The organism is Streptomyces sp. NPDC086554 (assembly GCF_040686095.1).
In the GTDB taxonomy this organism is placed as follows: Bacteria; Actinomycetota; Actinomycetes; order Streptomycetales; family Streptomycetaceae; genus Streptomyces.
Genome location: NZ_JBFBJK010000010.1, coordinates 57,672 through 170,397, shown reverse-complemented (window position 1 = coordinate 170,397; position 112,726 = coordinate 57,672). Strand labels below are relative to the sequence as shown.

Genomic DNA, 112,726 nt, shown 5'->3' with positions numbered 1-112,726 from the left:
TGTCCTGCGCGAGTTGACCGCCGCGCGCAAGCACCGCACGGAGTCCGAGCGCCTGGTGGAGTCCCTGACCCCGCGCGAGCGCGAGGTCCTTCGCTGCATGGTGGCGGGCCTGGGCCGCAAGGCGGTGGCCGAACGCCTCTTCCTCTCCCCGCACACGGTGCGTACGCACATGCAGAACGTGCTGGGGAAGCTGGGCGTGCACTCCACGCTCGCGGCCGTCGCGCTGGCCCGCAGGGCGGGCGTGGGACCGGTCGACCTAGCCGGGGATGTTGTCGAACGGGGCGGTCAACTGGCGTAGCAGCGCGGCCAGTTCGCCCCGCTGCGCGCGCGAGAGTTCGGCGAGGATGGCCCGCTCCTGCTCCAGGAGCCCGGCGAGCGCCTGGTCGGCCCTGTTCTGCCCCTCCTCGGTGAGCCGCACAAGGACACCGCGCCGGTCGCTGGGGTCCGGCAGCCGCTCGACGAGGCTCTTCTTCGCGAGGCGGTCGATGCGGTTGGTCATCGTGCCGGAGGTCACCAGGGTCTGCGTGAGCAGCTGCCCGGGGGAGAGCTGATAGGGCGCGCCCGCGCGCCGCAGCGACGTCAGTACGTCGAACTCCCACGGCTCCAGGCTGTGCTCGGAGAAGGCGAGCCGCCGGGCTCGGTCCAGATGCCGCGCGAGCCTGCTGACGCGGCTGAGTACCTCGAGCGGTTCCACGTCGAGGTCAGGGCGCTCCCGGCGCCACGCTGCGACCAGCCGATCGACCTCGTCCTCCATGACGATCAGTGTAGGGGGTCTGTCGACATGAAGTCTCTTGACGTCAAGATACTTATGGGTCGAGGATGGCGTCGAGGATGGCGATACGACGCCTAGATACGTGAATCCAGGAGGCCCCGCCGATGTCCGCAGCCGCCAACACCCCTGCTGCCGCAGCCGCCCCCACCTGGGACCCGGGCCAGTACCTGCGCCACTCCGGACACCGTGCCCGCCCCTTCGTCGACCTGCTGGCCCGCATCCCCGAACTCCCATCCCCCGAAGGCCGTCCACCGCGCATCGCCGACCTGGGCTGCGGTCCCGGCAACGTCACACGGCTGCTCGCCGAGCGTTGGCCCACGGCGCACATCACCGGCTTCGACAATTCCCCGGAGATGCTGGACCGGGCCGGGGCGCTCGCGGGGCCCACGCCGGGCGGCGGCCGCCTCGACTTCGCGGAGGCGGACGCGGTGGGCTGGGCGCCGTCCCGGGGCACGTACGACCTGATCCTCTCCAACGCCACCCTCCAGTGGGTGCCGGGCCACCCGGACTCCTTCCCCGCCTGGGTGGCCGCGCTCGCCCCCGGCGGTACGTTCGCCTTCCAGGTCCCCGGCAACTTCGACGCCCCGAGCCACGTACTGATGCGCGAGCTGACCGAGTCGTCGCGCTGGCGGGACCGGCTCGGCGGCCACCTGCGCCACGCGGACGCGGTGCTCTCGCCGACGGCGTACCTGGAGCGGCTCGTCTCGCTGGGCTGCGAGGTGGACGCCTGGGAGACGACGTATCTCCACCTCCTCGAGGGCGATGACCCGGTCCTCGACTGGGTGAAGGGGACGGGCCTGCGGCCGGTGCTTACGGCGCTGGGGGACGACACGGAGGCGAGGGAGGCGTTCCTGTCCGAGTACGGGGCCCTGCTGAGGAAGGCGTACCCGGCGGGCGCGGGCGGCACGGTCTTCCCTTTCCGCAGGGTGTTCGCGGTGGCCCGGAAGCGCGCCTGATGCTGGTGGCCGTCGATCACGTCCAGCTCGCCGCGCCGCCCGGCAGCGAGCCGAAGCTGCGGGCGTACTACACCGACGTACTCGGCATGACGGAGATCCCCAAGCCGCCGGTGCTCGCGGCGCGGGGCGGCTGCTGGTTCCGCGCGGGGGCGGTCGAGCTGCACGTGGGGGTGGAGGCCGACTTCCGCCCGGCGCGCAAGGCGCATCCCGGGCTGCGGGTGCGGGGCATCTCGGCATACGCCGAGCGTCTCGCCGCGCGGGGCGCGGACGTCCTCTGGGACGACACCCTTCCGGGCCACCGGCGCTTCTATTCCGAGGACCCGGTGGGCAACCGCCTGGAGTTCCTGGAGCCGACCGGGGAGAGCCCGGGGGCCTGAGCGCGCGGCGGCCACTCCAGGTCGGCGCCGATTGCGAGGGCCTTGCGTGGCGCCCTGGGTTCGCGCCTGTCCCGCCGCTTCGCGGCGGATCTTTCCCGCCCACCCACCCGTTCACCCGGCGCTGCGGGGTGAACGGGTGGGTGGGCGGGAGGCATCCGCCGCGAAGCGGCGGTGTTGGTGCCGAGGCGCGGCATGCGGTGCGGCGGTGGTGCGGGGGCGCGGTGTGCCGTGTGGTGGGAGGGGTGGGGGTGTGTACCCCTGCCCCGCCCCTCCCGTCGCTGCCGCTAGGCCTTGCGGTGGCCTATCAGGCGGGGTTTTGGCTCCAGGCCGTCGAGGCCGTGCCAGGCCAGGTTCACCAGGTGCGCCGCCACCTCCGCCTTCTTCGGCTTGCGGACGTCCAGCCACCACTGGCCCGTCAGCGCCACCATGCCGACCAGCGCCTGGGCGTAGAGCGGGGCCAGCTTCTGGTCGAAGCCCCGGGTCTTGAACTCCTGCCCGAGGATGTCCTCCACCTGCGTCGCGATGTCGGAGATGAGAGACGCGAACGTGCCCGTCGACTGGGCGACGGGGGAGTCGCGGACCAGGATGCGGAAGCCGTCCGTGTACGTCTCGATGTAGTCGAGGAGGGCGAAGGCTGCCTGCTCCAAGAGCTCGCGCGGATGCCCCGCCGTCAGCGCCCCCGTCACCCCGTCGAGCAGCGCCCGCATCTCGCGGTCCACCACCACCGCGTACAGACCCTCCTTGCCGCCGAAGTGCTCGTACACGACCGGCTTGGAGACGCCCGCCTTCGCGGCGATCTCCTCCACCGACGTGCCCTCGAAGCCCTTGGCGGCGAAGAGCGTACGGCCGATGTCCAGCAACTGCTCCCGGCGCTCGGCACCCGTCATCCGGGTCCGGCGGGCGCGCCGGGGCTGCTTCTCTTTGCTGGAGGGGCTGGAATTGCTGGAGTCGGTCGCCACGTCGTCAATCATGCCGGGCCGACGGTCTTCGGCTTCCGCCGGGACTCGATACGGGACTTTGACGGCCAGCGCACGTCCGTCGCCCAGCCCAGCTGTTCGCACCAGCGGATGATCCGCGCCGACGAGTCCAGCTGGCCCTTCATCACGCCGTGCCGAGCCGACGTCGGGTCCGCGTGGTGCAGGTTGTGCCAGGACTCGCCGCAGGAGAGGACGGCCAGCCACCACACGTTGCCCGAGCGGTCGCGCGACTTGAACGGGCGCTTGCCCACCGCGTGGCAGATCGAGTTGATCGACCACGTGACGTGATGGAGGAGGGCCACTCGCACCAGCGAACCCCAGAAGAAGGCCGTGAAGGCGCCCCACCAGGACATCGTCACCAGGCCGCCGACCAGCGGCGGGATGCCCAGCGAGACGATCGTCCAGAGAAGGAACTGGCGGGAGATGCGGCGTAGCGCCGGGTCCTTGATCAGGTCCGGTGCGTACTTGTCCTGCGGCGTCTGCTCCTCATCGAACATCCAGCCGATGTGCGCCCACCACAGGCCCTTCATCAGCGCCGGGACCGTCTCGCCGAAGCGCCAGGGGGAGTGCGGGTCGCCCTCCGCGTCCGAGAATTTGTGGTGCTTGCGGTGGTCGGCCACCCAGCGGACAAGGGGACCTTCCACCGCCATCGACCCGGCTACGGCCAGCGCGATCCGCAGCGGGCGCTTCGCCTTGAAGGAGCCGTGCGTGAAGTAGCGGTGGAAGCCGATCGTGATGCCGTGGCAGCCCAGGTAGTACATGAAGACGAGAAGGCCGAGGTCAAGCCAGCTCACACCCCAGCCCCAGGCCAGCGGCACCGCCGCGAGCAGGGCGAGGAACGGGACGGTGATGAACAGGAGCAGCGTGATCTGTTCGAGCGAACGCTTTTTCTCGCCGCCGAGCGTCGCCGATGGCAGAACGGCGTCCGAGGCCGCCCGGGGAGCGTCTTCGATCACATCGGTGTCGGAGTACGCATCGGAAGATGGGGTCATGGGCACGTCCCCTGTGGGGTCGAGGGTTGAGGGTTACAACGGTCACAGCGGGCGCCGGGTGCACACAGCCGTGCGCTCCCGTGTTCCTACGGTCCCGTAACCTACGGCGTCGTAAGTATGGCAGCGCGGGACCTGGCGGCAAGAGGCCGCGAGCCCGTGCCGCGAAGTGACACTTATCCTTGGAATCGGTCGGACAGCGCGGTCCGCTCTCTATTTCCCCCGGAACACGGATTCCTATCCGGGCTGGGGACCCCTCCCAGACCTGACGTGCTTCAACACTGCAAGGAGCCGCACCTGTGAGCAGTGCCGACGACCAGACGACCACGGCGAGCACCGAGCTGCGTGCCGACATCCGGCGCCTCGGTGATCTCCTTGGCGAGACCCTCGTACGTCAGGAGGGCCCCGAGCTCCTTGACCTGGTCGAGAAGGTCCGCCGCCTGACCCGCGAGGACGGCGAGGCAGCCGCCCGCCTTCTGGGTGGTACGGAACTGGAGACGGCGGCCAAGCTGGTCCGCGCCTTCTCCACGTACTTCCATCTGGCGAACGTGACCGAGCAGGTCCACCGCGGCCGCGAGCTGCGCGCCCGCCGGGCCGCCGAGGGCGGGCTCCTGTCCCGTACGGCCGACCGGCTCAAGGACGCCGACCCCGAGCACCTGCGCCAGACCGTGCAGCACCTCAACGTGCGCCCCGTCTTCACCGCGCACCCCACCGAGGCCGCCCGCCGGTCGGTCCTCAACAAGCTGCGCCGGGTCGCCGAGCTCCTGGAGACGCCGGTCATCGAGGCCGACCGGCGCCGCCACGACACCCGGCTCGCCGAGAACATCGACCTGGTGTGGCAGACCGACGAGCTGCGGGTCGTCCGCCCCGAGCCCGCCGACGAGGCCCGCAACGCCATCTACTACCTGGACGAGCTGCACGCCGGCGCCGTCGGGGACGTACTGGAAGACCTGACGGCCGAGCTGGAGCGCGTCGGCGTCGAGCTGCCCGAGGGCACCCGTCCGCTGACCTTCGGCACCTGGATCGGCGGCGACCGCGACGGCAACCCGAACGTGACGCCCGACGTCACCTGGGACGTCCTGATCCTCCAGCACGAGCACGGCATCAACGACGCGCTCGCCCTCGTCGACGAGCTGCGCGGCTTCCTCTCCAACTCCATCCGCTACACCGGAGCCACCGAGGAGCTGAAGTCCTCCCTCCAGCTCGACCTGGAGCGGCTGCCCGAGATCAGCCCGCGCTACAAGCGGCTGAACGCCGAGGAGCCCTACCGACTCAAGGCCACCTGCATCCGGCAGAAGCTGGAGAACACCAAGCAGCGCCTGGCCCGCGGCACCGCCCACGATCCGGGGCGCGACTACCTGGGCACCGGTGAGCTCCTTCACGACCTCACCCTCGTCCAGACCTCGCTGCGCGAGCACAAGGGCGGCCTCTTCGCCGACGGCCGGATGAACCGCACGATCCGTACGCTGGCCGCGTTCGGTCTGCAGCTCGCCACCATGGACGTACGCGAGCACGCCGACGCCCACCACCACGCGCTCGGGCAGCTCTTCGACCGGCTCGGCGAGGAGTCCTGGCGGTACACGGACATGCCGCGCGAGTACCGGCAGAAGCTGCTCGCCAAGGAGCTGCGGTCCCGGCGTCCGCTCGGCCCGACCCCGGCGCCGGTCGACGCCGCGGGCGAGAAGACCCTGGGTGTCTTCCTGACGGTCAAGAAGGCCCTCGAAGTCTTCGGGCCCGAGGTCATCGAGTCGTACATCATCTCGATGTGCCAGGGCGCGGACGACGTCTTCGCCGCTGCTGTCCTTGCGCGCGAGGCCGGGCTCATCGACCTGCACGCAGGCTGGGCGAAGATCGGCATCGTGCCGCTCCTGGAGACCACGGACGAGCTGCGCGCCGCCGACGTCATCCTGGACGAGATGCTGGCCGACCCGTCGTACCGCAGGCTGGTGGCGCTCCGGGGCGACGTCCAGGAGGTCATGCTCGGCTACTCGGACTCGTCCAAGTTCGGCGGCATCACCACCTCGCAGTGGGAGATCCACCGGGCCCAGCGGAGGTTGCGTGACGTCGCGCACCGTTACGGGGTCCGGCTGCGGCTCTTCCACGGCCGTGGCGGCACCGTCGGCCGCGGTGGCGGCCCGTCGCACGACGCGATCCTCGCCCAGCCCTGGGGAACCCTGGAGGGCGAGATCAAGGTGACCGAGCAGGGCGAGGTCATCTCCGACAAGTACCTGGTGCCTTCGCTGGCGCGGGAGAACCTCGAACTGACGGTCGCGGCGACGCTGCAGGCCTCCGCCCTGCACACGGCTCCCCGCCAGTCCGACGAGGCGCTCGCCCGCTGGGACGCCGCCATGGACGTCGTCTCGGACGCCGCGCACTCCGCGTACCGCAAGCTGGTCGAGGACCCGGACCTGCCGACGTACTTCCTCGCGTCGACGCCGGTCGACCAGCTCGCCGACCTGCACCTCGGCTCCCGGCCCTCCCGCCGCCCCGGCTCGGGCGTCTCGCTCGACGGCCTGCGCGCCATCCCGTGGGTCTTCGGCTGGACCCAGTCGCGGCAGATCGTGCCGGGCTGGTTCGGCGTGGGCTCGGGGCTCAAGGCGCTGCGTGAGGCGGGCCTGGAAACGGTGCTCACCGAGATGCAGGAGCACTGGCACTTCTTCCAGAACTTCATCTCGAACGTGGAGATGACGCTGGCCAAGACGGACCTGCGGATCGCCCGCCATTACGTGGACACGCTCGTCCCCGACGAGCTGAAGCACGTCTTCGAGGCGATCGAGGCGGAGCACGCGCTGACGGTGGCGGAGGTCCTGCGGATCACCGGCGGCGAGAAGCTGCTGGATTCGCACCCGGCGCTTCAGCAGACATTCGCCATCCGTGACGCCTACCTGGACCCGATCTCGTATCTCCAGGTCGCGCTGCTCAAGCGGCAGCGGGATGCGGCTGCGCGCGGCGATGAGGCGGATCCTTTGCTGGCCCGGGCTTTGCTGCTCACCGTCAACGGTGTGGCGGCCGGTCTGCGTAACACCGGCTGAGGCTCTCTGGCGGGGCGGGCGCTTTGCCGTTGGGCTTGCGCTTTTCTGTCCCGCCGCTTCGCGGCGGATCTTTCCCTCCCACCCACCCGTTCTCCGGGTATTCGGGTGGGTGGGAGGGAGATATCGCCGCGAAGCGGCGGCTAGAACGTCAGCGACGCGTACGACGCAGTCAGCAGCGTCCCGCCCGCCAGGGCCAGGCCCCACGCCGTGCGGCGCAGGCGCAGACCCCCCGCCACCACCACCGAGGCCAGGAGCAGCGCTCCGCCCAGGGGGAGCCAGGCGTGGAGGAAGCCGGGGCCGCCCGCGCGGACGACCTCCGACGTGCCGGGCTTCACGGCCACCGGGATCCGCGCGCCCTTCTTCTCCGCGATCGAGCGGTCGATCACGACCCGCGCACGCGCCTTGGAACCGGCGGATCCGGGAACGTACGACCCCACACACTCATCGGCATCGCAGCGCGCGATCCGCATCGTGCCGCGCTCCCGCTCATCGGTCAGCATCACGTGCTGCGCGGTGCCCCAGGACGCCCAGATGCCGGCGACGAGAAGCAGCACCGCGAGCCCGCCCATCGCCGTACGGCGTCCGAGAAGCAGCGCGTTCATGGCGGCGATCCTTGGCCATATGACTGCGCTCAGTCAACACTCGCCGGGGCGGCGCCCAAGGTGCCTCAGGAGTTGTACGCGCTCTGCGCCCGCTCAAGACCCTCGATGACCAGCGCCTCCACCGCATCGGCCGCCCGGTCCACGAAGTAGTCCAACTCCTTGCGCTCCGCCGACGAGAAGTCCTTCAGGACGAAGTCGGCGACCTGCATCCGCCCCGGCGGACGCCCGATCCCGAACCGCACCCGGTGGTAGTCCGAGCTCATCGCCTTCGTCATCGACTTCAGGCCGTTGTGGCCGTTGTCGCCGCCGCCCAGCTTCAGCCGCAGCGTGCCGTAGTCGATGTCCAGCTCGTCGTGGACCGCCACGATGTTCGCCACCGGCACCTTGTAGAAGTCGCGCAGCGCCGTCACCGGAGCGCCCGAGACGTTCATGTACGACATCGGCTTCGCGAGCACCACTCGGCGGTTCGCCGGGCCCACCGGACCGATCCGGCCCTCCAGGACCTGCGCCTGCGCCCGGCCCGCACGCTTGAACGTGCCGCCGATCCGGTCAGCGAGCACGTCGGCCACCATGAAGCCCACGTTGTGCCGGTTCATCGCGTAACGGGGGCCTGGATTGCCCAGGCCCACGATCAGCCACGGGGCGCCGGGATCCGTCGTCATCTGCATGTCTCCTTCATAGCTCTCTTCATAAGCCCTCCGCATAACCCAACCGCCGCCCCGCGCACGGAGTGCGGGGCGGCGGTTGTCAGTCGAGCTCGGTCGAGCGCCGGGGTGAGGCTCAGGCCTCGGCGGCCTCTTCGCCCTCGCCCTCGCCGGCCTCGGGGGCCTCCTCGGCCTGCGCGGCCAGGACCTGCAGGACCACGACGTCGTCCTCGACGTTCAGGGTGGTGCCGGCGGGCAGCGGGATGTCCTTGGCGAGGATGGTCGCACCGGCCTCGAGACCGGCGATGGAGACGGTGACCGACTCCGGGATGTGCGTGGCCTCGGCCTCGACGGGCAGCGCGTTCAGCACGTGCTCGAGCAGGTTGCCGCCCGGGGCGAGCTCGCCCTCGGTGTGGACGTAGATGTCGACGTTGACCTTCTCGCCCTGACGGACGAGCAGCAGGTCGACGTGCTCGAGGAAGCCCTTGATGGCGTCGCGCTGGACGGCCTTCGGGATCGCGAGCTGGGTCTTGCCGTCGATCTCCAGGGAGAGCAGGACGTTCGCCTGACGCAGGGCGAGGTGCAGCTCGTGGCCCGGAAGGGTGACGTGGACCGGGTCGGCGCCGTGACCGTAGACGACGGCCGGAACCTTGGACTCACGGCGGATGCGGCGGGCAGCGCCCTTGCCGAACTCGGTGCGGGTCTCGGCGGCGAGCTTGATCTCAGCCATGTGCACTCCTCGTATCAGAAATGTCGAATGGGGGCGGTTACCCGGCCATACGACTACTGGCCTGCTACGAAGAGCGCGTCGATAACGGACAGCCACACAGAAAAAGTGCGGCCTCCCTCGCCGAGCAACTCGGTGAGTCTACCCGGCGGGAAGGCCGCACCCAAAGTGGATCTTTACGCCTGCTCGTCGAAGAGGCTCGTCACCGAACCGTCCTCGAAGACCTCACGCACCGCGTTCGCGATCGTCGGCGCGATCGAGAGCACCGTGATCTTGTCGAGCTCCAGGTCACCCGGGTCGGGCAGGGTGTCCGTGAAGACGAACTCGCTCACCTTGGAGTTCTTCAGACGGTCCGCGGCCGGACCGGAGAGTACACCGTGCGTCGCCGTCACGATGACGTCCTCCGCACCGTGCGCGAACAGCGCGTCGGCGGCGGCGCAGATCGTGCCACCCGTGTCGATCATGTCGTCGACCAGGACGCAGACGCGGCCCTTCACGTCACCGACCACCTCGTGCACGGTGACCTGGTTCGCGACGTCCTTGTCACGGCGCTTGTGGACGATCGCAAGCGGTGCGCCCAGACGGTCGCACCAGCGGTCGGCGACGCGCACGCGGCCGGCGTCCGGGGAGACCACGGTCAGCTTCGAGCGGTCGACCTTCGCACCCACGTAGTCCGCGAGGACCGGCAGCGCGAAGAGGTGGTCGACCGGGCCGTCGAAGAAGCCCTGGATCTGGTCCGTGTGCAGGTCGACCGTGAGGATGCGGTCCGCGCCCGCGGTCTTCATCAGGTCGGCGACCAGACGGGCCGAGATCGGCTCACGGCCGCGGTGCTTCTTGTCCTGACGGGCGTAGCCGTAGAACGGCACGATCACCGTGATGGAGCGGGCCGACGCGCGCTTCAGCGCGTCGATCATGATCAGCTGCTCCATGATCCACTTGTTGATCGGAGCCGTGTGGCTCTGGATCAAGAAGCAGTCCGCGCCACGAGCCGACTCCTGGTACCGCACGTAGATCTCGCCATTGGCGAAATCAAAGGCCTTCGTCGGCACGATGCCGACACCCAGCTTGTGTGCGACCTCCTCGGCCAACTCGGGGTGGGCGCGGCCGGAGAAGAGCATCAACTTCTTCTCGCCGGTCGTCTTGATCCCGGTCACAGCACTGTCTCCTCAGAGAGTTCTTCCCGCTGCCGTACTCACGCGTCCCGGTGCGTCGAGTCGGCCGAATTTGTGTGCACCTATCACGGTACGCCGTGTCAGACGCACCTGTTTCCGGTCAGCTTTCGCCTTCCGGCTTCCGGGACGCCGCCTCGGCCGCCTTCGCGGCCGCGCTCCCCGGACGCTTACGGGCCACCCAGCCCTCGATATTCCGCTGCTGGCCCCGCGCGACGGCCAACGAACCCGCCGGCACATCCTTCGTGATCACCGAGCCGGCCGCCGTGTAGGCGCCGTCCCCGACCGTGACAGGAGCCACAAACATGTTGTCCGAACCGGTGCGGCAGTGCGACCCCACCGTCGTGTGGTGCTTCGCCTCACCGTCGTAGTTCACAAAGACGCTCGCCGCACCGATGTTGGAGTACTCACCGATCGTCGCGTCACCCACGTACGACAGATGCGGCACCTTCGAACCGTCACCGATCGTCGCGTTCTTCATCTCCACATACGTACCCGCCTTGGCCTTCACCCCAAGCCGGGTCCCCGGCCGCAGATACGCGAACGGGCCGACGCTCGCCCGCTCCCCGATCTCGGCGCTGTCGGAGACCGTGTTGTCGACGCGCGCACCGGCGCCGACACGGGTGTCCTTCAGACGGGAGTTGGGGCCGACCTCGGCGCCCTCGCCCAGATGCGTGGAGCCATGCAGCTGCGTACCCGGATGCACCAGCGCGTCCTGCTCGTACGTCACCGTCGCGTCGAACCACGTCGACGCCGGATCCACGACCGTCACGCCGGCGAGCATGGCCTCGGTCAGCAGCCGCTCGTTCAACGTACGCCGGGCCTCCGCCAGTTGTACGCGATTGTTGATCCCGGCGATCTCCTCGTGATCGGCGGCGACGGACGCCCCCACCCGATGCCCGGCTTCCCGCAGGATGCCAAGGACGTCCGTCAGGTACTCCTCGCCCTGACTGTTGTCCGTACGCACCTTGCCCAGCGCATCCGCGAGCAGCTCACCATCAAACGCGAACACCCCGGAGTTGATCTCCCGGATCGCGCGCTGCGCGTCGGTGGCGTCCTTGTGCTCGACGATGGCGGTGACGGCACCGCTCTCGCCGTCCCGCACGATCCGCCCATAGCCGGTCGCGTCCGGCACCTCGGCGGTCAGCACGGTGACGGCGTTCCCGTCGGCGGTGTGCGTCGCGGCGAGCTTCTGCAGCGTCGCCCCGGTCAGCAGCGGAGTGTCCCCGCAGACCACGATGACGGTCCCGTCCACGGAACCGCCGAGCTCCTCGAGCCCGATACGGACCGCGTGGCCCGTGCCCTTCTGCTCGCTCTGGTAGGCGGTGCGGACGTCGGGCGCGATGACCCCGAGGTGACCGGTGACCTGCTCCCTGGCGAACCCGACGACGGTGACGAGCCGCTGCGGGCTCAACGCGTACGCGGCCTCGAGCACATGCCCGATGAGGGAACGCCCACAGATCTCATGCAGGACCTTGGGGGTGGCCGACTTCATACGGGTGCCCTCACCCGCTGCGAGGACGACGACGGCTGCCGGGCTGTTGGCGCTCACGGGGGTGCCCTTCGGCTTCGAAAGTGCGGGGGGTGGACATCCGCAGGATACCGGGGCGTTGTGGGGCGGAAATGAGGGCGGGTCCCGACCTTGGAGGTCAGGACCCGAACTGCGCGGCTCCCGGGGAAGGAATCGAACCCTCATTCAATGGACCAAAACCATTTGTCCTGCCATTAGACGACCCGGGATGGGTTGCGCACCTATGCCCGATTCCGTTGATCGGCTCGGCGCGCGGACAACACTATGCCGTACCGGGGGCCCTCGACGCGATGATGCGGCTTCTTCTCGCACGAGGGGTGTGCTGGATCACCGCGCTCGAAACTCGCCGGAAAAGGAGGGCTTGGCGCCCGTAGGCTGGAAGGCATGACCACGACGGGGGAGAGCCACAGGGCGGCCGATACCGGGCCGTGGTGGTGGGAGCGGTGGCGCAGTGCCGTGCTTGATGTGGGGCTCGCGCTGGCTTCGGCGGCGGAGTGCGGGGCCGAGGGGATCACGTTTTCGGGGGATACGGGGATTCCTGCGGCGGTCGGGGTGGGCTTCGGGGCCGTCGCCGGTTCGGCGCTGGTGCTGCGGCGGCGGTGGCCGATCGCGGTGGTGCTCGTCTCGATCGCCATCACGCCTGCTCAGATGGGGATTCTGCTGACCATCGTGGGGCTCTATTCGCTGGCGGCCTCGGAGCTGCCGCGGCGGATCATCGGGTCGCTCGCGGGGATGTCGCTGCTCGGCACGCTCATCGTGACGCTGGTGCGGACGCGGCAGGACATGGCGAGTGGGGAGCTGGCGTTCGCGGAGGGGTTCATACCGTTCATCGCGATCACGACTTCGATCGGTGTGACCGCGCCGCCGATTCTGCTCGGTCTTTATGTGGGGGCTCGGCGGCGGCTCATGGAGAGTCTGCGGGAGCGTGCCGACAGTCTGGAGCGGGAGTTGCAGCTCCTTGCCGAGCGGGCCGAGGAACGGGCCGAGTGGGCGCGTAACGAGGAGCGGACCCGGATCGCGCGGGAGATGCATGACGTCGTGGCGCATCGGGTGAGTTTGATGGTCGTGCATGCGGCCGCGTTGCAGGCTGTGGCCCGGAAGGATCCGGAGAAGGCCGTCAAGAATGCCGCCCTTGTCGGTGACATGGGGCGGCAGGCGTTGACGGAGTTGCGGGAGATGCTCGGGGTGCTGCGGACCGGGGAGTCGGGTGCGGGGTCCGGCGTGCAGCAGCGTGTGTCGGCTTCCGAGGCCGTGCCGCTCGCCGCGGTGGGGTTCGCCGCCGCGGCTGCCGCCTCGCGTGCGGTGGACGAGGACGGGCCGTGTCTGGCGGAGCTCGACGAGCTGGTGGGGCAGTCCCGTGCGGCGGGGATGGCGGTAGATCTGTCCGTGGAGGGGGATGCGCGTGCGTATGCCGCCGAGGTGGAGCAGACCGCGTACCGCGTGGTGCAGGAGGCGTTGACGAACGTGCACAAGCACGCGGCGGGCGCGAAGACGTATGTGCGGCTCGCGCACCGGGGTGCGGAGATCGCGATGCAGGTGGAGAACGAGCCGCCGCCGGAGGCGGGTCCCGCGGACGCCCGGCTGCCGAGCGGGGGGAACGGGCTTGTGGGGATGAAGGAGCGGGTCACCGCGCTGGGCGGGGTGTTCGTGTCGGGGCCGACGGATGCGGGTGGTTTCCGGGTGTCGGCGGTGCTGCCGACGAGCGCTTGAGCACCCTTCGGGGAGCGCCCCGAAGGGGCGCGGGGAACGGCGCGACCAGCCACGACGGCACCCCAGCGGAGCGCTCGGCTCAGCCCGCCGTGAGGCGTTCCGGCTGGGTTCCTGACAGGAGTGTCGCCAGCGCCTGGTCGATATGCGCGCCGAGGTACCAGTCGCCACTGTGGTCGAGGGAGTACACGCGGCCCTCGGCGTCGATGGCGAGCAGGGCCTGGGTCTCGGGCTCCTCGCCGATGGGGCAGACCTCGGAGTCCAGGGCGCGGCCCAGGTCCCCCAGGGTGCGGGCCATGTGCAGCCCGTACAGGGGATCGAGGTGCATGGCGGCGGGTGCTATCTGGCGGCCGGGGCCCTGCGGGGTGATGTGCAGTCCGCCGAATTCGGCCCAGGCCTCGACGGCCGCGGGGAAGACGGCGTGCCGGTGGCCTGCCGGTGAGGCGTGGTTGCGCAGTACGTCGGCCCAGATCTCCGCCTGCTTTATGTCCCAGCGTCCGGGGAGCCAGCCGGCCGCGCGCAGGGCGGCGTCGACGGGGACGGGGAAGCGCGGGTTGGCGGCAGTGGTGGGGTGCTGCTGTTCGGTGTGCATGGGCCCTCGTTGCGGTAGCGCGGCTCGGTGGGGGGTCAGGCTTCGGGGGTGGTCGGGTCCACGACTCGTACGCCGAAGTGTGCCGTGAGCGCGGTACAGGAGCGGCAGGGGCGGGCGAAGCCGCCGTGCAGGGGGTCGCCGTCCTCGCGGATGCGGCGGGTGGTGAGCTTGGCGTGCTTGAGGGCCTTGCGGGCCTCGCCGTTGGTCATGGGTTTTCGTGCCGCGCGTTTGGAGCGGCTGCCGTCGGCGGCGCTGAGGTGCCGGGAGATGAGGATGGCTTCGGCGCAGCGTCCGGTGAAGCGTTCGCGCTGGCCGCTTGTGAGGGTGTCGAGAAAGTCCTGTACGAGCGGGTGCAGTGCGGGGGGTTCCTCGCCGCGGCCCGCGGTGCAGGTGAGGGTCGCCCCGCGGACGGAGAGCGCGGCGGCGACGGTGGGCAGGATGCCGTCGCGGCGCTGGCGCAGTATGGGCGCGTGGGCGGAGGTGCTGCTCCAGCCGACGCGGGGGTCGCCCGAGCCGGTGGTGCCGCTCTCGTCGGTGCCGGGAGCCGCTGTCGTGGACAGTGTGTGGCTTGACCGACCGGTTTGTGCCGTGTGCATGGTGGTGCTTCCCTCCCCGCAACCCGCGGCATGACCGCGTGTGCCACGCCCCCGCGTTGCGGGGACAGCCTGCCAAATGGGGCGGGTGGTGCGGAAGCTGGGGCGGCGCGACACGCCTGGCTTTCGTCGCACGGTGACGGTGCGGTGGCTGCTGGTCATGGAACCGGAGGCCCGGTGACCGGTGTCGTCCTTACGCATAGGCTGTCGACATTCGTAGTACGCAGAACAGTGCGCGAAAGAGTGCACAGAGCAGTACGCGTCGCAGTACGCACAACAGTGATCCGCAGAACCATTAACAGTGCCGCAGGGGGCAACCGCCATGACGACAGGTCGGCTGGGGCAGCAGGCCGCGCCGCCGAACGCGGCCTACGCCGGGCAGATCGTGCACTTCCCGGATCCGGTCCGGGCCTCGCGCCACCCCAGAGGGGTGCGCGTGGACGAGCACGGCTATCCGGACTTCTCTGCCTACGCGCGTGCTGCGGCCGAGATCGCCGAACCCCCCGAGGGTTTCGGTGTCGACGAGCTGCGCCTCACGGACTATGTCTCCGCGAACGCCGCCCTCGCGGCGTCGGGTCATGACCTGTGGGACACGATCCCGCCGGTGGCGACCCCGCACGGCTGGACCTGGCATCACGTGCCGGGCGGCCGCCGCCTCGATCTTGTGCCGGTCGAGGTGAAGGCGCTCCTTCGCCATCACGGCGGGATCGCGACGACGGCCGTGGACCAGAACAAGAGGGGTACGCGCCCGCTCCAGGAGACCCGTCCCGCGCATCTCGCGCTGCCGAAGTCGGCGGTCGCGGTGTCGGAGCAGGAGATCCTCGGCGTCGAGGAGGACCTCGGTTACCGGCTGCCCGGCGCCTACCGCTCGTTCCTGAAGGCGGCGGGCGGCTGCGCGCCGGTTGGCGCCGCGCTCGACGCGGAGCTGGGTCTGCTGGTCGACCAGCCGTTCTTCACGGTGCGGGACGAGGCCGCGGTCAACGACCTGGTGTACGTGAACAAGTGTCTGCGCGACCATCTCACCAAGGACTACCTGTGCGTCGGCTTCGTGCAGGGCGGACTGCTCGCCGTGAAGGTCAAGGGCGACCGGATCGGCTCGGTGTGGTTCTGCGCGTACGACGACGCCCGTGATGTCTCGGAAGCGGCAGGGTGGCAGCCCGCCGAGCGGGTGGAGCGGCTGCTGCTGCCGTGCGGCGACGATTTCGACGCGTTCTTGTCCCGGCTCGCGGGGAACCCGCCGGAGCTGGAGACCGTGGCGAACCTGATGGTGGACGGCGGCTTCGCGCGCGCCGTTCCGGTGGGGGAGTGACTTGGCGATGGTGACCTTCGCGCAGGCGCAGGAGCGCGCCGAGGAGTGGATCAACGGCGACGTGCCCGGCTACCAGCACCGTGAGGTGCGGGTCCGGGAGTTCGATCTCGGCTTTGTCGTGTGGGCGGAGGACCGGGAGAACGGTCCGGTGTCCGACGGCGGCAAGCAGCGGCTCGTCATCGCGCGGGACAGCGGCGAGGCCACGCTGTGGCCCGGGCTGCCCGTCGGTGAGGTGATTCGCCGGTACGAAGAGGAGTACGGCGTCCCGGACGCGGCTCCGGAGGATCCGGCACCGGCACCGCCGGAGCGGGTCGACCTGAATCAGACGTCGTTCCTGTTGAGCCCTCCGGAGTGGCTCCAGGAGGCGGCGGACAAGCTGGGCATCCCGGATCGCCGGGCGGACGCGTCCAACGGGGCGGGTGCGGTGGGGAGTTCGCCGGCTGCGGCTCCGACTCCGGCTGCTCCGGCCGCGCCTGCGGCTTCCGCTGCTTCGGCTCCGGGTGCGCCCGGGGCGTGGGATCGCCCGGCGGCGTCCAACGAGGCGGGTGCGGTGGGGAGTTCGGCTGCCGCTCCGGCCGCGTCCGGGGCTCCTGCCGCTCCGGGTGCGCCCGAGGCGCCCGGTGGCGGTACGCCGTGGCCCGCGGCCGGTGCGTCGGGCGGCGCACCCGCCGCTGCCGCTCCGTGGGACGGCACTGACACCAACGGGCAGTCGGGCGACGAGAGTTCGGTGCCCGCGCCCGCGACGGTCTTCGCGCCACCGCTGGTCGGCGGTGACGACGACGACACCCCGCCGCCCGGCGTTTCGCCGGAGGCCAAGACCGCGCTGATGCACGGCGGCAGCCGCCTTCCGTCGACGACGGTCGCGCCCGCCCTCGACGTTCCGGACGCGGGTGCGCCGCAGCCCCCTGCCGCTCCGGGACCGAACCTGCCTCCGCCGCCTGCCGGTGGCGCGGTGAACATGCCGCCGCCTCCGGGCGCGGGCGTGCCGGACGCTTCCGCGTACGGCTATCCGCAGGGGCCCGCGGCTCCTGCCGCCCAGCAGCACTCCGTGCCGCCCGGCGCCGGGGACATCGCCGACGCCGCGACCAGCAAGGCGCAGGCGCCGCCGCGCGCCGCACGGGGGAGCGGTGCGAGTACGCCGCCGCCTCCGGGTGCGCCGGGGACTCCCGGTGCGGCTCCGGGGAGTACGCCGCCGCCGTCCGGGCCCGGTGCTCCGGGTACGCCGGCGGGGGGCTACGTCCCGACGCAGCTCGTCTCGGCGCTCGGCCCTGACGGGCCTCAGCCGCCTGCGGCTCCTGGTGCTCCGGCGGCTCCGGGTGCTCCTGGTGCACCGCAGCCTCCTGGGCCTCCCGGTACGCCGGGTACGCCTCCCGGTGGGGTGCACCATGCGGCGACGATGTTCGCGGACCCGAGCATGGGTGGTCCCGGTGGAATCAAGCCGCCGGGTGCTCCTGGTGCGCCGCAGCCTCCCGGTCCTCCTGGTGCTCCTGGTGCTCCTGGTGCGCCGCAGCCACCTGGGCCTCCCGGTACGCCGGGTACGCCTCCCGGTGGGGTGCACCATGCGGCGACGATGCTGGCCGACCCGAGCATGGGTGGTCCCGGTGGAATCAAGCCGCCGGGTGCTCCCGGCACCCCGGGTGCCCCTCAGCCTCCTGGCGCTCCCGGTGCTCCTGGCGCTCCCGGCACCCCGCCCCCCGGCGGCGGTGTCCACCACGCGGCGACGATGCTGGCCGGACCCGCGGTCGGCGGTCCCGGTGCGCCGCTGCCGCCGCAGGGTCCCGGTGCTCCCGGCATGCCGCCGCCCGCGCCGGGCCAGCCGTACGGCTACCCGCAGCCGCCCGCAGGTCAGCCGACCGTCGGCCCCGGCTACCAGGCCGTACTGCGGTATCGCGCGGCCGACGGCTCCGAGCAGCAGCTCATCCGCCGCTCGGCGCCCGGCACCCCGCACCCGGAGTGGCAGATCCTGCACGAGCTGCGCGGCATGAACGTGCCGCCGCAGCAGGTGCTCGAACTCCACACCGAGCTGGAGTCCTGCGAGCTTCCGGGTGCGTACTGCGCCCGCATGATCCGCGAGACGTGGCCGCAGGCGCGGATCACATCCATCGCGCCGTACGGCAAGGATCACGCGTCCCGTCAGGGCGGCATGCAACAACTGATCGCGCACCAGGGCGAGTTGCACCAGGTCGCGGACGGCCCGGCGCGCCCCGCGCCGGTGCGGGCGCCGCTGCCGCAGGTGCAGCCGGCGCCGCCGATTCCGCCGGAGGGCGTGGCGCAGGAGCTCGCGGGCGCGTTCGGGCCCGGCATCTTCCGCTTCGACCAGCGGGCGGTGTCGCGTCAGGGTGTGCCGGAGATCGTGGCGCACACGCTCGTCGTGGCGGGTCTGCCCGTCGACTTCGGCCCGTTCTTCTGGGCGCAGGCCCAGCCGGGGCGTCCGGTGCCGACGCTGGCCGAGACGGCGCAGGAGCGGGGCGTACAGCCGGCGTCGGACGCCGGTTCGTACCTCGTCATGGGCAGTGACTTCGGCCGGGCGATCTGTGTCCAGTACGGCACGGCGAACATCGTCGCCGTGCCGGTGGAGGCGGGGCCCGGCGGGGCTCCGGTGCCGCCGCAGTTCGTGAACACGGGGCTGCCCGAGTTCACCCGCTGCCTGGCGCTGCTCGGCCGGATGTGGCGGCTGCGGTTCGGGCTCAACCAGGAGCAGGCGGGGCGCTGGACCGTCGACTTCCAGAGCCAGCTCGCCGCGCTCGATCCGGCGGCGCTTGCGTCTCCGGAGAGCTGGTGGTCGGTGCTGCTCGAGCAGATGTGGGACGGGCTGCTGTAGCCCCCGGCGGTTGTGACACGAGGCGCTCGGCCCTGTTTGGGGGCGGGCGCCTCGTTCGTGTCACCCCGCATCCCCTGGCTCGGAACAAGCCTTTCCCGCCCACCCGCCCGATTGCCCCGGGTGTCGAGGAGTGATTACGGCCTTTGACGGGAAATGGCGCATCCTTGACCGGGTGAGATGCGCGGAGTGTCGCGTTATGAGCGCTTCCGCTTGATCCATCAAGATGTGCGCCAATCGCGTAGTACGCGCGGGGTGCCTCGGAGAGGGGATTCAAGGATGAGCAGCGGTGCAACGGCCTCGCCGTACGGCTTCGTCGCCGTGCGCGGACGCGGCTACCGGCCCGGGCAGGTGGACGCGTACGCCTCCGGTCTTTCCCGGGACCGGGACGACGCGTGGGAGCGCGCCGCCCGGCTCACCGTCCTCGCCAAGGACATGGAGGCGGAGGTGGAACGGCTGCGGGACGTGGTCTCGCGGCTCGCCCCGCAGACGTACGAGGAACTCGGCGAGCGCGCTCAGCAGATCCTGGCGGTCAGCGAGGCGGAGGCCGCCGGGCTGCGGGCCGACGCGGAGGCCGAGGCGCTGCGGGTGGGCGAGGCGGCCGACGCGGCGGCGCGGGAGGTGCGCGAGGCAGCCGGTGCGTACGCCGACGAGCTGCTCGCCGAGGCCGACGAGCGGGCCGGGAAGCGGCTGCTTGCCGCCCGCGCCGCGGCGGACGAGATGCGGATCGCGGCCCGCCGCGATGTGAAGGAGTGGCGCGGCGAGGCGCTCGCCGCGCTGCGGGAGATGCGGCAGCGCAGTGCCGCGCTCCTGGAGGAGCAGGAGACGGAGCACGCCGAGCGCTGGGAGGCGGCCGAGCGGGAGATCGCCCTGCGGGAGGCCGAAGGGGAGGCGTGGGAGGCCTCGGTCGTGGCAGCGGCGGAGGCCCGCCTGTCCGAGGCCGAGCGGGCCTATGCCGAGGCGGAGGAGTCCGCCCGTCACGGGCAGGAGGACGCGGAGGCGCGGGGTGCGGAGTTGGTCGCTGCCGCGGGGGTGCGGGAGGAAGGGGTTGTCCGGGAGACGGAGCGGTTGTTGCGGGAACACGGTGAGGAGTGGGAGGAGGTTCGGGCGCACATGGAGCATGTGCGGAGCAGTCTCGCCGCGCTGACCGGGCAGGTGTCCTAGACGCCGCTTCGCGGCGACATTTCCCGCCCGCCCACCCACCCGAGCACCCCGCGTCGGACACGTGGGCGTGAGTGCCCCGGTGGGCTGTTGGGGTGGGTGGGTAACGACCTCCAGCCTCAGCCTCGCTTGATTCCCGCCAGGATCCAGCCCTCCACCGCCTCGTACTGCCTGCGCTGTTCCTCCGACTCCCTGCGGCCCGACGACACCGTGCCGAGCCAGCCCAGGAGGAAGCCGAGGGGGATGGAGACGATGCCTGTCGTGGTGAACGGGAACCAGTTGAAGTCCAGGTCGGGGAAGGCCGAAACCGGGGAGCCCGAGACCAGGTTGGTGCCCGTCATCAGGATGACGGAGCCCAGCGTGCCGCCGATCAGCGTCCACAGCAGGCCCCTGCGGGTGAAGCGGCGCCAGAAGAGGCTGTAGACGAGCGCCGGCGCGAGGGCGGACGCGCCCAGGCAGAACGAGAGCGTGACCAGCGGCTGCAGATTGCGGTGCTGCACCAGGACCGCGAGGAAGATCGCCAGGCCGCCGACGGCGAAGGCCGAAACGCGGGCGAGCGTCATCTCCCTGCGCGGTGTGATGCCGCGGCGGCAGTGCGCGAAGACGTCGTGGGCCAGCGAGTTGGCGCAGGCCAGGATCATTCCCGCGACCGAGGCGAGCAGCGTGAGGAAGATCGCCGTGGTGACCGTCGTGAAGATGAGGGTCTCCGCCGTCGACGCGTTCGCGCCGAAAACCGCCTTGGAGCCGAGCAGATACGCCGTGTTGCCCTGCGGGTCCGCCTGGGCGATCGCCGCCCGCCCGATCATCGCCGTCGCGCCGAAGCCGACGATGGCGATGATGAGGACGAAGAGGGCCACCGACGACACCGCCCATGACATGGAGCGCCGTATCTCGCGTGCGCTGCGCGCCGTGTACATGCGCATGGTGACGTGCGGCAGGCAGGCCCCGCCGAGCACCACCGTCAGCTCCGAACTGATCATGTCCAGGCGGGGGTTGGGGCCGCCGGCGAACTGCAGTCCCGACTGGAGGAAGGCGGGGCCGATGCCGCTGCCACGCTCGCCGGCGGCGAGCAGCGCGCCCAGGTCCCAGTCGAAGCGGCGCAGGATCAGTGCGGCGATGACCAGGCCGGAGCCGAGCAGGATCACGATCTTCAGGATCTGGATGAGGGCGGTGCCCTTCATGCCGCCGATCGCCGCGTAGCTGATCATGAGGGCGCCGAGTGCGACGACGCAGCCCGTCTTCAGGCCCTCGCTGGAGAACCCGAGGATGAAGGCGAGCAGATCGCCCGCGCCGGCCAGCTGGACCAGCATCAGCGGGATCAGCGCGGCCAGCGTCGCCGCGCATGCCGTGATGCGTACGGCACGTCCCGGCATCCGGCGGGTCAGTACATCTCCCATGGTGAACTGCCCTGCGTTGCGCAGGGGTTCGGCCAGCAGGAACATCAGGAGCATCAGGGACAGCGCCGTGCTCAGGGCCAGGACGACCCCGTCGTACCCGACGAGCGCGATCACGCCGCCGGTGCCGAGGACGGTCGCCGCGGAGATGTAGTCGCCCGCGATGGCGAGGCCGTTGCGCATCGGTGAGAGCGCGCCGTAGCCGGTGTAGAACTCGCCGAGGTCGTCGCGGTCGGGGCCGGTCAGGACGCACAGCAGCAGGGTGAGGGTGACGACGGCGGTGAAGGCCACCAGGGACATGGCCTGTGCGGAATCGGTGGCGAGGACGACTCGGGCGTGTGCGGAGGTGTTCATCGGTTCGCCTCCAACTCGGCCAGCTTGCGCAGCCGTTGGGCCAGTGGGTCGAGGAGACGGCGGGCCGTGAACTCGTACAGCGCTATGGCGAGCAGCGTGACGGGCAGCTGGCACAGGCCGAGCAGCAGACCGACGGAGAGCCCGCCGGTGACGGTGTCCGTCATCAGGGACGGCGCGAAGGCGGAGAGAACCAGGAAGAGCGTGAAGTAGCCGAGCGCGGTGAGCGTGGCGACGCGGCGCTGCCACCGGTAGGCACTGCGCAGGAAACGCAGGTCACTGTGGCGCCCGAGCGCCGGGTGGCGGCGGGGCCGCGGCGGGGGTGGTGGGGGTGGCGGCGCGACGGGCTGCCAGGGGTAGGTCGGGTAGGAGGGGGACGAGTCGTGCGGCGGGAGGTGGCGGGGGAGGGGCGACGGTTGGGGAGGCTGGGGTTGCTGTGACTGGTACGGGCGTTGGGACTGCGGCTGCGGCTGCGGCTGCGGTTGGGGCTGCGGTTGGGGCTTGGGCTGCCCCTGCCCTGGCTGCCACGGCTCGTAGGACTGCTGTGGCTGCTGCGGCTGGTCATGATGCGGCAACTGGTGCGCCTGATGCGGCTGTTGAGGGTGGTGCGGTTGTTGTGACTGATGCGGCTGCTGGGCTGCTCGCGGCTGTTGGGCGTGGCGTGGCTGCGCTGCCGGATACGGCTCCTCTGCCTGCTCCGGTCGTTCAGGGTACGGCAACTGGCTTGGCTGATAAGGCTGTTGAGAAGGCTGCGGCTGCTGAGGGTGATGGTGGTGCGGCATCCCGGTTCTCCTTGCGCGGCGTCGGTCCGGTGCGGGACCGCAGGGAGCGAGAGGTGAGAACCGAGCACGTTACTTGTAAGTAGCGGGGCTGCGAAGGGATTTGGGCATACTGCTTGGTCGGTTTATTCGGCCGGTTTATTCACGGGGCGTTCACGCGGTGCCGGGCCGGTTTCTTCCCCGTTCTCCGGGGACTTCACGCCGATAACCGGAAACCGTCGGGGCGCAAGGAATACCAGTACGAGCAGGGCGAGCACCGCCGCGCACCCGGCCCCCACGTACACCGTGTCGACGGCGGAGTCGACCGCGCGGCGCAGCCGGTCGGGGTCGGCGACCGACGCCGGGTCCGCTGCGTTCTCGAGGGAGCGGGCGACCGAGTCCAGGGAGCCCGCGCCACCGAGGCGCGAGGTCAGCACCGCGTTGGCGACCGCGCCGAAGAGTGCGGCGCCGAGCGTCTGGCCGATCTGGCGGCAGAAGAGGATCGACGCGGTCGCCGTGCCGCGCTCGGACCAGCCGACGGTGGACTGCACCCCGACGATCAGCGGGAGTTGGAAGAGGCCGAGCGCCGCGCCGAGCAGCAGCATGATCAGGGCCGGTTGCCAGGCCTGCCCCGGATAGGGCAGCAGCGGGAACGCGAAGAGGAGGAGCGCGGACGCGCCGATGCCGATGATCGCGGTGTTGCGGAAGCCGATCCTGCGGTACACGTGCTGGCTGAGCGCCGCCGACACCGGCCAGCTCAGCGTCATGACGGAGAGCACGAACCCGGCGGCGATCGGCGCGAGGCCCAGCACGGACTGCGCGTACGTCGGCAGGAAGACCGTCGGGGCGACCATCAGGAGGCCGAGCGCGCCCAGGGCGAGATTGACGGCGGCGATGGTGCGGCGCCGCCAGACCCAGCCCGGCAGGATCGGCTCGGCGGCCCGCCGCTCGATGACCACGACGGCGGCGGCGAGCGCGAGGCCCGCCGCGAAGAGCGCGAGCGACGGCGTGGACAGCCAGCCCCAGGCGACGCCGCCCTGTACGAGCGCGGTGAGCAGGACGCCGCCGCAGGCGAAGACGGCGAGCGCGCCCGCCCAGTCGGTGCGCCCCCGGGCGGTGGCCGCCGCGCGCTCCGGCTCGTGCAGGTGGCGCACGATCAGCCACAGGGCCACCGCCCCGATGGGCAGATTGATCAGGAAGATCCAGCGCCAGTCGGCGTACGCGGCGATCAGGCCGCCGAGCGCCGGGCCCGCGATCGACGAAGCGGCCCACACGGTGGACAACTTGGCCTGGATCTTGGGGCGTTCCTTGAGGGGGTAGAGGTCGGCGGCGAGTGTCTGCACCGTGCCCTGGAGTGCGCCGCCGCCCAGGCCCTGGACGACGCGGAAGGCGATCAGCGCCCCCATGTTCCACGCCACGGCGCACAGGGCCGAGCCGATCAGGAAGAGGATGCTGCCCGCGATGAGGACGGGCTTGCGGCCGAAGGTGTCGGAGAGCTTGCCGTAGATGGGCAGGGTGACCGTGACGGCGAGGAGATAGCCGGAGAAGAGCCAGGAGAAGACGGAGAAGCCGCCGAGGTCGCCGACGATCTGCGGGATGGCGGTCGAGACGATCGTGGAGTCCAGGGCCGCGAGGGCCATGGCGAGCATGAGCGCGGCGACGACGGGGCCGCGGCGTCGTATGTCGTCAGTGCCCACCGAGATTCCTTCCCCCTGCATGTAATTGCTCCGGGCCACCTTCTCACCCGATGCGTGGTGGGGGCAGGGGGTGGAGACCTTCCCGGCAGGTGGGGAGGTGTCCGGTAGGTATGTGGGTGGAGTGATCCCCCAGGCCGACTCCACCGGCGGGTGGAGATCCCCTAGGGGAACCTCCGTACTACGGACCGGGGGTCGTTCGTACCGCTGGAGGACGAGAAGGCCAGGACCCGTCCTTAGATTGGCTTTATGCCGACGGGGGCGGACCAATCGCCCTCGGGGGCGGAAGAACCACAGCTCCAGGGGTGGGGTTTTCCCCCGTAAAAGACTGCGCCGGGCACCAGCGCGCCGGACCCCCTCGGCAGACCAGACTCTTTATGCGTAGCGAACACGCCTGACCTACCGCGTAACCGACTTAGGAGACTTACCGTGACATCGGCTGTGACCATTCCCAGGCACGGGGGCACTGGAGGGCGTACGGCCGTGGCGGCACGGGCGCGCCAGGTCGTGAAGGCGTACGGATCCGGGGAGACCCGGGTCGTGGCGCTCGACCACATCGACGTGGACATCGCCCGCGGGCAGTTCACCGCGATCATGGGCCCCTCCGGCTCCGGCAAGTCGACCCTGATGCACTGCCTCGCGGGCCTCGACACCGTTTCCTCCGGGCAGATCTACCTCGACGAGACCGAGATCACCGGCCTGAAGGACAAGAAGCTCACGCAGCTGCGCCGGGACCGGATCGGCTTCATCTTCCAGGCGTTCAACCTGCTCCCGACGCTCAACGCCATCGAGAACATCACGCTCCCGATGGACATAGCGGGCCGCAAGCCCGACCGCGGCTGGCTCGACCAGGTCGTCGAGACGGTGGGCCTTGCGGGCCGCCTCAAGCACCGCCCGACCGAGCTCTCCGGCGGCCAGCAGCAGCGCGTCGCCGTGGCCCGCGCGCTCGCGTCCCGGCCTGAGATCATCTTCGGCGACGAGCCGACAGGGAACCTCGACTCCCGTGCCGGGGCGGAGGTGTTGGGCTTCCTGCGCCGCTCGGTGACCGATCTTGGCCAGACCATCGTGATGGTCACGCACGACCCGGTGGCCGCCTCGTACGCGGACCGGGTGCTGTATCTCGCCGACGGACGGATCGTCGACGAGATGTACTCGCCCACCGCCGAGACGGTCCTTGATCGCATGAAGGACTTCGACGCGCGGGGGCGTACGTCATGACCGTCCTGAAGACCTCGATGCGCAACTTCTTCGCGCACAAGGGCCGCATGGCGCTCTCCGCGGTGGCCGTGGTCCTGTCGGTGGCGTTCGTCTGCGGCACGCTCGTCTTCTCCGACACGATGAACACGACGTTCGACAAGCTCTTCGCCGCGACGTCCGCCGACGTCACCGTCACCTCCAAGTCCGCGACGGACCCCGGTGACCGGCCCGACTCGGGCAAGCCCGAGTCGATGCCCGCATCGGTCGTCGACCGGGCGAAGAAGGCGGACGGCGTGAAGTCCGCCGAGGGCGCGGTCAGCAGCGAGAGCGTGACCGTCGTCAACTCCGAGAAGGAGAACATCGGTCCGACCAACGGCGGCCCGACCCTCGCGGGCAACTGGACGCGCAACGACCTGCGTTCGATGGACATCACCTCCGGGCACGCCCCGCGCGGTCCCACCGACGTGATGATCGACGCCGACACCGCCGACAAGCACGACCTGAAGATCGGCGACGAACTGCGCACGATCGCCGTCTCCGGCGACCACACCGCAAAGATCTCCGGCATAGCCACCTTCAAGGTGACCAACCCCGGTGCCGCGATCGTCTACTTCGACACCGCCACCGCACAGCGCGAACTGCTCGGCACCACCGGCCGGTTCACGCACGTCAACGTCACCGCAGAAGCCGGCGTCAGCGACGCGGTGCTCAAGCGGAACGTCACCGACACGATGGGCGCGGACGCCTCCGCGTACAAGGTCAAGACGCAGAAGGAGAGCGCGGACGACAACCGCGAGAGCGTCAGCGGCTTCCTGAACGTGATGAAGTACGCGATGCTCGGCTTCGCCGGGATCGCCTTCCTCGTCGGCATCTTCCTCATCATCAACACCTTCTCGATGCTGGTCGCCCAGCGCACCCGCGAGATCGGCCTGATGCGCGCCATCGGTTCGAGCCGCAAGCAGGTCAACCGCTCCGTGCTCGTCGAGGCGCTGCTGCTCGGCGTCTTCGGCTCGGTCCTCGGCGTCGGCGCGGGCGTCGGGCTCGCCGTCGGCCTGATGCAGCTGATGTCCGGCATGGGCATGGAGCTGTCGACGCAGGACCTCACGGTCAAGTGGACAACTCCCGTGGTGGGCATGGTCCTTGGCATCGTCGTCACGGTCCTGGCCGCCTACCTCCCGGCCCGGCGAGCGGCCAAGGTCTCCCCGATGGCCGCGCTGCGCGACGCCGGAACCCCGGCCGACGGCAAGGCGAGCGCGCTGCGTGCGGTCATCGGCCTCGTCCTCACCGGCGCCGGCGGCTACGGCCTCTACACCGCGTCCCAGGCGGACAAGGCGAGCGACGGTTCGCTCTTCCTCGGCGGCGGTGTCGTCCTCACCCTCATCGGCTTCGTCGTCATCGGCCCGGTCCTCGCGGGCGGCGTGGTCCGCGTCATCAGCGCCGTACTGCTGAGGATGTTCGGTCCCATCGGCCGCATGGCCGAGCGCAACGCGCTGCGCAACCCGCGCCGCACCGGTGCCACCGGCGCGGCCCTGATGATCGGCCTCGCGCTTGTCGCCTGTCTCTCCGTGGTCGGCTCCTCGATGGTCGCCTCCGCCACGGACGAGCTCGACAAGTCGGTCGGCGCGGACTTCATCATCCAGTCCGACAACGAACAGGCGATCACCCCGAAGGCCGCGAAGTCCCTGGAGAAGGCCGACCACATCGCCCACATCACCCAGTACAAGGACATCAAGGCGGACCTGACGGCCCCGAACGGCAAGGTCGCCAAGGAGGTCGGCCTGAGCGCCGCCGACGCGACGTACGCCGAGGACGTGCGCAGCGAGACGGTCGCCGGCAAGCTCGCCGACGCCTACAAGCCGGACTCGATGTCGGTCGGCGAGGACTTCGCCAAGGACCACGGCATCACCGTCGGCGACAAGGTGAAGCTTGCCTTCGACCACGGTCGGACGGGCGAGATGACGGTCCGGGCCATCACGTCGAGCGACACCTCGATCGACTCGGGCGCGATGTACGTGAACATCACGACCGCCGAGAAGTACGTGCCCGCCGACCGGATGCCGCCGAACGAGATCATGTTCGCCAAGGCGGAGAAGGGCCAGCAGGACGCGGCGTACAAGTCGCTGAAGGCGGCCATGTCCGACTACCCGCAGTACAAGGTCATGGACCAGACCGACTTCAAGCAGACGCTGAAGGACCAGGTCGGCCAGATGCTGAACATGGTCTACGGGCTCCTCGGCCTCGCGATCATCGTCGCCATCCTGGGCGTCGTGAACACCCTGGCCCTCTCGGTGGTCGAGCGGACCCGTGAGATCGGTCTGATGCGGGCGATCGGCCTCTCGCGCCGTCAGCTGCGCCGCATGATCCGCATGGAGTCGGTGGTCATCGCCCTCTTCGGCGCGCTGCTCGGCCTGGGCCTGGGCATGGGCTGGGGAGCCACGGCGCAGAAGCTCCTGGCCCTGGAGGGTCTGAAGGTCCTGGAGATCCCCTGGCCGACGATCATCACGGTCTTCATCGGCTCGGCGTTCGTGGGCCTGTTCGCGGCGCTGGTCCCGGCCTTCCGGGCGGGCCGGATGAACGTCCTCAACGCCATCGCCACGGAATAGCTCCCCGCTACGGGGGTGCGGGGGACATGGCCCCCGGCGGGCTTCGCGCCCGCCGGGGGCCGCCTGCTGCGTCGGGGGGCTTCTTTTGGCCGCGGCGCCGTTGCTGGGGCTCCGGATGGGTGCGCGTGTGCCGACGGCCAGCGGCCGTCAGCCCGGAGTCGTACGCTGGAAGCCCCCCGGCCCGTATGACGGAGCCGGGCGGTTCGCGTTGCCCTCCCGCGCGCCCCCGAACCTGGACGGAAAGCGAAAGCCCACATGAGCCTGCACGGTCTGCTCGACGCTGTCGTCAAGGACTCCGCACTCGCCGAAGCGGTCAAGGCCGCCACCGACGGCAACCGCATGCACGTCGACCTGGTCGGCCCGCCCGCGGCCCGCCCCTTCGCGGTTGCCGCACTCGCCCGCGAGACGAAGCGCACCGTCCTCGCCGTGACGGCGACCGGCCGGGAGGCCGAGGACCTGGCGGCCGCCCTGCGCACGATCATCCCGCCGGACGGAGTCGTCGAGTACCCCTCCTGGGAGACGCTCCCGCACGAGCGTCTCTCGCCCCGCTCCGACACCGTCGGCCGCCGCCTCGCGGTCCTGCGCCGGCTCGCGCACCCCCGGGCGGACGACCCCGAGACCGGGCCCGTCTCCGTCATCGTCGCCCCCGTGCGCTCCGTCCTCCAGCCGCAGGTCAAGGGCCTGGGGGACCTGGAGCCCGTCGCCCTGCGCCAGGGGCAGACCACCGACCTGAACGAGACCGTCGAGGCGCTCGCGGCAGCCGCGTACTCCCGTGTCGAGCTGGTCGAGAAGCGCGGTGAGTTCGCCGTGCGCGGCGGCATCCTCGACGTCTTCCCGCCGACCGAGGAGCATCCGCTCCGCGTCGAGTTCTGGGGCGACGACGTCGAGGAGATCCGCTACTTCAAGGTCGCCGACCAGCGCTCCCTGGAGGTCGCCGAGCACGGCCTGTGGGCGCCGCCCTGCCGTGAGCTGCTGCTCACCGACGACGTACGCGAGAGGGCCGCGGCCCTGGCCGAGGCCCACCCCGAGCTCGGCGAGCTGCTCGGCAAGATCGCCGAGGGCATCGCCGTCGAGGGCATGGAGTCCCTCGCGCCGGTCCTGGTCGACGACATGGAGCTGCTGCTCGACGTCCTGCCGAAGGACTCCATGGCCGTGGTCTGCGACCCCGAGCGGGTGCGCACCCGGGCCGCCGACCTGGTGGCCACGAGTCAGGAGTTCCTGCAGGCGAGCTGGGCCGCGACCGCGGGCGGCGGAGAGGCCCCCATCGACGTGGGCGCGGCCTCGCTGTGGGGCATCGCGGACGTCCGCGACCACGCGAGCGACCTCGGGATGATGTGGTGGTCGGTGAGCCCCTTCGCCGCCGACGAAGATCTGGACGACGACACCCTCAAGCTCGGCATGCACGCCACCGAGACCTACCGGGGCGACACCGCGAAGGCGCTCGCCGACACCAAGGGCTGGCTCGCCGACGGCTGGCGCACCGTCTATGTGACGGAGGGCCACGGCCCCGCAGCCCGCACCGTCGAGGTCCTCGGCGGCGAGGGCATCGCGGCCCGCCTCGACGCGGACCTCAGCGAGCTCACGCCCTCCGTCGTGCACGTCTCGTGCGGCTCGATCGACTACGGCTTCCTGGACCCGGCCCTCAAGCTCGCCGTCCTCACCGAGACCGACCTCTCCGGGCAGAAGGCGGCAGGCAAGGACGGCCAGCGGATGCCGGCCCGCCGCCGCAAGACGATCGACCCGCTGACCCTGGAGGCCGGCGACTACATCGTCCACGAGCAGCACGGCGTCGGCCGCTACATCGAGATGGTGCAGCGCACCGTCCAGGGCGCCACCCGCGAGTACCTGGTCGTCGAGTACGCCCCCGCCAAGCGCGGCCAGCCCGGCGACCGCCTCTACATCCCCACCGACCAGCTGGAGCAGATCACCAAGTACGTGGGTGGGGAGGCCCCGACGCTGCACCGCCTTGGCGGCGCCGACTGGACGAAGACGAAGGCACGCGCGAAGAAGGCGGTCAAGGAGATCGCTGCGGACCTCATCAAGCTGTACAGCGCCCGCATGGCGGCCCCCGGCCACTCCTTCGCCGCCGACACCCCCTGGCAGCGCGAGCTGGAGGACGCCTTCCCGTACGTGGAGACGCCCGACCAGCTCACCACCATCGCCGAGGTCAAGGAGGACATGGAGAAGACGGTCCCGATGGACCGCCTGATCTGCGGCGACGTCGGCTACGGCAAGACGGAGATCGCGGTGCGCGCGGCGTTCAAGGCGGTGCAGGACGGCAAGCAGGTGGCGGTCCTGGTCCCCACGACCCTCCTCGTCCAGCAGCACTTCGGTACGTTCTCCGAGCGCTACTCCCAATTCCCGGTGAAGACGCGGGCGTTGAGCCGCTTCCAGACGGACACGGAGTCGAAGGCGACCCTGGAGGGCCTGCGCGACGGCTCGGTCGACATCGTCATCGGCACCCACCGCCTCTTCTCCTCCGAGACCAAGTTCAAGGACCTGGGCCTGGTCATCGTCGACGAGGAGCAGCGCTTCGGCGTCGAGCACAAGGAACAGCTGAAGAAGCTGCGGGCCAACGTGGACGTCCTGACGATGTCGGCGACCCCGATTCCCCGTACGTTGGAAATGGCCGTGACCGGCATCCGCGAGATGTCGACCATCACCACCCCGCCGGAGGAGCGCCACCCGGTGCTCACCTTCGTCGGCCCGTACGAGGAGAAGCAGATCGGCGCGGCCGTCCGCCGCGAGCTGCTCCGCGAGGGCCAGGTCTTCTACATCCACAACAGGGTGGAGTCGATCGACCGCGCGGCGGCCCGCCTTCGCGAGATCATCCCCGAGGCCCGCATCGCCACCGCCCACGGCCAGATGTCCGAACAGGCCCTGGAACAGGTCGTGGTGGACTTCTGGGAGAAGAAGTTCGACGTGCTCGTCTCGACGACGATCGTCGAGTCCGGCATCGACATCTCCAACGCCAACACCCTGATCGTCGAGCGCGGCGACAACTTCGGCCTCTCCCAGCTCCACCAGCTGCGCGGCCGTGTCGGACGTGGCCGCGAGCGCGGTTACGCCTACTTCCTCTACCCGCCGGAGAAGCCCCTCACCGAGACCGCCCACGAGCGCCTTGCGACCATCGCCCAGCACACGGAGATGGGCGCGGGCATGTACGTGGCGATGAAGGACCTGGAGATCCGAGGAGCCGGAAACCTCCTGGGCGGCGAACAGTCCGGCCACATCGCGGGCGTCGGCTTCGACCTGTACGTACGCATGGTCGGCGAGGCCGTGGCCGACTACCGCGCCTCCCTGGAGGGCGGGGTGGAGGAGGAGCCGCCGCTGGAGGTCAAGGTCGAGCTGCCGGTGGACGCGCACGTCCCGCACGACTACGCACCCGGCGAGCGCCTGCGCCTCGCGGCCTACCGATCCATCGCCTCCGCGAGCAGCGAGCAGGACGTCAAGGCGGTGCGCGAGGAACTCACCGACCGCTACGGCAAGTTGCCCGAGCCGGTGGAGAACCTCCTCCTGGTGGCGGGCCTGCGCATGCTGGCCCGCGCGTGCGGGGTCGGCGAGATCGTGCTGCAGGGCAACAACATCCGCTTCGCCCCTGTGGAGTTGCGGGAGTCCCAGGAGCTCAGGCTCAAGCGTCTCTACCCCGGCACGGTCATCAAGGAGAACGCCCACCAGATCCTCGTACCGCGCCCGAAGACGGCGAAGGTCGGCGGGAAGCCGTTGATCGGGCGTGAACTCCTGGGCTGGGTCGGGGAGTTCCTCACGTCGATCCTGGGGTCGTAGGGGTCCTGGGCGGCGGCTCAGGCCACCGTGCGGATCCGTCCGCCGGTGGCCCGGGCCAGCTGCGACACCAGGCGGTCGCGGACCTCCGTCTGGGCGGCGATGCGGCGGTCGATGACGGCAAGGCGGTCGAGGATGACCCGCAGGCCCTCGTCGGACGGGGACGTGCCCGCGATGTCCCCGTCCAGACAGGGCAGGAAGACGCGTACGTCGTCGAGGGTGAGCCCGGCGTCGAGGAGGAAGCGGATGTTGCGCACGCGCGTGACGGCCCGCCCGGCGTCGTACAGGCGGTAGCCGTTGTGGGCGCGCTCGGACTCGATGAGCCCGGCCTCCTCGTAGTGCCGCAACGCGCGCGGCGTCGCCCCGGTGACCGCCGCAAGCTCCCCGATGCGCATCCGCAAGGCCCCCTTCTCCGGTCCTCCTTCGGCCGGAGCCTTTCGTATCACGCGGCGTGGCGCGTACGGCGTGGCGCGTACGGCGAGGCGTTACGAGACCACGGCGCCGCCGTCCACGGGGAGCACGACGCCGGTGATGAACGAGGCGCCGGGGGACGCGAGCCGGGTGATGGCCCAGGCGACCTCCTCGGGCCGTCCGACCCTCCCCATCGGGGTGTGTTCCATCTGCCACTTCCGGATGGCGGCCTTCTCCTCGGTCGTGAACCCGGAGTGGTCGGCGATCGGCGTGGCCACGGCGCCGGGCGCGACGGCGGCGACCCGGATGCCGCGCGGCGCGAGGTCGACGGCCCAGCCGCGGGTGAGGAGTTCGAGGGCGGTCTTGGTGGCGGGGTAGAGCGAATTGCCGGGCCAGCCGCGCTGCCCGACGGATGTCGTGACGTTCACGATGACGCCCCGGGTCTCGCTCAGCGCGTCGAGCGCGGCCTGGGTGAGCAGGACGGGGGCGACGAGGTTGGTGGCGAGCTGGAGGTCGATCACCTCGCGGGTGTAGCTGCCGAGGCTCGCGGTGCGGACGACTCCGGCGTTGTTGACGAGGACGTCGAGGCGGCCGTGGGTCTCAAGGACGGTACGGACGATGTGCTCGGGCCCGCCGTCCGCGGTGATGTCGGCGACGAGCGGGGTGATGAGGCCGTCGCCCGCCGCGGCGGTGCTCCGCAGCGGCTCCGCCCGCCGTCCCACGACGACGACCCGTGCGCCTTCGGCGGCGAAGGCGAGCGCGGTGGCCCGTCCGATGCCGGTGCCGCCGCCGGTGACGAGGACGGTCCGGTCCTGCTGCTTCTGCTGCTCCTGCTGTTCGTTGTGGCTCATGCGCAGATGCTCCGACCCTGCCGCTAGGGGCAGGGTCAAGCGCGGCCCCGCCCACCGGTGGGCTCAGCGGGCGCAGGCTTCGGCGATCGACAGGCTGTTCTCGTAGAGGTGGTGCCGGGTGATGCGGCCGTCCTCGGCGGTCAGCCGCAGGGCGAACGGGCCCTCGAAGGACTTGCCGGTGTCGCGCACGGTGCCCCAGAGCCTGCCGAAGATCACGGCGTCGGTGCCGTCGACGAGCAGCGTGTCCGCGGTGGCGCCGGAGGCCTCCGGGATCACGTACTCGCCCATCTCGGCGGCCTGGGCCGCGCACTCCGCCGCGGTGGACCGCGGCCGGATCCACGGCACGCCCGGGTTGTCGGCGAGCAGCCAGTCGACCTCGTCGGCGAACAGGGCGGTCAGGCGCTCGGTGTCGCCCGCGAGCCGGCAGGCGAGGAACTCCTGGACGGTGGCGCGGGTGGCGTCGGCGATGGACGTCGCGGTCATGGCGGATCTCCTTGCGGTGGGCGGGCCTTGGTTGCTGACGATCGTGCCGCGCGGGCCGGGAAGACGCGATTACGTCCGAGGTAATGAGGTAATGAGGTAATGCTGCGCGACGGGACTCCTCGATGACACGTTGTACGCGTCATCAGGTGGGGCACGTCGTGAGGAGGGGCCATGGCCGCAGGGGAGTCGGGGACGGTCGATACGGGACGGGTGCGGCAGATGTGGCATCTGCTCGAACCACTGCACGCGGTGGTCTATTACGCCCCTGAGGCCTTCGAAGAGGCCGCCGCGCTCGGGTTCAAGACCGATGAGCGGTGGCCGAGTTACTTCGCCTGGCGGGCCGCGCCGCTCGGGACGGCGGGGACGGAGCGGGTGGCTTCGGCGTTCTACAGCTTCAGCCCGCGGATGGTGGGCGAGTACGTTCCGGCCGCGTGGCGGACCGCCGCTCCCGATGCCGTGCTCGATGCGCGGCTGCGCGGCGTCGACCGTGGATATCGCGCCCTTTTCGGTGACCGTGTCGAGGGGCCCGAGTTCGCGGAGGCCGCCCATCTCGCCCGGCGGGCCGCCGGGTCGGCGAACACGGCGGGGCGTCCGCTCGCCGCCGCCAACGCCGCGCTGCCCTGGCCCGAACAGCCGCACCTCGCCCTGTGGCACGCGGCGACCGTGCTGCGCGAACACCGCGGTGACGGCCATCTCGCGGCGCTGCTCGTCGCGGGGCTCGACCCGGCCGAGGCGCTGGTGTCGTTCGCGGGGGTCGGCGCGGCGTCCGCGCGGACGTTCACGAGCCGCGGGTGGAGTGCGGACGAGTGGTCGGCCGCGGCCGAACGCCTCGTCGCGCGGGGCCTGTTGAGCCCTGACGGCACCGCGACCGAGGCGGGGCGGGCGCTGCGGGACGAGGTGGAGGGGCGTACGGACGAGCTGGCGGCGGCGCCGTGGCGCGCGCTGGGTGATGAGGCCGTGGCGCGCCTGGCCGACGTCCTCGGACCGCTGTGGGTCGAGGTGCTCGGCTCGGGGCTCCTGCCGTCGGAGACGACGCTGGGGATCGGGAAGGTGTGAGCGGCAAGGTGTGAGCGGCAACGTGTAAGTGGCCAAGGGTGCCCCCGCCCCTTGCCCGCGCGCGTTACGGTTGCCGTGTTGGAGAACGAGAGTCGGCTCAGGGGAGGGGAAGCGGCATGGCGCACGGCGCCGTTGTGGGGCTCGTCTGTTTTCCGGTGAAATCGATGCTGGGGGAGGCGCACGAGCGACTCGTCGTCGACGAGCGTGGCGTGGTCGGGGACCGGCTGTGGGCCCTGCGGTACGAGGACGGGAAGCTGGGGAGCGGCAAGAACAGCCGACGGTTCCGGCGCACGCCGGGGCTGCTCGAGCATGTCGGCGCGTACGACGACGAGGGTCCCGTCGTCACCACGCCGGACGGAGAAACGTTGCGGCCCGGGGATCCGCGGATCGCGGAACTCTTCGGCGCCGGTGTGGAGTTGGCGCGCGAGGGCGACGTCAGCCATCAGGACGCGGGTGCCGTCTCGATCGTCGGCACCGCGTCGCTGCGCGCGCTCGGCGAGCTGATCGGCGACGCCGACCCCGTCGACGTACGCAGACTGCGCAAGAACATCGTGGTCGAGACCGACGAGCCGTGGGCGGAGGAGGAGTGGGTCGGCCGGGAGATCGACTTCGGCGGTGAGCTGCGGCTGCGGGTCACCGAGCGCATCGAGCGCTGCGTGATGACCACCCAGGCCCAGCGCGGCCTGCCCGCCGACAACCGCGTCCTGAAGACCCTCACCGCCACGCGCGGCATGTGCATCGGCGTGTACGCGGACGTCGTGACCCCCGGCACCCTCGCACTCGGCGCCACGGTGGCCGCCCGGTGATCCGACGCACCACCCGCGCCACCCGGGTCAAGGCCCTCGCGCTGCTCACACTGCTCGTCATCACCGGCTGCACCCCGGAGGAGAAGGGCGAAGGCGGCTCATCGGGCCCCGACGCCAAGGCCGGCTCCGCGCTGGCGGCCGTCGACTCGCTCACCGTCAAGGGCCGTGCGCCCAGGACCGGTTACGAACGGGAGCGGTTCGGCAGCGCATGGGCCGACACGGACTCCAACGGCTGCGGCACCCGGGACGACATACTCAAGCGCGACCTGGAGGGCGTGAAGTTCCGGGACGGCGACTGTGAAGTGGCCTCCGGGACGCTCGCGCCCGACCCGTACACCGGCAAGGACGTCACCTTCGTACGCGGCCGCAGCAGGGTCGACATCGACCATCTCGTCGCCCTCTCGGACGCCTGGCAGAAGGGCGCGGGCGGCTGGGAGCCGAGCAAGCGCATCGCCTTCGCCAACGATCCGCTCAACCTCCTCGCCGTCGACGCGGGCCCCAACCGGGGCAAGGGCGACGGCGACACGGCCACCTGGCTGCCGCCCGACAAGGGCTACCGGTGCGCGTATGTGGCCCGGCAGGTCGCGGTGAAGAAGAAGTACGGGGTGTGGGTGACGGGCGCCGAGCGGGACGCGATGAAGCGGGTGCTCTCGGGCTGCCCGCAGGAGAAGCTGCCGTCCGGCGGCAGTCCGACGACGGCGCCGGGGCGTTTCCACGCGCGCTGAGTGGATCCCCCGCGCCGGATGCCGGAATAAACCCACTTAACAGACCGGCCAATGCCCGCTAGGTTCCCCCGCATGGACCTCAAGATCACAACCCTGGCCGAGCGCCCCGAACTCGCGGTGCCCCTCTGGCAGATGGAGGACACCTGGCCGGAGTTCATCGGGAACGACCCGATCGCCTGGTCGATGATCGGGCGGATCGTCAAGGACCTTCCCGAGTACGTCCTGGTCGCCACGGACGAGCGGGGCGAGCTCGTGGCCAAGGCGTTCAGCGTGCCGTTCGCGCTGCACGCCGACGGCCGCGGTGAGCTGCCGGACGGCGGCTGGGACCAGGTCATGCTGTGGGCGTTCGCCGACCTGCGGCACGGCAGGAAGACCGACACGGTGAGCGCGATCGAGATCACCGTGGCGAAGGAGTTCCTCGGGCACGGTGTCTCAGGGCGGATGCTCGCCGCGATGCGCGACAACGCCCGCGCCCGCGGCTTCTCCGAGGTCGTCGCCCCGGTCCGCCCGAACGCCAAGCACCTCGAACCGGCCGCGCAGATCGACACGTACGCGCAGCGCAAGCGGGACGACGGGCTGCCCGCCGACCCGTGGCTGCGGGTGCACGTGCGCGCCGGCGGCACCATCGAGAAGGTGGCCCACGCGTCGATGACGGTGTCCGGTTCGACCGCCCAGTGGCGGAAGTGGACGGGGCTGCCGTTCGACGCGCGGGGCACGGTCGAGGTGCCGGGCGCCCTGGTGCCGGTGCACTGCGAGCCCGAGCGCGGGTACGCGGTGTACGTCGAGCCGAACGTGTGGGTGCGGCACGTGCTGTGAGGGTCAGCCGGCCAGCTCGTCCAGGTCGAGGACGTCGCCCGTGGGCGGTGTCGTCTTCACGGGCTTTTCGTAGTCGCTGAAGGTCAGGGACTCGGGCTTCCCGCCGGTCGTCTGGTCGACCTTCAGCAGATACGGCTTGCCCTCCGTGGCGACGTAGAGCGTGTACTTCTCCTTGCCGTCGTTCTCGGTGAGCTTGATCGCCGGGGTGCCGTCGACCGTGGTCGTGCCGCCCCTGCGCGCCGCGGAGTTGACGTCCCGGAAGTCGGCAAGCAGGACGTCGAGGTCACAGAACCCGGCGATGTCCTTCGCGTCGGAGCTTGTCGCCTTCGTCTTCACCCAGCGGTCCGCGAGCATGTCCACCGCGGCCTGGGTGTCGGCGGCGGGCTCCCCCTTGCCCTGCGCGCGCAGGAACTTCTCGTCGTACTTCATGTAGACGGTGTCGCCCGGGATGATCAGCTCGATCGAGCCCTCGTCGGTCGTGCTGATCGTGCCCGCGCACTTGCCGCTGGTGTCGAGGGCCATGTCCAGCGAGCCCAGGCCGGTCTCCTCGTCCGTGGCCTTGCCCGCGATGCGGAGCGACTTGGCGTCGGAGGTCGTCTCGACGGCCTTCTCGGCGATCTCGGCGCCGGACATCCCGGCGAACGGACCCTTGGGCTCGGCCTTCTCGGTCTTTTCCCCGGCGTTGCCGGATTCGGTGCCGCAGGCCGTCAGGCCGACGGTCGCCGCGGCGGCCAGGCAGACGGCGACAAGAGTGGTACGACGCATGGAAGTTCCCCCCACAGGAGCTCGTAAGTGCTGACGCCATCTCAGCAGAGCCTGTGAACCGAGTCAACATGAACTTGGGTGGGCGGTTGGTTAACACCCGTGAAGCGGGTGGTTCCGCATGCGCGGGTATGCTCGGCGCCACAGCGCCGCGACGCGACCATGCGCGGTGGGGCAGGGGACTGAGGGGAGCCGGTTCGGTGCGGGACAACGCGACAGAGGTGACCGCCGCCGGGATCGCCCGGCTCGCCGGGGTCGGCCGCGCCGCCGTCAGCAACTGGCGCCGCAGGCACGCCGACTTCCCCAAGCCGATCGGCGGCACCGAGACCAGCCCCTCCTTCGCGCTCACCGCGGTCGAGGAGTGGCTGCGCACCCAGGGCAAACTCGGCGAGGTCCCGCTCAGGGAAAGGGTCTGGCAGCAGCTCGCAGGCCACCCGTCGGGCCCCGTGACCGCCCTGCTGCACGCGGGCTGCGCCCTGCTCCTCGTACGCGACCGGCACCCCGGCTGGCTCAAGGTCAGCGCGGTGTCGGACGAGCGGATGGCGGAGCGGCTTCCGGGGGCGCTGGACGGGGTCGTGACCCCGCGCTTCGGGAGCGGGCAGGGAGCCGTGTGCATCCCGCGGGCCGCCGAACTGCTGCCCTCCGTACCGCTGTTGAGGGGCGTCGCCGAACTCGCCGCCGAGCTGGGCGCGCGGCAGGCGTACGAGTTCCTGCTCGGGCGGCACATCGACGCCAACCCCCGTCAGTACACACTCACTCCGGCAGGGCCCGCCGAGCTGATGGCCGCACTCGCCGAGATCGCAGCCCCCGCACGGACCGTCCTCGACCCCGCGTGCGGCACCGGAGCCCTGCTGCGCGCCGTCCCGCCCCGCCCCGAACAGCGCCTGTACGGGCAGGACAGCGCCCCCGAACTCGCCGCCCTCACCGCGCTCCGCCTCGCCCTGCACTCCGACGCCACCGTGCGCGCCGCCGCCGCCGACACCCTGCGCGCGGACGCCTTCGCCGACGAGCGGGCCGACGCCGTGCTGTGCCACCCGCCGTTCAACGAACGCAACTGGGGGCACGACGAACTCGCCTACGACCCCCGCTGGGAGTACGGCTTCCCGGCCCGCACGGAGTCCGAACTCGCCTGGGTCCAGCACGCGTTGGCCCGCCTCAAGGACGGCGGTACCGCCGTCCTCCTGATGCCGCCGGCCGCCGCGTCCCGCCGCTCGGGACGCCGGGTGCGCGCCGATCTCCTGCGCCGCGGGGCCCTGCGCGCCGTGATCGCGCTGCCCGCCGGCGCCGCACCCCCGTACAACATTCCGCTGCACGTCTGGGTCCTGAGCCGCCCCGTGCCGAACGCACCGGCCTCACCCGAGTTGCTCCTGGTCGAGACGGCGGGGCTCGCCGCCCCCGACGGCAGGGACCGGCAGGCCTGGCGCCCGGTGCAGGACGCCGTCCTCGACGTCTGGCGCCACTTCGAGAGGCACGGCACCCTCGACGAGCGGCCCGGCCTCGCCCGCGGCGTGCCGGTGCTCGAACTCCTCGACGACGAGGTCGACCTGGCCCCCGCGCGGCGCCTGCCGCCACCGGCCGAGGGCGGCGGCGCCGAGCAGCTGACGGCGGTGCGCGAACGGCTCGGCGACGCCGTGCGGCGGACCGCCGACCTGCTGCCGCCACGCGCCGAGGCCACCGACGCCACCGACGCCGTCCGGTGGCCGCTCACCACGGTCGGCGAACTCGCCCGCGCGGGAGCCCTGTTGCTGCGCACCGGGACGGGCTCCGGCGCGCCCGGTGTCCGGGTGCTCACCGAGCACGACGTGCTCGCCGGAGCGGCACCCTCCGGAGCGGCGGACCAGCTGGAGGACCAGGCGGGCGTCGGCGGCGACTCCGTGGTGACCGGGACCGGCGATGTGGTCATCCCGGTGTCCGGCGGCGGCACCGCAGCCCGCGTCATCGACGAGGCGACGGCGGGCGCCGTGCTCGGCCGCGGGCTCACCCTCCTGCGGCCCGATCCGGCCGCCATCGACCCCTGGTTCCTCGCCGGTTTCCTGCGCGGCACCGCCAACAACCGCCAGGCGAGCAGCTACGCGTCCACCGCCGCCCGGCTCGACATCCGCCGCCTCCAGGTGCCCCGCCTTCCGCTCGAAGGACAGCACGGCTACGGAGAGCGGTTCCGCGCGCTCGCCGCCTTCGAGGACACCCTGCGCCTCGCGGGCCGCCTCGGCGAGCAGTTGGTGCGGGGGCTCCACGACGGACTGACGGACGGGACGCTTCCGCCGGAGTGAGGCGACCGGGTTCCGGACCGGGACGCGATCAGGACGCGATCAGGACGTGACCAGTACGGCAACGGTTCGGTACAACCCGGGACCGGTTCTCCTCGTCGGCCTATACGCTCGAATCTGCATCCGTTCGTATTTCGACTTCCGGCCGTGCGTTCGCCCGTGGGCACGTACGGCTGCATCAGGCACCAGGAGCAGCCATGCACGGCCACGGCTACGCGCCGCAGCAACCGCCGCCGACCTCCGGCGGCACCCATGTGACGCTGCGCGTGATGTTCGTGGTCCTCGCCGTCGTGACCTGCGGCCTGCTCGCGTGGGCGCCGATGCTGCGGCTCGCGGTCGTCACGCGCAAGTCCTACGACTGGGTCCTGTTCGGCATCGCGGCCGCGCTCGACGTGACGGCCGTCGTGCTGATCGGCGTCGACCCGGGCGCCGACGAGTTCCAGGGCCCCGGCAACGCGGGCATGGTCATCCTCCTGAGCACGCTGGTGGCCGCCGTGGCGTACTACCTGTTCGCGGACATACGCCACTTCAGCCGGTACCGCCAGCCGCCGTTCATGGGCTACGTACCGCAGCAGCCGCAGACCGCCTACGGCTATCCGCAGCAGCAGGGCCCCGCCCCCGTCCACCTCCAGCCCACGCAGCTGCACCAGCCGCCGGCCCAGCAGACGCCGCCCCCGCCCACGCGTCCCGCACCGGCCCGCATCCACCAAGTACAGGCCGAGCTCGACGAGCTCAGTGACTACCTGCGCAAGCAGGAAGGCGGCAGCTGACCGTGACACTGGGGATCGGGGGCCGCGTCGTAGCCGGACGCTACGAACTCTCCACGCTCATCGGCCAGGGCGGCATGGGCCAGGTCTGGACGGCGTACGACCAACGCCTCGACCGCCGCGTCGCGGTGAAACTCCTGCGCCCCGACCGGGTCGCGGGCGCCGAGGCGGAGGAGCTGCGCCGCCGCTTCGTGCGCGAGTGCCGCGTCACCGCACAGGTCGACCACCCGGGCCTGGTCACCGTCCATGACGCGGGCACGGAGGGCGAGGACCTCTACCTCGTCATGCAGTACGTCGACGGGGCGGACCTCGGCGACCACCTCGCCGAACACGACCCCTACCCGTGGCAGTGGGCCGTCGCGATCGCCGCGCAGCTCTGCGCCGTGCTCTCCGCGGTGCACGCCGTGCCGATCGTGCACCGTGACCTCAAGCCGCGGAACGTGATGGTGAAGCAGGACGGCACGGTCTCCATCCTCGACCTGGGCATCGCCTCGGTGATGGACACCGACACCACCCGCCTCACCCACACCGGCTCACCCATCGGCAGCCCCGCCTACATGGCCCCCGAGCAGGCGATGGGCGGCGCGGTAGGCCCGTACACCGACCTCTACGCACTCGGCGTCCTCCTCCACGAACTCCTCAGCGGCGACGTCCCGTTCTCCGGCTCCACGGCGCTCGGCGTGCTCCACCGCCACCTCTACGAACCGCCGCTCCCGGTCCGCCGCCTGCGCGCCGAGGTCCCCGAGGCCCTCGAACAGCTGGTCCTGCGCCTGCTCGCCAAGGACCCCCAGCACCGGCACGGCAGCGCCCAGGAGGTCTACGAGGAACTGGCCCCGCTGCTCCCCGCCCGCGGTATCCCCACCGGCGGCCCGCTCGACCCCACCCGCCCCTTCCTGCGCCCGCACGCCCCGTGGCCCGACCGCGCGGCGACACCGGCGTCGGCCCCCGCCATCCAGCCGGACAGGGCCGACCAGCGCCAGGGCCCCGGCAGCCCCGGCAGCCAGACGGATGTCGTGCACGCGGTCGACGAGGTCAAGCGGCTGCTCGGCGAGGGCCGCATCACGCAGGCGGTCGACATCCTCGGCTCGATCCTGCCCGCGGCCGCCGCCAAGCACGGCGAGCACTCCCCGGTGGTCCGCTCCCTGCGCAAGCAGTACGCGGCGACGCTGATGGACGACGGCCAGTACCGCCGCGCCCTGCCCGAACTGCGCCGCCTCGCCGACGAGCGCGCCGCCGAGTCGGGACAGGCCGACCCGCACTCCCTCCAGTTCCGCTACGAGGCAGCGCAGTGCCTGGAACAACTGGGCGAACCGGCGGCGGCACTCGCCGAGTACCGCGCCCTCCTCCCGTACTACGAGAACCGCTACGCCTCCGACGACCGCGAACGCCCCCTCGAAATCCGCCGCCGCATCGGCCACCTGCTCCTCGCCCTCGGCGACCGCCCCGCAGCCCACGACACCCTGGCGAGGCTGCTCCTGGACGCCGAGCGGATGCACGGGGTCGGTCATCCGTTCCCGGCGGAGATCCGGCGTACGTTGCAGTGGCTAGGACAAGTGCGCGGGTAGTGACGGCTCGGCGCTCGGGTGCTGGCGAGGGTGCCCGAACTCGCCAAGAATCGTTGGTCGAATAGGTGGCCGATAGACCGGCCACTCCCTAACATCGATCACCGCAAGACTTTGTGCACCGTCGCACAATCTCTCAACCGGGAGGCTCACTTGCACCGCCGCCGTCGCACCGCGCTCGCCCTCTCCGTAGCCGCCATCGCCGCGGCTCCCCTCCTGACCGCCTGCGGCAGCGAAGCCCACCCCGGTGCCGCGGCCGTCGTGGGCAACGACCGCATCACGGTCGCGCAGCTGGAGGGCCGGGTGAACGAGGTGCGCGACGCGCAGCGCGCCGCCGTCCCGGACGACCAGCAGTACGAGCAGGCCATCGCCAAGTCCGGCGGCCTCACCCGCAGCACCCTGCACACGATGGTCCTGGACAAGGTCCTGCACCAGGCGGCGACAGACGCGGGCGTGGACGTGTCCCGCCGCGAGATCCAGACGATGAGAGCGGGCCTCGAACAGCAGGCCGGCGGCAAGAAGGCCCTCGAACAGGGCTGGCTGCAGCAGTACAGCGTCGCCCCGTCCCGCCTTGAGGAAAGCCTCCGTACGGAGATCGAGGCGCAGAAGCTGGCCAAGAGCCTGGGCGCGGACATGAACTCCCCCGAGGGCCAGGCGGCCTTCTGGAAGGCACTGTCCGCCGCCTCCAAGAAGCTGGACGTCGACCTGAACCCGCGGTACGGCTCGTGGGACGTGGAGAAGTCCAAGCGCACCGACACGAAGACGCCGTGGGTGCGCGACGTGTCCGGGGACGGGGCGGCAGGGCCCGAGCAGGCGTGAGCGGAGCCCGCTCAGGCGTGAGGAAGGGGCTGTCAGTGGCGTGGGTTACGTTCGACGGGTGAACGAAACCACGCCCCCGGCCGACGCCCCCGGCCGCGTCATCCTCCTCACCACCAGTCACCGGGTGGCCCCCGGCCTGCTTTCCTGGCCCGCCTGGCAGGCGCTGCACGGGGCGGACGCGGTCCTGTGCGCCGACGCGACGCACCCGCAGCTTCCGTATCTGCGCGAGGCGGGCGTGCGCGTGGACCAGGCGTCGCCCACGGCCCAGGAGCTGGTGGACGCCTGCGCCGGTGGCCGCACGGTCCTGGTCATCGCCACGGCCGAGGGCGACCGCCCCCTGACGGACGGCCTGGCCCGCCTCGCGGGATCGGGCCGGATCGCGATGCCGGACCTGGAACTGCTCCCTGCTTCGTACGACCTGCCGGGCGCACGCCTCCTCGATCTGGTCCAGGTCATGGACCAGATCCGCGGCGAATGCCCCTGGTCGTCCCAGCAGACGCACAAGGGCCTGGCGAAGTACGCGATCGAGGAGGCGTACGAGCTGGTCGAGGCGATCGAGGAGGGCGACAGGGACGAGCTCCTGGAGGAGCTGGGCGATGTCCTGCTCCAGGTGGTCTTCCACGCCCGTATCGCCGAGGAGGACACCGAGTCCCCCTTCTCCGTGGACGACGTGGCGGGCGGCATCGTCGAGAAACTGATCCACCGCCACCCGCACGTCTTCGGCGACGACTCGGCGGACACCCCGGAGGATGTCAAGGCGCACTGGCTCCGCACGAAGGCGGCGGAGAAGCAGCGCTCGTCACTGACGGAGGGCATCCCACTGGGCCAGCCGGGGTTGGCGCTCGCGGCGAAGCTGGCCTCTCGGGTGCGGACGGCGGGGCTTGAGGTGGAGGTGCCTTCGGGGGAGGGCGTCGGCTATGAGCTGCTTGCCCTCGCGCTGCGGGCCGAGGCGGAGGGAGTCGATCCGGAGGCGGCGCTTCGGGTGGCTGCGCGGGCTTATCGGGATGCGGTTCGGGCGGCGGAGACCTCGCGGGGGCCGGGGGCTTAGTACCTTTACTCCAGGGCGAGTTGGCGCGGCTGGAGGCTTGGCTGAATGGATCCGTTACTGACGGCGGCGAGCACGGCGCTCGTGCAGGTGATGGCGTCGGAGGCGTGGGCGGGCACGAGGGATCGCATCGCGCGGATGTACGGCAGGTCCGAAGGGATCGAGGCGGAAGCGGCCCAGCTCGACGAGGTCAGGGCCGAGTTGCTCTCCGGGGACCAGGACCAGAAGCTCGACGCGGAGGCCGAGTGGCGGGCGCAGCTGAGCCGCCTGTTGAGCGAGAACCCGCGAGCCGCCGCCGAACTGCGCCACATGGTCGAAGAGTTCGCCCCGCGCGCGGACGCCGGTCCGCGGACCCGCAACACCGTCTCCGGGGGAACCGTCGATCACGTGGTGCAGGCTGAGGTCATCAACTCGCTCACTCTCCAGGCAGCCCCTGAAGAGGGCGACCACGTCGACTTCAGCGACGGCACGTTCAACGGCTCGGTGGTGGGGGTTCAGCACAACCATTACGGCACCCAGTCGCCCACGGCCCACGTGACGACGGCCGACTGGCCCCGCAAGGACCGACTCCGCCGCCTCGACCTCGGCGTTCACCCCACGCGGCGGTTCGACGGGGAGTCGAGCGTGCCGCCGTACGTCGTGAGGGACTGCGACGGCGAACTCAGCGGTCTGGTGAGGAGCGCCCTGCGCAACGGCGGCCTCGTCGTCGTCACGGGCGAACCCCTCTCCGGCAAGACCAGGACGGCCTGGGCGGCTCTGCACCGGAACGGGCGCCGTGACGCGAGGGTCTACGTACCGCAGGCCGGTACGGATCTGCGGGACCTTGCGGCCCAGCTCCGGGGCCGCGATCCCGAAGGCATGTACATCGTCTGGCTCGACGACCTGGACGGCCACCTCGGCGAGCACGGCCTCACCGCGGGCCTGCTGGCCCGGCTGGCGGCAGAGAAGGTACTCGTCCTCGCCACCATGAGCGACGAGGCGTACGAGACCCACCGGTTCGGCGGTGGCCCCGCGTCCCGTCTCCTCAGAGGCGTGGCCTCGGTCCAGCTGAGCTGCCGCTGGAGCGAGGCGGAACTGGCACGCCTCGCGGAGTTCGACGACCCGCGCCTCGTGGACGCCGCGCGGTGGCACGGGGAGCGGGGCGTCACCGAGTTCCTGGCGGTCGGCCCGGAGCTGTGGGACGAGTGGCGGTGGGCGGCCCACAGGAATCCGCTGGGCCACCTCCTGGTGCGGGCGGCCGTCGACATCGCGCGGTGCGGACTTGAGGGAGACGTGCCGGTGTCGCTCCTCGGCGAGGTGTGCATCATGCACGACCCCGAAGTGGACGGCGTCGACAACGAGACGTTCGAGGCGGCGATGAACTGGGCCTTCGAACCCCGCCACGGGGTGGCGGGACTGCTGGTGCCTGGCTCCGGGGACACCGTGCGAGCGTACGGCTCGCTCGTCGCGGACGCGATGCGGTTCGAGGGGACCGAGCCGGTGCCGGACGACGTCTGGGAGGCGGTGCTCACCGAGACGCTGGTCGACGAGAAGTTGGACGCCGAGGCGGTGAAGGCCGCCGCACGCGCCGCGTTTCTCCCCCGCGCCGAGGGCGGGGACGCCGACGCCATGGGAGCACTCGGCGCCATGGCGGAGCACGGCGGAGACACGGCGGAGGCGGAGGACTGGTACCGCAAATCCGCGGAGCTCGGGGACGGCGAGGGCGCACGTGACGCGGGCAGGCTCCTCGCCGCGCGGGGCGCCGAGACCGAAGCGATGCCCTACCTGGAGACCGCCGCCGAAGCGGGCTTCACGGACTCCATGCTCACCCTCGCCGGTATCCACCAGAAGCGCGCCGCCCACTGGCTCCGCACGGCGGAGGCCGCGGGCGACGTCACCGCGGCGGCCCGGCTGAGCGGGCCCCTCGTACCGCCGGAGTGAGAAGTCCGGCGGTCCGGATACCGTCGACCCATGCAAGACCAGCCACCCGCCACCCCCGCAGCCTGCCCCGCAGGGGCCCACACGGAGCCCCCCAAGGCCCAGGGGCCAGAACTCTTCACCTGGGAGTTCGCCACCGACCCCTACCCCGCCTACGCCTGGCTGCGTGAGAACTCCCCAGTGCACCGGACCGCGCTGCCCAGTGGCGTGGAGGCCTGGCTGGTCACCCGGTATGCCGATGCCAAGCAGGCCCTCGCCGATCAGCGGCTCAGCAAGAATCCGGCGCATCATGACGAACCCGCCCACGCCAAGAGCAAGACCGGCATCCCGGGCGAGCGCAGCGCCAACCTGATGACGCATCTGCTCAATATCGATCCGCCGGACCACACGCGGTTGCGCCGCCTCGTGTCGAAGGCCTTCACTCCCCGCCGCGTCGCCGAGTTCGCGCCCCGCGTGCAGGAACTGACGGATCAGCTCATCGACCGGTTCGCGGAGAAGGGGGAGGCGGACCTTATTCACGACTTCGCGTTTCCCCTCCCCATCTACGCCATTTGCGATCTGCTCGGCGTCCCGCGCGAGGACCAGGACGACTTCCGTGACTGGGCGGGCATGATGATCCGACACGGCGGTGGCCCGCGCGGTGGCGTCGCGCGCTCCGTGAAGAAGATGCGGGGCTATCTCGCCGAGCTCATCCATCGCAAGCGCAACGACCCCGGCGACGACCTCATCTCGGGGCTCATCCGCGCCTCCGACCACGGCGAGCACCTCACCGAGAACGAGGCCGCCGCGATGGCCTTCATTCTCCTCTTTGCCGGATTTGAGACCACCGTCAATCTCATCGGCAACGGGACATACGCCCTCCTCACCCACCCCGAGCAGCGCGAGCGGCTCCAGGAGTCCCTCGGGGGAGGGGACATGGGGCTCCTTGAGACCGGCATCGAGGAACTGCTCCGCTTCGACGGGCCCGTCGAGCTCGCCACGTGGCGGTTCGCCACCGAGCCGTTGACCATCGGCGGGCGGGACATCGCGCAGGGCGACCCCGTTCTCGTCGTACTCGCAGCCGCCGACCGTGACCCCGAGCGGTTCGAGGATCCCGACACGCTCGACCTCTCCCGGCGCGACAACCAGCACCTCGGATACGGGCACGGCATTCACTATTGCCTCGGCGCACCCCTCGCCCGGCTCGAAGGTCAGGCCGCTCTCGCGACCCTGCTACGCCGCCTCCCTGACCTGCGCCTCGCGGCGGAACCGGGTGATTTGCGCTGGCGAGGCGGGCTCATCATGCGCGGACTGCGCACGCTGCCGGTGGAGTTCACACCCGCACAGAAGCGCACTTGAGACGCCGTTGAACTGACGGTGCGTCAAGACTGTGACTTTCACGTGATCTCCGCTGCATCGACTTGTGACAACTGTTCGACTGCGGCTACGTTCACCGACGACTCGGCATCCGCTGTCGCAGCAGCCGCAGTCGCCTCTGCAGTCTTCTGAAAGGCACTTGCATGCTCTCCGGTAATGGTCGTCACCGACGCCCCCGCCAAGCCCCGGCCCTCATCGTCGCGGCAGGTGTCACCGGATCAGCCATCGCGATCCCGTTGCTCGGCGCCACCAGCGCGAGCGCCGCGGACACCGCCACCTGGGACAAGCTCGCGGAGTGCGAGAGTGGCGGCTCCTGGAGCCTGGACCCGGGCAACGGCTACTACGGCGGGCTCCAGATGTCCCAGGAGACCTGGGAGCAGTACGGCGGTCTCGACTACGCCCCCTACGCCGACCAGGCCAGCCGTTCGCAGCAGATAGCCGTCGCCGAGAAGGTCCTGGCCGACCAGGGTCCCAGCGCCTGGCCGAGCTGCGGAGTGATCGCCGGACTCAGCAAGGACGACGCCCCCGCCGACGTCGACCCGGGCGCTCCGATCACCTCGGTGCCGTCGGACGAGCCGACCGACACGAGCGGGTCCGCCGAGCCCGGTGACTCGACGGAGTCCGGTGAGTCGGCCGAGCCCACCGAGAAGCCCACCGAGAAGCCCACCGAGGAGCCGTCGGAGAAGCCCTCCGAGAAGCCCTCTGAAAAGCCCTCCGAGAAGCCCGGCGCAGGCGACGACTCGCGAGACAAGAATCACGAGTCGGATGAGTCGGATGAGTCGGATGAGTCGGGTGACTTGCCCAAGTCAGATGATTCGGGTGACTCCGACAAGTCGGAGCCGGACGACTCCACTTCGCCCGCCCCGAGCCCCACCCCCTCCACCGGCGCGGGCGAAGGCTCGGGTCGGCACCGCGGTGACAGCGCGGACGACGGGCAGGCCAAGAACGGCGACCGCGACGGCTCCGGCCGGCACGCCTCACGCGGCGACGACCGCGCGAAGGACGGCGCCGACGGGACGTACACGGTCCGCTCTGGAGACAACCTCTGGACCATCGCCGACGACCTCGGCGTGCAGGGCGGATGGAGCGCGCTCTATGCCGAGAACAAGAAGTCCGTCGGAACCGACCCCGACCTCATCCTCCCCGGTCAGAGCCTCGATTTGGGCGAAAAGTAAGGGAAGTTGACGAAGAGTCGGTCAGTTGCTTCGCGCTTAATGTCCGGTTTGGCGTAAGTGAGAGATGGGTCTCAGAAGCCCTGATCGTCTTTGAAATTCCGTGGATCGCATGTCTACGGTCGTGACCGCTCGCCACAGCGGGCCCCGCCGGTCGGTACGCCTAGTCCTGCCAACGGCCGTTCGGGAACAGTCGTCGCGTCAAGCGCCGTAGGCAGGAGCGGGGGACCCAAGGTTTCCGCCGGGCCCGGCCGCACAGCAGCAGAACGAAGAAGCTGCCGAGCGGAGTTGGGACCGGCTAGGGGTTAAGTCGCGCTTGAGGAAGCGCGGCCGGGCAACTTCATCGGCCCGAACCCGACAGCTCACCTCGTAGGCGTCGGTGAGGGGATCACTCATGCTGTTTTCCAGCAAGGGCAAGCACCGCCGTCCGTCCAAGGCCACCCGCGTCGCCACGCTCGCCGGCGTCACCGGTGTCGCGGTCGCCGCCCCGCTGATGGCCGCCGGCTCGGCCTCCGCCGCCACCGGTTCCGAGTGGGACTCCGTCGCCCAGTGCGAGGCCGGCGGCAACTGGTCCATCAACACCGGCAACGGCTACTACGGCGGCCTGCAGTTCTCGGCCTCCACCTGGGCCGCGTACGGCGGCACGAAGTACGCCGCCACCGCCGACCAGGCCTCCAAGGCCCAGCAGATAGAGATCGGCGAGAAGGTTCTCGCGGGTCAGGGCAAGGGCGCCTGGCCGAGCTGTGGCGTGGGCCTCTCCGGCGCCGCGTACAGCGGTGGCGGTGCCGAGGAGAGCGCTCCGCAGCAGCAGCCCGCCGAGCAGCCGCAGAGCCAGCCGAGCGCCCAGACCGAGGCGCCGAAGCAGGAGGCCGCGCCGAAGCAGGCCGCCCCGAAGGCCGAGTCCAAGAAGACCGTCGAGACCCCGACCGGCAAGAAGGTCAAGAAGGGCGACGGCGAGTACAAGGTCAAGAAGGGTGACACCCTCTCCAAGATCGCCGAGGAGAAGGACGTCAAGGGCGGCTGGCACAAGGTGTACAAGCTCAACGGCGACATCATCGACAACGCCGACATGATCTACCCGGGTCAGCAGCTTCACCTCAGCTAATTTCTGGCGGGGCGCCTCGCTGGTCTTTTGGCTGCGGGTGCGTTTTGGTTGCTCGCGCCCACGCGGCGGAGCCGCACATGTCACAGCCCCGCGCCCCTTCGGGGCGCTACCCCCCGGCGACGGCTTCGGGGGGTCCCCCCGTCCCCACGGGTCCACCCCGTCCCGGCGTGCATATCCCCCGTACGCGCCGGGGCGGGGTCTTTTTGTTCCGTTCGGAAACTTTTTGCTCTCGGTTTGTCCACAGGGCGGTCGCTCGGCTGGCTCTTGTCCGGGAGCCGGTTAGGCTCGTGTCCGCGAGGCCAACGCCCCGCGTACCCGCGTCACATCCCAGAAGGAGATGCTCGTGCCGTCCATCGACGTCGTCGTAGCCCGGGAAATCCTGGACTCCCGAGGCAACCCCACGGTCGAGGTCGAGGTCGGCCTCGACGACGGCAGCACGGGTCGTGCCGCCGTTCCGTCCGGTGCGTCCACCGGCGCTTTCGAGGCCATCGAACTCCGTGACGGTGACCCCAACCGTTACCAGGGCAAGGGCGTGGAGAAGGCCGTCCTCGCCGTCATCGAGCAGATCGGCCCGGAGCTCGTCGGGTACGACGCCACCGAGCAGCGCCTGATCGACCAGGCGATGTTCGACCTCGACGCCACCGACAACAAGGGCTCGCTCGGCGCCAACGCCATCCTCGGCGTCTCCCTCGCCGTCGCGCACGCCGCCTCCGAGGCCAGCGACCTGCCGCTGTTCCGCTACCTCGGCGGTCCGAACGCGCACCTGCTGCCCGTCCCGATGATGAACATCCTGAACGGCGGGTCGCACGCCGACTCGAACGTCGACATCCAGGAGTTCATGATCGCGCCGATCGGCGCCGAGTCCTTCTCCGAGGCCCTGCGCTGGGGCACCGAGGTCTACCACACCCTCAAGAAGGTCCTGAAGGACAAGGGTCTGTCGACCGGCCTCGGCGACGAGGGCGGCTTCGCCCCGAACCTGGACTCCAACCGCGCCGCGCTCGACCTCATCCTCGAGGCCATCAAGCAGGCCGGTTACGTCCCCGGCGAGCAGATCGCGCTCGCCCTCGACGTCGCCGCGTCCGAGTTCTACAAGGACGGCAAGTACCAGTTCGAGGGCAAGGAGCGCTCGGCCGCCGAGATGACCGAGTACTACGAGGAGCTCGTCGCCTCGTACCCGCTCGTCTCCATCGAGGACCCGCTGTTCGAGGACGACTGGGCCGGCTGGAACGTCATCACCGAGAAGCTCGGTGACAAGGTCCAGCTCGTCGGCGACGACCTGTTCGTCACCAACCCGGAGCGCCTGGCCCGCGGCATCGAGGAGAAGTCCGCGAACGCCCTGCTCGTCAAGGTCAACCAGATCGGTTCGCTGACCGAGACCCTGGACGCCGTCGAGATGGCCCAGCGCAACGGCTTCAAGTGCATGATGTCCCACCGCTCCGGCGAGACCGAGGACGTCACCATCGCCGACCTGGCCGTCGCCACCAACTGCGGCCAGATCAAGACCGGCGCCCCGGCCCGCTCCGAGCGCGTCGCCAAGTACAACCAGCTCCTGCGCATCGAGGAGATCCTGGACGACGCGGCGGTCTACGCCGGTCGCTCGGCGTTCCCCCGCTTCAAGGGCTGAGCCGTAGTCACGCTGTAGTTACGTACGTCCCCGTACTCGGTCCCGTACCGTGTGCGGGGACGTACGCGCGTGTGAACGGGAGGCGGGGACATGGCCGTGAAGGACCGGGACCGGTTCTCCACCGCGACCAGGCTGCGGCTGCTCGGCGAGCAGACCGCGGAGCGTGTCTACCGCTCCCAGACGAAGCGCCAGGCCCGCCGCTCCCGGCTCACCGGCCGGGCCGCGCTGCTCGCGCTCGTGCTCTGCTCGCTGGTGGTCGCGCTCGCCTACCCGATAAGGCAGTACGTCTCCCAGCGCGCCGAGATCGCCGATCAGCGCCGGGAGCAGGCCGAGCGCCGCGGACACGTCGAGAGGCTGAAGGACGAGAAGGCCCGCTGGCGTGACGACGCGTACGCGGAGCAGCGCATCCGGGACCGGCTGCACTATGTGATGCCGGGCGAGACCGGCTACACGGTGATCGACCCCGACGCGGTGAAGCGGCAGCGCACCGACCAGGGGGCGGCCACCAGGCCCTGGTACTCGAACGTCTGGGACGGCGTCGACAACGCCGACCGCCCGGACGACTGAGCTCAGCTCAGTAGAACCACTTCTGCTCAGTAGAACCACTTCTACGGAACCGATCGAAAGACAGGCATGGAAACGCCCCCGCCGACCACCCCGCGCACCGAGCCCACCGACGCCGACGTCGAGGCCTTCAAGCAGCAGCTCGGCCGCCCGCCCCGTGGCCTGCGGGCCATCGCGCACCGCTGCCCCTGCGGGCAGCCGGACGTCGTCGAGACGGCGCCGCGCCTGCCGGACGGGACGCCGTTCCCGACGACGTACTACCTGACGTGCCCGCGGGCCGCGTCCGCGATCGGCACCCTTGAGGCCAACGGCGTCATGAAGGAGATGTCGGAGCGCCTCAAGACGGACCCCGAGCTGGCCGCGGCGTACCGCGCGGCGCACGAGGACTACATCGCGCGCCGTGACGCGATCGAGGTCCTTGAGGGCTTCCCGAGCGCGGGCGGCATGCCGGACCGGGTGAAGTGCCTCCACGTCCTGGTCGGCCACTCCTTGGCCGCGGGCCCCGGCGTGAACCCCCTGGGCGACGAGGCCATCGCGATGCTCCCGGAGTGGTGGCGCAAGGGTGCTTGCGTGACCCTGCCGGAGAAGACCGAGGAGAGCCAGGCGTGACCCGCGTAGCCGCCATCGACTGCGGTACGAATTCCATCCGCCTCCTGGTGGCGGACGCCGACCCCGCGACCGGCGAACTGGTCGACCTGGACCGGCGGATGACGATCGTCCGCCTGGGCCAGGGCGTGGACAAGACGGGCCGCCTCGCCCCCGAGGCACTGGACCGCACCTTCGCGGCCTGCCGCGAGTACGCCGAGGCCATCAAGCGCCACGGAGCGGAGCGCCTCCGCTTCGTCGCGACCTCCGCGTCCCGCGACGCCGAGAACCGGGACGACTTCGTACGCGGAGTCCTGGACATCCTCGGCGTCGAGCCGGAAGTCATCAGCGGCGACCAGGAGGCCGAGTTCTCCTTCACGGGAGCGACGAAGGAGCTCGCGGGCACCGACCACCTCGCCAAGCCCTACCTCGTCGTGGACATCGGCGGCGGCTCCACGGAGTTTGTCGTCGGCGAGGACCATGCCCGTGCCGCCCGCTCCGTCGACATCGGCTGCGTACGCCTGACGGAGCGGCACATCCGCAGCGACCCGCCCGCCCCCGCCGAACTCGACGCCGTCCGCGCCGACATCGAGGCCGCGCTCGACCTCGCGGAGGAGACGGTCCCGCTGAGCGAGGCCCGAACGCTGGTCGGCCTCGCGGGTTCCGTCACCACGGTGGCGGCCATCGCGCTCGGCCTCGACGCGTACGACTCCGCGGCGATCCACCACTCCCGCATCTCGTACGAGCAGGTCGCCGAGATCGTCGGGCGGCTCGCCGGGTCCACCCACGACGAGCGCGCCGCGATCCCGGTGATGCACCCGGGCCGCGTCGACGTGATCGTCTCGGGCGCTCTCGTGCTCCTTGCGATCATGGATCGGACGGGGGCCCGGGAGGTCGTCGTCAGCGAGCACGACATCCTCGACGGGATCGGATGGTCCCTCGCGTGAGCGGTTCGAGCGGCGTCTGAGCGCCTGGTGAGGGGCCTGGAGGGCCCGTCGGCGACGTCCTGTCGGGAAACTTCGTGAAGTTCTTCACAAGGAAATCGCCTCGGTTGGGCGATGTTCTTGGGTTCCGAGCCCCTGAATGTGCCCCTCAAGGGCCTCTTGACCCGTGACAGTGAAGGTTCGGGTGCGTGTCCGGAGTGTGCAGCGGCCGCGTGGTCCACTGTGCGAAATGGGCCAGAGCGGCAGCTCACAAGGGGTGCACAACGTCTTGGGTGAAGTCGTGGTTCCCCTGGGGGGCTATGGCCTGCGTCACGTGGGCGGCGAACTATAGCAGAGGGTGTACCCATGCTTGTGAAGGGGCGCACGAGCGACCCCCGTCAGGCAGGTGGATACTCGATGGCATGAGCACCACGGAGCGTCCCAGGATCCTCGTAGTAGGCGGTGGGTACGTAGGCCTGTACGCAGCTCGGCGCATCCTCAAGAAGATGCGCTACGGAGAGGCGACCGTCACGGTCGTCGACCCCCGGTCGTACATGACCTACCAGCCCTTCCTCCCCGAAGCCGCAGCCGGCAGCATTTCGCCTCGGCATGTCGTCGTCCCGCTGCGACGCGTGCTGCCCAAGGCGGAAGTTCTGACCGGCCGGGTCACCACCATCGACCAGGACCGCAAGGTCGCCACGATCGCCCCCCTCGTGGGCGAGGCGTACGAGCTGCCCTTCGACTACCTGGTCATCGCGATGGGCGCGGTCTCCCGCACCTTCCCGATCCCCGGCCTCGCCGAGCAGGGCATCGGCATGAAGGGCATCGAGGAGGCCATCGGCCTGCGCAACCACGTCCTCGAGCAGCTCGACAAGGCTGACTCCACGACGGACGAAGAGGTCCGCCGCAAGGCGCTGACCTTCGTCTTCGTCGGCGGTGGCTTCGCGGGTGCGGAGACCATCGGTGAGGTCGAGGACATGGCACGCGACGCGGCCAAGTACTACACCAGCGTGAAGCGCGAGGACATGCGCTTCATCCTGGTCGACGCCGCCGACAAGATCCTTCCCGAGGTCGGCCCGAAGCTGGGCCAGTACGGCAAGGAGCACCTGGAGGGCCGTGGGGTCGAGGTCTACCTCTCCACCTCCATGGACTCCTGCGTCGACGGCCACGTGGTGCTCAAGAACGGCCTCGAGGTCGACTCCAACACCATCGTGTGGACCGCCGGTGTGAAGCCGAACCCGGCGCTCGCCCGCTTCGGCCTGCCGCTCGGCCCGCGCGGTCACGTGGACGCCGAGCCGACCCTCCAGGTCAAGGGCACGGACTACATCTGGACCGCGGGCGACAACGCCCAGGTGCCGGACCTCGTGGGCCGCAAGGCCGGCAACGAGAACGCCTGGTGCCCGCCGAACGCCCAGCACGCGCTGCGTCAGGCGAAGGTCCTCGGCGACAACGTGATCTCCGGCATGCGGGGCTTCCCGCAGAAGGAGTACAGCCACGCCAACAAGGGTGCGGTCGCCGGTCTCGGCCTGCACAAGGGCGTCGCGATGATCGTCATGGGCAAGGTGAAGATCAAGCTCAAGGGCCGTCTCGCCTGGTACATGCACCGTGGCTACCACGGCATGGCCATGCCGACCTTCAACCGCAAGATCCGTGTCCTCGCCGACTGGACCCTCGCGGTCTTCCTCAAGCGCGAGGTCGTCTCGCTGGGTGCCATGGAGACGCCGCGCGAGGAGTTCTACGAGGCCGCCAAGCCCGCGCCGAAGCCCGCCGCTGCCGCGGAGGCTCCGGTGGCCAAGGCCGAGGAGAAGGCCAAGGCCTCCTGACCCGCGGTCATTGATCAACCCCGAAGGGGCCGCCCGCCATCCGTGGTGCGGGCGGCCCCTTCGGGTTTTCCGTGGGCTTTTGAGTGGCGGCCTACGTGGCGGCTACATGTATTTTGCCGATCCGTAACGCCGCAACGGGACTGCGCGAGCGCCCCGTTGGTGTTTACGTGGTGTTGAACCTATCCGGGATTGCGTCATCACGGAGGTGTGCACCATGCCAAGCGCCGCACTGCGGCTGAAGAAGCTTGCCGAACAGCTGCTGGGAGCCCCGCTCCCCGTACGTATTCGTGCCTGGGATGGTTCGGAAGCGGGGCCGCCGGGTGCGCCCGCCCTTGTCGTGCGCAGCCGCAGGGCGCTGCGCCACCTGATGTGGAAGCCGGGCGAACTGGGTCTGGCCCGCGCCTGGGTGGCCGGGGACCTGGACGTCGAAGGGGACCTGTACGCCGCGCTCGACGCGCTCGCCGAGTTCATCTGGGAGCGCGCTGACGACACCAAGAGCCTCAGGGAATCGCTGCGCGACCCGGAGTTCCGTGCCGCGGCCCGCTCGCTGATCGCCCTGGCCGCACCGTTCCTGCCGCCGTCCCCGCCGCGGGAGGAGATGCGTGGGCGCGGCCGGCTCCATCTGCACACCAAGGGCAGCGACCGGCAGGCCATCAGCCACCACTACGACGTCGGCAATGACTTCTACGAGCTGGTGCTCGGCCCCTCGATGGTCTACTCGTGCGCATACTGGGGGGCTGATGAAGAGGAAGCCTCCACCCTCGAGGACGCCCAGCGCGACAAGCTGGAGCTCATCGCCCGCAAGCTCGCCCTCAAGCCCGGCATGCGGCTGCTCGACGTGGGCTGCGGCTGGGGCTCGATGGCGATCCACGCGGCCCGCGAGCACGGCGTCACCGTCGTCGGCGTCACGCTCTCCCAGGAGCAGGCCGCGTACGCCAGGAAGCGCATCGCGGAGGAGGGCCTGACCGACCGGATCGAGATCCGCGTCCAGGACTACCGCGATGTGCGCGACGGCCCGTACGACGCCATCTCCTCCATCGGTATGGCCGAACACGTCGGCTCCGAGCGCTACTTGGAGTACGCACGCGACCTGCACGCCCTCCTCAAACCGGGCGGACGCCTTCTCAACCACCAGATCGCGCGCCGCCCGCAGGAGGACGAGTCCACGTACTCGGTGGACGAGTTCATCGACGCCTATGTCTTCCCGGGCGGGGAGCTGGCGCCTGTGGGGACCACGGTGGGGCTCCTGGAGCGGGCCGGGTTCGAGGTACGCGACGTGGAGGCCATCCGTGAGCACTATGCGCTGACGCTGCGTCGCTGGGTTGCCAATCTTGAGGCCGATTGGGAGGTGGGCCAGCGGTTGACCTCGCCGGGGCGGGCGAGGATCTGGCGGCTCTATATGGCGGCCTCCGCCCTTGCCTTTGAGCGGAATCGGATCGGCGTCAATCAAGTTCTCGCCGTGAAGACCCCGGAGGTCGGCACCTCCGGGATGCCGTTGCGGGCGCGCGACTGGCGGTAGGCGCTTTTCGTCTGCGGGGCCGTCGTGGCTGGTCGCGCAGTTCCCCGCGCCCCTTCGGGGCACGACTTACGGGGCCCGGACTGTTTCGTCCGGGCCCCGTTAGTGCGTACCGCGATCGCGCTACTCGCTCTTGATCGCCTGCAGCGGGTTCAGTCGTGCCGCGCTGCGGGCGGGCCACACGGCTGCGAGGACGCCGACCACCGCGGCGATCACCAGGAAGATCGCGATGCGGCCGAACGGGATCTCCATGGAGTACGTCGTCACCTTCTCGGCGATGCTGCCGCCCGCCGCCCAGCCCATGAAGAGGCCGAGGCCGATGCCGAGCACCGCGCCGAACAGGGAGATCACCACCGACTCCAGGCGCACCATCTGCTTGACCTTCGCGCGGTCGAGGCCGATGGCCCGCAGCATGCCGATCTCGTGCTTCCGCTCGAAGACCGACATGGCCAGGGTGTTGATGACACCGAGCACCGCGATCAGGATCGCCATGGCGAGCAGGCCGTACAGCATGTTCAGGACCATGTTGATGGCGCCGCCGATGGCGTTGCTGATCGCCTGCTTGTCCTGGATGGTGATGGCCGGGTTGTCGCCCAGGGCCTTGACGATGGAGTCCTCGGCGCTGTCGGACGCGCCGCCCTTCATCTTCAGGAGCACCTGCTTGTCGACGATCTTGTCGAGGTGCGGGTCGACGACGGACGTCGGCGCGAACAGGCCGCTGAGCATCTCGTTCGCCTCGTAGACGCCGGCCACCTTCAGCCGGACCGTCTTGCTGTCCTCGTCGAACTTCACCGGGATGGTGTCGCCCGCCTTGATGCCCTTGTCCTTGGCGGTGTCGGAGTCCACCAGCGTGGACTCACCCTTGAAGGCGTCCATCGAACCGCTGGTGAAGTCGAGGCCGACCAGCTTGCCGATGGTCTTCGGGTCGACTCCGGAGATGGAGGTGAAGCTGCCGTCGGCCTCGCCGTACGCGGCGCGCAGCGGGCTGCTCGCCTCGACGTCGGGGAGCTTGTCGAGCTTCTCGCGGACCTCGGGGGTCAGCGGCTGGAAGTTCGCCATGGAGACGCTGTAGTCGGCCTTCAGGGAGTCGACCGCCATCTTGTTGATGGCGCTGCTCATGGAGGTCGCGACGACCGTCATCGCCGTGATGAGGGTCAGGCCGATCATCAGGGCCGACGCCGTGGACGCCGTACGGCGCGGATTGCGCACCGAGTTGAGGCGCGACAGCTTGCCGGAGACGCCGAACGGCTTCAGGAGCGGCGCCGACGCGGCGATGACCGGGCGCGAGAGCAGCGGCGTGAGGACGATGACGCCGACGAGGATGACACCGGCGCCACCGGCCATCACGTAGTTGTCGTCCATGAAGAGCATGACCGTGCCGAGCGCGACGATCAGCGAGCCGATCGTGTTGCGTACGACAAGACCACGCGTGGTCGGCGTCGCGTGCACGCTGTTCATCGCGGCGACCGGCGGGATCCTCGCGGCGCGGCGGCCCGGCAGCCAGGCGGCCAGCATGGTCACGACCACACCGATCACGAGCGCCACAATGACCGTCGTCGGGGAGATGACCAGCGGGCCCTGGGGCAGCGAGGCGCCGCCCGAGTTCATCAGGGCCTCAAGGCCGGTGGAGACGCCGATGCCGAGCCCGAAGCCGGCCACGGCGGCGACCAGGCCGACCAGGAACGCCTCGATGAGCACGGAGCGGGTGACCTGACGGCGCGAGGCACCGACCGCCCGCATCAGGGCCAGCTCCTTGGTGCGCTGGGCGACCAGCATCGTGAAGGTGTTGGCGATGATGAAGATGCCGACGAAGAGCGCGATACCGGCGAAGATCAGCAGGACCTGGCTCATCGAGCTGGTCTGCTGCTCGATCATCGCGTCCTGGTCGTCGGAGAGCTGGGCGCCGGTGACGGCGTCCGTGTCCTTCGGCAGGATCTTCTCGACCGAGCTCTTGAGCGCCGTCTCGGAGGTGCCTGCGGCCGCCTTCACGTCGATCTCGTCGTACTCGGTCTTGTTCAGCGCCTTCAGCGCGGTGGCGTTGTCGAAGACCATCAGGCTGCCGCCCGCGACGACACTGCCGTCGTCGGTGTCGAAGACGCCGCTGACCTTCGCCTCCTTCACCGGGCCCTCGGTGGAGTAGCGGACCGTGTCGCCGACCTTGTAGCCGGTGCGCTCGGCGGTGCGCGAGTCCAGGGCGACATCGCCGGCGGACTTGGGTGCGGCGCCCTCGGTGAAGTCGTACCGCGGGTCCTTGCCGTCCTTGGCCGGGTAGTAGTTGGTGCCGGTGGTGCCCCATTCGCCGCCGACCAGCTTGCCGTCCTTGTCGGCGAGCGCGGTGAATCCGGAGACGCCGCCGATCGCCGATTCGGCGCCGGGCAGCTCCTTGGTCTTGGCGAGCAGTGAGTCGGTGAGCCGGGGCTGCTGCTTGGTCTCGTCGTCGGAGCCGCCGACCGGCTGGATGGCGACCGAGACGTGGTCGAAGCTCTTCGCCGACTTGTTCTTGTAGGCGTTGCCGAAGGTATCGGTGAAGACGAGGGTGCCGGAGACGAAGGCGACGCCGAGCATGACGGCGAGCACGGTCATCAACAGCCTGGCCTTGTGCGCGAGCACGTTGCGCAGGGCGGTACGGAACATGGGAGTCAGTCCTGGTGTGGGGCGGGCGGGGCGCCCCTTCAGGGGCGCGGGGCTGGGACATTTGCGGCTCCGCCGCGCGGGCACGACCAGCCACATACGGCCCGCAGTTGAGAACGGAGAGGCAGAGCGCTTAGCTCGTACGCCCCTTGGCGTCGAAGTCCTTCATCCGGTCCAGCACGCCCTCCGCGGAAGGAGACAGCATCTCGTCGACGACCCGCCCATCGGCGAGGAAGATCACGCGGTCCGCGTAGGCGGCGGCCACCGGGTCATGCGTGACCATGACGACGGTCTGCCCCAGCTCCCGCACGGAGTTCCGGAGGAAGCCCAGCACCTCGGCACCGGAGCGCGAGTCCAGGTTTCCGGTGGGCTCGTCGCCGAAGATGATGTCCGGCTGAGAGGCCAGCGCGCGGGCCACCGCGACACGCTGCTGCTGGCCACCGGAGAGCTCGGTGGGCCGGTGGCTGAGCCGCCCGGCAAGGCCGACCATGGAGATGACCTGCTCGAGCCACGCCTTGTCCGGCTTGCGGCCCGCGATGTCCATCGGCAGCGTGATGTTCTCCAGTGCGGTCAGCGTCGGCAGCAGGTTGAAGGCCTGGAAGATGAAGCCGATCTTGTCCCGGCGGAGCTTGGTGAGCTGCTTGTCCTTGAGGGTGGACAGCTCGGTCTCGCCGATCCGCACGGAGCCGCCGCTGAAGCTGTCGAGCCCCGCGACGCAGTGCATGAGCGTCGACTTGCCGGAGCCCGAGGGGCCCATGATCGCGGTGAACTCGCCCTGTCGGAAGTCGACGGAGACATGGTCCAGGGCGACCACCTGCGTCTCGCCCTGTCCGTACACCTTGGAGAGATCCGTGGCGCGCGCTGCCACGGCGGTGGCGCGGGCGGCGAAGGGGGTGGTGGTCACGGGACGGTGCTCCTGTCGGTACGACGAGTGGGGATGACGTACTCCATCGTGCTTGCCGATCCGTGCCGTGTAGTCAGCCGCTGTTCCGGTTCCCGGGGCCCTCTCCAGTCGGACCCGGGACGCCCTTGTCATACCTGGGGATGACACCTGCCCCTGAGACGGGCGGCGCACCGGAACGCTCTCGCAGGCGTCCGGCTGCGGCTAAATTCCGTCATTCCGTACGGGACGCCGGGAACTCGCGGAATAGCCTGCGGCATGTACCGATGGCCCGTACCGGTGGCTGATGCACCCTCAGACGTCAATAAAATAAGACAACATCGGGCTGTTGTTCCGCTGTTCGGGGGACGCCTCCCGATAGGGTCGAATCACTTGATGCGGAGCCCACGGCCAGCCCGGATGGTGGAATGCAGACACGGCGAGCTTAAACCTCGCTGCCCCTCGGGGGCGTGCCGGTTCGAGTCCGGCTCCGGGCACCTCCACCGTCCCCTTGCGGGACGCTTGGGCAAGTCTGACGGAAATTCAGTTCAACGGTCAAGCAGCGGCGTTGGTCACAGCGCGTCGACGGCGCTCACCTTCCAGCCGTCCGTCATACGCGTGAGGGTCATCCGGACCCGGTTCAGATCCACGCGCGAGCCGGAGACCTGAGTGCTCTTGGTGACCTGGTTGACGAAGAGCACCACAACGGCGCTGTCCGCCGACGCCGACGCCACCGAGGCCGCCGGGGCACCGCCGTCGGGCGGCGTGACCACGGAGGCCTTCACCACACCCTTGTACTTCTTCGCGGTCGGCGCGACCACCGCCTTGGTCGTCCGGCCGTACTCGTCGCGGAAGGAGCCCGTGAGCCGGGCGCGCGCCGCGGCGAAATCCCGGTCCAGATGTCGGTAGTCGTACGACAGGACGAGGGGCGCCGCCTGCTGCGCGGCCGCGAGGGCCTGCGCCCGCGCCGCCTCGACCTGGCGTCCGTCCCGGTACTGCCACCCGAGCACCGCGACCGCGACGAGGCCCGCCACGGTCAGGAGGGCAAGGACGGCGCTCAGCCGCGCGCGCCGGCGTCCGCGGGGCGTGGCCTCTTGGTCCGAGTCGTCCGAGGTGTCCTCGGCTTCCGAGGCCGCTGGGTCCGGCCCGGGATCGGACTCCGCCTCCGCCTGCAGGACCTCCCCGACCACCTTCTCGACGGGCGGCAGCCCCGTCAGGTCGTTGACCAGATCCTCGGGTACGCCGTCGAGCGCGTCCCGCGCCCCGGAGCGGCTGCCGTCGGCCCGCTTGGCGGCGGCGCGGGCGGCCGCGTTCAGGGAACGCCGGCCCGGTGAGCCGGGTCCGGTGCCGCGGCCTCGGGTATTGAGGTTCGCCACGGTGTCTCTCCTTAGGGGATGGCGCGGTCAGCCGACGAACTCGACGCCGGACGTCAGCCAGCGGCCGTTCTTGAGTTCCAGGTCCAGCTGCAGCCGGTAGGTGCGGGCCTGGCCGTCGGGGGCGGCGGTGTTGGTCACCTTGCTGTCGGCGACCACCAGGACACGGGCGGAGTCCTCGTCGGCCCGGGTGATGCCCGCTTCGAGGACCTGCCCCTTGGAGACCGACTTGTTCTTGGCGACCAGCTTCGTCAGCTGCGCGGTCTGCGCCGTGAACTGCTTCTTGAAGTCACCGGTCGCGCCCTTGAGCACGTTCTCGCTGTCCCGCCCGTAGTGCCGGTAGTCCAGCGAGGTGAAGTTCAGGGCCGACTGCCTGGCCGCGGCCAGGATGTCCTGGTGCCGCTGCTCCGTCGCGCGCTGCTCGCACACCTGGAGGCCGAGCCAGAGGGCGAGCGCCGACGTCCCGGCGGTGGCCACGGCGAGTCCGGCGGCCATGGCACGCTCGCCGTGGGCGGTGCCCGTGAGCTTGGCGCCGAGGCGGAGCAGCGCCCGTACAGGGCGGGAGATCAGGCCCCCGGCCGAGTGGGCGATGCGGGCGATCAGACCCCCGCTCATGCCATCGGTCCTACGAGCAGCCATTGCCACGAGTCCTTTCCGAACGCGTTCTGTTCGCCGCCCGTCGAGCCGATCTCGACGGGCGTTCCGTCCGGTCCGACGGCGGTGCCGGTGTCCGGGTCGTACGGGGTGATGTGCGCCGCCCGGTCCGCCCCGCCGGAGCGGGCCGGGGCGCCGGGGGCGTTCTGGGCGCCGCGCACCGAGGTGTCGCCGCCGCGTGGCGCTGTGCAGCGTGCGCCGGTGTTGGCCGGGCGGTCGCCGGTGTCCGCGGGGTCGCGCCGCGGGGTGTCGTATCCCTGGCGGCAGGGCGCCGGTTCGTCCTTGCCCGCGACCAGGCCGAAGTGCGTGGTGCCGTCGCCCGGCACCACCGTGTAGCTGCCGGCGACGGTCAGGGGGAAGGTGACCAGGGCCTGTTCCACACCGGGCAGTCGTGCCACCGTGATCTGGCCGCCGCTGATCAGATTCCCGAGGAGTACCGGCAGTTGGGTCTTGTTCGCCTTGAGCAGCGAGTCCACCTCGTGCGCGGCGGGCGCGCCCGACCCGATCAGTCTGCGGATGTCCCCGTCACTGGATTTGAGTTCCGCGGTGAGGTCCGCCAGGTCCTCGGAGAACGACTTGATCGACGAGCCCTGCTCCGACTGGGTCCTGAGGACCTTGCGCGAGTCCTCGATGAGCCTGATCGTCTCGGGGAGCGATGCGGAGGCCGACTCGACCAGCTCATTGCCCGAGTCCACCAGGCGGCTCAGGTGCGGTCCCGTCCCCTTGAAGGCCTTGCCCAGTTCGTCGACCGTGACCCGCAGATCCTCCTTGCCGACGGACTTGACCAGGCGGTCCACGCTGAGGACGAGCTCCGTGCTGGCCAGGGGCACCCGGGTGTCGCCGCGGGCGATGGTGCTGCCCTCCTTGAGCAGCGGCCCGGAGCCGGTGCGCGGCTGCAGATCGACGTACTGCTCACCGACCGCCGAACGGTGCGCCACCACGGCAAGCGTGTCCGCCGGAATCCGCGCCCCGTCCTCGATGTCGAGCGCCACCGACACCCCTGAGGCGTCGGCGAGTTCGAGCTGCCCGACCCGGCCCACGGGCACCCCGCGATAGGTGACCTCGGCACCCTGGAAGATGCCCCCGGACTCGGCGAACTCGGCGCGCACGGTGTACCCGCGGTCGAGCAGGGCGTCGGGGATGCCGGTGTACTGCACGCCGACGTAACTCACGCCCATGGCGGTGACGGCGGCGAACGCGAGCAGCTGGATCTTGACCGTACGTGTGATCACTAGTAGACCCCCCTCAGCAGGAGCTCGGCCAGAGCGAGGTTGATCCCGGGCGCAGAGCCCTCGGCGTCCCCGTCCCCGTTCCCGTACGCGGCGTACTGGCCGGTGCACACCGGCGGGCACAGCTGCTCGGCGTCGCCACCCGGGTCCGCCGGGTCGTCGGCGGTGTCCGGCAGCTTCGGGGTGTCGGGCAGCTCGGGGATCTCGGGGGCGTCCGGAACGCCGGGCACGTCCGGCAGCTTCGGCGGTTTCGGCACCTCGGGCAGCCCGGGCTTGTCCGGGCCGTCCGGCTTCTCGGGGTCGTCGACGAGATTGCCGTAGATGCTGTCCAGATCAAGATCGGCGGTGATCTTGAGGTTGACGTAGTCGCCCTTGATGGCGTCGGTGGTGCCGCGCGGGAAGGGATAAGTCGTCAGGAGCTCAAGGGAGTTCGGCAGATCGTCGCCCGCCTTGTTCAACTGCTCCAGGATCGGCCGCAGGTGCTTCAGATTGGCGACCACGTCGGAGCGTGAGGCGTTGACCACCTTGGTGCCCGCCTTGCCCAGCTTCGACAGCGACGTGAGCATTCTCGTCAGATCGCGTCGCTGGTCGGCGAGCACCTTGAGGGCGGGCGGCACGGTGTCGACGGCTTTGCCGATCGTCTTCTTCTCCTTCTTGAGACGCTTGGCGAGGCGGTCGACGCCCTTGAGCGCCCGCACGATCTCCTTGCGCTGGCCGTCGAGACCGCCGACGAACTTGTTCAGCTCCTTCAGCAGCGACTTGACCCGGTTCTCCCGGCCGGACAGGGCCTTGTTGAGCTCCGTGGTGATCGTCTTGAGCTGGGCCACACCGCCGCCGTTGAGCAGCGCCGACAGCGCGGAGAGCACCTCTTCGATCTCCGGGTTGCGGCCGCTGCGGGACAGCGGAATCCGCGCACCGTCCTTGAGCCTGCCGACGGGGGCGCTGTCCGGTGGGGCGGACAGGGCCACGTATTTCTCGCCGAGCATGCTGGTCTGCCGCAGACCGGCATGCGCGTTGCCGGGCAGCTTCACCGAACCGGCGACCCGCAGCCGTACCTTGGCGTGCCAGCCGTCGAGCTCCACCTTCTCGACCGAGCCCACGGTGACGTTGTTGACCTTCACGGCCGACTGCGGCACCAGGTCGAGCACGTCCCGGAACTCGACCGTGACCCGGTAGGCGCCCGCGTCCTTGGCGGCGCCGCCGGGCAGTTCGACGTCGTACAGACCGTTGAACTCACAGCCGGCCAGGAGCAGCGAACCGATCGCGGCCCAGGCGGCCGTCCCGCCCTTGCGCAGTGCGCTCATGCCGCGGCCTCCAGGATTCCGCCGAGGGTCTTGTCGCTCGGCTTCGCGCCCGAAACCCCTTGTGGCTGCGACAACTTGGGCAGTGAGTCGAAGAGTTTCCGCAGGTCCTTGCACTCCGCGGCCTGCTTCTCGCCGGTGGTGCCGAGCAGCGAGCAGAGCAGCGCGGCCGGGTCCTGTGCCTGTTCGGCGTTGTTACGGGTGTCGAGGGTGCCCGAGCCCGGGTTGTAGGCGTTCTGCAGATTCGACAGGCCGGTCGGCGTGGTCTCCAGGATCTCGGCGAGCGCCTTCTTCTGGGTGACGAGCACCTTGGTGACCTTGCTGAGCCCCTTCACATTGGAGGTCAGCGACTTCTTGTTCTTCTTGACGAACCGCTGCACATCGCCGAGCGCGGTGCCCAGGTGCTTCAGCGCGGCCGCCAAGTCCTTGCGCTCTCCGGCCAGTTGACCGGCAACCTTGGCGAGGCTGGTGTTGAACGACCGCACGCTCTTGTCGTCCTTGGCGAGCATGGCCGTGAACACCTGCAGGTTCCGTACGGTGCCGAACAGGTCGCCCCGGCCGTCGGAGAGGGTGGTGACGGCGGTGGAGAGGTCCTCCACGGTCTGATGCAGGTTCCCGCCCTGCCCTTCGAGGTTGTCCGCGCTGACCCCGAGCAGCCGGGACAGCGAGCCCTTCTTGTTGGCGCCGCGCGGGCCGAGCGCCTCCGACGTGGTGTGCAGACTGTCGAAGACGCGGTCCAGCTCGACCGGTACGGCGGTGCGGCTCTGCGGAATGACGGCGCCGTCCCGCATCGCCGGGCCCTTCCGGTACACCGGAAGGAGCTGGAGATAACGGTCGCTGACCACCGAGGAGTTGATGATCGCGGCCCGCGCGTCGGCGGGCACCTTGCGCTCACTGTCGTACTCGAGGGTCACCCGCACCCGCTCGCCCTCCGGGGTGATCTCCTTGACCTCGCCGATGCGGACGCCGAGCACCCGGACGTCCGAGCCCGGATAGATGCCGACGGTGCGCGGGAAGTACGCGGTGACGCGCACCGGTTCGTCGCGCGGCCACAGCACCACGGCGGGGGCGGCCACCACGGCCAGGGCGGTCGCCAGGGCCGTCCGCCGCAGGAGTCGTGCGTGCTTGCTCATCGCTTGTCTCCCGTCCGCGGGACCACCGGAGTGGCGACCAGGTTCTGGATGTAGCTGTCGAACCAGCGGCCGTTGCCGAGGGTGTTGGTGAAGAGCCGTACGTAGGGCGCGAGCAGTTGGACGCTGCGATCGAGGCTGGAGTAGTTGCGCTCCAGCATCGACACCACTCTGTTCAGGCCCTTGAGCGCCGGGCCGATCTCCTTGCGGTTGTCCGCGACCAGGCCCGAGAGCTCGATGCCGAGCGTGGCCGAGCTCTTGAGCAGGGTGTGGATGGCCTTGCGGCGCTTGGCGATCTCGGTGAGCAGTTTGTCGGCGTCCTTGACCAGGGTGGAGAATTCGTCCGAGCGGTCGGCGAGCACCTTGGTGACGCCGTTGGCGTGGGTGAGGAGTTCGCGCAGCTCCTTGTCGCGCGACGCGACCGTGCGGGAGATCTTCGACAGGCCCTTGATGGACGCCTTCACCTCGGCGGGAGAGTCCTCGAAGGTGGTGGAGATGGTGTCCATGGCCTTGGCGAGCCGGTCGGTGTCGACCTTCTCCGTGGTGGTGGTCAGATCGCTGAACGCGGTCACGACGTCGTACGCGGGTGTCGTCCGGGACACCGGGATCTCGGCGCCCGGCTTCAACTGCCCGGGTCCCTTGGGCTCCAGGGCCATGTACTTCGAGCCCAGGATCGTCTTGATCCGGATGGACGCGCCGGTCCTGGTGCCGAACTTCGGCTCGCCCTTGACCTTGAAGGTGACCTTCACATGGTCGCCGTCCAGGTCGACCTCGTCGATCTTGCCGACCTTCACCCCGGCGATCCGTACCTCGTCGCCCGGCTTGAGCCCGCCCGCCTCCGAGAAGGCCGCGCTGTACGTCTCGCCGTTGCCGATCAGCGGCAGGCTGTCGGCGTTGAACGCGGCGGCGGTCAGGAGGCCGAGGGTGGTGAGCCCCACGACACCGATCGTCACCGGGTTCCGCTCACGGAACGGCGTCATCCGCCTACGTAGCCTCATGCGCATACGCAGCCTCATCCGCCACACCTCGCCCGTGCCACATGCAGCTCGGGAGTGAGCACCTCCTTGGTCTTCGGCAGCACGATCCGGCCGTCGAAGTCACAGAGGTAGAAGTTGAACCAGGAGCCGTAGGACGCGGTCCGGGTCAGCTTGTTGAGCTTGTTCGGCAGCCGCTTCAGCACGCCCTCCACGGTTTTCTCGTTGTCGTTCAGCGTTCCGGTGAGCTCGCCGAGCTCCTTGATGTCGTCCTTCAGCGGGGGCCGTGCATCGCCGATCAGGCCCGAGGTGGCCTCGGTCAGCTGCCCGATGTTCACCAGCGACCTGCCGATCGGCTTCCGGTCCGCGGACAGTCCGGAGACAAGCCGCTGCAACTGCTTGAGCAGCGAGGAGAAGCGGCCGCCGCGCTTGTCCAGGGTCGTGAGGACCTCGTTGAGGTTGGTGATCACGGAGCCGATGAGCTTGTCGCGGCCGGCCAGGGTGGTGGTGAGCGACGCCGTGTGGGCAAGGAGGCTGTTGACCGTGCCGCCCTCGCCCTGCAGCGTCTTGATGATCTCGGTGGCGAGCTGGTTCACGTCCTTGGGGCTCAGCGCGGCGAACAGCGGCTTGAACCCGGCGAGCAGCGCGTTCAGATCGAGCGCGGGCTGGGTCCGGGACAGCGGGATCCGGCCGCCGGGCCGCAGCGGTGTGCTGCCGCCCGCGCCCTCGGTCAGCGCGATGTAGCGCTGCCCGACCAGGCTCCGGTAGCGGATGACGGCGCCGGTGCTGGTGAACAGCGGGCGGTCCTCGGTGACGGTGAAGGTGACCTCGGCCCGGGTCCGGTCCTTGATCCGGATGCCCTCGACCTCGCCGACCCGCACCCCGGCGACCCTGATGTCGTCGCCCTCCTCCAGGCTCGTGACATCGCTGAACACCGCGCGGTAGGTGTGCTCCGGGGTGAAGGAGATATTGACGATGGTGGCCGCGAGCAGCGCCGTCGCCACCACCGTCACCAGCGCGAACAGCAGGAACTTCACCAAGGGCGCCGCGGTGTCCGTGGCTCGTGCCGTCTTCACGCGACGCTCACCGCCGTTCCGCGCGCCATCGGGCCGAAGAGGAGCGTCGCGACCGGGGGCACCCGGTCCGCCGACACCCCGAGGACCGGGGCCACGAGGGAGCCGACGGCCCGCTGTTCGGCCGCGGTCGATGACATCGTGGCCGGGCCGGAAGGACCACCGACCTTGTTGGGCTTCGTACCGTCGTTGAGCTGGTCGTCCCCCGCGGGCACCCGGGGATGGGGCAACCCGCGGCAGTTGGGGCCCGAGCGGTCCGCGTACCGCGGTTCCTCGCCGGGCTCGTACGCGGGCTGCGGGTGGACGAATTCGAGGGTGATACGCATCTTTCCGCCTCGATAGGTCTCTTCTGACGCCTTGTCCTGCCGCACCAGGCCCTCAAGGAGGCAGGGGTACTGGGGGGCGTAGCGGTCGAACAGCGCAAGCGTCGGCCGGGAGACCCGGCCGAGGGTGATCAGGCGCTCGCCGTTGTCGTCGAAGAACTCCTCGCCGGTGCCGGCCGCGGTGGCGGTCGCGGTGAGGGCGGCGGCCAGTTGGCCCTGCTTCTCCACGAGGGTGCGGCTGGTGGTGACGGAGTTCCGCAGGGTCTTCATCAGGTCCGGCGCCGCGTCGGCGTACACCTCGGCGACGTCGGCGAAGCGCGTGATGTCCTCCTTCAGGGAGGGCAGATGCGGGTTGAGGCGGCGCAGATAGCGCTCGACGCGGGTGAGGTTGGCGCCGATCCGGTCGCCGCGCCCGTCGAGCGCGGTGGCGAACGCGGAGAGCGTCGCGTTGAGATCGGCGGGCCGCACGGTGCGCAGGAGCGGCAGCAGATCGTTCATCAGCTGCTGCACCTCGATGCCCACCGTGGTGCGGTCCTGCGTGATGACGTCACCCGCGCGGATGTGCCGCTGGGATGGCTCACGGGGCTCGACCAGCTCGACGTACTTCTCGCCGAACAGCGTCTTGGGCAGCAGCCGTGCGTGGACGTCGGACGGGATCTTGGCGGTGTGCTCCGGCTTGAGGGCGATGCCGAGGGTCGCCTTCTCACCGTCGGCCCGCACTTCGCGGACCTCGCCGACCAGGAGGCCGCGCAGCTTGACGTCGGCCCGCGGCTCCAGCTGGTTGCCCAGGGTGTCGGCCTGCAGCGTGATGCGTACGACGGAGGTGAACACCTGCTGGTACACGGCGACGGAGAGGCCGAGCAGCAGCGCGATGACCGCGATGAACACGATGCCGTACAGCCGCAGCCTGGCGCCGCGCGAAGCGAGCGAGACCGGAATTCTCATCTGCCCTACCCCGCTATTCGTACGGTCGTGACGGCGCCCCAGATCGCGAGGCTGAGGAAGAAGTCCAGGACGTTGATGGCGACGATGGAGGTGCGCACGGCACGGCCGACTGCGACGCCGACCCCGGCGGGACCGCCGCTCGCGTAGTAGCCGTAGTAGCAGTGCACCAGGATGATCACGACGGCGAAGACGATCACCTTGCCGAAGGACCAGAGCACGTCCACCGGCGGCAGGTACTGCTGGAAGTAGTGGTCGTAGGTGCCCGCGGACTGCCCGTAGTAGCCGGTGGTGATGGTGCGCGCGGCGAAGTACGAGGACAGCAGGCCGACCACGTACAGCGGGATCACCGCGACGAAACCCGCGATCATCCGAGTGGTCACCAGGAACGGCAGCGAGGGGACGCCCATCACTTCGAGCGCGTCGGTCTCCTCGCTGATCCGCATCGCGCCCAACTGTGCGGTGAACCCGGCCCCGACCGTCGCCGACAGGGCGAGGCCCGCCACCAGGGGCGCGATCTCCCGGGTGTTGAAGTACGCCGAGAGGAACGCCACGAAGTTGGAGGTGCCCAGCTGGTTGAGGGCGGCATAGCCCTGAAGGCCGACCTCGGTGCCGGTGAAGAAGGACAGGAAGGCGATCACGCCGACCGTGCCGCCGATGACGGCGAGGGCGCCACGGCCGAAGCTCACCTCGGCGAGCAGGCGCAGGATCTCCTTCTTGTAGCGGCGCAGGGTGCGGCCCGTCCAGGCCAGGGAGCGGCCGTAGAAAGCCAGTTGGCTGCCCAGCTCTTCGAGCGAGCGGAGCGGGCGGTCGAGAAGTCGCATCAACTACCCTCTCTGCGGGACGATTTGGAAGTACACGGCGGTCATCACGAAGTTCGTCACGAACAGCAACATGAAGGTGATGACCACGGCCTGGTTCACCGCGTCGCCGACGCCCTTGGGGCCGCCCTTGGCGGTGAGCCCCTTGTACGAGGCGACGATCGCGGCGATGGCGCCGAAGACCAGGGCCTTGAGTTCCGCCGCCCAGAGGTCGGACAGCTGGGCGAGGGTGGTGAACGAGGCCAGATAGGCGCCCGGAGTGCCGTTCTGCAGGACCACGTTGAAGAAATAGCCGCCGGCCACCCCGACCACCGAGACCAGGCCGTTGAGCAGTACCGCGACGACCATCGACGCGAGGACCCTGGGCACGACGAGGCGGTGGATCGGGTCGATGCCGAGGACCTGCATCGCGTCGATCTCCTCGCGGATCTTGCGCGCCCCGAGATCCGCGCAGATCGCGGTGCCGCCCGCCCCCGCGATGAGCAGCGCGGTGACGATCGGCGAGGCCTCCCTGAGCACCGCGAGCACCGAGGCGGCGCCCGAGAACGACTGCGCGCCCAGCTGCCGGGTCAGGCTGCCGATCTGCAGCGCGATCACCGCGCCGAACGGGATGGAGACGAGCGCGGTGGGCAGGATCGTGACGCTCGCGATGAACCAGGCCTGCTGGATGAACTCCCGTACCTGGAACGGGCGTCGCGGCAGCGTCCGCAGCACGTCGAGGCCCATCGCGAAGAGGCTGCCCGAGTGCCGCAGCGCCCCCTTGGGCGACAGGCTCATGCGCCGCTCACCTCGCGAGCCTCTCGCGCCTCTCGCGCCTCCTCCTGTTCGGCGATCGCCTGCCAGCGGGGCGGGCGGTCGATGCCGGGCCCCGGAAGGAGTCGCGGGGTCAGCTGGGCGACGCCCACGCTGTCGGTCGCGCCGCCGTTGCCGAAGTGCACGGCCTCGCGCGCCATCGTGGCGGCGTCCTTCTCCTCGGCCATGCCGATCGGCCCCTGCATCCGGCCGTTCAGGAACTGCCGTACGACTGGCTCGTTGCTGGTCAGGAGCTGTTTGCGGGGGCCGAACATCACCAGTTCGCGGCGGAAGAGCAGCCCGATGTTGTCGGGGACCTGGCGGGCCGACGCGATGTCGTGCGTGACGATCAGGAAGGTCGCGTCGATCTGCGCGTTGAGGTCGACGATCAGCTGGTTGAGGTAGGCCACGCGTACCGGATCGAGGCCCGAGTCGGGCTCGTCGAAGAGAATGATCTCCGGATCGAGCACCAGGGCCCGTGCCAGACCGGCCCGTTTGCGCATACCGCCGGATATCTCGCCGGGCAGCTTGTCCTCGGCGCCGATCAGGCCGACCATGTCCATCTTCTCGAGGACGATCTTCCTGATCGCGCTCTCCGGCTTACGGGTGTGCTCGCGCAGCGGGAAGGCGATGTTGTCGTAGAGGTTCATCGACCCGAACAGGGCGCCGTCCTGGAACAGCACGCCGAACAGCTTCCGCACCTCGTACAGGTCGTGCTCGCGGAGCTCGGTGATGTCCGTGCCCGCGATCCTGATCGACCCGCGCTCCGGCTTGAGCAGTCCGACGAGGCTCTTGAGGAAGACCGACTTGCCGGTGCCCGAGGGGCCCAGCATGACCGAGACCTCTCCGGCGGGCAGGGTCAGCGAGACGTTCTGCCAGATGACCTGGTCGCCGAAGGACTTGGTCAGCCCTTCCACGCAGATCTCGACACCCATCCGGTTCACCCTTCGCCGTGAGCAGCTCTCTCATCTGCTCTACGGGGAAGGGCGCCCCGTCCGTCGCGGAGAAACCGAAGTTTTTTCTACGGGACCTGTGTGACGCCGTCGGCGGGCAGCTTCGGGGCCGTCGCGGAGGCGGACGGGGCCGCGGGTACGGACACCTCTGGCGGCTTGACCGGTATCTCGGGGACGTCGGGGCCGGGCACCGCGGGCAGCGTTTCCAGGGCCGGGAGCGGCACATCGGGCAGGGACGGCAGCACGGGAAGCGAGCCGTCGTCCTGCGCCGTGCCGGGGGTGGCGGTCGACGGAGCCTGGCGGGAGCGGCCCGAGGGCGGCGCCCCGCCCTCCGGGGTCCGTGCGTCATCGGCCCCATCGGACACGGAGGACACGGAGGACACGGAGGACACGGAGGAGACGGAAGGTGCGGGCCGTGCCGGTTCGGGCCGGTCCCCGTCGAGGACGCCCGGCAGGACGAACCCCGCCACGGCAAGGGTCGCCGCCGTCACGGCCGCGCCCACCACCTGCACGCTCCCGCCCGGACGCGGCCCGCGCCCGCACAGCCACAGGGCGAGACCAAGGGTGGCGGCAAGCGCCGTGCGCAGCGTGCGCCGGGCCCTGGCGAGCAGCGACTCGGCCGTCCGGTAGCTCAGGCCCATCTTCTTGGCGACCTGACCGACGTCCAGGTCCTCGGACTTGAGCCAGATCGCCTCCGCCTGCCGCGCGGGCAGCTCCCCGCTCCGCGCGGCCAGCCACCGAGCCTCCGCCCGGTCACACACCACGTCGTCGACGGGCGGCTGGCCCGGCGCGACCAGTCTGGGGCTGCTGCGCACCTCGGCCTCGCGGCTGACCTGCCGGTACCGGTCGACACACAGCCGTATGGTCACCGTCGTCAGCCAGGCGCCGAGCCGCTCGTCGTCGAGCTGCGGATGCTCGGCGGCGCGCACCATCGCCTCGTGCACGGCGTCCTCGGCGTCCTCGGCGCTCATGGATCTGCGGCGGGCCACCCGCAGCAGGTCCTCGCGGTGACTCCACGCGCGCTGCCACCGGTCGAGGTCCGCCTCGTCGGCCGCCCCGCCCGCAGGCGCAGGGTGCATGTCCGTCGCCATGAGGGCTCCTTTGCACTCAGCCGCCGGATCAGTCCTCCCGGCGGCGACGCGACATTACCGTTCGGTATCCAGCGTTGTGCAGGGGGCGGCGCTCATCGATTCCGTACCGTTGCGGGAGCGCCCAGGGCATGCTCAGGGCATGCGTACGGAGTTGAAGCGAGCCGCGGTGTGCAGATCGGTCTCGATCGCCGCCGCGGTCTCGCGCAGTACGGGGAGCAGCGCGTCGATCGTCTCGCCCAGCGGGGCGGTGCCCGCGTGCTGGGCCACGTTCAGGGCGGCGACCACGCGGCCGTCCGCGCGTTTGAGCGGTACGGCGACCGAACGCAGGCCCTCCTCCAGCTCCTCGTCCGCGGTGGCGTAGCCGTCGGCGGCCGCCCGGTCGAGGATGCGCCGCAGCTCCGCCGGGTCCGTGACCGTGCGCCGGGTGAGGGCCTTCGGCGGCTCGGCCGCCAGCAGACGGGCGCGCTCCCGCTCGGGGAGCCCCGCGAGCAGGACGCGGCCCATGGCGGTGGGGTAGGCGGGGAAGCGCGTGCCGAGCGTGATGTAGACGCTCATCACACGCACCGTCGCCGCTCGCGCCACGTACAGGATCTCCGTGCCGTCGAGCACCGTCACCGACGCCGACTGGTGGACGCGGCCGGTCAGTTCGCGCAGATGCGGCTCGGCGATGTCGGCGAAGCCGAGGCGGGAGAGCCGGGCGTAGCCGAGCTCCAGGATGCGGGGGAGCGGGCGGTAGAGGCGACCGTCGTGCGCCGCGTAACCCTCCAGTTCCAGGGTGTGCAGACAGCGGCGTGCGGTGGCCCGCGGCAGTCCGGTGGCCTCGGCGATCGCGGTGAGCGGAAGGCCGTCGCCGCGGGCGCGGCCCAGGGCGCGCAGGACGTGCAGGCCGCGGGCCAGCGACTGGAGGAAACCGGGGCCCAGTTCAGCCTTGGCGTCGACGGTTTCCGATGTCTGATCGGGCGTCAACTCGGCTTCTGCGTACGGAGATGGGGCGGTCGGCAGTGCCTCCAGGTGTGCCGCCTCCTCGCGAAGTCTCGGCAGTACGAGCTCCGCGAGGCCCTGCGCCGTGTGTCGGCTGGTGTGGCTCACCGCGGACAGGGCGTACCGCACGCGGCCCGCGGCGTCGCGCACCGGGACCGCCGTCGCGATCAGGCCCGGCTCGATCAGCTGGTCGTCCAGGGCCCACCCCGCGGCGCGTGAGTGCGCCGTGCGGTCGGCCAGGTCCGGCACGCGGGGCGCGGGCCCGGGCGGGAGCGCCGGGAAGGCGTGGCCGTCCGGATCGGCGGCCACGCGCGCGTGCCACGCGGCCCACCCCGCCTCGTCCCACTCGGCGGCGAACAGCGCGCCGGGCGCGCACCGTTCGGCGGGCAGCAGATCGCCGATGCGGAAGGCCACCGACATCGCGCGGCGCCGCGCGGCCTGCGTGACGAAGCGGACGCCGTCGCCGTCCGGCACGGCGAGGGACACCGACTCGTCAAGATCGTCCGCGAGCCGTGCGGTGCGCGCCGCGACCTCGCCGGTCAGGCCGCTTGCCGCCAGATAGGCGTTGCCGAGCTCCATGAGGCGCGGGGTGAGCTGAAGCTCCTGGCCGCTCTCGCGTACGTATCCGAGCCGGGCCAGGGTCGCCACCACCCGGTCCACGGTCGAGCGGGCCAGGCCCGTCGCGCGCACCAGATCGCCCGCCCTCGCCCTGTCTGCGGCCGCGAGGGCGCGCAGCACCGCGAGGCCGCGCTCCAGGGGGCGTACGGACTCTTCGGGCATGGCGCCGCTCCTCGTGGCCGTGGAAAGCCGTCGAAATGGGTGCCCCGCAACCGTTGACAGCCGCTGGGTCCGGTCGGAGACTCCCGTCAGCACATTATGAACGAAAGTTCACCAGGCGAACAAGTCGAACGCGTCCGAGCCCGGTCCGCGCGTTCGGGAGTGAGGGGAACGATCGATGCGCACCACCGTCGGAATCATCGGGGCCGGACCCGCGGGCCTGCTCCTCGCCCGCCTGCTGCACAACGCCGGCATCGATTCCGTCGTCCTGGAGACCCGGGACCGCGCCTACGTGGAGCAGCGCCAGCGCGCCGGGATCTTGGAGCAGGGCACCGTGGACGTCCTCCGGGAGGCGGGCGTGGCTGCCCGCATGGACCGCGACGGCATCCCGCACGACGGCATCGAGCTGCGCTTCGACCGCCGCAGGCACCGCGTCGACTTCCCCGACCTGACCGGCGGCCGGTCCGTGATGGTGTACGCCCAGACCGAGGTCTGCAAGGACCTCATAGCCCTCCAGCTCGCGGCCGGAGGACCCCTGCTCTTCGAGGCGGAAGCGCTCGCCGTCGAGCGTGCGGAGACGGAGAACCCACGGATCCGCTTCCGCCATCAGGGCCGCGATGACGTCCTGGAGTGCGACTACGTAGTGGGCTGCGACGGCTCCTGGGGCGTGGCCCGCAAGGCCGTGCCCACCGACATCTCCCGGATCTTCGAGCGCACGTACCCGTTCGGCTGGCTCGGCATCCTCGCCGATGTGCCGCCCTCGCACGACGAGCTGGTCTACGCCCGCCACGACCGCGGCTTCGCGCTGCTCTCCATGAGGTCGCCGACCGTCACGCGCGCGTACCTGCAAGTCCCCGCGGGCACGGACGCCGCCGACTGGGGCGACGAGGAGATCTGGGACGAGCTCGACCGCCGCCTGGAGACGGACGACGCCTCCTGGACGCTGAAGCGCGGACCCATCACCGCCAAGTCCGTCACCCCCATGCGCAGCTACGTCCACGAGCCCATGCGGCACGGCCGGGTCTTCCTCGCCGGGGACGCCGCGCACATCGTCCCGCCCACCGGCGCCAAGGGCCTCAACCTCGCCGTCGGCGACGTCGTCACCTTCGCCCGTGCGCTCGTCGAACTCCGCGAGACCGGCTCCGAGGCCCGCCTCGACGCGTACTCCGCGACCTGTCTGCGCCGCGTCTGGCAGGCCGAGCGCTTCTCGTACGCGATGACCACCATGCTCCACCGCGGCCCCGAAGCCACCCCCTTCGACGACCGCATCCAGCTCGCCCGCCTTGACCGCATCACCACCGCGCGCTCGGCCGAGGCCGACCTCGCGGAGGGCTACACGGGCTTCCCCCTCGACTGAGCCCGCCGCATCGCTGAAAACCCCCGTCCCCCCCCGGAAGTCCCCACTCCACAAAGAAGTGAGAGCCCCGTGACCGCTCCCCAGAGCGCCGCCCCCGAGCGCACCTTCAGATCCGTCGCCCCCGTCATAGCCCTGTGCTGGCTCGTCGTCTTCTTCGACGGCATGGACGTCAACATCTACGGCGCCGTGATGCCGCACCTCATCGATGACAAGGGCTTCGGCTTCACCACGTCGACCGCGGGCACCATCGGCTCCTGGACCACCTTCGGCATGCTGATCGGCGCCCTCGGCTGCGGAACGCTGACCGACTGGCTCGGCCGCAAGCCGATGGTGGTGGGCAGCGTCGCGCTGTTCTCCCTCGGCTCCGCGGTCTGCGCGCTCGCGCCGAGCGCCGCCGTCTTCGGCGCCGGACGCTTCATCGCCGGGCTCGGGCTCGGCGGTCTGATGCCGATCAGTCTCGCGATCGTCGCGGAGTTCGCACCGAAGCGCAGGGCCGCGCTGGCTACGGGCCTGATGATGACCTCGTACCACGCGGGCGGCATGGCGGCCACGGGCCTCGGCCTCGCGCTCGGGCCCGACCACGGCTGGCGCGTCGTCTTCTGGGCGGGCGTGATCCCCGCGGTCGTGGCCATCCCCCTCGTACTGAAGTGGCTGCCCGAGTCGCCGGGCGTGCTGCTCAACAAGGGCCGCGCGGGCGAGGCGGAGGCGGTCGCCGCCCGCTACCTGCTGCCCTCGCCGACCCTCGCCGAAGCCCCCGAGGCGGGCGCCAAGGGCCGCTTCTCCGCCGTGGCGTCGCTCTTCACCCCGGGGCAGCGCCTGGCGACCCCGCTCCTGTGGATCGCCTCCTTCGCCGGACTGCTCCTCGTCTACGGCGTCTCCACCTGGCTCCCCGAGCTGATGCGCGCCTCCGGCTACTCGCTCTCCTCGTCCGTCACCTTCCTCATGGTGATCAACGCGGGCGGCATCATCGGCATGCTGATCGCGGGGCGGGCCGCCGACAAGTTCGGCGCCATGCGGATCTCCGCGATCTGGTTCCTGCTCACCGCCTGCGGCGCCTTCCTGCTCAAGGCGGAGCTGCCGCTCGGTGTCGCGTACGTGATCGTTTTCGTCACCGGCATCTGGCTCTTCTCGGCGCAGGTCATGGTCTATGCCTCCGCCCCCTCGGTCTACACACCGGCCCAGCGCGCCACGGGCCTCGGCTGGATCACCGGCGTAGGGCGGACCGGCGCGGTCGTCGGGCCGTGGCTGGGAGGCGCCGTCGTCTCCGGCGGGAACGCGTCCCTCGGATTCACGACGTTCGCCGTCGCCGCCGTGCTCGGAGCAGTGGCGATCTCCCTGGTGCCACTCGTCCGGCGCAGCCGCCGAAACCCGGCCGCGGCGGGAGAATCGACGGGAACAGAGAGCCAGGCACCGATCGTTCTTGGTCACAAGCAGGGAAAGATCCTCCCCAAGCACTAGGGTCTTCCTTTTGCCTACGCATTACTCTTGAGCCAAAGCCACGCCCGGTGGCCATGGAGGAGTGAGATGAGGAGCAGCAACCCGGTCTTCTCGCGACGGGGGTTCAGCCGCGACAACGGCTACGCGGGCTTCGGCCAGCAGCCGCAGGCCGGGGGACCCGCGGGCGGGACGCAGACCCAGTACGCGCAGGGCAACCCGTACGCGGGCGCAGGCCAGCAGGCCCCCACCAACCCGTACGCGACGAACCCGTACGCGCAGCAGGACCTGCAGTACGGCGCGCCGCAGGCGCCCGTAACCACCGCGGGCCGCATGACGATGGACGACGTCGTCATGCGTACGGCCACGACGCTCGGCACCCTTGTGGTCACCGCAGCGCTCGCCTGGGCGCTGCTGCCGGTGGACGACGCGAACATCAGCAAGTCCTACGGCATCGCGATCGGCGCAGGCCTCATCGCGATGGTGCTCGGCCTCGTCCAGGCCTTCAAGCGCAAGGCGTCGCCCCCGCTGATCCTGACGTACGCCGCGCTGGAAGGTGTCTTCCTCGGCGTCGTCTCCAGCGTCGTCGACAACCGCATCGCGAGCGGCGCGGCCATGCAGGCCGTGCTCGGCACGATGGCGGTCTTCATCGGTGTCCTCATCGCCTACAAGGCGGGCTGGATCCGCGTCAACCGTCGCTTCTACGGCTTCGTGATGGCCGCGGCGATGGGCTTCCTGCTGCTGACCGCCGTGAACCTGCTGTTCGCGGTCTTCGGCGGCGGCGACGGCCTGGGCTTCCGCAGCGGCGGCCTCGGCATCGTCTTCGGCATCGTCGGCATCCTGCTCGGTGCGTGCTTCCTGGCCCTGGACTTCAAGCAGGTCGAGGACGGCATCGCGTACGGCGCTCCGAAGGAGGAGGCCTGGCTCGCGGCGTTCGGTCTGACGATGACGCTGGTCTGGATCTACCTGGAGTTCCTGCGCCTGATCGCCATCCTGCAGGGCAACGACTGACGCACGACGTCGGTCAACGGCCGGCAGCCGAAGGGCCCCGCGGAACAGATGTTCCGCGGGGCCCTTCGCCGTGTGTGAGCCGTGTGGGTGAGGGGACAGGGGGTCAGAGGAACTTGCGTGCGGCCCGCCGCAAGTCGTACTCGTGAATGATTGCTTTGGCGTGTCCGTACGCGAGGTTGTGTTCGGCGCGGAGCCAGCTGACCTTCTCCTCGAAGCGGAAGAGAGAAGGCCCTTCGTCCACGGCGCGAAGCCAGTCGGAGACTTCACGACCGGTGCAGTGGGGGATGCGGGCGAGCAGGTTGCGGTGGGTCTCCTCGGAGAAGACTTGGGACATCGGCGCCTCCGGACGCGTCGCGATGTGTTCCGTCCTTCACGCCACCGTGCCTGAGCGTTGGGGCGTTGGCAACAGTCCGGTCCGGGCGCATAGGGTCACCGGGTGCTTGATACGACGCCTTTGACGGCCGCAGTGGACCATTTCGCCGACCGGTTGCGGGCCGCCCCGCAGAGTCGCCTGCAGCGGGGGGCGGCGACCGAAGCGCTCGCTCTGGCCAGGGAATTGGCGGCGTGGGCGCAGCGGATCGAGGTGCCCGGCGAGGAGCCGCGGGAGATGCCGGACGCGGGGATGTTCGCGGCGGCCGACCAGATCACTGTCGCGGGTCGGGACTTGGCCCTCGTACTGGAGGACGAGGGGCAGCTCGCGGAAGCGCTGACGCTGGTGGAGAAGGCGCAGAAACGCGCGGCGGTCTGAGGGGTGGGGACCCTCAGACCGGGGGCCTTGGTACGGGGGCCTTGGAGCGGGGGACGGTCAGACCGAGGCGATGACGCGGTCGGCCAGGATGTACACGTTCTCGGTGCCGCACTCGAACGTGAGGGCGTAGGCGCCGGAGACTCCCGAGCCGCCGAGCAGGACCGGGGTGTGGCCGTCGCGCAGGGCGCCGGCGAGCTGCTCCGCGGTCTCGCGGTGGCCCGGCGTCATACAGAGCGTCGTACCGTCCGCGAAGACATAGACGTCCAGGGTGCCCAGCGGGCCCGGGCGGACGTCGGCGAGCGCCGTGCGGGCGCCGGCCAGCTCCTCCAGGCAGGCGACCGTGCGCTCGTGGTCGCCGTGGCCGTCCGTGTGGGGCGTCTGGACCGGTACGAAGTCCGGGTGCGAGGGGTGCCTGCGGCGGGCCGCGGCCAGCTCGGGGGAGTCACCCGCGAACTCGTCGGCCTGCTCGGCGTAGGGCTCGATCACCGGCTCGAGGCTCTCCGCCTCGATGCCCGCGAGATCCGCCTGGCGCGGCAGGAACAGCTCGTCCGCCATGTCGGAGAGACCCGGCAGACCGCTGAGCAGGGACGGCGCGTCCGACGCGTCACGGGCTTCCTGGGCGGCCCAGAAGGCCCGCGCCTCGGCGAGCTCGCGCTCCCGCTCCTCGGCGAGCGCGTCGGCCACGGCCGCGCGTATCTCGTCGGTGTCCGGAGTGGTGCGTGCTGCGGGCACGGTGGGGTGCCCCGTCGCGGCTTGGCTCTGGGCCAGCTCGGTGCGCAGGGCCGTTATCTGCTTCCGCAGCCCGTGCACGGCGTGCAGGGCGGCGGCGCCCACGGCCGTGGCGGCAGCCGTGGAGAGCAGCAGGGCAAGAGGCATGGCGCTCACTGACGTACTCCCGGTTTCAAGTCGACCCCCGACTTCCTACATCAGCTTGAAGCCTGCACGATCCACCTGTCAGTGCATTACGTCACGAATTGGACAGGTCTTTTGGCCCGGTGTTTATCCACAGATGCGCTCTGACCTGGTCATATGCATCTCCCCCAGGAGATAGGTCACATCCTGGGGGAGATTGAGTCACGAATCAGTGGAGGCGTGAGGGGTGCGCGGGGCGTACGCGGTCAGCTGAGGCGCTCGATGACCATGGCCATGCCCTGGCCGCCGCCGACGCACATCGTCTCCAGGCCGAACTGCTTGTCGTGGAACTGGAGGGAGTTGATGAGTGTGCCGGTGATGCGGGCGCCCGTCATGCCGAAGGGGTGGCCGACGGCGATCGCGCCACCATTCACGTTCAGCTTGTCGATGTCGATTCCGAGGTCACGGTAGGAGGGGATCACCTGGGCGGCGAAGGCCTCGTTGATCTCGACCAGGTCGATGTCGTCGATGGTGAGCCCGGCGCGCCGCAGGGCCTGCTTCGACGCTTCCACCGGGCCGAGGCCCATGATCTCGGGGGAGAGGCCGGTGACGCCGGTGGAGACGATGCGGGCGAGCGGGGTCAGGCCGAGCTCGCGGGCCTTGGTGTCGCTCATGATCACCAGGGCGGCGGCGCCGTCGTTGAGCGGGCAGCAGTTGCCGGCCGTGACGAGGCCGTCGGGGCGGAAGACGGGCTTGAGGCCCGAGACGCCCTCGACGGTGACGCCGGCGCGGGGGCCGTCGTCCTTGCTGACGACGGTGCCGTCGGGGGTGGTGACCGGGGTGATCTCCCGCTCCCAGAAGCCGTTCTTGATGGCTTCCTCGGCGAGGTTCTGGGAGCGGACGCCGAACTCGTCCATGTCCGCGCGCGTGACGCCCTTGGCGCGGGCCAGGTTCTCGGCGGTCTGGCCCATCGCGATGTAGGCGTCGGGGATCAGGCCATCCTCGCGCGGGTCGTGCCAGTTGGAGCCCTCGGACTTGGATACGGCCTCGGTGCGGGCCTCGGCGTCGGCGAAGAGGGGGTTGTGGGTGTCGGGAAGACCGTCGCTGGAGCCCTTGATGCTGCGGGAGACCATCTCGACGCCCGCGGAGATGAAGACGTCGCCCTCGCCCGCCTTGATGGCGTGCAGGGCCATGCGGGAGGTCTGCAGGGAGGAGGAGCAGTAACGGGTGATGGTGCAGCCGGGGAGGTGGTCCATCCCCATCTGTACGGCGACGATGCGGCCCAGGTTGTGCCCCTGCTCGCCGCCGGGCAGACCACAGCCGAGCATCAGGTCGTCGATCTGCTTCGGGTCGAGCTCCGGCACCTTGGCGAGGGCGGCCTCGATGATCGTGGCGGTCAGGTCGTCCGGGCGCAGATCCTTCAGCGAGCCCTTGAAGGCGCGGCCGATCGGTGTGCGGGCGGCAGAGACGATCACGGCTTCGGGCATCAGGGCACTCCTGTGACGAGGGGGCAGGGCTCTCTGGGAAGTTACCTGCACGTATCGCTGTCGGTCATCGGCCGGGGACTGTGACGCGGGCCGCATTTTTCTAAGCGCTTGCTTTTTTCTGGCGGGGGCGCCTTGGGGGCGGGGGCGGATTCTGTCTGCGGGTTGGTGGGGGCTTGTCGCGCAGTTCCCCGCGCCCCTGAAGGGGCGCCACCGCTGGCCCCGCCCCGGAAGGGGCGCGGGGAACTGCGCGATCAGCCACAGGCGGCCCGCAGGTGACGCAACGGCCCTCAGTTCGGCAACGGTGACGGATCCGGGGTGTGGATGCGGCGGCGGCGCCGCCGCTTGAGGAGGGCCCAGGGTCCCCGTGGTCCCGTAGGCATCGCGGCAGCGACCTCCGTGCCGCCCTCCGATGCCGCCTGCGCTGCCGCGCGGGCAACCGGCAGGAAGCCCTCGCGGCGGGAGACGTCGGGGCGCTCCTCCTCCGGCCACAGGCCCAGTGCCGCGCAGAGGGTCGGGAGGACTGCCATGGCCGCCGTCGCGTACCCCTCCGCGGAGGGGTGGTAGTTGTCGGGGCCGAACAGCTCCCGCGGGTTCGCCGCGAACTCGGGGCCCAGCAGGTCGCCGAGCGACACCGTACGGCCGCCCTGCTCCACCACGCCGATCGTCTGCGCCGCCGCCAGCTGCCGCGAGACCCGGCGGGCCATCCAGCGCAGGGGCTGGTAGACGTTCTCGACGGTTCCGAGGTCGGGGCACGTGCCCACGACCACCTCCGCGCCCACCGTCCGCAGCCGCCGCACCGCCGCCGCGAGATGGCGCACCGACCGCGTCGCCGGCATCCGGTGCGTCACGTCGTTCGCGCCGATCATGACGACGCAGACGTCCGGGATCCAGGACGGGTCGGAGAGGATCAGCGTCACTTGGCGGTCGAGGTCGTCCGACTGGGCCCCCGGCTGCGCCACAGTCCGCAGCTCCACCGGACGCTCCGCCACCGCCGCGAGCCCCGAGGAGAGCAGCGCCCCCGGAGTTTGCCCGACCCGGTGCACCCCCTGCCCCGCGGCGGTCGAATCGCCGAGCATCGCGAACCGCAAGGGCTCGGCGCAGTCCGGCCGCTCCCCGTATGCCCCGCCGTACCGCCCATCGGACCGCGGCGGCGCCGCATGCTCCCCGTTGTTGCCCACCGACCGCTTCGCCAGCTGCACCTCGGCGAGGACCACCCCCACGGTCGCCGCGCCGAGCAGCCCGATGCCTCCGCCGCCGTACGCGGCCCCCGCGGCGATCCGCCGCGCCACCCTCGCCCTCGACATGCCCTGCAGCCACCTCCTCGTAGCCATACCGCCGTACATCCACTCATTGCCCCGTAAGGGCGGTCGGCCAATCGTGATCGGAGGTGAACCGACGACCGGGAGTCTTACGCTTACGACACACCCATTCGTCGCACTACATGGCAGCCCGGAGACAACGGTGCAATTCCACGACTCGATGATCAGTCTCGTCGGCAACACCCCGCTGGTGAGGCTCAACAACGTGACCGCGGGCATTCAGGCCACGGTCCTGGCCAAGGTCGAGTACTTCAACCCCGGCGGATCGGTGAAGGACCGCATCGCACTGCGCATGATCGAGGCGGCCGAGCAGAGCGGGGAGCTCAAGCCCGGCGGCACGATCGTCGAGCCGACCTCCGGAAACACCGGGGTCGGCCTTGCCATCGTGGCCCAGCAGAAGGGCTACAAGTGCATCTTCGTGTGCCCGGACAAGGTGTCCCTCGACAAGATCAATGTGCTGCGGGCCTACGGAGCGGACGTCGTCGTCTGCCCCACCGCCGTCGATCCCGAGCACCCGGACTCGTACTACAACGTCTCCGACCGCTTGGTGCGTGAGACTCCCGGTGCCTGGAAGCCCGACCAGTACTCGAACCCGAACAATCCGCTCTCCCACTACCACTCCACCGGCCCTGAGCTGTGGGAGCAGACGGAAGGAAAGATCACCCATTTCGTGGCGGGCATCGGCACCGGCGGCACGATCTCGGGGACCGGCGGATATCTGAAGGAGGTGTCCGGCGGCAAGGTCAAGGTCGTCGGCGCCGACCCCGAGGGGTCGGTCTACTCCGGCGGCTCCGGACGGCCGTATCTCGTCGAGGGCGTCGGCGAGGACTTCTGGCCGACGGCGTACGACCGCAATGTGACCGACGAGATCGTCGCGGTGTCCGACAAGGACTCCTTCCAGATGACGCGGCGCCTCGCCAAGGAGGAGGGGCTGCTCGTCGGCGGCTCCTGCGGCATGGCGGTCGTGGCAGCGCTGCGGGTCGCCGAGCGGCTCGGCCCGGATGATGTGGTGGTCGTTCTTCTCCCCGACTCCGGCCGCGGCTACATGAGCAAGATCTTCAGCGACGAGTGGATGAACGACTACGGCTTCCTGGAGCAGGCGGGCGACCAGCCTCGCGTCGGTGACGTACTCAGCCGCAAGGAGGGCGGCAAGCTGCCCTCGCTCGTTCATATGCACCCGGAGGAGACGGTCGGCGAGGCCATTGAGGTACTGCGCGAGTACGGCGTCTCGCAGATGCCCATCGTCAAGCCGGGCGCGGGTCATCCCGACGTGATGGCGGCGGAGGTCATCGGCTCGGTCGTCGAACGCGAGCTCCTGGACGCCCTGTTCGCCCAGCGCGCCTCGCTCGGCGACCCGCTGGAGAAGCACATGTCCGACCCGCTGCCGCAGGTCGGCTCGGGCGAACCGGTCGGCGACCTGATGTCGGTGCTCGGCGCGGCCGACGCGGCGATCGTGCTCGTCGAGGGCAAGCCGACGGGTGTGGTGAGCCGTCAGGACCTGCTGGCGTTCCTCGCGGAGCAGCAGGGGCAGTAGCCGCCGCCAGGTGTGCCGTGAGCTGCGAGCCGCCGGTCCGCTTGCCGTGGGCCGAACTTCGCGGAAGTGGTACGAGCGCGTCACGTCCGCGCAGCACCCGCTTAACACGGCTCCGGCACATTGGTCGTTGTCGGCGTACAGGAACTCCGGAGCGGCTCCCGGACCTCTGAACGCCCGGACGCGAGGCCCGGCCTGACCCGGCCCGCGTCCCTCGCGGGGACCGCCGTCGTCCCGCCCCCTGGGAAACCGGGGGTGCGGCGGTCCCCGCGCATGAACTTCCCGTGACGCGCGGGGCCTGACGGCAGGTCAGCCGACTGACGTGCAGGGCCTACCCCCCCGGACGGCCTCAGTCGTCCCACTCCGACTTCCGGCCGCCGTCCCCGCGTCGCCCGAAGCGCATGCCGCGTATCGCGTGCACCGCGTTCACACCGACGATGCCCGCCCAGGTGACGAAGAGGCCCGGCAGGTCGGCGTTGACCGCGCCGATCGCCGAGAGCGGGATCGCGAGGATCAGCGAGACGACGCCGAAGCCGAAGCGCTCGCCCCACGAGTCCACCGCGTTGTCGGGCGCGCGGGAGCCGCGGGCGACGACCATCTGCTGCTCGGCCATGTGCCGGCGCATCCGCCGGTCGATGGTGCCGTCCAGGCGCTGCTCGACCTTCCCGAGGAACGAGTCGACCAGCGCGGACTCATACTCTTCGCCTAGCTCTCTGCGGGCATGCAGAGTGGCGTCGAGTTCCTTCTTGAGTTCGGCGTCACGGGCTTCCATGGTTCTTAACCGTACGCAGCTCGGACGCCTCTGACAGTGGGGCTATCCCCCCATTCTCATCGGGGTCCACCCCTAGGGTGGCGCCGCGCCGGGCCAGCAGCCAGTACAGGAACGCCGGTACGACCAGACCCACGATCCACGACACGTCCGCGCCGCCGAGCGGCTCGACCAACGGGCCGGTGTAGAAGTGCGTGACCAGGAACGGGAGCTGGGCGAGCAGGCCCACCCCGTAGACGACGAGGGCGTCCCAGCGCCATGCGCCGTACCGTCCCGCCGGGTCGGAGAGCGCCGGGATGTCGTAGCGCTCCTTCGAGATCAGGTAGTAGTCGACCAGGTTGATCGCCGACCACGGCGTGAAGAAGGTCAGCAGGAAGAGCAGGAAGTCCTTGAAGGACGTCAGGAAGCTGTCCTTGCCGAGGAGCGCCACCGCCGTGCCCGCGATCATGATCAGCGCGATGTACGTTGCCCTGCCGCGCTGCGAGAGGACCTTCTGGCCGCGGAAGCCGCTGACGCTGGTCACCATCGACATGAAGCCGCCGTAGGTGTTGAGCACGTTGATGGTCAGCTTGCCGAGCGCGATCACGAAGTAGAGGAACGACGCGATCAGACCGGTGCCGCCCAGGCCGACGACGTATCCGACCTGATTGGCGAGGAACGCGTCCCCCGCGGTCGCCGCCACGAGGACACCGAACGTCATCGACCTCCCCCAAGCTCTTAATGAGCAGGGGGGACCCCCTCCGAGCCGAGCGCGGATCCGGAGAGGGTCCACCAGAAGGTCGCCTTGCCCGACGTCGTACGCGGCAGATAGCGCGAGTAGTCCGCGACGTACGGCCCGAAGGCCAGCTGCCAGGACGCCGAGAGGGAGACGGCGAGCAGGAACATCGGCAGGTCGAAGTGCGCGTCGGAGAGGAGCGCGGAGAGGTCGACGCGGTCCAGGAGGCGGATCCCGAGGTAGACGAAGGCCAGCGCGCAGATCACGCTCGCGACCCGGCCGAGCGTGTGGATGACGCGGTAGCCGACCGCCGCCGTCACCGCCGTGACCACCGCGAAGATGATGATGCCGGTGGTGTCGTTCGTGTGCGTCAGCTCGGCCGTGGCCTGTCCGGCCAGGACGCTGCCGCTCGCGAAGAACCCGACGTACATCACGATGACCAGGAGCAGCGGGACGACCGCGCCCTTCACGCCGAACTGGGCGCGGGACTGGATCATCTGGGGCAGGCCCAGTTTCGGGCCCTGCGCCGAGTGCAGGGCCATCACCGCGCCGCCGAGCAGATTGCCGAGCAGGAGCCCGATGACGGACCACACCACGTCGCCGCCGAACACGACGGCGAGCGCGCCGGTGACGACCGCGGTGATCTGCAGATTGGCGCCGAGCCAGAGGGTGAACTGGCTGAACGCGGTGCCGTGCCGTTCGTCGTCGGGGACGACGTCGATGGAGCGCCGCTCCACCAGATCCTCAGCTGCCATGCCGCTCGACTCCCCTGCTTCTTTCGTAAGTCCGCTTTTTCGTAAGTCCGGTTTTCCGTACGTGCGTTACTTCTTCGTCAGGCCGTGGCGTGCGGTCGGCGATGAGCGGGACGACGTGCTGGCCGGGGATTCTTCAGGGCGCCCTTCACTGACGGACCCGAGGAATCAAGGGACTTGAACTCCTTGAACTCCACGCCGTAGACGTCCTTGAGGCCGACGGCGCCCACGGTGCGCTTCTTCACCTCGGGGGCGGCGCCGATGACGAGCTTGCCCGGCTGTATATCGTCATGCAGAGTTCTCGGTGACTGAATAGATTGTCAATAGCTTGTCCACGCCCCGGCGTGAATCGCTGGTTACGAGTGATCGCAGGGCAAGACGGAGCGTCCGGGTTGAGGAGGAATTGCGGGTGATGTCGTCTCGTATCGCGGACAGGGTGACCGGAAGGGCGACCGACGACAGCGGCTCGGTCGTCGTCCTGGACGGCCGGGGACTGATGGTCACAGATGTCGTACGCCTGGCCGAATCCGGCGCAAAACCGGTGCCTGCCACCGATGGGATGAAGCGCGTAGAGAGCTCCTGGAACGCCGCGAGGGAGATCGCGTCCTGGGGTCGCGTCTACGGCCGCTCCACCGGCGTCGGCGCCAACCGGAATGAGTCCGTACCGACCGAGGCGGCCTCCGACCACGGCCTGCGGCTGCTGCGCAGCCATGCCGGAGCGATCGGCGACGAGCTGCCCGCGCGGCAGGTACGCGCGATGCTCGCGGTCCGCGCCAATCAGCTCCTTGCCGGCGGCGCGGGTCTGCGCCCGACCGTCGTCACGGCGCTCTGCGAGGCCCTGGAGACGGGCGCGTACCCGAAGGTCAATGAGTTCGGCTCGGTCGGGACCGGCGACATCGCGGCCCTCGCCCAGATGGGCCTCGCGCTTGCGGGCGAGCACCCTTGGCGGGGGACGGGCGCGGCCCCCGCGCCCCAGCCCCTCGACAACAACGACGCCCTTGCCCTGATCAGCAGCAACGCCCTCACCCTCGGCCAGTCCGCGCTCGCCCTGCACGAACTGCGCGGCCTGATCGCGGCGACGCAGGTGGTGGCGGCGCTCTCCCTGATGGCCGTCGACGGTTCGTACGAGGCGTACGCGCTGCCCGTCCACGAGGCGCGCCGCCACGCGGGTTCATACGCCGTCGCGGAACGCATGCGCCTGATCCTCGGCGCACCGGACCGCCCGACCCCACCGCTCGGCCGCATCCAGGACCCGTACGGCTTCCGCTGCGTCCCGCAGATCCATGGCCCCGCACACGACGCGGCGGACGCCCTTGAGGACGTCCTCACGGTCGAGATCAACGCGGCCGCCGAGAACCCCTTGATCTCGCCGGACGACATGGCGGCGTACCACCACGGCGGCTTCTATCTGGCCCAACTGGCCCTGTCCCTGGACCACTTCAGGCTGGCGATGACACAGGCGGCCCGCCTCTCCACGTCCCGCCTTTCGACCCTCAACGAACCGGCCTTCACTCGCCTGCGCCCCTTCCTCGCGGACGGCGAGGCAGCGTCGTCGGGCGTGATGATCCTGGAGTACGCGGCCGGAGCGGCCCTGGGTGACCTGCGGGCCTTCTCCGCCCCCGCCTCCCTCGGCCACGCCGTCCTCTCCCGTGGCGTCGAGGAGCAGGCCAGCTTCGCCTCGCTGGCGGCGCGGCAGACGCTGCGGGCGTGCGAGGCGTACCGCTTGGTGGTGGGCTGCGAACTGGTCGCCGCGGTAAGGGCGTTGAGGCAGCGCGACATGCGCATCGACCCCGGCCTGCCCGTCGGGCGGGCCTTCGAACTCGCGGACTCCGTCCTCGACGCGGAGCTGGCCGACCGACCGTTGACGGATGATGTGACGGCGGCGGCCGGGCTGCTCGACCGGTTCACCGAGTTGTGGCTGGACCTCGGGTCCGGGGGCGGAACGGCCTTGGAGAGTCAGGGTGTTGTGAGGGGAACGGCATGAGGGGAACGGCATGAACGACAGTCCTGCGGCGCGGCTGCAAGTGCTCTTCGAGGGGCACCGGTTGACGCCCACGCAGCGGCGCATCGCGCACTGCATGGTGCGGCGGGCGGCGGACGTCCCCTTCCTCTCCAGCGTCGAACTCGCGGAGCTCGCCGGGGTGAGCCAGCCCTCGGTGACGCGTTTCGCGGTGGCGCTCGGCTTCGACGGCTACCCGGCGCTGCGCAGGCATCTGCGGGAACTGTCACCCACGGCGGAGTCGGGCGAGTCCTCCCTCAACGAGTACCAGCAGGCGGTCGAGGCGGAGATCGCGAACCTGCGGCACCTGGCGGAGGTCCTGGCGGACCCTGCACCGGTGGAGCGCGCGGGCCGCCTCCTGGCCGCGTCCCGCCCGCTGCCCGTCCTCGGCCTGCGGGCCGCCGCGTCCCAGGCGTACGGCTTCGCGTACTTCGCGGCGAAGGTCCATCCGGACGTACGCCTCCTCGGCGAGGGCGGCACGATGCTGGCCGACCGGATCGACGCGGCGGTGCGTGCGGGCGCCTCGACCCTGCTCTGCTTTGCCCTGCCGAGGCATCCGCGTGAGGTGGTCGACGCCCTCGCCTACGCCCAGTCGGCGGGCCTGACCGTGGTGACGGTGGCCGACTCGGCGTTCGCCCCCGTGGCGGCACACTCCGACCTCCTCCTCCCGGCAGCGGTCGGCACAGGCCTGGCCTTCGACACGGCCTGCGCCCCGATGCTCCTGGGCCGCGTCCTCCTTGAGGCGATGTGCGATGACCTCCCGGATGCGCAGGCGAGGCTGGAGGAGTTCGATGCGGGGGCGGCGGCGCGGGGGTTGTTCGTGGAGTAGTGGAGTAGGGGCCGCCGGGTCACCAAAGCCCCCCGCCCCGGCAACCCTCAGTCCTCGCCCCGCGCCTTCATCACCACCTTGTTGACCACCCAGAGGCCGACCCCGATGGCGACGAGGATGCCCGCGCGGATGTAGACCTCCGCCGGGCGGTCCGCCAGCGGGCTCGCCAGGATCAGTGCGGTGATCGCCCCCAGCACGGGCAGCGCCGTCGGCGTACGGAAGTGCTCGTGGTCCACGCGGTCGCGGCGCAGCACGAGCACCGACACGTTGACCACCGCGAAGACGCAGAGGAGCAGGAACGCCGTCGTGTCGCCCAGGCCCTCGATCTCGCCCGTCGATACCAGGCCGATCGCGAGGAGCGAGACGAAGACGATGCCCACCACCGGCGTGCGGCGGCGGGCCAGGACGCGGCCCATCGCACGCGGCAGGATGCGTTCGTTCGCCATGCCGTAGCAGAGCCGCGAGGCCATCATGATGTTGATGAGCGCCGAGTTGGTGACCGCGAACAGGGCGATCAGCGCGAAGAGTTTGTGGGGAAAGTCGATGCCGCCCGCCTTGACGACCTCCAACAGTGGGCCGCTCGAGCCCTCCAGAACCTTGTAGTCCACGAGCAGCGACGACACCAGTGCCACCAGGACGTAGATCGTGCCCGTCACCGCCACCCCGATGAAGATGGCGCGGGGGAAGGTGCGGACGGGATCCTTTGTCTCCTCGGCCATGTTCACCGAGTCCTCGAAGCCGACGAAGGCGAAGAAGCCGAGCGCGGTCGCGCCGAGCACGCCCGTCAGGAGGGCGTAGCCCGTGCCGCCGCTGGGGGACTCGAAGTCCGTGAGGCGGCCGGGATCCCCGTCGCCGCTCAGGACCGCGTACGCACCGATGGCGAGGATGATCACCAGGCCCGTCAGTTCGACGAGGGTGAGGACCACGTTTGTCTTGACCGACTCGGAGACGCCGCGCAGGTTCAGTGCCGCGAGTGCCAGGATGAAGACGATCGCGATCAGGGTCGGCGGGAGCGCGTCGCTTGTCAGTTCGCTCAGGTAGTCGCCGCTGAAGGCGCGGGCCGCGGCGCTCGCCGACGCCAGGCCCGAGCACATCACCATGAACGCGATGATGAAGGTGAGGAACGGCGTCTTGAACGCCTTCTGGGTGTAGAGCGCCGCGCCGGCAGCCTTCGGGTACTTGCCGACGAGTTCGACGTACGACGCCGCCGTCAGGATCGCCACGACGAACCCGATCGCGAACGGCAGCCACAGCGCGCCGCCGACCTTTCCCGCGACCTTGCCGGTGGTGGCATAGATGCCCGTGCCGAGGATGTCGCCGATCACGAAGAGGATCAGGAGCTTGGGGCCGATCGCGCGGTGCAGCGAGGGTTCTTCGGCCGGTGGTGGTGCGGTGGTGGGTGTGTCGGATGTCGTCACAGATGCCTCCCCCGAGACCGGGACCGAGTTACGGGCCTGGAGGGAGGATCTGCCCGTGATCCACGTCACTATGCGGGAGTTGAGGAACCTCAGAGCATCCGAGGGGCCACAATGCCCGGCCGCTCAGAGACCGCTCAGAGACCGCTCAGAGGCCGCTCAGAGACCGCGCAGTGCGTCCCGTGCGATACCGCCGCCCGCCTCCGCCACGATCTCGTCCGGCGTCTGCGGCTCTCGCACCGCGGCGAAGCGCACCTCGTCGGCTCGCGGCGAGAAGCCGTAAATGCCCGGTCTGGCAAGGCTGTTGTACGAGTAGTGGTGCGCGAAGTAGTACGCGCCGGTGTCGAGCGCCGCCGCGTAGTCGCCCTGTTCGAGGAGGGGGAGGGGGCGGTTCTCCGCGAGCAGGTCGCCCGCGAAGCAGGCCGGGCCCGCGATGTCCTGGCCGACCGGCGGGCCGCTCTTGGGGCGGCCCTTCGCGTCGTACGCGGCGATCCGCAGCGGCCAGGATGCCGGCGCGTACACCGTGCGCGTCGCGACCTGGACGCCCGCGTGCGTCACCGCGATGGGCCGGGCGCCCGCCGACTTGGCGTACTCGACGCGGGCGAGGATCGTGCCGTGCTTGGCGAGCAGCGAGCGGCCGAACTCGGTGACCAGGTCGTACCGCCCGTCGAGCAGCCCCGGGACACGGGACTTGAGACGGCGCGCGTACTGCGCGTGGGTCGGACTCTCGTCGTCCGAACCGAAGTTGACGGGCAGTCCGCCGCCGATGTCGATCGTGTCGATCTGGCGTCGGCCGGTGCGCTCGTTGATCTCTTCAGCCAGTTCGTACGTCGCCGCAACGCCCCGCACCATCAGTTCCAGGGGCATGCCCTGCGAGCCGGAGTGGGCGTGCAGGCGGGTCAGCCAGGGGCGGTCGAGGTACGCCTGGACGATCCACTCGCGGGCGCCCTCGTCGCGCAGGCCAACGCCGAACTTCGAGGTCGCCGTCGCCGTCGAGAGGGCGTCGATGGAGCCGCCGCCGATCTGCGGGTTCACCCGCAGGCCGATGGGGGAGCGGCTGTGCGCCGACTGGATCATCGCGTCGATGCGGGCGAGCTCCTGCGGGTTGTCCGCGTTCACCGCGATGCCGAGCGCGAGGGCCTCGCGCAGCTCGGCCGGGGTCTTGGCCGGCGAGTCGAGGACCGTGTGCGTGGGCGGCACGCCGGCGGCCCGCGCGATCGCCAGCTCGCCGGGGCTCGCCACCTCGGCGCCGATGTCGGCGTCACGGAGCAGTCGCAGGACCGGCACCAGGGGGCACGCCTTCACGGCGAAGGCGTGCAGGACGGAGGTGCCGTCCGGGGTGACCGCGTCGAAGGCGGCGTGCAGGGCGGCGGCGGATGCGCGGATGCCGGTGATGTCGAGGAGCCCCACGATGGGGGTGGCGGGCCCGACGAGCCCTTGCTCGACGGCGGCGCGGACGGCCTGGTCGCGGCGGGCGGCGCACTCGGCTCCGGGGGGCGCGCCGGGCCCTGAAACGTGGGGCCCGGCCCCCAGCGGAACGGTGGATTCCGGGTCGCTCCCCGCCTCGGACGTGCGTGCGGCCTCCGTGCCGTGATCGCTCATGCGTTCCAGCCAATCACCCGTGACGCGAGCCCGCTGCCGTACCAACGTATTGACTAGCTCTATTCAGCGTCGCAAGATGTGAATAGCAAGGTCACAGCAGCGCATCACGGCAGCGCACCACGGCAGCACTTCACGCGAGGAGGCAATCGCCATGTCAGGACCCCGCCCCGTACGGGCACCGCGCGGTACGGAACTGAGCGCCCTGGGATGGCAGCAGGAAGCCGCCCTCCGCATGCTGCAGAACAACCTCGACCCCGAGGTCGCCGAGCACCCCGACAAGCTCGTCGTCTACGGCGGCACCGGCAAGGCGGCCCGCGACTGGCGCTCCTTCGATGCCATGGTGCGTACGCTCCGGACCCTGAAGCAGGACGAGACGATGCTCGTCCAGTCCGGCCGCCCGGTCGGCGTCATGCAGACCCACGAGTGGGCGCCGCGCGTCCTCATCGCCAACTCGAACCTGGTCGGCGACTGGGCGAACTGGGAGGAGTTCCGCCGCCTGGAGCAGCTCGGCCTCACGATGTACGGCCAGATGACCGCCGGCTCCTGGATCTACATCGGCACGCAGGGCATCCTCCAGGGCACGTACGAGACGTTCGCCGCGGTCGCCGCCAAGAAGTTCAACGGCACCCTGGCGGGGACCATCACCCTCACCGCCGGTCTCGGCGGCATGGGCGGCGCCCAGCCGCTCGCCGTGACGATGAACGACGGCGTAGCGATCTGTATCGACGTCGACCCGCGCGCCATCGAGCGCCGCATCGAGCACCGCTACCTCGACGTGAAGGCCGACAACCTTGAGCACGCGCTCCAGCTGGCCGTCGACGCCCGCGACCAGCGCAAGCCGCTCTCCATCGGCCTGCTCGGCAACGCGGCCGAGCTGCTCCCGCGGATGCTCGCCGAGGGCGCGCCCATCGACATCGTGACCGACCAGACCTCGGCCCACGACCCGCTCGCGTACCTGCCGATCGGCGTCGACTTCGACGACATGGCCTCCTCTGCGACGAAGGACCCTGCGGGCTTCACCACCCGCGCCCGCGAGTCCATGGCCAAGCACGTCGAGGCGATGGTCGGCTTCATGGACGCGGGCGCCGAGGTCTTCGACTACGGCAACTCGATCCGCGGCGAGGCCCAACTGGCCGGCTACGACCGCGCGTTCGCCTTCCCCGGCTTCGTCCCCGCCTACATCCGCCCGCTCTTCTGCGAGGGCAAGGGCCCGTTCCGCTGGGCGGCCCTTTCCGGCGAGGCGTCCGACATTCACAAGACGGACAAGGCGATCCTCGACCTCTTCCCCGAGAACGAGTCGCTGCACCGCTGGATCAAGATGGCGGGGGAAAGGGTCCACTTCCAGGGCCTTCCTGCCCGCATCTGCTGGCTCGGCCAGGGCGAGCGCGACAAGGCGGGCGACATGTTCAACGACATGGTCGGCAACGGCACCCTCGCCGCACCGCTCGCGATCGGCCGCGACCACCTGGACTGCGGCTCGGTGGCATCCCCGTACCGCGAGACGGAAGCCATGCTCGACGGCTCCGACGCGATCGCCGACTGGCCGCTCCTGAACGCCATGGTGAACGTCGCGTCGGGTGCCTCCTGGGTCTCCATCCACCACGGCGGCGGCGTCGGCATGGGCCGCTCCATCCACGCGGGCCAGGTCTCGGTCGCCGACGGCACCGAGCTGGCGGGCGAGAAGATCCGCCGCGTCCTCACCAACGACCCGGGCATGGGCGTCATCCGGCACGTGGACGCGGGCTACGACATCGCGGAGTCGGTGGCGGCGGAGAAGGGCGTACGGGTTCCCATGCGCGAGGAAGGCTCCGCGTGAGCGACACGTTCCACGCCATGTGGCGTTCGCTGCGGCCCATCGGCCGCAGCGACGCCTCGGGCGGCTACCGCCGCTACGCCTGGACCGGCGCAGACGCCGAGTGCCGCCTCTGGTTCCAGGCGCAGGCGGAGGCGCGGGGCCTCGAATACGAGGTCGACCGCAACGGCAACCAGTGGGCCTGGCTCGGCGACCCCGCCCGGGGCGACGCGGTCGTCACCGGCTCGCACCTGGACTCCGTCCCGGACGGCGGCGCTTTCGACGGCCCGCTCGGCGTCGTCTCGTCCTTCGCCGCCCTCGACGAACTCCGCGCCAGGCGCGTGGCGTTCACCCGCCCCCTGGCGATCGTCAACTTCGGCGACGAGGAGGGCGCGCGCTTCGGTCTGGCCTGCGTGGGCTCCCGGCTGACGGCGGGCAAGCTGACCGTCGAGGCCGCCCGGCAGCTGACGGACGCCGAGGGAGTCACGCTCCCGCAGGCGATGGAGCGGGCGGGGTACGACCCGTCGTCGATCGGCCCTGACCCCGAACGCCTCGCCCGCATCGGCGCGTTCGTGGAACTCCACGTGGAGCAGGGCCGTGCCCTCGACCTCTCCGGGGACCCCGTCGGCATCGCGTCCGCCATCTGGCCGCACGGCCGCTGGCGCTTCGACTTCAGGGGCGAGGCCAACCATGCGGGCACGACCCGCCTGGTGGACCGCCGCGACCCGATGCTGACGTACGCGGAGACGGTGCTCGCCGCCCGCCGCGAGGCCGAACTCGCGGGCGCGGTGGCCACGTTCGGCAAGATCTCGGTCGAACCGAACGGCGTAAACGCGATCCCGTCGCTGGTCAGGGGCTGGCTGGACTCCCGCGCCGCAGACCAGTCGACGCTCGACACGGTCGTGACGGGCATCGAGAAGGCGGCCCGTGAGTACGCGGACCGGCACGGCATCGACCTCGATGTCGTACGCGAGTCCTTCACGCCGGTGGTCGAGTTCGAGCACGCGCTGCGCGACGAACTGGGCACGATCCTGGGCGCTCGCACGGACCGGCCGATCCCCGTCCTGGGAACGGGCGCCGGACACGACGCGGGCATTTTGTCCGAATCGATCCCCACCGCCATGCTGTTCGTACGGAACCCCACGGGCATCTCGCACTCCCCGGCCGAGTTCGCCGCCGAGGACGACTGCGTGACCGGGGTGACCGCACTGGCCGACGTACTGGAAGGGCTGGCGTGCAGGTGAAGACGGACACGTACTGGCTGGAGCACGCCTGGCTCGACACGAATGTCGAGCCGGGCGTGGCGGTGGAGGTGACGGGCGACCGGATCACGGCGGTCCGCAAGGGGGTCGAGGCGCCGCCGCCCGGCGCGACGGTGCTGCGCGGCCTGACGGTCCCGGGCCTGGCGAACGCCCACTCGCACGCCTTCCACCGGGCGCTGCGCGGCACGGTCCAGGTCGGCTCCGGCACGTTCTGGACGTGGCGCGAGGTCATGTACTCGGTGGCGGACCGCCTGACGCCCGAGACGTACCACGCGCTGGCGCGGGCGGTGTACGCGGAGATGGCCCTTGCGGGCATCACGACGGTGGGCGAGTTCCACTACGTGCACCACGGCCCGGGTGGTGCGGCCTACTCCGACCCCAACGCGATGGGCGAGGCGCTGATCCAGGCGGCGGCGGACGCGGGCATCCGCATCACGCTCCTGGACACGGCGTACGTGGCGTCGGGCCTGTTGACGGAGTCGCGGGGCGAGCCGCCGAACCGCCACCAACTGCGCTTCTCCGACGGCACGACGGAGGCGTGGGCGGAACGGGCATCGGCGCTGAAGGACCGCGACCACGCACGCGTCGGCGCGGCGATCCACTCCGTACGGGCAGTCCCGGCACGCCAGTTGGGAGTGGTGGCGGAGTGGGCCGCGTCCCGCAAGGCCCCCCTCCACGTCCACCTCTCCGAGCAGACGGCGGAGAACGAGGCGTGCCTGGCGGTGCACGGCCGCACTCCCACGCAACTCCTCTCGGAGCACGGGGTGCTGGGCCCGCGCACGACGGGCGTCCACAGCACCCACCTCACGGACGGGGACATCGCGCTGCTCGGCGGTTCCGGGACGGGTACGTGCATGTGCCCGACGACGGAACGGGACCTGGCCGACGGCATCGGCCCGGCGCCCCGCCTCCAAAAGGCGGGCAGCCCCCTGTCCCTGGGCAGCGACAGCCACGCGGTGATCGACATCCTCGAAGAGGCGAGGGCGATGGAGCTCAACGAGCGCCTGCGCTCGCACACTCGGGGCCACTGGACGGCGGCGGCGCTGCTTCGCGCGGCGACGGCGGATGGTCACGCGGCGCTGGGCTGGGCGGACGCGGGGGTCATCGTGCCGGGTGCGCTCGCGGACCTCACCACGGTCGCCCTGGACTCGGTCCGCACGGCGGGCCCTCTGCCGCGCCTGGCGGCGGAGACGGCGGTCTTTGCGGCGTCCGCCGCGGACGTGCGGCACACCGTGGCCGGGGGCCGTCATGTCGTACGGGACGGGGCCCATGCCCTGGTGGACGACGTACCCGGGGCGCTGGCGGAGGCGGTGGCGGCGCTGCGAGATTGACGCCGGACTGAACCGCCGCTCCGCGACGGATGTTTCCCGCCCGCCCACCCGATTACCCCGCATCCCGTCCCGTGTACCGACGCGCCGTCGTCGGCCGCGGCGCCGTGCCGCCGCTTCGCGGCGAGTTTCCCGCCCACCCGCCCGATTACCCGGCGATTGCCCGCCCACCCGCGGGGGCTGGTCTTTCAGCCTGTCCGGCGTTTGAGGACGAACTCGGCGAAGCCGGAATGTTCGGGAAGGGGCGGGATCGGGGAAAGGACACCGCCCGGACCTCAGCCCTCACCCACGGAGACCCTAGTGACCAGCACCACCCTCATCACCAACATCACCAGCCTCGTCACCAACGACCCCTCCCAGGGCGACGGCACCCCCTTGGGCCTCCTGACGGACGCAGCCGTCGTCCTGGTCGGTGAGAAGATCGCCTGGGTAGGCCCGGCGGCCCAAGCCCCCGCAGCGGACACCACCCACGACGCACAGGGCCGCGCCGCCATCCCCGGCTTCGTCGACTCCCACTCCCACCTGGTCTTCGCGGGCGACCGCACCCAGGAGTTCAACGCCCGTATGTCGGGCCGCAGTTACACCGCCGGCGGCATCCGCACGACGGTCGCGGCGACCCGCGCCGCCACGGACGCCGAACTGGAGGCGAACCTCACGCGTTACCTGGCGGAGGCCCTCCGCCAGGGCACCACCACCTTCGAGACGAAGTCCGGCTACGGCCTCACCACGGAGCACGAGTCCCGCGCCCTACGCATCGCGTCCCGCCACACGGACGAGGTCACGTACATGGGCGCGCACATCGTCTCCCCGGACTATGCCGAGGACCCGGCGGCGTACGTCGCCCTCGTCACGGGCGAGATGCTGGACGCCTGCGCCCCCCACGCCCGCTGGATCGACGTGTTCTGCGAGAAGGGCGCGTTCGACGGCGACCAGGCGCGCGCGATCCTGACGGCGGGCAAGGCGAAGGGCCTACACCCCCGCATCCACGCGAACCAGCTTTCGTACGGCCCGGGAGTCCAACTGGCGGTAGAACTGGACGCCGCATCGGCGGACCACTGCACGCACCTGACGGACGCGGACGTGGACGCCCTCGCGAACAGCGACACGGTGGCGACACTCCTCCCGGGCGCGGAGTTTTCCACCCGAGCGGAGTGGCCGAACGCCCGCCGCCTCCTGGACGCGGGCGCGACGGTGGCCCTCTCCACGGACTGCAACCCGGGCTCGTCCTTCACGTCTTCCGTGCCCTTCTGCATCGCCCTGGCGGTACGGGACATGGGCATGACCCCGGACGAGGCGATCTGGTCGGCAACGGCGGGCGGCGCGGCGGCCCTGCGCCGCACGGACATCGGCGTACTCCGCGAGGGCGCCCGCGCCGACCTGGCCTTCCTCGACGCCCCGAGCCACGTCCACCTGGCCTACCGGCCGGGGGTGCCGCTGGTCAGCGAGGTGTGGCGGCGGGGGGTCCGCATCGGCTGACGCCCCTTGCGGGGCAGGGCAGTTCGGGCAGGGAGCGGTTCGGGGAGCAGCACACCAGGGCGACGGACAGGAACGAGGGCCGCTTCAGATAGCAGCCGTGGGACACGTCGCCGCCCCAACCGAGCCGTTCGACGGCGGAGCCGACGAGCATCGCGAGGCGTGCCCCCTCCCGCCCGCCCCCGGAGTCGAACCGAGGCGCGTACTCGACCAGCCGCTCCCCGAGCCAGTCCGCGGCTTCCTTCGGCTCCTCCCACGTACCCCGGATCAGCCCCTCCGGCTTGATCAGCCAGTACGCCGTTTCGAGCGGCGGCAGGTCCACGACGGGGAACTCCGCTTTCACCTCCCGGTGGCGCTGGATCAGCTCAGGCTTACTGCCGTCCGGGGGCGGGTGCGGGGGTGGCGGTCGACGCAGGGCCTCGTCGTCGAACCGTTGCTTGGGGCCGGTCCACAGGTATCCGTGGTGGTGCAACTGTCGTCCCCTTCGGGGAGTACGGACAGGGACGGCCGGAGGTCCATGAGAGGTCAGGCGGAGAGCCCGAACCTCGCCGGATCGATACCGGCGGCGTCCAGTTCGGCGGTGGTGAATCGCAGCGGTTCGGCGCCGGGCCGCTTGCTGTCACCCACGGCCCATGCGCCCTCGCCGATCTTCGCGAGGGTTACGCACGATTCGCCGTCCGGGTGCGTGTTGCCGCCGCAGGTCTTGCTGAACACGGCGGCTTCGGGGAGGGGGAGGCTGTAGATGTCGGTTCCGGGCTTGGTTCACCTTCCGTTGTGGGAGTGGGTGGAAATGGCTGCCGCCTTGGCGCACGACTGGTGTGGGGCTAGATGAGCAGCCTGGGCAGTGATCCCGACTGCCTCGCGTGGGATATCGGGCGGGCCACGATCTCGGCCTGCGTCATCGTGTAGGGGGCCCGCCCCTCGAAGTGAAGGATGCGGCCGCCTGCCTGAGCGGTCTTCATGTCCTTGACGGGAAACCACGCCCCGTCGAACTCGACGAGATCGCCGATCCTTACCTGAGTGGGGAGCAACATCTGTTGGCTCGTTCCGGGCTGCTGACTCACTTCGCACCTGTCGAGTGCTGCTGCTGTTCCATAGCCTTCGCCGCCTCAACTGTCGTTTACGTGGGGCCTGTCAGTCGAAGGTATGGATCGTGGAAGTCGGGGCTCAATGAACTTCTACGTACTTGCATGGCTTCACCCGAGCGCATTGATTGCCGAGGCGATGAGCTGCCTGGCCGCAGCTCCGTAAACGGCAATGCCGGCGAGTTCAGTGAAGGTCTTGGCGTAATCAGCGATCTCGCGTGGCTGCGTCACGGTGAGGCCGGCGGATACCAGCTCGGCGCAGACCTGCTTCTCGTCGTAGATGGCGAAGGACTCGGCAGGCCATGCGTTGCCCCGTACAACCCCCATGGGGATCACACCGAGGCTCACGGACGGGGTGGCTGTCAGACCGATGAGGTGGCCGAGCTGGTTCACCATGGTCTCTGAGCAGCCGATGACCGACCGCAGAACCCATTCCTCGATCAGGAAGGCGAAGCGGCGTCCTCCGGCGTGCAGGATGCGCTGGCGGCTCATACGGGCGGTCACGGCATCGTCAATGTCGGCAGGGGCCTGCCGCAGCGCGACGACCGTGCTGAGCATGGCTCGCGTGTAGTGCTCGGTCTGGAGCAGGCCGGGGATCACTTGTGACTGGTAGAAGCGGAACCAGTGGGTTCGCTGGAACAGCGGCAGGACCGATTCCTGTACGCGCTTCAGCCCGGCGCTCTCCACGCGTCGCCACTCGACGTACATGCCGTCGATGCCGCGAGCCGTCGCGATGAGATCCGCCGTCTCATGCTGGGCTTGGCAGATGCGGGTCCAGATTCGGATGTCCTCGTCCGAGGGCGGGGTCTTGCCGTTCTCAAGCCGCGAACTCTTCGACTCATGCCAACCCGCATGCGCCGCCAGAGCACGGCCTGTGAGGCCAGCTGCCTTGCGGATCTCGCGCAGGCGTTTCCCGAGCGCTTCTCTGGCTTGCCGGACGCTCGATGGCGGCGAAGGCGGGGACACGGAGTATCAGCTCTGCTGGATCAGATCGGCCTGTACTCCTCGTTCGGCACGGCCCGTTCCCATACGGCCTCGAAGGCCGTGGAGCACAGTCGGATTACTGCTGGTGCGCGGGACCGTTCCTCGTCGCCTTCGGGGGACAGCTCCCCCTCACCCGTGAAGTGGAGGAAGAGGGCGAGGCTGTCATCGAACAGCCAGAAGTCGTTGCCAGGGAGCGCGAGATCCGATGCTTGGCGGCGCGGCAGCCAACGCACGATTTCGCCTGCTGCCACGTTGCTCGGCGTCAGGTGATGCTCGTAGCGCAGGTAGTCACTCATCGGTTCGGAGAAGATCCGTGCACGACGAACTTCAACTCCGCGGCTGGTGATCTCCTTCATGAGTGAAAGCCACGGCCTCATCTCAGGTGCCCGCAACGGCGGAACGCTCTGAGGGTCCTGCGACCAGGAGACGAAGTCCGGGTCGGAACGCATGTAACCGTCCCGCATCTCCAGGTGCACAGCAGAGCGCTTGGTCTGCCGGAACAGCTCCTCAAACGTCGGCTCCACGGCCACCGCTCACCTCCGGGAAGAACGTCACCATGTATTTCGGGATCTCCACGACCGTCTCATGGTCCGGAAGGTCCATTTGTGAGAGGCGTTCCTCGTCGAGGACCTTCAGCCCTTGGACCAAGTACCGGTCCGTCACGTCGTCGTAGTAGATCGTCGCGGACTTGCCTTCGGGAGACTCCGGGTCCTTTCCCAGCATGCGCAGCGCCATGGTTGACCACCTCATTCGTGGAAGACGATCTCTGTGTACGAGCTTGCGCCCAACTCGCTGGCGTTCACACGGAACTTGCACGAACTTGCGCGAGGTTAAGGTTCCCGTGATCGTCACGTCTCTCCCGGAAAGTGATCGACCGCGTAGTCCGCGAAGGGTACGGCGTGCTCCATGGTGATTCGCTTCCACTCCGTTTAGGGGGTTGGATCACCCGCGTACGCCTCGCGGTCTATCTGTGTGCCGTCCGGGCGGAAGTTGAGATGAACGATGTGGCGTTCGTCGAACGTCCACCAATCGCGGCCGGAAAGCGGCAGGCCGAAGTCGTCCCGCGTCACGTCCAGGACGCGGATGTCTTCCCCCGCCGCGATGTTGCCGGGGATGCCCCAAGCGAATTGGTACCGCTGGTAGTCGGTGAGCGGCCGACGCACGACGCGGACGCGGCCGATGCGCCTGCCGGACTCGACGTATCCGCGCACTCGTTCATGCCAGCGGGCGTTGTAGCCAGGCGGCTTGGCCTCGCCCCGCAGGAAGCGGGCGACGTTCTCCTGCTCTTTGGGCATGGTGTACGTCGGCTGCGCCTCGAACCGCCACGCTTCCCGCTCGAAGGTGTCGAAGAACCGACGCCAGTCCTCACCGTCCAACGACACGAACATCCTTCCTCAGACGGTCAGTTCACCCTTCGTGACAGCGTCGACGAAGGGGGCCCACGCGGTCGCGGGGATCACGAGGGCGGGCCCGTCCGTGACCTTGGAGTCCCGGACGGGGACGACGCCGGGGAAGCCGTCGGCTACCTCGACGCATTCGCCGCCGGTGCCGTTGCTGTGACTGCTCTTGCGCCAGACAGCGGTACTCAAGTCAATCTCGTGGCTTGCCATTTCGGTAATCCTCAGCCGCATCCTCGACCATGGCCAGGGACGCCTCAGGCGGCAGTGCGACGGCCCTGAGTAGATCGTACGACCGCCGGTACTGCTTCACGAGCGGCGGATAGTCGATGAGTTGGCCGCTGTGCAGGCTCTCGGTGTACACCAGCGGAGGTGCGTCCACGAAGGTCATGACCCTGGTCATGCCCATCATGAACGGGTGGGCGGCAGTGGTTTCCGGAACGATCTGCAGAATGGACCGGGTGGCCTGGACCACCTCAGCGATGTGCTCTAGCAGTTCGGCCATCTCTTCCGGCGGGAGGATCCTGCGGCGGATCACTGACTCGTCCAGGATGGCCCAGAATTCCGGGGGCTTCTCCCGCTCGAAGAGCTCGGCCCTCTCTACCCGTGCGTCCACCTTCTCCTCGACGACATCGACCGAGGCCCGGGGCATTGCAGCCCGTACGATCGCTCGCGCGTAGGCGGACGTCTGCAACAACCCGGGGACGATCATCGGAGCCCAGTCCTCGATGGACTCCGAGTACCGCTCCATCTCCGCGACATCCGCGAAGTACTCCGCGTGCCCGCCCTGGCGGGCCTTGCGCGCATCTTCACAACGGCGTTGGAAAAAGCCGTCCGTCCCGAGCTTCTCGTCGACGTGCTGGGCCAGATCGAGCGGCATGCGGCGCTCGCCGCGCTCGATCTGACTGAGGAAGGAGACGCCCCGATAGCTACCCTCGGCCAGCCGTTCGAGGGTGAGGCCCGCAGCCTCTCTCTTGAAGCGCAACTCCGCGCCATAGAAGGCCGGAACGCTGGCTGACGCGTCGGGATCTTTACGAGGAGGCACAACTCACCACCGCCATTTGCCAGTTGCCCTGCGTAACCCAAACCCCTGTCACGCTACGCCGCCACCACGCCACTGTGTGACCAATTCATCACAGAGCGCACGGAAGGCGTACCCCCCATGCGAGACCCGGCCCCCGACTTCGAACTCTCCCTGCTCGCCGTCCCCAAGGCGGTTCCTGAAATCCGCCACGCCCTGAGCCGACAGGCGAACTACCCCCACCCCGACGTACAGCTCTGCCTCAGCGAACTGCTCAGCAACGTGATCCGGCACCTCGGCGAGGGAACGCCGGTGACCGTCCGCGTCACCGGTGCGCGAGGCCGGATCCGGGTGGCGGTCACCGACCCGGATCCGTGCGCCTGGCCCCTGCTCCGACCGGCCGGCGGCGATGACGAGACGGGGCGCGGCCTGGCCCTGCTCGACGCGGTCTCGCTGCGGTGGGGCGTCGAGCAGGGGCCCGACAGCAAGACCGTCTGGTGCGAGCTGGGGGAGGGGTAAGTGCTGCGTCGCCTCCTTGCCCTGCTCCTGCCCGGCACGGGTAAGCGCCGGGCCCGCGTCACCGTGCAAGAGACCCCGTCGGAGCCGAGGCGGCCGAACCCCGGCCCAAGCCACCGAGACCTCCCCCGCAGCCCCTACGCCCGCGAGGTCACCGAGGGGCAACCCATCGACGTCAGCGGCCCCCCCTCACCCGCCCCTACTACCGCGCCGCCGAGCACCGCCTGCTCCAGGCCGAACGGCGGCTGGCGCTGGCCCTCGCCCTGGAGGGTGTCGACTACGGCCCGGCCGTGGTCCACGGCATCGCGCTGCCCTAGAGGCCCGCCGCCACCCGGATATCAAGCACCGTCTTCCCCGCAACCTCCCGCCCCAGCAGCGCGGCCAAGGCCTCCCCCGTGCGGCCCCAGTCGTCGCGGCGGCCGATCTGGGGGTCCAGTTCGCCGCGGGCGACCAGCGACGCCAGCCACTCCAGGTCGGCGCCGAGGCCCTCCGCGTCGTCCATCAGGAAGAACGTCGTCAGGGAGCGGTCGTGGCGGCCGCCGTCGCCGAAGAGAGCGCCGTACGGGAAGTCCTCCCCGGCTCCCGAGCTGTGGCCCATGGCCACCAGGGTTCCGTGTGGTGCCAACGCGTCGTACGCGGAGACCAGTTGAGGGCCGCCGACCACGTCGATCACCCCGTACACCGGCGCGATGTCCTTGAGGGCGTCGGCCGCCACGACCTCATGCGCGCCCAGGCGGATCAGCGCCTCGCCCTTGGCGGGGTCGCTCGTCGCCGCCACCACATGCGCGCCGCCGCGCGCCGCGAGCTGCACCGCGAACCGGCCGACGCCGCCACTCGCGCCCGTCACGAGGACCCGGCGCCCCAGGATGGGGCCGAGGCGCCGCAGCCCGCGCAGCGCCGATCCGGCGGCGACCGGCAGTGCGCTTGCCGCGCCGAGGTCCGCGCCCTCGGGGATCGAACCCATCAAGTCTGTGTCCACGGCGCGGAGTTCGGCCCAGGCGCCGGCGGCCCCCAGCGTGACGACGGGCGTTCCGGCCGCCGGTCCCGAACCGTCGGCGGCCGCCCGCACGACGACACCGGCGGCGTCCCAGCCGGGGACCGTGCCCTCCTCGCCGTTCGGGACGACGAACGCCGCCTCCCCGTGGTTGATCGAGAAGGAGTGGATGCGGACAAGTGCCTGGTGGGGGGTGGGTTCCGGGTCGGGGACCTCGCGGAGGGTGAGGTGGCCGGGGGCTGAGTGGTCGATGGTCAGTGCTCGCATGGTCATCGATAGTGCCACTGAGTGGCATAAGGCATCAAGGGGCAAAGGCTCATGGGGGGCGGGCAGGGCTAGGATGACGCCATGGCGGACAGCGAGACGGGCAAGACGGGCGGCGGGCGGACCGAGTTGCCGCTGCGCGAGCGGAAGAAGCTGCGTACGCGGCGGGCGCTCGTCGAGACGGCGCTCCAGCTGTTCAGCGAGAAGGGCTTCGGCGCCGCCACGCTCGACGAACTCGTCGAGGCCGTCGAAGTCTCCAAGCGCACCTTCTTCCGTACGTTCGCCTCGAAGGAGGACGTCGCGCTCGCGCCCGAGCGGGAGCTCTGGCGTGCCTATGTCGAGGACATCGGCGAGCGGACGTTCGCGGGGGAGCCGTTGCTCGCCGTCTTCGAGCGTTCGCTGTACGTCGCCGTGGCGGGGATGGAGGACGGCTGGGAGCGGCGGTTCCTGGCGAGCCGTGCCCTCGCCGATGCCACGCCCGCGCTCAACGCCCACAGCCTGCGGCACTGCGCGGAGGTCACCGACGAGGTCGTCGCGATCGCCGTCGCCGGGCTCGGCCCGGGGCCGGGCGCGGACATCGGCCCGCTACGGGTGCGGCTGCTTCTGGAGTTGATGCTCTCGGCGTGGCGCGGCGCGCTCAAGGAGTGGTCCACTCCGGGTGGAGAGCAGGACCGCGCGGCGCTGGTCGCGCACATGGACGCCACGTTCGCCGTGATCCCCACGGTCCTCGAACTGGCCGCGACGGAGAGGTGACACCCATGAAGACCATCGGGCTGCTGGGCGGCATGAGTTGGGAGTCGAGCGCCGAGTACTACCGGCTGCTCAATGAGCTCGTACGGGAGCGGCTCGGCGGGCTGCACTCCGCCCGGTGCGTGCTGTACTCCGTCGACTTCGCCGAGGTCGAGCGGCTGCAGGTGGCCGGGGAGTGGGAGCGGGCGGGTGAGCTGTTGGCCCACGCCGCCAAGGGAGTTGAGGCGGCCGGCGCCGATCTCGTACTGATCTGCACCAACACCATGCACAAGGTCGCCGACCAGGTGCAGGGCGCGCTGTCCGTGCCGCTGCTGCATCTCGCGGACGCGACCGCGGATGCGGTGATCGCCGCGGGCGTGCGGCGCGTGGGGCTGCTCGGTACCGCCTTCACCATGGAGCAGGACTTCTACCGGGAGCGGCTCGTGGGCCGCGGGCTCGATGTGCTTGTGCCGGACGCGGCGGGGCGTGCGCTCGTCCACCGGGTGATCTACGAGGAGCTGTGCCTGGGTGTCGTACGGGATGAGTCCCGTGCCGCCTACCAGGAGGTCATCGCGGACCTCGTGCGCGCGGGCGCGGAGGGCGTGATCCTCGGCTGTACGGAGATTGAGCTGCTCATTGGACAGGAGCACAGCCCGGTGCCGGTCTTCCCCACGACGCGGCTGCACGCCGAGGCGGCGGTTGAGGCGGCGGTTGAGGCGGCGCTGTAAACGAATCCACCCACCCGTTTACGCCGCACTGCGGCGTAAACGGGTGGGTGGGTGGGAGTGATCGTGCGGACACCGAGCGGAGCGGTACCTCACTCCTCGACCGTCAGCCCCTTGCGGAGCTTGACCAGCGTGCGTGACAGCAACCGCGACACGTGCATCTGGGAGATGCCGAGCTCATCGCCTATCTCCGACTGCGTCATGTTCGCGACGAAGCGGAGCGACAGGATCTTCCGGTCACGCGGCGGCAGTTCGGCGATCAGCGGCTTCAACGACTCGACGTACTCGATGCCTTCGAGCCCGTGGTCCTCGTAACCGATGCGGTCCGCCAGCGCACCCTCGGAGTCGTCCTCCTCGGGCTGGGCGTCCAGCGAGCTTGCCGTGTACGCGTTGGAGGCGGCCATGCCCTCCACGACCTCGTCGTTGGAGATGCCCAGGCGCTCGGCGAGCTCGCCCACCGTGGGGGCGCGATCGAACTGCTGGGCGAGTTCGTCGCCCGCCTTGGCGAGGTCCAGTCGGAGTTCCTGAAGGCGGCGCGGCACGCGCACCGACCAACTCGTGTCGCGGAAGAAGCGCTTGATCTCACCGACGATGGTCGGCATGGCGAAGGTGGGGAATTCGACGCCGCGGCTGAGCTCGAAGCGGTCGATCGCCTTGATCAGGCCGATGGTGCCGACCTGGATGATGTCCTCCATCGGCTCGCTGCGGGAGCGGAACCGGGAGGCGGCGAACTTCACCAGGGCGAGGTTGAGTTCGACCAGCGTGTTGCGGACGTACGCGTATTCGTGCGTGCCTTCCTCGAGCGACTCGAGGCGTTCGAAGAGCGTCTTGGACAGAGCCCTCGCATCCAGCGGCCCCACCTCGTCGTACGGCGGGATCTCGGGCAGATCGGCGAGCCCGTGCTCCAGGGCTTCCGCCTCTGTCACGGCCTGCGGGGCCGGAGACACTTCCGGAGTGCCGTCCGTGCGGGGGCCCGGGATCGCTGTCTCGATGCGGTTCGGCGGGAGTGTCGACGTCGCTTGGTCAGTATGCGATTCGTCGAGCCGGGGTGACATGGTGTCCTCCATCGTTCTCGGCATATGGCTGCCGATGCCAATACGTGCACTGCGGTGTGCGGCGCCTCCAAAGCCGTCCGTGTTGATTGCTGTCCCTTCTACCCCTACCCGCTTCCACAGCCCGGTCGCAAGTGCGTTCTGCGGCGAAATGTCCGAATTCAGGGGGATGTTCGGGTACCCGAGGCGTACAGAGGGCGGTAATGTTCGAGGGCGTCATCAACAGCCACGACGGTCGGAAGTGAGTGACGGAATGGACCGCGGGACGGTCGGCAGCGCGCATCGGGGCCGACTTCTGGTCGAAGTGCGAGGAGAGGGCCCGAGTGCCGTCGTGACTCCGGCGGGTGAGTTGGATCACCACACCGCCGATTTGTTGCGTGAGCCACTCGAGAGCTGCCTCGACGACGGCTTCTCGCGCCTGGTCATTGATTGTTCGAGGTTGGAGTTCATGGACTCCACGGGGCTCAATGTGCTCCTCGGAGCCCGGCTCAAAGCCGAGGCCGCGGGAGGCGGAGTCCATTTGGCGGGGATGCAGCCGGTGGTGGCCCGGGTCTTCGAGATCACCGGGGCCGATGCGGTCTTCACCGTCCACGAGACGCTAGAAGCGGCGCTCACCCTCTGAACCGGCGCCCGGCTCACGGAACGTACCCAAGAGTTACGCGCCAGTTGTCTCTGCGTGATCGTCGCGTTACCAGCGTCACACGGGCCGCAGCGAATAAGTGGGTGTTCTCACGGTTCGGCCGGGCAGGAGACACCCTGGATCCGTCAGCAGCAGCCCGGTCAGGAGTCCCGTCGGAAGTCGCGTCAGAAGTCTCTAAATCAATCTTGTCCAGTTATTTGTCCAGAGTCCCCTTGTCGGTGAGGTGAAGCGCTGATGAGCACCACCCGGCCTTACTCGCCGGGCGACCGCGGCCCGGAGTCGGAGGCCGCCGTCGCGGACGCTCCCGAGGGCCCGGCCTCCGCGGCTGCGGTCGGTCAGGGCCGCCAGGTCCGCAGGCTGAGCCTGAACGGCGCGAGCGGCATCGTCCCGCTCGCCCGGGACTTCGCACGCCAGGCCCTGCAGGCGTGGGGCTGGCTGCCCGCGGCGGGCGCCGACCAGCGTGCGGCCGCGGAGGATGTCCTCCTCGTCGTCTCCGAGCTGGTGACCAACGCGTGTCTGCACGCCGAGGGTCCGGACGAGCTGTGGCTCTCCTCCGACGCCAAGGTGCTGCGGATAGAGGTCTCCGACCGCGGCGCGGGCCAGCCGGCGCCGCGCACGCCGCACCGCGCGGGGCGGCCCGGCGGGCACGGGATGTTCATAGTGCAGCGGCTCTGTCTGGACTGGGGAGTCGTCAGGACCCCCGGTGTCTCCGGCAAGACGGTGTGGGCGGAGCTGAGCGCGCCGGTGTAATGCCCGCTCGGCTCGCCCTTCATGGCGTCCGCTCAGTTCCCCCTTGGGTTACCCACGGTTCGTTCACGCGCCGGATCACTACGGATCCGGCGCGTTCTTTGTCTTCCCTCGGCAAGGCCCCGGGCGTACCTTGAGCGCCCAATCTGATGTGCCGTCAGTAAATCCGCACCCCGCGGCACGCCACGACCGGCATGAGGGGAACCTGAGGTGTCTCACCAGAAACGAACGGCCGCACTCGCGCTCGCCACGGCTCTGGCCGGTGGCTCGGCGGTGCTGATGGCCGCCCCCGCCGCGCAGGCCGAGGTCCAGGACGTCAACTACCAGTGCAAGACGCCCATCGGGAACAAGGGCGCGGTCTCGCCGATCGACATCAAGAGCGTCAAGAGCGGCAGCGGCTACAAACTCACCATGTCCTTCCAGAAGGGCGTCTCTTCCAGCCCCGTCGAACTCGGCAAGGGCGCGATGAAGCCGAGCGCGCTGATCAAGCTGGGCGGCGCGGAGAGCGGCACCGTCCCGGTGTCCGGGGCGCCCAACGACAAGGCGATCCCCGCCAACACCCCCATCAAGATCAGCGACCTGACCGGGACGTACACGCCGAAGAAGAGCGGCAAGGTCACCTTCACCGCGGGTGTCCTGACCATCAAGGCACTCGGTACGACGACGACGTGCACCCCGTCGAACAGCCCCAAGCCCTCGCTCTCCCTGGACGTCAAGGGCTCGGGCGGCGGCGACGAGGGCGGCACGACGGGCGGCTCCGGCGACGCCGGTTCCGGCGGCTCGGCGAGCGCTCCCTCCGGCGGCGACGAACTCCCGCAGACCGGACCCGCGGACTCCGCGATCGCGCTCGGCACCCTCGGCGGCACGGTGCTGCTCGCGGGCGCGGCCGGTGCGCTGTGGCTGACCCGCAGGAACCAGGCGGCGCGTTCGCGGTAGGAGGCCTGATCCCCGCCACCGCGTACGACGCGTAACGACGCGTACGAAGATCCAGGAGCCGCCGATGCCGTCGCTGCTGTCCGTTGCCCGCGCTCTCCCCCTGGCCGTGGCCCTACTGGTGACGGGCGCGGCCGTGGCGACTCCCGTGTACGCCGACGAGTCCGGAGCGTGGTCCGTCGCGCCATCCGCCGGAGGCGGGACGCGGCCCGCGAAGGACGGGCGGCCCTACTTCTATGTGGAGGGCACGCCCGGTTCCGTCCTTGAGGACACGGTGACGGTCACCAATCCGGGGTCGAAGCCGCGCACGATCGAGCTGACCGGTGCGGACGCGGACAACACGCGGGGCGGCGCCTTCTCCCTGGACCGGGGGAGGCCCACCGACACCGGCTCCTGGATCACCTTCGCCCAGCGCAAGGTGAAGGTGCCGCCGCGCACCCGCGCCGAGGTGCCGTTCAGCGTGCGCGTCCCCGAGGGCGCGATACCGGGCGACCACCCCGGCGCGATCGTCGCGCGCGGCGGCGGGCGTGACGCGGGGGTGCGGGTGCATCTGCGGGTCAGCGGCCCCACGTTGTCCGCGCTGACGGTGGAGCACGTGAAGGTCGAGGGCGAGCGCATCTCGTACGACGTCGTCAACCGCGGCAACACCGTCCTGGCCCCGAAGCTTGCGGTCCACGCCGAGGGCGTCTTCGGCACCCTCCTGGACCGCCCCGCCCGCCCTCTCCCGATCGAACTTCTCCCCGGCCGCAGGGTCACCCTGACGGAACCGTGGAAGGACGCCCCGTCCCTCGACTCCGCCGAGGTGACCCTCAAGGTGACGGCATCGGGCGGGGCCCGCGACACCGCGAGAACCTCGGCCCGCTTTGTGCCGTGGGGTGCGGTGGCGGGGATCGGGGTGGGCTTGGTGAGCCTGGCGGGGGCGGGCTTCTGGTACGTACGCAGACGCCGGGGGGTGCCGGACGACCCGCCGCCGGATGAGATCGAACAGGGCGGCAGGGAGCGGGAGTTGACGTCAGCGGGCACGGGAAGGGACGAGTAACTGTGAACGGCAACCGGAAGAGGTGCACAGCCGTGGCCGCCGCCCTTGCGGCACTGGCGTTCCTGGTGTTCCCGGCGGCGGCCCCGGCCACAGCCGCCGAGAAGCCGACCGTCACCCTCTCCAAGACCCAGGCGGGCAAAGGCGGCGACATCACCGTCAAGGGCAAGGCCTGGCGGCCCAACGCCCTCCTGATGATCCTCATCTGCGGCCAGGCCACCCCGGCCAGAGGCGTCCCCGGCGGCACGAACTCCTGCGCCAACGCGGAAGGCCTGGCCGTCACCACCAAGAGCGACGGCACCTTCACCAAGAAGCTCCCCGTGGCGGAGCCGCCGGAGCCTTGCCCCTGCGTGGTCCACGTGGCGACCGTCACGGGGGAGAAGGCCCAGGCGGACGCCCCCTTCAAGGTCGCGGGCCACCCGGTGGAAGCCCTGCCCAAGCAGCAGGGCGGCGGCAGGCTCTCCGTCCTCACCGACACCCGCCTGGAAGGCTCAAGTGGCGTACTGACCTGGTTCGGCGCCCCGCCGTCCCGCAAGTTCGTCTTCACGGTGGGCAACGTCGGCTCCGCCCCCGTCAAGGACCCGATCTTCCAAGTGGGCACCTCCCACGGCGTGTTCGCCCCGCAGTGGGAGGAGCAGCAGTGGCGCGGCACCATAGCCCCCGGCAAGAAGGCGCAGATCAAACTGCCGGTCGAGCTGTCGGCGGGGGCGCACGGCAACTACCTGGTCTCCCTGAAGTTCGGCGGCAAGGTCCTCGCCGAGCAGCCCTGGGGCGTCGGCCGCCCCTGGGGCGTCACCCTCTTCTGGATCCTGCTCTGTGTCGTCGTACCGGCCGCCGTCTTCCGCATCGGCATGGCGGTGGTGGACAGGCTCCGCCCGCGTCGCCGCGGCGGCGCGCGCACCCGCGTCGCGGGACGTCACCGCACCGGCAGGCTCGCCGAACTCACCGACCGGCTACCGAAGTTGCGGCTGCCTCAGGGGGCGGTCGCGGCTGACCAGGCGGCGCGCAAGCAGCGTACGAAGCCGACCGTCACGGAGGAACCCGGCACGCACACGAGCACCCTCCCGTGGTTCACGCCTGACACCGACCCCGGCGGCACCGCACCCGCCGGCCAGCTCTCCGCACCGTCAGAGAACAGCCCGACGGCGAATCCGCCGGAATCAACGAAGGGAAACACGTGATCAGCAAACGACGGAGAGCGGGCGCGGCCTCGGTCTCGCTCCTCCTTGGCGGGGCGGGCATCCTGTTTGCGGCGGGCCCCGCCCAGGCGGCAGAGGTGGCGTACAAGACGGAGTGCATCCCGCCGGCGATCTCGGGTCTGCCGCCGGTGCAGGGCACCACGAAGGTGGAGGTCACCGCGCCGGCCACCGCGAAGGTGGGCGACGAGGTCGAGGTCGTATGGAAGACGACGCAGGCCGCGTCCAAGAACCCGGACATCATCGATCTGGAGAAGGACACGGTGAAGCCGACCGGCACCGTCAAGGTGGCCGGCGGTCAGACCAGTCAGACCGCAGACCTGGCGGTGGCGGGCGAGCGGGTCAATCCGCCGATCAAGAAGAACAGCCCGATGGTCCTGTCCGACATGAAGGGCAAGCTGAAACTGACCAAGGCGGGCGACGTCACGCTCACCCCGGACGCGTACAACATCAACGTCAGCAAGCCGATGTCGACCGACACCAAGTGCACGCCGAAGGAGCAGGTGAAGGCGGCCGCGACCATCAAGGTGACTGAGGGCGGCGGTAGTTCCGGCGGCAGTACGTCAGGTGGCTCGACCGGTGGCGACACCGGCGGGACGGGTGGTTCGTCGGGTGGCGACACCGGCGGCTCCACCGGAGGAGGCGGCGGCGAGACCGACTTCACCGGCAAGGAAGTCCAGGTCCCGTACAAGTGCAAGACGCCCATCGGCGACAAGGAAGCGACGTCCCCCGTCCAGATCGACGCCAAGAAGGACGGCGGCAACTACGGCCTGACCGTGCAGTTCAAGAAGTCCGTCATGGACAGCCCCGCCGACATCCCCGCGGACTCGGTGAAGCCGTCGATGGAGGTCAGGCTGGGCGGCGCGGACAAGGGCACGGTGCACGTCGAGGGCCCCACCAACAAGGAGCCCATCAAGTCCGGCGAACCGATCAACATCCCTGACCTGACGGGCACTTACAAGCCGGGCGCCGACGGCAAGTCGACGCTGTCGCCGGGCGTCCTGACGGTCGAGGCACTCGGTACGACGACGACCTGCACCCCGGCCAAGACGGAGGTCTCCCTGGAGATCGACACCGCCGCACAGCCTGGCGGGGCCTCTGGCGGGTCCGGATCTG

101 protein-coding genes, 2 tRNA genes, 2 pseudogenes and 1 riboswitch (2 of these 106 only partly in view) are annotated in these 112,726 nt (G+C 70.3%); of the genes and pseudogenes, 51 read left to right on the top strand and 54 right to left on the bottom strand.

The window, feature by feature from the left end:
- Window positions 1-298 carry the 3' end of a response regulator transcription factor gene (locus AB0O76_RS18625; protein ID WP_365491966.1) on the top strand. It extends 479 nt beyond the left edge of the window, so only the last 298 of its 777 coding nucleotides appear in the window; its start codon lies beyond the left edge, outside the window; the stop codon is at window positions 296-298.
- Here the strand turns inward: AB0O76_RS18625 and AB0O76_RS18620 are convergent.
- A complete protein-coding gene (locus AB0O76_RS18620) occupies window positions 257-754 on the bottom strand; it encodes a MarR family transcriptional regulator (RefSeq protein WP_365491963.1) in 498 nt (165 codons plus the stop codon). The genes AB0O76_RS18625 and AB0O76_RS18620 overlap by 42 nt on opposite strands.
- A gap of 122 nt (window positions 755-876) precedes the next feature.
- On the opposite strand from AB0O76_RS18620, the gene AB0O76_RS18615 reads away from it, so the two are divergent.
- Window positions 877-1,728, top strand: a complete 852-nt coding sequence (locus tag AB0O76_RS18615; RefSeq protein WP_365491960.1) for a trans-aconitate 2-methyltransferase — start codon at window positions 877-879, stop codon at window positions 1,726-1,728.
- Window positions 1,728-2,105 (top strand): glyoxalase, encoded by a 378-nt coding sequence (locus AB0O76_RS18610; RefSeq protein WP_365491957.1) that lies wholly within the window; start codon window positions 1,728-1,730, stop codon window positions 2,103-2,105. The genes AB0O76_RS18615 and AB0O76_RS18610 overlap by 1 nt, the downstream gene beginning before the upstream one ends.
- Before the next feature lie 284 nt (window positions 2,106-2,389).
- Here the strand turns inward: AB0O76_RS18610 and AB0O76_RS18605 are convergent, their stop codons facing one another.
- Entirely contained in the window at window positions 2,390-3,076 is a 687-nt protein-coding gene (locus tag AB0O76_RS18605) for a TetR/AcrR family transcriptional regulator (RefSeq protein WP_360770459.1), read from the bottom strand.
- The gene (locus AB0O76_RS18600) at window positions 3,073-4,074 is read right to left on the bottom strand and encodes a fatty acid desaturase (RefSeq protein ID WP_365491954.1); all 1,002 of its coding nucleotides are present in this window, start codon (window positions 4,072-4,074) and stop codon (window positions 3,073-3,075) included. The genes AB0O76_RS18605 and AB0O76_RS18600 overlap by 4 nt, the downstream gene beginning before the upstream one ends.
- A gap of 296 nt (window positions 4,075-4,370) precedes the next feature.
- Here AB0O76_RS18600 and ppc point away from each other — a divergent pair, with 296 nt between their 5' ends.
- A complete protein-coding gene (gene ppc, locus AB0O76_RS18595; protein ID WP_365491951.1) occupies window positions 4,371-7,103 on the top strand; it encodes a phosphoenolpyruvate carboxylase in 2,733 nt (910 codons plus the stop codon).
- A gap of 140 nt (window positions 7,104-7,243) precedes the next feature.
- Here ppc and AB0O76_RS18590 read toward each other — a convergent pair whose 3' ends face one another.
- The 6 genes from AB0O76_RS18590 to AB0O76_RS18565 form a co-directional block, all read right to left on the bottom strand.
- Window positions 7,244-7,705, bottom strand: coding sequence for a hypothetical protein (locus tag AB0O76_RS18590; RefSeq protein ID WP_365491948.1), 462 nt, complete (start codon window positions 7,703-7,705; stop codon window positions 7,244-7,246).
- Window positions 7,706-7,770: 65 nt separating this feature from the next.
- Complete coding sequence (gene pth, locus AB0O76_RS18585; protein WP_365491945.1) at window positions 7,771-8,373, bottom strand: aminoacyl-tRNA hydrolase; 603 nt, start codon at window positions 8,371-8,373, stop codon at window positions 7,771-7,773.
- 112 nt (window positions 8,374-8,485) lie between these two features.
- On the bottom strand, window positions 8,486-9,079 hold the full coding sequence (locus AB0O76_RS18580; protein WP_365491942.1) for a 50S ribosomal protein L25/general stress protein Ctc: 594 nt from the start codon (window positions 9,077-9,079) through the stop codon (window positions 8,486-8,488).
- Window positions 9,080-9,252: 173 nt separating this feature from the next.
- Window positions 9,253-10,230, bottom strand: coding sequence for a ribose-phosphate diphosphokinase (locus tag AB0O76_RS18575; protein ID WP_266866016.1), 978 nt, complete (start codon window positions 10,228-10,230; stop codon window positions 9,253-9,255).
- Between the two features lie 118 nt (window positions 10,231-10,348).
- Window positions 10,349-11,797, bottom strand: a complete 1,449-nt coding sequence (glmU, locus tag AB0O76_RS18570; protein ID WP_365491937.1) for a bifunctional UDP-N-acetylglucosamine diphosphorylase/glucosamine-1-phosphate N-acetyltransferase GlmU — start codon at window positions 11,795-11,797, stop codon at window positions 10,349-10,351.
- Window positions 11,798-11,914: 117 nt separating this feature from the next.
- Window positions 11,915-11,985 (bottom strand) — tRNA-Gln (locus AB0O76_RS18565).
- A gap of 175 nt (window positions 11,986-12,160) precedes the next feature.
- Here AB0O76_RS18565 and AB0O76_RS18560 point away from each other — a divergent pair.
- Window positions 12,161-13,486 carry a histidine kinase gene (locus AB0O76_RS18560; protein ID WP_365491934.1) on the top strand — a complete coding sequence of 442 codons (1,326 nt, stop codon included), beginning with the start codon at window positions 12,161-12,163 and terminating at the stop codon, window positions 13,484-13,486.
- Between the two features lie 79 nt (window positions 13,487-13,565).
- Here the strand turns inward: AB0O76_RS18560 and AB0O76_RS18555 are convergent, their stop codons facing one another.
- Entirely contained in the window at window positions 13,566-14,075 is a 510-nt protein-coding gene (locus AB0O76_RS18555; RefSeq protein WP_365491931.1) for an SUKH-3 domain-containing protein, read from the bottom strand.
- A gap of 35 nt (window positions 14,076-14,110) precedes the next feature.
- Window positions 14,111-14,671, bottom strand: a complete 561-nt coding sequence (locus AB0O76_RS18550) for a YwqJ-related putative deaminase (RefSeq protein WP_365491928.1) — start codon at window positions 14,669-14,671, stop codon at window positions 14,111-14,113.
- 319 nt (window positions 14,672-14,990) lie between these two features.
- On the opposite strand from AB0O76_RS18550, the gene AB0O76_RS18545 reads away from it, so the two are divergent.
- The 3 genes from AB0O76_RS18545 to AB0O76_RS18535 all read left to right on the top strand — a co-directional run bounded on the left by AB0O76_RS18545 (window position 14,991) and on the right by AB0O76_RS18535 (window position 19,959).
- Window positions 14,991-15,977 carry an SMI1/KNR4 family protein gene (locus tag AB0O76_RS18545; RefSeq protein ID WP_365491925.1) on the top strand — a complete coding sequence of 329 codons (987 nt, stop codon included), beginning with the start codon at window positions 14,991-14,993 and terminating at the stop codon, window positions 15,975-15,977.
- A gap of 7 nt (window positions 15,978-15,984) precedes the next feature.
- On the top strand, window positions 15,985-18,798 hold the full coding sequence (locus AB0O76_RS18540) for an SUKH-4 family immunity protein (protein ID WP_365491923.1): 2,814 nt from the start codon (window positions 15,985-15,987) through the stop codon (window positions 18,796-18,798).
- Between the two features lie 276 nt (window positions 18,799-19,074).
- Window positions 19,075-19,959 (top strand): cellulose-binding protein, encoded by an 885-nt coding sequence (locus AB0O76_RS18535; protein ID WP_365491921.1) that lies wholly within the window; start codon window positions 19,075-19,077, stop codon window positions 19,957-19,959.
- Window positions 19,960-20,075: 116 nt separating this feature from the next.
- Here AB0O76_RS18535 and AB0O76_RS18530 read toward each other — a convergent pair whose 3' ends face one another.
- The 3 genes from AB0O76_RS18530 to AB0O76_RS18520 all read right to left on the bottom strand — a co-directional run bounded on the left by AB0O76_RS18530 (window position 20,076) and on the right by AB0O76_RS18520 (window position 24,177).
- Window positions 20,076-21,704: a cation acetate symporter gene (locus AB0O76_RS18530; protein WP_365491918.1), complete on the bottom strand. Its 1,629-nt coding sequence runs from the start codon at window positions 21,702-21,704 to the stop codon at window positions 20,076-20,078.
- Entirely contained in the window at window positions 21,701-22,276 is a 576-nt protein-coding gene (locus AB0O76_RS18525; protein WP_365491915.1) for a DUF485 domain-containing protein, read from the bottom strand. The genes AB0O76_RS18530 and AB0O76_RS18525 overlap by 4 nt, the downstream gene beginning before the upstream one ends.
- A 329-nt stretch (window positions 22,277-22,605) precedes the next feature.
- Window positions 22,606-24,177, bottom strand: coding sequence for an MFS transporter (locus AB0O76_RS18520; RefSeq protein ID WP_365491912.1), 1,572 nt, complete (start codon window positions 24,175-24,177; stop codon window positions 22,606-22,608).
- A 405-nt stretch (window positions 24,178-24,582) separates the two neighbouring features.
- Here AB0O76_RS18520 and AB0O76_RS18515 point away from each other — a divergent pair, with 405 nt between their 5' ends.
- The 3 genes from AB0O76_RS18515 to mfd all read left to right on the top strand — a co-directional run bounded on the left by AB0O76_RS18515 (window position 24,583) and on the right by mfd (window position 31,739).
- Complete coding sequence (locus AB0O76_RS18515) at window positions 24,583-25,371, top strand: ABC transporter ATP-binding protein (protein WP_365491909.1); 789 nt, start codon at window positions 24,583-24,585, stop codon at window positions 25,369-25,371.
- Window positions 25,368-27,953, top strand: a complete 2,586-nt coding sequence (locus AB0O76_RS18510; RefSeq protein WP_365491906.1) for an FtsX-like permease family protein — start codon at window positions 25,368-25,370, stop codon at window positions 27,951-27,953. The genes AB0O76_RS18515 and AB0O76_RS18510 overlap by 4 nt, the downstream gene beginning before the upstream one ends.
- A gap of 255 nt (window positions 27,954-28,208) precedes the next feature.
- Entirely contained in the window at window positions 28,209-31,739 is a 3,531-nt protein-coding gene (gene mfd, locus AB0O76_RS18505) for a transcription-repair coupling factor (protein ID WP_365491903.1), read from the top strand.
- A gap of 17 nt (window positions 31,740-31,756) precedes the next feature.
- On the opposite strand, the gene AB0O76_RS18500 is transcribed toward mfd, so the two are convergent.
- The 3 genes from AB0O76_RS18500 to AB0O76_RS18490 form a co-directional block, all read right to left on the bottom strand.
- A complete protein-coding gene (locus AB0O76_RS18500) occupies window positions 31,757-32,131 on the bottom strand; it encodes a MerR family transcriptional regulator (RefSeq protein ID WP_365491900.1) in 375 nt (124 codons plus the stop codon).
- 90 nt (window positions 32,132-32,221) lie between these two features.
- The gene (locus AB0O76_RS18495; RefSeq protein WP_365491897.1) at window positions 32,222-32,998 is read right to left on the bottom strand and encodes an SDR family oxidoreductase; all 777 of its coding nucleotides are present in this window, start codon (window positions 32,996-32,998) and stop codon (window positions 32,222-32,224) included.
- Between the two features lie 63 nt (window positions 32,999-33,061).
- Window positions 33,062-33,481, bottom strand: a complete 420-nt coding sequence (locus AB0O76_RS18490; protein WP_365491894.1) for a nuclear transport factor 2 family protein — start codon at window positions 33,479-33,481, stop codon at window positions 33,062-33,064.
- Window positions 33,482-33,652: 171 nt separating this feature from the next.
- On the opposite strand from AB0O76_RS18490, the gene AB0O76_RS18485 reads away from it, so the two are divergent.
- The 4 genes from AB0O76_RS18485 (at window position 33,653) to AB0O76_RS18470 (ending at window position 36,884) form a co-directional block, all read left to right on the top strand.
- The gene (locus AB0O76_RS18485) at window positions 33,653-34,537 is read left to right on the top strand and encodes a hypothetical protein (protein ID WP_365491891.1); all 885 of its coding nucleotides are present in this window, start codon (window positions 33,653-33,655) and stop codon (window positions 34,535-34,537) included.
- Between the two features lie 116 nt (window positions 34,538-34,653).
- A complete protein-coding gene (locus tag AB0O76_RS18480; RefSeq protein WP_365491888.1) occupies window positions 34,654-35,343 on the top strand; it encodes an MOSC N-terminal beta barrel domain-containing protein in 690 nt (229 codons plus the stop codon).
- The gene (locus AB0O76_RS18475) at window positions 35,340-36,068 is read left to right on the top strand and encodes an HNH endonuclease family protein (protein WP_365491885.1); all 729 of its coding nucleotides are present in this window, start codon (window positions 35,340-35,342) and stop codon (window positions 36,066-36,068) included. The genes AB0O76_RS18480 and AB0O76_RS18475 overlap by 4 nt, the downstream gene beginning before the upstream one ends.
- 72 nt (window positions 36,069-36,140) lie before the next feature.
- Complete coding sequence (locus tag AB0O76_RS18470) at window positions 36,141-36,884, top strand: N-acetyltransferase (protein ID WP_365491882.1); 744 nt, start codon at window positions 36,141-36,143, stop codon at window positions 36,882-36,884.
- A gap of 3 nt (window positions 36,885-36,887) precedes the next feature.
- On the opposite strand, the gene AB0O76_RS18465 is transcribed toward AB0O76_RS18470, so the two are convergent.
- Window positions 36,888-37,649: a hypothetical protein gene (locus AB0O76_RS18465; RefSeq protein WP_365491879.1), complete on the bottom strand. Its 762-nt coding sequence runs from the start codon at window positions 37,647-37,649 to the stop codon at window positions 36,888-36,890.
- Window positions 37,650-37,846: 197 nt separating this feature from the next.
- On the opposite strand from AB0O76_RS18465, the gene AB0O76_RS18460 reads away from it, so the two are divergent.
- The 15 genes from AB0O76_RS18460 (at window position 37,847) to AB0O76_RS18390 (ending at window position 56,694) form a co-directional block, all read left to right on the top strand.
- On the top strand, window positions 37,847-39,916 hold the full coding sequence (locus AB0O76_RS18460; RefSeq protein ID WP_365491876.1) for an N-6 DNA methylase: 2,070 nt from the start codon (window positions 37,847-37,849) through the stop codon (window positions 39,914-39,916).
- 194 nt (window positions 39,917-40,110) lie between these two features.
- A complete protein-coding gene (locus AB0O76_RS18455; protein WP_365491873.1) occupies window positions 40,111-40,683 on the top strand; it encodes a hypothetical protein in 573 nt (190 codons plus the stop codon).
- Window positions 40,684-40,685: 2 nt separating this feature from the next.
- Window positions 40,686-42,245 (top strand): serine/threonine-protein kinase, encoded by a 1,560-nt coding sequence (locus AB0O76_RS18450; RefSeq protein WP_365491870.1) that lies wholly within the window; start codon window positions 40,686-40,688, stop codon window positions 42,243-42,245.
- A 150-nt stretch (window positions 42,246-42,395) separates the two neighbouring features.
- Window positions 42,396-43,061, top strand: coding sequence for a SurA N-terminal domain-containing protein (locus AB0O76_RS18445; protein ID WP_365491867.1), 666 nt, complete (start codon window positions 42,396-42,398; stop codon window positions 43,059-43,061).
- 58 nt (window positions 43,062-43,119) lie between these two features.
- Window positions 43,120-44,109 carry a nucleoside triphosphate pyrophosphohydrolase gene (locus AB0O76_RS18440; RefSeq protein WP_365491864.1) on the top strand — a complete coding sequence of 330 codons (990 nt, stop codon included), beginning with the start codon at window positions 43,120-43,122 and terminating at the stop codon, window positions 44,107-44,109.
- A 45-nt stretch (window positions 44,110-44,154) separates the two neighbouring features.
- Window positions 44,155-46,026 (top strand): sel1 repeat family protein, encoded by a 1,872-nt coding sequence (locus AB0O76_RS18435; protein WP_365491861.1) that lies wholly within the window; start codon window positions 44,155-44,157, stop codon window positions 46,024-46,026.
- Window positions 46,027-46,056: 30 nt separating this feature from the next.
- A complete protein-coding gene (locus tag AB0O76_RS18430; RefSeq protein ID WP_365491858.1) occupies window positions 46,057-47,361 on the top strand; it encodes a cytochrome P450 in 1,305 nt (434 codons plus the stop codon).
- Window positions 47,362-47,522: 161 nt separating this feature from the next.
- A complete protein-coding gene (locus AB0O76_RS18425) occupies window positions 47,523-48,554 on the top strand; it encodes a transglycosylase family protein (protein ID WP_365491856.1) in 1,032 nt (343 codons plus the stop codon).
- 193 nt (window positions 48,555-48,747) lie between these two features.
- Window positions 48,748-48,942: riboswitch (cyclic di-AMP (ydaO/yuaA leader) on the top strand.
- A gap of 3 nt (window positions 48,943-48,945) precedes the next feature.
- On the top strand, window positions 48,946-49,656 hold the full coding sequence (locus AB0O76_RS18420) for a transglycosylase family protein (RefSeq protein WP_266866073.1): 711 nt from the start codon (window positions 48,946-48,948) through the stop codon (window positions 49,654-49,656).
- Window positions 49,657-49,993: 337 nt separating this feature from the next.
- A complete protein-coding gene (gene eno, locus AB0O76_RS18415) occupies window positions 49,994-51,280 on the top strand; it encodes a phosphopyruvate hydratase (protein WP_365491852.1) in 1,287 nt (428 codons plus the stop codon).
- Window positions 51,281-51,370: 90 nt separating this feature from the next.
- Window positions 51,371-51,847, top strand: a complete 477-nt coding sequence (locus tag AB0O76_RS18410; protein ID WP_365491850.1) for a septum formation initiator family protein — start codon at window positions 51,371-51,373, stop codon at window positions 51,845-51,847.
- Window positions 51,848-51,913: 66 nt separating this feature from the next.
- Window positions 51,914-52,453, top strand: coding sequence for a DUF501 domain-containing protein (locus AB0O76_RS18405; RefSeq protein WP_365491848.1), 540 nt, complete (start codon window positions 51,914-51,916; stop codon window positions 52,451-52,453).
- The gene (locus AB0O76_RS18400; RefSeq protein ID WP_365491845.1) at window positions 52,450-53,376 is read left to right on the top strand and encodes a Ppx/GppA phosphatase family protein; all 927 of its coding nucleotides are present in this window, start codon (window positions 52,450-52,452) and stop codon (window positions 53,374-53,376) included. The genes AB0O76_RS18405 and AB0O76_RS18400 overlap by 4 nt, the downstream gene beginning before the upstream one ends.
- Window positions 53,377-53,774: 398 nt before the next feature.
- Window positions 53,775-55,175 carry an NAD(P)/FAD-dependent oxidoreductase gene (locus AB0O76_RS18395; protein ID WP_266866083.1) on the top strand — a complete coding sequence of 467 codons (1,401 nt, stop codon included), beginning with the start codon at window positions 53,775-53,777 and terminating at the stop codon, window positions 55,173-55,175.
- Between the two features lie 214 nt (window positions 55,176-55,389).
- Window positions 55,390-56,694, top strand: coding sequence for a cyclopropane-fatty-acyl-phospholipid synthase family protein (locus tag AB0O76_RS18390; RefSeq protein ID WP_365491841.1), 1,305 nt, complete (start codon window positions 55,390-55,392; stop codon window positions 56,692-56,694).
- Window positions 56,695-56,814: 120 nt separating this feature from the next.
- On the opposite strand, the gene AB0O76_RS18385 is transcribed toward AB0O76_RS18390, so the two are convergent.
- Window positions 56,815-59,325 carry an FtsX-like permease family protein gene (locus AB0O76_RS18385; protein WP_365491838.1) on the bottom strand — a complete coding sequence of 837 codons (2,511 nt, stop codon included), beginning with the start codon at window positions 59,323-59,325 and terminating at the stop codon, window positions 56,815-56,817.
- A 130-nt stretch (window positions 59,326-59,455) separates the two neighbouring features.
- Window positions 59,456-60,226: an ABC transporter ATP-binding protein gene (locus AB0O76_RS18380; protein WP_365491835.1), complete on the bottom strand. Its 771-nt coding sequence runs from the start codon at window positions 60,224-60,226 to the stop codon at window positions 59,456-59,458.
- A gap of 390 nt (window positions 60,227-60,616) precedes the next feature.
- Here AB0O76_RS18380 and AB0O76_RS18375 point away from each other — a divergent pair.
- Window positions 60,617-60,699 (top strand) — tRNA-Leu (locus AB0O76_RS18375).
- Window positions 60,700-60,774: 75 nt separating this feature from the next.
- Here AB0O76_RS18375 and AB0O76_RS18370 read toward each other — a convergent pair.
- The 13 genes from AB0O76_RS18370 to AB0O76_RS18310 all read right to left on the bottom strand — a co-directional run bounded on the left by AB0O76_RS18370 (window position 60,775) and on the right by AB0O76_RS18310 (window position 74,619).
- Window positions 60,775-61,578 carry a hypothetical protein gene (locus tag AB0O76_RS18370; RefSeq protein WP_365491832.1) on the bottom strand — a complete coding sequence of 268 codons (804 nt, stop codon included), beginning with the start codon at window positions 61,576-61,578 and terminating at the stop codon, window positions 60,775-60,777.
- A 27-nt stretch (window positions 61,579-61,605) separates the two neighbouring features.
- Window positions 61,606-62,190 carry a hypothetical protein gene (locus tag AB0O76_RS18365; RefSeq protein WP_365491829.1) on the bottom strand — a complete coding sequence of 195 codons (585 nt, stop codon included), beginning with the start codon at window positions 62,188-62,190 and terminating at the stop codon, window positions 61,606-61,608.
- Window positions 62,187-63,461 carry an MlaD family protein gene (locus tag AB0O76_RS18360; protein WP_365491826.1) on the bottom strand — a complete coding sequence of 425 codons (1,275 nt, stop codon included), beginning with the start codon at window positions 63,459-63,461 and terminating at the stop codon, window positions 62,187-62,189. The genes AB0O76_RS18365 and AB0O76_RS18360 overlap by 4 nt, the downstream gene beginning before the upstream one ends.
- On the bottom strand, window positions 63,461-64,762 hold the full coding sequence (locus AB0O76_RS18355; protein WP_365491824.1) for an MCE family protein: 1,302 nt from the start codon (window positions 64,760-64,762) through the stop codon (window positions 63,461-63,463). Before AB0O76_RS18355 ends, AB0O76_RS18360 begins: the two co-directional genes overlap by 1 nt.
- Window positions 64,759-65,892 (bottom strand): MCE family protein, encoded by a 1,134-nt coding sequence (locus AB0O76_RS18350; RefSeq protein WP_365491821.1) that lies wholly within the window; start codon window positions 65,890-65,892, stop codon window positions 64,759-64,761. Before AB0O76_RS18350 ends, AB0O76_RS18355 begins: the two co-directional genes overlap by 4 nt.
- Window positions 65,889-66,869, bottom strand: a complete 981-nt coding sequence (locus AB0O76_RS18345; protein ID WP_365492364.1) for an MCE family protein — start codon at window positions 66,867-66,869, stop codon at window positions 65,889-65,891. The genes AB0O76_RS18350 and AB0O76_RS18345 overlap by 4 nt, the downstream gene beginning before the upstream one ends.
- A 32-nt stretch (window positions 66,870-66,901) precedes the next feature.
- A complete protein-coding gene (locus tag AB0O76_RS18340; protein WP_365491818.1) occupies window positions 66,902-67,939 on the bottom strand; it encodes an MlaD family protein in 1,038 nt (345 codons plus the stop codon).
- Window positions 67,936-69,204 carry an MCE family protein gene (locus AB0O76_RS18335; RefSeq protein ID WP_365491815.1) on the bottom strand — a complete coding sequence of 423 codons (1,269 nt, stop codon included), beginning with the start codon at window positions 69,202-69,204 and terminating at the stop codon, window positions 67,936-67,938. Before AB0O76_RS18335 ends, AB0O76_RS18340 begins: the two co-directional genes overlap by 4 nt.
- A 5-nt stretch (window positions 69,205-69,209) precedes the next feature.
- Window positions 69,210-70,025 carry an ABC transporter permease gene (locus tag AB0O76_RS18330; protein WP_160505457.1) on the bottom strand — a complete coding sequence of 272 codons (816 nt, stop codon included), beginning with the start codon at window positions 70,023-70,025 and terminating at the stop codon, window positions 69,210-69,212.
- Window positions 70,026-70,028: 3 nt separating this feature from the next.
- The gene (locus AB0O76_RS18325; protein ID WP_135330127.1) at window positions 70,029-70,799 is read right to left on the bottom strand and encodes an ABC transporter permease; all 771 of its coding nucleotides are present in this window, start codon (window positions 70,797-70,799) and stop codon (window positions 70,029-70,031) included.
- The gene (locus tag AB0O76_RS18320; RefSeq protein ID WP_365491811.1) at window positions 70,796-71,749 is read right to left on the bottom strand and encodes an ABC transporter ATP-binding protein; all 954 of its coding nucleotides are present in this window, start codon (window positions 71,747-71,749) and stop codon (window positions 70,796-70,798) included. The genes AB0O76_RS18325 and AB0O76_RS18320 overlap by 4 nt, the downstream gene beginning before the upstream one ends.
- A gap of 86 nt (window positions 71,750-71,835) precedes the next feature.
- Complete coding sequence (locus AB0O76_RS18315) at window positions 71,836-72,858, bottom strand: sigma-70 family RNA polymerase sigma factor (protein WP_365491808.1); 1,023 nt, start codon at window positions 72,856-72,858, stop codon at window positions 71,836-71,838.
- A 132-nt stretch (window positions 72,859-72,990) separates the two neighbouring features.
- The gene (locus tag AB0O76_RS18310) at window positions 72,991-74,619 is read right to left on the bottom strand and encodes an IclR family transcriptional regulator C-terminal domain-containing protein (protein ID WP_365491805.1); all 1,629 of its coding nucleotides are present in this window, start codon (window positions 74,617-74,619) and stop codon (window positions 72,991-72,993) included.
- Window positions 74,620-74,794: 175 nt separating this feature from the next.
- Between AB0O76_RS18310 and AB0O76_RS18305 the strand changes: the two genes are divergently transcribed.
- The 3 genes from AB0O76_RS18305 to AB0O76_RS18295 all read left to right on the top strand — a co-directional run bounded on the left by AB0O76_RS18305 (window position 74,795) and on the right by AB0O76_RS18295 (window position 78,418).
- Window positions 74,795-75,973 (top strand): 4-hydroxybenzoate 3-monooxygenase, encoded by a 1,179-nt coding sequence (locus AB0O76_RS18305; RefSeq protein ID WP_365491802.1) that lies wholly within the window; start codon window positions 74,795-74,797, stop codon window positions 75,971-75,973.
- Between the two features lie 69 nt (window positions 75,974-76,042).
- Window positions 76,043-77,431 (top strand): aromatic acid/H+ symport family MFS transporter, encoded by a 1,389-nt coding sequence (locus tag AB0O76_RS18300; RefSeq protein ID WP_365491799.1) that lies wholly within the window; start codon window positions 76,043-76,045, stop codon window positions 77,429-77,431.
- 66 nt (window positions 77,432-77,497) lie between these two features.
- Window positions 77,498-78,418 (top strand): Bax inhibitor-1/YccA family protein, encoded by a 921-nt coding sequence (locus AB0O76_RS18295; RefSeq protein ID WP_365491796.1) that lies wholly within the window; start codon window positions 77,498-77,500, stop codon window positions 78,416-78,418.
- Window positions 78,419-78,521: 103 nt separating this feature from the next.
- Here AB0O76_RS18295 and AB0O76_RS18290 read toward each other — a convergent pair whose 3' ends face one another.
- The gene (locus AB0O76_RS18290) at window positions 78,522-78,752 is read right to left on the bottom strand and encodes a DUF4287 domain-containing protein (RefSeq protein ID WP_055545457.1); all 231 of its coding nucleotides are present in this window, start codon (window positions 78,750-78,752) and stop codon (window positions 78,522-78,524) included.
- Between the two features lie 102 nt (window positions 78,753-78,854).
- On the opposite strand from AB0O76_RS18290, the gene AB0O76_RS18285 reads away from it, so the two are divergent.
- Entirely contained in the window at window positions 78,855-79,166 is a 312-nt protein-coding gene (locus AB0O76_RS18285; RefSeq protein WP_365491793.1) for a hypothetical protein, read from the top strand.
- Between the two features lie 57 nt (window positions 79,167-79,223).
- On the opposite strand, the gene AB0O76_RS18280 is transcribed toward AB0O76_RS18285, so the two are convergent.
- The 3 genes from AB0O76_RS18280 to AB0O76_RS18270 all read right to left on the bottom strand — a co-directional run bounded on the left by AB0O76_RS18280 (window position 79,224) and on the right by AB0O76_RS18270 (window position 82,809).
- Complete coding sequence (locus AB0O76_RS18280) at window positions 79,224-80,042, bottom strand: hypothetical protein (protein WP_365492361.1); 819 nt, start codon at window positions 80,040-80,042, stop codon at window positions 79,224-79,226.
- A 242-nt stretch (window positions 80,043-80,284) separates the two neighbouring features.
- Window positions 80,285-81,505, bottom strand: coding sequence for an acetyl-CoA C-acetyltransferase (locus AB0O76_RS18275; protein ID WP_365491790.1), 1,221 nt, complete (start codon window positions 81,503-81,505; stop codon window positions 80,285-80,287).
- 287 nt (window positions 81,506-81,792) lie between these two features.
- Window positions 81,793-82,809, bottom strand: coding sequence for an SGNH/GDSL hydrolase family protein (locus AB0O76_RS18270; RefSeq protein WP_365491787.1), 1,017 nt, complete (start codon window positions 82,807-82,809; stop codon window positions 81,793-81,795).
- Between the two features lie 157 nt (window positions 82,810-82,966).
- Here AB0O76_RS18270 and AB0O76_RS18265 point away from each other — a divergent pair, with 157 nt between their 5' ends.
- Window positions 82,967-84,358 (top strand): cystathionine beta-synthase, encoded by a 1,392-nt coding sequence (locus AB0O76_RS18265; RefSeq protein WP_365491784.1) that lies wholly within the window; start codon window positions 82,967-82,969, stop codon window positions 84,356-84,358.
- Between the two features lie 346 nt (window positions 84,359-84,704).
- On the opposite strand, the gene AB0O76_RS18260 is transcribed toward AB0O76_RS18265, so the two are convergent.
- From AB0O76_RS18260 to AB0O76_RS18250, 3 genes and pseudogenes are all read right to left on the bottom strand, one after another.
- Complete coding sequence (locus tag AB0O76_RS18260) at window positions 84,705-85,127, bottom strand: hypothetical protein (RefSeq protein WP_365491781.1); 423 nt, start codon at window positions 85,125-85,127, stop codon at window positions 84,705-84,707.
- Window positions 85,114-86,594 (bottom strand): annotated as a pseudogene (locus AB0O76_RS18255) (cytosine permease). The gene AB0O76_RS18260 and the pseudogene AB0O76_RS18255 overlap by 14 nt, the downstream one beginning before the upstream one ends.
- A 131-nt stretch (window positions 86,595-86,725) precedes the next feature.
- Window positions 86,726-86,872: pseudogene (locus tag AB0O76_RS18250) on the bottom strand (ABC transporter substrate-binding protein); the annotation flags it as partial.
- A 131-nt stretch (window positions 86,873-87,003) separates the two neighbouring features.
- On the opposite strand from AB0O76_RS18250, the gene AB0O76_RS18245 reads away from it, so the two are divergent.
- Window positions 87,004-88,575: an aromatic amino acid ammonia-lyase gene (locus tag AB0O76_RS18245; protein ID WP_365491778.1), complete on the top strand. Its 1,572-nt coding sequence runs from the start codon at window positions 87,004-87,006 to the stop codon at window positions 88,573-88,575.
- Between the two features lie 10 nt (window positions 88,576-88,585).
- Window positions 88,586-89,419, top strand: coding sequence for a MurR/RpiR family transcriptional regulator (locus tag AB0O76_RS18240; RefSeq protein ID WP_365491775.1), 834 nt, complete (start codon window positions 88,586-88,588; stop codon window positions 89,417-89,419).
- A 47-nt stretch (window positions 89,420-89,466) separates the two neighbouring features.
- On the opposite strand, the gene AB0O76_RS18235 is transcribed toward AB0O76_RS18240, so the two are convergent.
- A complete protein-coding gene (locus tag AB0O76_RS18235; RefSeq protein WP_365491772.1) occupies window positions 89,467-90,837 on the bottom strand; it encodes an APC family permease in 1,371 nt (456 codons plus the stop codon).
- A gap of 156 nt (window positions 90,838-90,993) precedes the next feature.
- On the bottom strand, window positions 90,994-92,436 hold the full coding sequence (locus tag AB0O76_RS18230; protein WP_365491769.1) for a diaminopimelate decarboxylase: 1,443 nt from the start codon (window positions 92,434-92,436) through the stop codon (window positions 90,994-90,996).
- Between the two features lie 151 nt (window positions 92,437-92,587).
- Between AB0O76_RS18230 and hutU the strand changes: the two genes are divergently transcribed.
- From hutU to hutI, 4 genes are all read left to right on the top strand, one after another.
- Window positions 92,588-94,252, top strand: a complete 1,665-nt coding sequence (hutU, locus tag AB0O76_RS18225) for a urocanate hydratase (RefSeq protein ID WP_365491766.1) — start codon at window positions 92,588-92,590, stop codon at window positions 94,250-94,252.
- A gap of 17 nt (window positions 94,253-94,269) precedes the next feature.
- Window positions 94,270-95,472, top strand: a complete 1,203-nt coding sequence (locus tag AB0O76_RS18220; protein WP_365492358.1) for an allantoate amidohydrolase — start codon at window positions 94,270-94,272, stop codon at window positions 95,470-95,472.
- A complete protein-coding gene (locus tag AB0O76_RS18215) occupies window positions 95,469-96,821 on the top strand; it encodes a formimidoylglutamate deiminase (RefSeq protein ID WP_365492355.1) in 1,353 nt (450 codons plus the stop codon). The genes AB0O76_RS18220 and AB0O76_RS18215 overlap by 4 nt, the downstream gene beginning before the upstream one ends.
- 297 nt (window positions 96,822-97,118) lie before the next feature.
- Window positions 97,119-98,294 (top strand): imidazolonepropionase, encoded by a 1,176-nt coding sequence (hutI, locus tag AB0O76_RS18210; RefSeq protein WP_365491763.1) that lies wholly within the window; start codon window positions 97,119-97,121, stop codon window positions 98,292-98,294.
- Here hutI and AB0O76_RS18205 read toward each other — a convergent pair.
- From AB0O76_RS18205 to AB0O76_RS18165, 9 genes are all read right to left on the bottom strand, one after another.
- On the bottom strand, window positions 98,257-98,763 hold the full coding sequence (locus tag AB0O76_RS18205; protein ID WP_365491760.1) for a hypothetical protein: 507 nt from the start codon (window positions 98,761-98,763) through the stop codon (window positions 98,257-98,259). The two genes, hutI and AB0O76_RS18205, sit on opposite strands and share 38 nt — an antisense overlap.
- 53 nt (window positions 98,764-98,816) lie before the next feature.
- The gene (locus AB0O76_RS18200; protein ID WP_365492352.1) at window positions 98,817-99,035 is read right to left on the bottom strand and encodes a DUF397 domain-containing protein; all 219 of its coding nucleotides are present in this window, start codon (window positions 99,033-99,035) and stop codon (window positions 98,817-98,819) included.
- Window positions 99,036-99,115: 80 nt separating this feature from the next.
- Window positions 99,116-99,325 (bottom strand): hypothetical protein, encoded by a 210-nt coding sequence (locus tag AB0O76_RS18195; RefSeq protein ID WP_365491758.1) that lies wholly within the window; start codon window positions 99,323-99,325, stop codon window positions 99,116-99,118.
- Window positions 99,326-99,487: 162 nt separating this feature from the next.
- Window positions 99,488-100,342, bottom strand: a complete 855-nt coding sequence (locus tag AB0O76_RS18190) for a helix-turn-helix transcriptional regulator (protein WP_365491755.1) — start codon at window positions 100,340-100,342, stop codon at window positions 99,488-99,490.
- Between the two features lie 20 nt (window positions 100,343-100,362).
- Window positions 100,363-100,890: a DUF6879 family protein gene (locus AB0O76_RS18185; RefSeq protein WP_365491752.1), complete on the bottom strand. Its 528-nt coding sequence runs from the start codon at window positions 100,888-100,890 to the stop codon at window positions 100,363-100,365.
- Window positions 100,868-101,095, bottom strand: a complete 228-nt coding sequence (locus tag AB0O76_RS18180; protein ID WP_365491750.1) for a hypothetical protein — start codon at window positions 101,093-101,095, stop codon at window positions 100,868-100,870. Before AB0O76_RS18180 ends, AB0O76_RS18185 begins: the two co-directional genes overlap by 23 nt.
- Window positions 101,096-101,289: 194 nt before the next feature.
- Window positions 101,290-101,742 carry a DUF6879 family protein gene (locus AB0O76_RS18175; RefSeq protein ID WP_365491747.1) on the bottom strand — a complete coding sequence of 151 codons (453 nt, stop codon included), beginning with the start codon at window positions 101,740-101,742 and terminating at the stop codon, window positions 101,290-101,292.
- A gap of 12 nt (window positions 101,743-101,754) precedes the next feature.
- Window positions 101,755-101,970 carry a DUF397 domain-containing protein gene (locus AB0O76_RS18170; RefSeq protein WP_365491744.1) on the bottom strand — a complete coding sequence of 72 codons (216 nt, stop codon included), beginning with the start codon at window positions 101,968-101,970 and terminating at the stop codon, window positions 101,755-101,757.
- Window positions 101,951-102,802 (bottom strand): helix-turn-helix transcriptional regulator, encoded by an 852-nt coding sequence (locus AB0O76_RS18165; RefSeq protein ID WP_365491741.1) that lies wholly within the window; start codon window positions 102,800-102,802, stop codon window positions 101,951-101,953. Before AB0O76_RS18165 ends, AB0O76_RS18170 begins: the two co-directional genes overlap by 20 nt.
- A 117-nt stretch (window positions 102,803-102,919) precedes the next feature.
- On the opposite strand from AB0O76_RS18165, the gene AB0O76_RS18160 reads away from it, so the two are divergent.
- The gene (locus AB0O76_RS18160) at window positions 102,920-103,297 is read left to right on the top strand and encodes an ATP-binding protein (RefSeq protein WP_365491739.1); all 378 of its coding nucleotides are present in this window, start codon (window positions 102,920-102,922) and stop codon (window positions 103,295-103,297) included.
- Window positions 103,298-103,431: 134 nt separating this feature from the next.
- Here the strand turns inward: AB0O76_RS18160 and AB0O76_RS18155 are convergent, their stop codons facing one another.
- On the bottom strand, window positions 103,432-103,593 hold the full coding sequence (locus AB0O76_RS18155; RefSeq protein ID WP_365491736.1) for a hypothetical protein: 162 nt from the start codon (window positions 103,591-103,593) through the stop codon (window positions 103,432-103,434).
- 14 nt (window positions 103,594-103,607) lie between these two features.
- Window positions 103,608-104,555 carry a zinc-binding dehydrogenase gene (locus AB0O76_RS18150; protein WP_365491733.1) on the bottom strand — a complete coding sequence of 316 codons (948 nt, stop codon included), beginning with the start codon at window positions 104,553-104,555 and terminating at the stop codon, window positions 103,608-103,610.
- 81 nt (window positions 104,556-104,636) lie between these two features.
- Here AB0O76_RS18150 and AB0O76_RS18145 point away from each other — a divergent pair, with 81 nt between their 5' ends.
- Together AB0O76_RS18145 and AB0O76_RS18140 are read left to right on the top strand one after the other, a co-directional pair.
- Complete coding sequence (locus AB0O76_RS18145) at window positions 104,637-105,305, top strand: helix-turn-helix domain-containing protein (protein ID WP_365491731.1); 669 nt, start codon at window positions 104,637-104,639, stop codon at window positions 105,303-105,305.
- A gap of 5 nt (window positions 105,306-105,310) precedes the next feature.
- A complete protein-coding gene (locus tag AB0O76_RS18140; protein ID WP_365491728.1) occupies window positions 105,311-106,009 on the top strand; it encodes an aspartate/glutamate racemase family protein in 699 nt (232 codons plus the stop codon).
- Between the two features lie 89 nt (window positions 106,010-106,098).
- Here AB0O76_RS18140 and AB0O76_RS18135 read toward each other — a convergent pair whose 3' ends face one another.
- Window positions 106,099-107,073 carry an RNA polymerase sigma factor SigF gene (locus AB0O76_RS18135; protein WP_365491726.1) on the bottom strand — a complete coding sequence of 325 codons (975 nt, stop codon included), beginning with the start codon at window positions 107,071-107,073 and terminating at the stop codon, window positions 106,099-106,101.
- 238 nt (window positions 107,074-107,311) lie between these two features.
- Here AB0O76_RS18135 and AB0O76_RS18130 point away from each other — a divergent pair, with 238 nt between their 5' ends.
- The 6 genes from AB0O76_RS18130 to AB0O76_RS18105 form a co-directional block, all read left to right on the top strand.
- A complete protein-coding gene (locus AB0O76_RS18130; protein WP_360770700.1) occupies window positions 107,312-107,680 on the top strand; it encodes an STAS domain-containing protein in 369 nt (122 codons plus the stop codon).
- Between the two features lie 252 nt (window positions 107,681-107,932).
- On the top strand, window positions 107,933-108,448 hold the full coding sequence (locus AB0O76_RS18125; protein ID WP_266866187.1) for an ATP-binding protein: 516 nt from the start codon (window positions 107,933-107,935) through the stop codon (window positions 108,446-108,448).
- Window positions 108,449-108,655: 207 nt separating this feature from the next.
- Window positions 108,656-109,381 (top strand): LPXTG cell wall anchor domain-containing protein, encoded by a 726-nt coding sequence (locus tag AB0O76_RS18120; RefSeq protein WP_365491723.1) that lies wholly within the window; start codon window positions 108,656-108,658, stop codon window positions 109,379-109,381.
- A gap of 64 nt (window positions 109,382-109,445) precedes the next feature.
- Window positions 109,446-110,417, top strand: a complete 972-nt coding sequence (locus AB0O76_RS18115) for a hypothetical protein (protein ID WP_365491720.1) — start codon at window positions 109,446-109,448, stop codon at window positions 110,415-110,417.
- Window positions 110,418-110,449: 32 nt separating this feature from the next.
- Window positions 110,450-111,595, top strand: coding sequence for a hypothetical protein (locus AB0O76_RS18110; protein WP_365491717.1), 1,146 nt, complete (start codon window positions 110,450-110,452; stop codon window positions 111,593-111,595).
- Window positions 111,595-112,726 carry the 5' portion of a hypothetical protein gene (locus AB0O76_RS18105; RefSeq protein ID WP_365492349.1) on the top strand. Its footprint extends 194 nt past the window's final position, so the window shows 1,132 of its 1,326 coding nt (coding positions 1-1,132); the start codon lies at window positions 111,595-111,597; its stop codon lies beyond the right edge, outside the window. The genes AB0O76_RS18110 and AB0O76_RS18105 overlap by 1 nt, the downstream gene beginning before the upstream one ends.

What these genes read in the sequence shown, in the direction of transcription:
- AB0O76_RS18600 (WP_365491954.1), bottom strand. Translation starts at nt 4,074, where the DNA reads ATGACCCCATCTTCCGATGCGTACTCCGACACCGATGTGATCGAAGAC.
- AB0O76_RS18330 (WP_160505457.1), bottom strand. Translation starts at nt 70,025, where the DNA reads ATGCGACTTCTCGACCGCCCGCTCCGCTCGCTCGAAGAGCTGGGCAGC.
- AB0O76_RS18320 (WP_365491811.1), bottom strand. Translation starts at nt 71,749, where the DNA reads ATGGGTGTCGAGATCTGCGTGGAAGGGCTGACCAAGTCCTTCGGCGAC.
- AB0O76_RS18530 (WP_365491918.1), bottom strand. Translation starts at nt 21,704, where the DNA reads ATGAACACCTCCGCACACGCCCGAGTCGTCCTCGCCACCGATTCCGCA.
- AB0O76_RS18135 (WP_365491726.1), bottom strand. Translation starts at nt 107,073, where the DNA reads ATGGAGGACACCATGTCACCCCGGCTCGACGAATCGCATACTGACCAA.
- AB0O76_RS18605 (WP_360770459.1), bottom strand. Translation starts at nt 3,076, where the DNA reads ATGATTGACGACGTGGCGACCGACTCCAGCAATTCCAGCCCCTCCAGC.
- AB0O76_RS18140 (WP_365491728.1), top strand. Translation starts at nt 105,311, where the DNA reads ATGAAGACCATCGGGCTGCTGGGCGGCATGAGTTGGGAGTCGAGCGCC.
- AB0O76_RS18535 (WP_365491921.1), top strand. Translation starts at nt 19,075, where the DNA reads ATGAGCAGCGGTGCAACGGCCTCGCCGTACGGCTTCGTCGCCGTGCGC.
- AB0O76_RS18240 (WP_365491775.1), top strand. Translation starts at nt 88,586, where the DNA reads ATGAACGACAGTCCTGCGGCGCGGCTGCAAGTGCTCTTCGAGGGGCAC.
- AB0O76_RS18495 (WP_365491897.1), bottom strand. Translation starts at nt 32,998, where the DNA reads ATGAGCCACAACGAACAGCAGGAGCAGCAGAAGCAGCAGGACCGGACC.
- AB0O76_RS18465 (WP_365491879.1), bottom strand. Translation starts at nt 37,649, where the DNA reads ATGCGTCGTACCACTCTTGTCGCCGTCTGCCTGGCCGCCGCGGCGACC.
- AB0O76_RS18115 (WP_365491720.1), top strand. Translation starts at nt 109,446, where the DNA reads ATGCCGTCGCTGCTGTCCGTTGCCCGCGCTCTCCCCCTGGCCGTGGCC.
- AB0O76_RS18290 (WP_055545457.1), bottom strand. Translation starts at nt 78,752, where the DNA reads ATGTCCCAAGTCTTCTCCGAGGAGACCCACCGCAACCTGCTCGCCCGC.
- AB0O76_RS18485 (WP_365491891.1), top strand. Translation starts at nt 33,653, where the DNA reads ATGGCCGCAGGGGAGTCGGGGACGGTCGATACGGGACGGGTGCGGCAG.
- AB0O76_RS18420 (WP_266866073.1), top strand. Translation starts at nt 48,946, where the DNA reads ATGCTGTTTTCCAGCAAGGGCAAGCACCGCCGTCCGTCCAAGGCCACC.
- AB0O76_RS18510 (WP_365491906.1), top strand. Translation starts at nt 25,368, where the DNA reads ATGACCGTCCTGAAGACCTCGATGCGCAACTTCTTCGCGCACAAGGGC.
- AB0O76_RS18590 (WP_365491948.1), bottom strand. Translation starts at nt 7,705, where the DNA reads ATGAACGCGCTGCTTCTCGGACGCCGTACGGCGATGGGCGGGCTCGCG.
- AB0O76_RS18270 (WP_365491787.1), bottom strand. Translation starts at nt 82,809, where the DNA reads ATGTCGAGGGCGAGGGTGGCGCGGCGGATCGCCGCGGGGGCCGCGTAC.
- AB0O76_RS18280 (WP_365492361.1), bottom strand. Translation starts at nt 80,042, where the DNA reads ATGCCTCTTGCCCTGCTGCTCTCCACGGCTGCCGCCACGGCCGTGGGC.
- AB0O76_RS18615 (WP_365491960.1), top strand. Translation starts at nt 877, where the DNA reads ATGTCCGCAGCCGCCAACACCCCTGCTGCCGCAGCCGCCCCCACCTGG.
- AB0O76_RS18620 (WP_365491963.1), bottom strand. Translation starts at nt 754, where the DNA reads ATGGAGGACGAGGTCGATCGGCTGGTCGCAGCGTGGCGCCGGGAGCGC.
- AB0O76_RS18170 (WP_365491744.1), bottom strand. Translation starts at nt 101,970, where the DNA reads ATGGCAAGCCACGAGATTGACTTGAGTACCGCTGTCTGGCGCAAGAGC.
- eno (WP_365491852.1), top strand. Translation starts at nt 49,994, where the DNA reads ATGCTCGTGCCGTCCATCGACGTCGTCGTAGCCCGGGAAATCCTGGAC.
- AB0O76_RS18560 (WP_365491934.1), top strand. Translation starts at nt 12,161, where the DNA reads ATGACCACGACGGGGGAGAGCCACAGGGCGGCCGATACCGGGCCGTGG.
- AB0O76_RS18180 (WP_365491750.1), bottom strand. Translation starts at nt 101,095, where the DNA reads ATGGCGCTGCGCATGCTGGGAAAGGACCCGGAGTCTCCCGAAGGCAAG.
- AB0O76_RS18220 (WP_365492358.1), top strand. Translation starts at nt 94,270, where the DNA reads ATGTGGCGTTCGCTGCGGCCCATCGGCCGCAGCGACGCCTCGGGCGGC.
- AB0O76_RS18325 (WP_135330127.1), bottom strand. Translation starts at nt 70,799, where the DNA reads ATGAGCCTGTCGCCCAAGGGGGCGCTGCGGCACTCGGGCAGCCTCTTC.
- mfd (WP_365491903.1), top strand. Translation starts at nt 28,209, where the DNA reads ATGAGCCTGCACGGTCTGCTCGACGCTGTCGTCAAGGACTCCGCACTC.
- AB0O76_RS18580 (WP_365491942.1), bottom strand. Translation starts at nt 9,079, where the DNA reads ATGGCTGAGATCAAGCTCGCCGCCGAGACCCGCACCGAGTTCGGCAAG.
- AB0O76_RS18145 (WP_365491731.1), top strand. Translation starts at nt 104,637, where the DNA reads ATGGCGGACAGCGAGACGGGCAAGACGGGCGGCGGGCGGACCGAGTTG.
- AB0O76_RS18435 (WP_365491861.1), top strand. Translation starts at nt 44,155, where the DNA reads ATGGATCCGTTACTGACGGCGGCGAGCACGGCGCTCGTGCAGGTGATG.
- AB0O76_RS18430 (WP_365491858.1), top strand. Translation starts at nt 46,057, where the DNA reads ATGCAAGACCAGCCACCCGCCACCCCCGCAGCCTGCCCCGCAGGGGCC.
- AB0O76_RS18480 (WP_365491888.1), top strand. Translation starts at nt 34,654, where the DNA reads ATGGCGCACGGCGCCGTTGTGGGGCTCGTCTGTTTTCCGGTGAAATCG.
- AB0O76_RS18470 (WP_365491882.1), top strand. Translation starts at nt 36,141, where the DNA reads ATGGACCTCAAGATCACAACCCTGGCCGAGCGCCCCGAACTCGCGGTG.
- pth (WP_365491945.1), bottom strand. Translation starts at nt 8,373, where the DNA reads ATGCAGATGACGACGGATCCCGGCGCCCCGTGGCTGATCGTGGGCCTG.
- AB0O76_RS18125 (WP_266866187.1), top strand. Translation starts at nt 107,933, where the DNA reads ATGAGCACCACCCGGCCTTACTCGCCGGGCGACCGCGGCCCGGAGTCG.
- AB0O76_RS18160 (WP_365491739.1), top strand. Translation starts at nt 102,920, where the DNA reads ATGCGAGACCCGGCCCCCGACTTCGAACTCTCCCTGCTCGCCGTCCCC.
- AB0O76_RS18130 (WP_360770700.1), top strand. Translation starts at nt 107,312, where the DNA reads ATGGACCGCGGGACGGTCGGCAGCGCGCATCGGGGCCGACTTCTGGTC.
- AB0O76_RS18335 (WP_365491815.1), bottom strand. Translation starts at nt 69,204, where the DNA reads ATGAGAATTCCGGTCTCGCTCGCTTCGCGCGGCGCCAGGCTGCGGCTG.
- AB0O76_RS18350 (WP_365491821.1), bottom strand. Translation starts at nt 65,892, where the DNA reads ATGAGCAAGCACGCACGACTCCTGCGGCGGACGGCCCTGGCGACCGCC.
- AB0O76_RS18305 (WP_365491802.1), top strand. Translation starts at nt 74,795, where the DNA reads ATGCGCACCACCGTCGGAATCATCGGGGCCGGACCCGCGGGCCTGCTC.
- AB0O76_RS18405 (WP_365491848.1), top strand. Translation starts at nt 51,914, where the DNA reads ATGGAAACGCCCCCGCCGACCACCCCGCGCACCGAGCCCACCGACGCC.
- AB0O76_RS18345 (WP_365492364.1), bottom strand. Translation starts at nt 66,869, where the DNA reads ATGACGCCGTTCCGTGAGCGGAACCCGGTGACGATCGGTGTCGTGGGG.
- AB0O76_RS18425 (WP_365491856.1), top strand. Translation starts at nt 47,523, where the DNA reads ATGCTCTCCGGTAATGGTCGTCACCGACGCCCCCGCCAAGCCCCGGCC.
- AB0O76_RS18490 (WP_365491894.1), bottom strand. Translation starts at nt 33,481, where the DNA reads ATGACCGCGACGTCCATCGCCGACGCCACCCGCGCCACCGTCCAGGAG.
- AB0O76_RS18195 (WP_365491758.1), bottom strand. Translation starts at nt 99,325, where the DNA reads ATGTTGCTCCCCACTCAGGTAAGGATCGGCGATCTCGTCGAGTTCGAC.
- AB0O76_RS18385 (WP_365491838.1), bottom strand. Translation starts at nt 59,325, where the DNA reads ATGTTCCGTACCGCCCTGCGCAACGTGCTCGCGCACAAGGCCAGGCTG.
- AB0O76_RS18540 (WP_365491923.1), top strand. Translation starts at nt 15,985, where the DNA reads ATGGTGACCTTCGCGCAGGCGCAGGAGCGCGCCGAGGAGTGGATCAAC.
- AB0O76_RS18520 (WP_365491912.1), bottom strand. Translation starts at nt 24,177, where the DNA reads ATGCAGGGGGAAGGAATCTCGGTGGGCACTGACGACATACGACGCCGC.
- AB0O76_RS18500 (WP_365491900.1), bottom strand. Translation starts at nt 32,131, where the DNA reads ATGCGCATCGGGGAGCTTGCGGCGGTCACCGGGGCGACGCCGCGCGCG.
- AB0O76_RS18410 (WP_365491850.1), top strand. Translation starts at nt 51,371, where the DNA reads ATGGCCGTGAAGGACCGGGACCGGTTCTCCACCGCGACCAGGCTGCGG.
- AB0O76_RS18150 (WP_365491733.1), bottom strand. Translation starts at nt 104,555, where the DNA reads ATGCGAGCACTGACCATCGACCACTCAGCCCCCGGCCACCTCACCCTC.
- AB0O76_RS18275 (WP_365491790.1), bottom strand. Translation starts at nt 81,505, where the DNA reads ATGCCCGAAGCCGTGATCGTCTCTGCCGCCCGCACACCGATCGGCCGC.
- AB0O76_RS18295 (WP_365491796.1), top strand. Translation starts at nt 77,498, where the DNA reads ATGAGGAGCAGCAACCCGGTCTTCTCGCGACGGGGGTTCAGCCGCGAC.
- AB0O76_RS18365 (WP_365491829.1), bottom strand. Translation starts at nt 62,190, where the DNA reads ATGAGCGGGGGTCTGATCGCCCGCATCGCCCACTCGGCCGGGGGCCTG.
- hutU (WP_365491766.1), top strand. Translation starts at nt 92,588, where the DNA reads ATGTCAGGACCCCGCCCCGTACGGGCACCGCGCGGTACGGAACTGAGC.
- AB0O76_RS18245 (WP_365491778.1), top strand. Translation starts at nt 87,004, where the DNA reads ATGTCGTCTCGTATCGCGGACAGGGTGACCGGAAGGGCGACCGACGAC.
- AB0O76_RS18610 (WP_365491957.1), top strand. Translation starts at nt 1,728, where the DNA reads ATGCTGGTGGCCGTCGATCACGTCCAGCTCGCCGCGCCGCCCGGCAGC.
- AB0O76_RS18455 (WP_365491873.1), top strand. Translation starts at nt 40,111, where the DNA reads ATGCACGGCCACGGCTACGCGCCGCAGCAACCGCCGCCGACCTCCGGC.
- AB0O76_RS18390 (WP_365491841.1), top strand. Translation starts at nt 55,390, where the DNA reads ATGCCAAGCGCCGCACTGCGGCTGAAGAAGCTTGCCGAACAGCTGCTG.
- AB0O76_RS18555 (WP_365491931.1), bottom strand. Translation starts at nt 14,075, where the DNA reads ATGCACACCGAACAGCAGCACCCCACCACTGCCGCCAACCCGCGCTTC.
- AB0O76_RS18315 (WP_365491808.1), bottom strand. Translation starts at nt 72,858, where the DNA reads ATGGCGACGGACATGCACCCTGCGCCTGCGGGCGGGGCGGCCGACGAG.
- AB0O76_RS18395 (WP_266866083.1), top strand. Translation starts at nt 53,775, where the DNA reads ATGAGCACCACGGAGCGTCCCAGGATCCTCGTAGTAGGCGGTGGGTAC.
- AB0O76_RS18230 (WP_365491769.1), bottom strand. Translation starts at nt 92,436, where the DNA reads ATGAGCGATCACGGCACGGAGGCCGCACGCACGTCCGAGGCGGGGAGC.
- AB0O76_RS18355 (WP_365491824.1), bottom strand. Translation starts at nt 64,762, where the DNA reads ATGAGCGCACTGCGCAAGGGCGGGACGGCCGCCTGGGCCGCGATCGGT.
- AB0O76_RS18545 (WP_365491925.1), top strand. Translation starts at nt 14,991, where the DNA reads ATGACGACAGGTCGGCTGGGGCAGCAGGCCGCGCCGCCGAACGCGGCC.
- AB0O76_RS18550 (WP_365491928.1), bottom strand. Translation starts at nt 14,671, where the DNA reads ATGCACACGGCACAAACCGGTCGGTCAAGCCACACACTGTCCACGACA.
- AB0O76_RS18260 (WP_365491781.1), bottom strand. Translation starts at nt 85,127, where the DNA reads ATGGAAGCCCGTGACGCCGAACTCAAGAAGGAACTCGACGCCACTCTG.
- AB0O76_RS18310 (WP_365491805.1), bottom strand. Translation starts at nt 74,619, where the DNA reads ATGCCCGAAGAGTCCGTACGCCCCCTGGAGCGCGGCCTCGCGGTGCTG.